A 107,433-nucleotide genomic window follows, 5' to 3' on the forward strand; every position below is an offset into this window, starting at 1 on the left:
CGAGCAGCACGGTGGCGGCGATGATGGCGGCGAGGGTCTTCATGGCTTCGATCTCCCGTTCGAACGCACAGGATGGCGTGACCGGGTTCTGTTGTCCCCTGTGAACGTCACGCGGTGGACCCGGCCAGACCAGAGGCCTAGACCCACAGCGTCACCGTAGCGTTCAAAGGCTCTCCCCATGTCCCGTATCCGCTCCGCCGCCCTTGAGGCCAAAGTCATGTCGGCCGAGGACGCCGCCGCCCTCATCCAGCCGGGCTCCACGGTCGGGATGAGCGGCTTCACCGGATCGGGCTATCCCAAGGCTGTGCCGACGGCGCTGGCGGCGCGGATGAAGGCGGCTCACGCGCGCGGCGAGGCCTTCCGCCTGAAGGTCTGGACCGGAGCCTCGACCGGCCCCGAGCTGGACGGCGCCCTGGCCAAGGCCGACGGCATCGAGTTCCGCCTGCCCTACAACTCGGACCCCATCGCCCGTGAGAAGATCAACAAGGGCGAGATGGAATATCTCGACATGCACCTCAGCCAGGTCGCGCCGGTGGCGTGGCAGGGCTTCCTCGGGCCGCTGGACGCCGCCGTGGTTGAGGTGTCGGGCATCACCGCCGACGGCGAGCTGATCCCCTCCTCCTCGGTCGGCAACAACAAGACCTGGCTGGACCGGGCCGGGCAGATCATCCTTGAGGTCAACAGCTGGCAGAACCCGGCGCTGGAGGGGATGCACGACATCTACTACGGCACCGCCCTGCCCCCGGCGCGCGTGCCGATCCCGCTGGTGCGTAGCGACCAGCGCATCGGCCAGCCGACCTTCCGCGTCGACCCGGACCGGATCGCCGCCATCGTCCGCACCGACACACCGGACCGCAACCTGCCCTTCGCCGCGCCGGACGCGTCCGCGTTGGCCATCGCCGGCCATCTGATCGAGTTCCTCGAGCATGAGGTGAAGCTGGGCCGTGTCCCGGCCAATCTGCTGCCGCTACAGTCCGGGGTCGGCAACATCGCCAACGCCGTCATGTCGGGCCTGAACGAGAGCCGGTTCGAGGGCCTGACCGCCTATACCGAAGTGCTGCAGGACGGCATGCTGGACATGCTGGAGAGCGGCAAGCTGACCGTCGCCTCGGCCACAGCCTTCTCGCTCAGCCCCGAGGCCGCGGCCCGCCTGAACCACGAGATGGAGGCCTTCCGCTCGAAGATCATCCTGCGCCCGCAGGAGATATCGAACCATCCCGAGCTGATCCGCCGCCTCGGCTGTATCGCCATGAACGGCATGATCGAGGCCGACATGTACGGCAATGTAAACTCGACCCACGTCATGGGCTCGCGCATCCAGAACGGCATCGGCGGCTCGGGCGACTTCGCCCGCAACGCCTTCATCTCGGTCTTCATGTCCCCGTCGACGGCCAAGGGCGGCAAGATCTCGGCCATCGTCCCCATGGCGAGCCACGTCGATCACATCACCCAGGATGTGCAGGTCATCGTCACCGAACAGGGCCTCGCCGACCTGCGCGGCCTGTCGCCCAAGCAGCGGGCCAAGGTGATCATCGCCAACTGCGCCCACCCCGACTATCGCGACGCCCTGGCCGACTATCACGCCCGGGCGCTGAAGGGCTCGTTCGGCCTGCAGACGCCGCATCTGTTGCCCGAGGCCCTGTCCTGGCACCAGCGGTTCATCGAGACCGGCTCGATGCGGGCGTAAGCGCCTGAGGCCCCTTCGCGGGCCCTTGATTTTCTATTTAACCGAGCGGTTGACAACGGATCGTGTCGGGTGCATTTAACTACTCAGTTATATACGAAGCGCCCCGATGGAAACCGATCCTCTCTCCGCCAGGTTCGCCGCCCTCGCCGACCCGACCCGTCGGGCCATCCTGGCGCGGCTGACCGAGGGCGAAGCCAGCGTGAACCAGCTTGCCGAGCCGTTCGACATGAGCCTCCCGGCTGTGTCGAAACATCTCAAGGTGCTGGAGAAGGCCGGCCTGATCAGTCGGGGAAAGGAGGCGCAGTGGCGCCCCGCCCGCCTCGAACCGATGGCCTTGAAGAGCGTCGCTGACTGGCTGGAACACTACCGCCGGTACTGGGACGCCAGCTTCGACCGCCTCGACGCCTACCTGAAGAAAATCCAGATGGGAGACCCAGACAATGGCTCAAGAAACTGACGACAATCCCTGCCACACCGACGGCGTGGCGCATGAGCACGCCCTGACCCTGCGCCGCGTGATCGACGCGACGCCCGAGCAGATCTGGAAGGCGTGGATGACGCCGGAAATCCTGCAGCAGTGGTTCGTGCCGCGCCCGTGGACCCTGTCGGACGTGCAGATCGATCCCCGCCCCGGCGGCGTGTTCAACTTCGTCATGCACGGCCCGGACGGCGAGACCATGCCCAACAGCGGCATCTTCCTGCACGTCGAGCCTGGCAAGCGCTGGATCACGACCGACGCCCTGACGCCGGACTGGAAGCCCGCAGGGCAACCGTTCATGGTGGCCACGGTTGAACTGACGCCCACGGCGGACGGCAAGACCGAATATGTCGCCACGGCCCGTCACTGGAATGCCGAGACCATGAAGCAGCACGAGGCCATGGGCTTCCACGAAGGCTGGGGGACGTGCGCCGACCAACTGGCCGAACTGCTGAAGACCCACTGATCCGGGAGCGGACCCGCCCATGAGCCTGACCGAAGCGTTCGCCGGCCGCCCGACCCTGAACATGCAGCGTGTCTTCGACGCGCCGCGCGCCCTGGTCTGGCGGGCGTGGACCAACCCCGAGGCGATGGTCATGTGGCTTGGACCGGTCGAATGGCCCGCGGTCAGCGTGAAGCAGGACCTGCGGGTCGGGGGTGAATGGCGGGCCTGCCTGCGCTCGCCGGACACCGGCCAGGACCTCTGGCAGGGCGGGGTCTATCGCGAGATCGTCCCGCCCGAGCGTCTGGTCTTCACCTTCAAGTGGGACGAGTCCCATGAGGACGGCCCGCCCGTGGACACCCTGGTGACCATGGTCCTGACCGAGACCGAGGACGGGCAAACCCGAATGGACTTCACCCATGAGGGGCTGAAGTCCGAACAGAGCCTGACCGGCCACAAACATGGCTGGAACAGCACCGCCGACCGGCTGGAGGCCTGGCTGGCGACCCACAAGGATTAAGGGAGGAGACGACCATGAAGATCGTGACGAGCCTGACCTTCAAGGGCAATTGCCGAGACGCTTTCGAGTTTTACGCCAGGGTTCTCAGCGGCAAGATCACCGCCGCCTTTGCCTACGGCGACGGCCCGCCCGACATGCCCGTCGGCCCCGAGTACAAGGACCAGCTGATGCACTGCTGGCTCGAGATCGGCGATCAGGCCCTCATGGGCTGTGACGGCATTCCCGAGTTCGCGCCCGGCTATCACCAGCCGATGAACGGCTTCGACGTCACCCTGCACACCCACGATCCGGCGGAGGCCCGCGGCTGGTACGACGCCCTGGTCGAGGGTGGGACCGCCACCATGCCCTTCGGCGAGACCTTCTGGTCGCCCGGCTACGGCGGTCTGGTCGACAAGTTCGGCGTGCCGTGGATGGTCAACACCATGCCTTCGACCGACTGGAAGCCGCCGCAGAGCTGAGGCCTTCGGGGCGGCCCCGCGCCGCCCTCCCCCACTTCCGGAGACGTCCCATGAAGGCCACCCCCATGGTCTGGACCGGTCGCGTGCTGACAGGCCTGTTCGCCCTGTTCATGCTCGGCGCCTCGGTTTTTCCCAAGCTGACCGGCATGCCGGTGGCCGAGGAGACACTGGCCCAACTGGGCTGGCCCCAGGGCTACGCCTTCGCCATCGGCCTGGTCGAGCTGGCCTGCCTGGTCCTCTACCTCGTCCCGCGCACCAGCGTGCTGGGCGCGGTGCTGTTCATGGCCCTGTTCGGCGGGGCGATGGCGACCCAGATCCGCGTCGGCAGCCCCCTGTTCAGCCACCAGCTGTTCAGCCTCTACCTGGGCCTGATCATGTGGGGCGGGCTGTGGCTGCGCGACCCCGCGCTCAGAGCGATTTTCCCGTTTCGCCACAAGGCGTGACCCCGTGCATTTCCTCTCTCTGAACTCCTAGGAGATCGACCATGCGCAAGATCAGAACCGCCAGCTTCGTTTCGCTCGACGGCGTCATGCAGGCCCCCGGCGGACCGGATGAGGATACGACCGGCGGCTTCGCCTTCGGCGGCTGGGTCTGGCCCCATTTCGATGAGGCCGCCGGCGGGCTGATGGGCGACGCCATGGGGGAAGAGTACGACCTGCTGCTGGGCCGCCGGACCTATGAGATATTCGCCGCCTACTGGCCGCACATGGACGACGAGATCGGCCGGACCTTCAACAGCATCGCGAAATACGTCGCCGCCGGGCCGGAAACGCCGCTGACCTGGGCCAACAGCCACCGGCTGGAGGGCGATGTCGCCAGGGCGGTCGCTGAGCTGAAGCAGGAAGGCGACCGCGACCTGCTGATCCAAGGCTCCAGCGCGCTGATCCATACCCTGCTGGGCGCCGACCTGATCGATGAGATGGTCACCCTGACCTTCCCGATCATCCTCGGACGCGGCAAGCGGCTGTTCGATGCGCAGTCAAACCCGCGCGCCTGGACGCTCGAAAAGTCGAAGACCTCCTCGACCGGGGTGGTGGTCAGCACCTATCGCCGCGGCGGCGAGGTCCCGACCGGCTCCTTCGCCGCTATCGAGCCCGGCCCCGCCGAACTGGCGCGCCGTGAACGGTGGGCGCGCGAAGACAAGGGCTGAGCCCTAGCGGGCCACGACAGTCGGGAACCGACGTCCCAGCGCCTCCGCCATCCCTTGCTGCGAGAGCAGGAAGACCGCCTCGCGCTGGTGATAGTTGTTCGACAGGACGATCACCGTCACATCGGCGTCCGGCTGGTAGGTGACCAGGTTGCGGAAGCCGGACCAGCTGCCGGTGTGGAAGATCTGGTTGTCGGTGAAGTCCGGCTGGACCTGTCGGCCCAGCGCCTTCTCATACAGGCCGTAACCCCAGAGACGGCGGGGTTTTCCCCGCTCGTCCGGGGTGCCGTCCGGGGCGTGGTCGGCGATCATCTGGCGATAGCTGTTGGGCGAAAGGACGTGGCCCCGATGCAGGGCGCGCTCCCAGATCAGCATGTCGTCCAGCGTGGAATACAGGGCCCCCGCCCCGTAGATGATGCTGACATTGGCGTCCGGTTGCGGCGTCGGTCCGCCCGCCAGATTGGCGTATCCCATGACCACGTCCGACTGCCCGTCGTCATAGCCGGTGTCGGTCATGCCCAAGGGCTTGAAGAAGGCCTCCTGGAGGAATTCATGCAGGTCCATGCCCGAGACCTTCTCGACCACGGCGCCCAGCAGATTGTAGCCGGCGTTGTCGTAACGGACCTTGGTTCCGGGCGGGAACTGAAGGCCATAACGCATGGAATCAGCGGTCAATTCGCCGGGTGTCGCGGGCGTCACGCGACGCACACCCCAGCCGGGACGGGCCATCAGGTCGGGAATGCCCGAGGTGTGGGACAGCAGGTGGTGCAGTCGGATCGGCGCCCAGGCCGCCGGGCACGGCTGGATGTATTTGCAGACCGGATCCCAGACCGACAGCTTGCCTTCGTCCTGCAGGCGCAGGATGGCGGCGGCGGTGAACTGCTTGCTGACCGAGGCCAGGCGGAAGCGCGAGTTCAGCTCCAGCGGCTTCATCAGGCTGCGATCGGCCCAGCCGTGGACCTGCCGGTAGAGGACCTCATCGCCCTTGGCGACCAGCACGCCGCCGGTGAATTGGCCTGAGCCGCCCCAGCGATCCAGCTGCGCCTTCAGGTCCGGCAGGGCCTCGACCACCTCGACCGTCGGGCGCGGCGGCAGGGGATCAGGCGTGACCCGCAGGGTCGGCTTGTGCAGGGTGGCCCAGCCGATCAGCCCGGCGGCGGCGACCACCAGAACAGCCAGGGTGGCGAAGATCAGCCGGGGATGGTTGCCGGCCCGCCGTGGAACATGAAACACGAAACGCGAGCTCTCAGACGTCGTAGTCCAGCCCGAACTGGGCATAGAGGGCGCGGCTGTCCTGCCATTTCGGATCGACCTTGACGGTCAGGAACAGGTGCACGGGCCGGTCCAGCAGCTCGGTGAGTTCCTCGCGCGCCTTCTGGCCGATCCATTTCAGGGTCTGGCCGCCCTTGCCCAGCACGATGGGGCGCTGGCTCTCGCGTTCGACATAGATGGTCTGTTCGATGCGGGCCGAGCCGTCGGCGCGGTCCTCGAACGAGGTCGTTTCCACCGCCGCCGAATAGGGCAGTTCCTCGTGGACGCGCAGATAGACTTTCTCGCGGGTGATCTCGGCCGCCAGCACGCGCATCGGCACGTCGGCGGACTGGTCTTCCGGATAGAGCCACGGACCGGCGGGCATGGCGTCGGCCAGGCGCTGGCCCAGATCGTCGACGCCGTCGCCGCTGAGCGCCGAGATCATGAAGACCTCGCTGTAGACGCCGGTCTCATAGAGCGACTGCGACAGGGCCAGCAGAGTGTCACGGCGCATGCCGTCGATTTTGTTCAGCGCCAGAATGACCTGCTTCCCGGCCTCCTTGAGGGCCGCGATGATCGTCTGGGTGTCCTCGGCCGAGCGGCGGTCGGCGGCCTGGCCGTCCTTCGTTTGTGCGGCGATGTGCGAGGCGGCGTCGATCAGGTGCACGACCACGTCGGCGTCATCCGCCCCACCCCAGGCCGAGGCGACCATGGCGCGGTCCAGACGGCGGCGCGGGCTGAAGATGCCGGGGGTGTCGACCAGCACGATCTGCGCGTCGCCATAGATGGCGATGCCGCGCACCGGGAAGCGCGTCGTCTGCACCTTCTGGGTGACGATCGAGACCTTGGTCCCGGTCAGCCGGTTGACCAGCGTGGACTTGCCCGCGTTGGGAGCACCGATGATGGCGGCGAAGCCTGCGCGCTGGTTCTGGATGTCGGTCAAATCACGCCTTCACGTTGCAGAAGGGCCGTCGCGGCCGCTTTCTCCGCGTCCTGACGTGATCGCCCCTGCGCGGTCAAGGGCGGATATCCGGCTACGCTTGCTTCGACAGTGAATGTCGGGGCGTGATCGGAGCCGGTTCGCTCCACAATCCGGTAGGTCGGCAGCGCCCGTCCCTGCCCCAGCGCCCATTCCTGAAGCGCCGATTTGGGGTTGGTCACGGCCTTCTTGGGATTGGCCGCGAACTCGGGCTCCCAGGCGGTGGCGAAGACCTTGCGGGCCGCATCCATGCCGCCGTCCAGCCAGACCGCGGCCAGCAGCGCCTCCATGGCGTCGCCCAGAACGCCTTCACGGCGACGTCCGCCCTGCTTGGCTTCGCCCGGCGACAGGCGCATGGCCGGACCGACGCCCAGCCGCTCGGCGACGCGGGCGCAGGCGGCCTTGTCGACGAGGGCGTGCAGACGGGCGGACATGTCGCCCTCGTCGGCTTCCGGGAAGTCACGCATCAGCCGGTCCGCGACCAGCAGACCCAGCACCCGGTCGCCCAGGAACTCCAGCCGCTGGTTGTCGAGGAAGGGCCGGCCCCGGGCGTCCCGCTCGGCGCCCTCGCCCACGCTGGCATGGGTCAGGGCCTGTTCGAGCAGGGCCGGGTTCGCGAAGTCATGGCCGAGGCCGTGCGTGAGGGCACGGACAGCCTCGGTCCGTCGATCCGTCATCAGTCGAGCACTTTGAACCAGCGGCTCAGGCGAACCTTGGAGAACCAACTGACCGGGTTCCACAGCGAGGCGCCCTCGTTCCACGAGAACAAGATGATCTCGGCCTTGCCGATCAGGTTCTCGGCCGGGACGAAGCCCACGCCGGCGGACTGGTCGAAACGGCTGTCCTGCGAGTTGTCGCGGTTGTCGCCGATCATGAAGTAGTGGCCGGCGGGCACCTGGAAGGCGATGGTGTTGTCGGCGATGTTGTCCGGACCCCAGTCCTGGATCATGAACGACCGGCCCTCGGGCAGGGTCTCGCGCGACTTGATGGTCAACTGGGCGCCATACAGGCTCTCGATCTCCTCGCGGCTGACCTCGACGTCACGCACGGCGGTTCCGTTGATGAACAGCACGTTGTTGATCATCTGGACGGTGTCGCCCGGCAGACCGATCAGACGCTTGATGTAGTCCGTCTTGTTGTCACGCGGCAGTTTGAACACGACGATATCGCCGCGTTCCGGCTGCTGGTTGATCACTGGCAGGCGGATGCGGCCGTCGAAGATCGGCGGGCTGCCGATGATCGAGTGCCTCGAGTAGCCGTACGACCATTTCGACACGACGATGTAGTCGCCCTGATAGAGGTTGGGCTCCATCGAGGCCGAAGGAATGGTGAAGGGCTGGAACAGCAGGATGCGCAGCACCATCGCGATCAGCAGGGCGAAGACGATGGTCTTGATGACTTCCCAGCCCTCATTGGCGGCGCCGCCGCCGTCGGACTTGGACTTCTTGCCCTTCTTGCCGCGGGCGTAGACCGGGGTCGTATCGACGTCCTCGAACGGGGCGTCGCCCTGATCGCTCCACACCGGGCGTTTCTCCGGCTGGGCGGCGGCGACAGCCGCGCCGGCGGCGGCCGCGACGGCCACGGCTTCTACCGGCGTCGAATGCGGCTCGGACGCGGCAGGCTCTTCGTGCGCGGGCTCGGCATGGGCATGGTCGTCATGGGCGACGACAGGTGCGGCGTGATCGTCGTGCGCTTCCGCCGGGGCGTGATGCTCGTCATGCGCCGGAGCAGCCGGTTCGTGGTGGTCATGCTCATCGTGGGCGGCAGCGGCCGGCGCCTCGTGGGCATGCTCAGCGGTCGCGGGCTCTTCATGAGCGGCGACCGGCGTGGCGTAGTCGTCGTGCCCATGGTCATCGTGCGCCACGGCGGGCGCGTGGTCGTCATGACCGTGCGCGGGCGCGGCATGGTCATCGTGGCCGTGACCCGCGCCATGCCCGGCGTCCGGGGCGTGACCGTGATCGTCGTGCGGCTTGTTCTCGTCGCTCATGACTCTAATCCCCCAGCCGCTGCGCGCGGTCTTCAGCGGCGAAATCGGTATAACGTGATTAAGCGACGGGCAAGGCTTCGATCACCACGAAAGCCAGGGCGTACGGATGCTCGTCGCTGAGGGTGAGATGTATACGGACTTCATGTCCGGGCGGCGTCATGCGCGCCAGTCGTTCCGCAGCCGGACCGGTCAGGGCCATGGTCGGCTGGCCGGAGCGCAGGTTCACCACCCCCATGTCCTTCCAGTACACATCCGACCGCATGCCGGTGCCCAGGGCCTTGGCGCAGGCCTCCTTGGCCGCGAACCGCTTGGCGTAGCTCCAGGCCGGGTCCGGCTTGCGGTCCGACCGCGTGCGCTCCAGCTCGGTGAAGCAGCGCATCTTGAAGCGCTCGCCGAAGCGATCCAGCGAGTTCTGGATGCGCCGGATGTCCGACAGGTCCGCGCCGACGCCCAGAATCATGCCGCGCCGTCCAGACCGCGCGCCTGGTCCATCAGGTCGCGCATCCGCGCGATAGCCGGCCCCAGACCGACGAAGATGGCCTCGCCGATCAGGAAGTGACCGATATTCAGTTCCATGATCTCGGGAATGGCCGCGACCGGCGTGACGGTGTCGTAGTCGATGCCGTGGCCTGCATGGACTTCCAGCCCGAGGGCGTGGGCCTGGACGGCGCCGGCCCGCAGGGCGGCGAGTTCAGCCTCCGCCTCCTCCGTGCGGCCCTCGCGGACGGCGTCGCAATAGGCCCCGGTGTGCAGTTCCACCACGGCGGCGCCCGCGCGATGCGAGGCCTCGATCTGCTTGGGATCCGCGCCGATGAACAGGGAGACGCGCGACCCCGCCTCGGTCAGCTGGCGCACGAAGGGCGTGATCCAGTTGTGGCCGCCGACGACGTCGAGGCCGCCCTCGGTCGTCCGTTCCTCGCGCTTCTCGGGCACCAGACAGACGGCGTGCGGACGGTGATGCAGGGCGATGGCCAGCATCTCCTGGGTGACGGCCATCTCGAGGTTCAGCGGCCGCTCCTGATCCCGCAGCACGGCGGACAGCTGGTCGATGTCGCGATCCGAGATGTGGCGGCGATCCTCGCGCAGGTGGGCGGTGATGCCGTCGGCGCCCGCGATGAGGGCGTCCTGGGCCGCGCGAACCGGATCAGGGTACAGGCCGCCGCGCGCGTTCCGCACGGTGGCGACGTGGTCGATGTTGACGCCCAGCCGGACCCGTTCGCTCATTCAATCAACCCTTCGACAGACGCCGGCTGCCCGGGTCCTCGACCGGGAGGGCGGCCAGTTCCGGCGGCAGGGCATCGGCCGGGTAAGCCGGCACGTCCAGCGTGGCCAGGGCGATCAGGGGCACGCCCACGTCGGCGCGGCCGCCCGAGCGGTCCACGATGCAGGCGGCGGCGACGACTTCGCCCCCGGCGGCGTTGATGGCGGCGATGCATTCGCGCGAGCTGAGGCCCGTGGTGACGATGTCCTCGATCATCACGACCTTCTGGCCCGACTCGACGTGGAAGCCGCGACGCAGCTTGAACTCGCCGTCGACGCGCTCGACGTACATCGAGGGGACCTTGAGCCAGCGAGCGGTCTCATAGCCGGGAATGATGCCGCCCACGGCGGGCGAGATTGCCACATCCACCGGGCCGACGGCGGCGACGATCTTCTCGGCCAGCGCCTTGCACAGGCGGGCGCAGCGTTCCGCGTCCATGAAGACGAGGTTCTTCTGCAGGAAGGTCGGGCTGTGCAGGCCGGACGAGAGGACGAAGTGGCCTTCGCGCAGGGCGCCGGCGGCACGGAATTCGTTGAGAACGTCTTCGGAGGTCATGGCCCTCCCCTACTCTCTAGCCGTCCCGCTTTGAAGGGCCGGTTGCTGCGGATCGGTGCTGTTTTCGCCGCCCGGGTTCAAACCACGCCTCAGCAGCTCGGCCCAGGCGCCTTCGGCGTCCTCGGCGAAGCTGATCAGTTCGAGGTCGGCGGGGGCGACCATGCCGTGCTCGACCAGGGCGTCGAAGCCGACGACGGCCTTCCAGTAGGCCTCATCCACCAGCACGATGGGGATCGCCCGCTCCTTGCCGGTCTGGCGCAGGGTCAGGATCTCGAACAGTTCGTCGAAGGTGCCGAAGCCGCCCGGGAAGACCACCAGCGCATTGGCCCGCATGGCGAAATGCATCTTGCGCATGGCGAAGTAGTGGAAGCGGAAGGTCAGTTCCGGCGTCGACCACGGGTTCGGCTCCTGCTCATGCGGCAGAGTGATGTTGAAGCCGATGGAGGGCGCGCCGATGTCGTGCGCGCCCCGGTTGGCCGCGCCCATGATGCCCGGCCCGCCGCCGGTGGCCACGACGTTGTCGCGCGGATGGCCGACATCACCGCGCATCGCGCCGCCCCGCTCCGAGGCGATTCGACCGAATTTGCGGGCCTCGGCGTACCAGCGGGCGTGGTTCGGACCGGCGTCCTCGCCGACGCGGGCGCTGCCGAACACCACGATGGTCGAGCGCACGCCCCAGGCCTTCAACGCCTGCTCGGCCTTCTCGTATTCCATCAGGAACCGGGCGCCGCGCATGGCTTCGCTCAGGACGAAGTCCTGATCGAGGGCGGCCAGACGATAGGACGGGGACGCCAACTGGGCGGCGTTGGACGGACGCTCTTCACTCACCCGCGGGCGCGCTCCACAGACTCTACGGACGGATTGGCGCGCAGGGCGGCCATGATCATGGCGGCGTGACGGGCGTCCTCGACCTCGACGTCGATCTCCACGTCGAAGAAGTCCTGCTGCCGGTGGCTCATGACGAGGTTCAGGATGTTGCCGCCCGCCTCGCCGATGATGGTGGCCACCTGGCCCAGAACGCCAGGCGCGTTCTTGATCGTGGCGCGCAGGCGGGCCGACGCAACGGCGCCCTGCTCGGCCTGCGGCGTCCATTGCAGGTCCTGCCAGACCGAATCGTCGTCGGCGAAGTCGGCCAGCCTCTGGCAATCGATGGTGTGGACCGTCAGGCCGACGTCCGGCTCCATGATGCCGACGATGCGATCGCCGGGCACCGGCGTGCAGCAGTGGCCGAAGTGAACACTGACGCCGGGCGTCAGGCCGCCGCCGCGCACGAACAGGCGGGCCTGATCATCGGCGATGCGCTTGCGGTCCGGTCCGGCTTTCAGGCGGCCCTTCAGCGCCGGGAACAGGGTCTCGCCGACCTTGGCCGCCGACAGGCGACCCCGGCCGATGGCCTCGAACAGATCGTCGTCGGTCTCGACAGCGAGGGTTTCCAGCGCGGGCTTGAGCGAGATTTCGTCCAAGGCCTTGCCGGCGCGGGCCAGGGTGTGTTCGAGCGTGGAGCGGCCCAGCTTCTGGAACTCGCCCCGCTCCGAGGTGCGGATATGGCGGCGGATGGCCGAGCGGGCGCGGCCTGTCACGGTCAGGGAGCGCCAGTCCGCCGGGATCTCGCGCTTGGCGCCGCGGATGATCTCGACCACATCGCCGTTCTGCAGCTGGGTGCGCATCGGCTTGAGCTCGCCGTTGACCTTCACGCCGACGGCGGAGTCGCCCACCCCGGTGTGGACCGCATAGGCGAAGTCCAGCGGCATGCCGCCACGCGGCAGGGTGATCAGGGCGCCCTTGGGCGTGAAGACGAAGACCTGATCGAGGTACATCTCCAGCTTGGCGTGCTCGACCCAGTCCTCGCCGCCCTCGCCGTGCTCGATCACCTGCACGAGGTGGCGCAGGTTCTGCAGCGGATCGCGGCCGCCGTCGCGCTCCATGGCCTCACGGTCGAAGCCGTAAGACTTGTTCTTGTAGGCCCAGTGCGCCGCCACCCCGTCCTCGGCCACGCGATCCATGGCGTCCGTGCGGATCTGCATTTCGATCCGCAGGCCCGAGGGGCCGACCACGGTCGTGTGCAGAGAGCGGTAGTTGTTCGACTTGGGCGTCGAGATGAAGTCCTTGAACCGCTCGGGCACCATCGGCCAGGCGCGATGGATGACGCCCAGAGCGCGGTAGCAGTCGTCCTCGGCCTCGACGATGACCCGGAAGCCGTAGATGTCCGACAGGGACGAGAAGCCGACCGACTTGCGCTGGAGCTTGCGCCAGATCGAATACGGGGTCTTCTGGCGACCGGCGACGCGGGCCTTGACCCCCGCCTCCTGCAGCACCCGCTCGACCTCGCTGGAGACCCCGCCGATGGCGCGGCCGTGTTCCAGCTTCAGCGCCTCCAGACGACGCTCGATGGCGGTCCGCGCGGTCGGGTTCAGATGCTCGAACGCCAGCTCCTCCAGCTCGGAGGCGATCGAGTGGATGCCGATAGAGCGGCCCAGCGGGGCGTAGACTTCCAGTGTCTCGCGGCTGATCCGCTCACGCTTCTCGGGCTTCACATACTGAAGCGTCCGCATGTTGTGCAGACGGTCGGCCAGCTTCACCAGCAGCACGCGCACATCGCGGCTGATGGCGAGGATGAATTTGCGCAGGTTCTCGGCCTGACGCGTGTGCTCGGCCTGAAGCTCCAGCCGCGAGAGCTTGGTCACGCCCTCGACGAGGACGGCGATCTCCTCGCCGAACATGCGGGCGATGTCGTCACGGGTGGCGGAGGTGTCCTCGACCACGTCATGCAGCAGGGCCGTGACGATGGTGGCGGTGTCGAGCCGGTAGTCGGTCAGGATGCCCGCGACCTGGATCGGGTGGGCGAAATACGGATCGCCCGAGGCCCGCAACTGCGAGCCGTGCATCTTCATCGCATAGACGTAGGCGCGGTTGAGAAGGTTCTCGTCCGCGGTCGGGTCATAGGCTTGGACCGCTTCGATCAGCTCGAACTGACGCAGCACCTTGCTGCGCGCGGGCTCCGGTGTCTTGACCGGAGCCGACGCGTCGGCGGGATCGTTCAGATTGGCAGCTTCAGGGGTCGGCGCGGGCTGCCGCGCCGGCAGGATGGTGATACCGTTGGCGGGTTCGGCCGTCAGTACCGCTCCTCCTGCCCGCCGTCGCGGTCGCTTTGCAGCGCGCGGATCAGCTCGGCTTCAGCCATGTTCATGTGCTGCGGCTCGGCCAGCAGGGCGACGGTTTCGGCCTCGTCCTCGGCTTCGGTGCGCTCATCAACGCGTTGCAGCGTGGTGATGATGTTCTCTTGCAGCTCGTCCGGGATGACGGTGTCATCGGCCAGTTCGCGCAGGGCGACGACCGGGTTCTTGTCGTTGTCGCGGTCGATCGTCAGGGCGGCGCCGTTGGCGATGTTGCGGGCGCGGTGACCGGCCAGCAGAACCAGACCAAAGCGGTTCGGCACCTTTTCGATGCAATCTTCGACAGTGACGCGGGCCATGAATTTCCTCGGACGCGGGATAGAACCGCGCAAAATATAGATGCGACCCGCTTTGTGCAACGCCACATAGGCGTATTTTGGGCGATCCTAGGGGGTAGGACGGGCATCGACGCCCACGCTCGCCTCGCGCGCCAGCAACTTGGCGGACTGTCCCGAGACGGGTTCGATCCAGTCCGGCAGGATTTCGGCCAGCGGCCCCACCACGAACAGGCGCTGGTGCGCTCGCGGATGCGGCAGGATCAGCCCGTCCAGATCACCGGTCAGCCGGCCATAGGCGATCAGGTCCAGATCCAGGGTGCGCGGGGCGTTGGCGACCGATCTCTGGCGTCCGAAGGCGTCCTCGATCCGCCCCAGCGCTGCCATCAGGGCGTGGGCGTCGTGCTCAGTCTTCACCAGCACCACGCCGTTCAGGAAGGGCGGATCGGTCGGATCAGGCCAGGCGGCGGACGACCACCACGACGAGCGGGCGACAATGTCGATCCCCTCGCAGCGGAACCGCGCCAGCGCCGCCTCCAGCGCCTCGCGGCAATCGACCCAGGCCCCCTTGTCATTGCAGCCCAGCGCGACGATGACGGCGGAGTCCCTATCAGGCTCTCCGTCTATTTCGACGGAAGGCTGGACGTCCATTTCTGAGGAGACCTTTTCCATGACGCCCAATCCGGCTGATCGCACCGCCCTGTTCATCGACGGAGCCAATCTCTACTCCGCCGCCAAGGCCCTGAACACCGATCTCGACTTCCGCAAGCTGGTCGAGATGTATCGCGCGAAGGGCGATCTGGTTCGCGCCCTCTATTACACGGCGGTCGTCGAGGGCGAGGAGTTCTCCCCCATCAAGCCGCTGGTCGACTGGCTCGACTACAATGGCTTCACCGTCATAACCAAGCCGGTCAAGCGCTTCACCGACGCCCAGGGGCACACCCGCACCAAGGGCAATATGGATATCGAGATCGCGGTCGACATGCTGGAGCTGGCGCCCCGGCTGGACCACATCGTCCTGTTCTCGGGCGACGGCGACTTCCGCCGTCTGGTGCAGGCGGTGCAGGCCAAGGGGGTGAAGGTCACCGTGGTCTCGACCGTGAAGAGCCAACCGCCCCAGATCGCCGATGAACTCCGCCGTCAGGCCGACGCCTTCGTCGATCTGAACGACCTGCTGGGCGAGATCGGTCGCCCCCGGCATTCGGGTGGAGCCCCGCTGCGGGACTGAGGCCCTGTGACCCCGGCGCCACGCGAATCGGGCGCCGCAAAACCGTGATCGTCAGCGGTGGAACGGCGTCCCGGCGGCTACGTTGATCGGACAGCTTTGGAGGCTGTCATGATCAGGGGCAACGGGGTCTTCTCCCCCCGCGAACGGAGAATTGCATTGATCGCCCTGTTGGCCGCCGCGGCGGTGGCGATGGGGAGCGTGGCGATCCAGCCGATGCTCAAGCCGTCGCTCGGTCCGGGCGGCGTGGACGCGTATACGCCGGCGGCGACGCCAGGCGTTCTCGACGCCACGCCGTTCGACGGTTGATCGCGGCGAAGATTGTGGCGGCGCGGCCATAACAAGGGGGAGCGCGCGCCGCCGGACAACCGTCCCCAGGAGGCTGGGATCGGTCGCCTTGAGGCCGAAGACTAGGGCACCTGTCGACCGTCTCCGATGCGGCCTCGCACCGCGCGACAACTTGTACCTAACCACGTTCTTTCATCAGGCGGGCCTTGTCGCGCTGCCAGTCCCGATCGGCGCTGGCCTGACGCTTGTCGTGCAGCTTCTTGCCCTTGGCCAGGGCGATCTCAAGCTTCGCCTTGCCCGCCTCGTTCAGATACAGCCGGACCGGAATGATGGTCTGGCCGTCGCGCTGGACCGCGCCGATGAACTTGTCGATCTGCTTGCGGTGTAGCAGCAGCTTCCGGTGCCGCCGAGGCTCGTGGTTGAAGCGGTTGGCCTGCTTGTACGGCGGGATGTCGGCGTTCACGAGCACGATCTCCCTGCCCTCCACCGCTGCATAGGATTCGGCGATGTTCGCCCGACCGTCGCGCAACGCCTTGATCTCGGTTCCGAGCAGGGCGATGCCCGCCTCGGTGTAGTCCTCGAGGAAGTAGTCGAACTTGGCCCGGCGGTTCTCGGCCAGCACTTTCATTTTCGGCTTTTCGGAAGCCATCAGCCCAATCCTGCGTCCGCCATCGCACGGTCGATTGCGGGTTTTACGGCGTCGGCGGTCGGGACGAGCGGGAGGCGGACCTCCTCGGTGCAGAACTGCAGACGCGACAGGGCGTATTTGGTGGGCGACGGCGAATTGTCCAGGAACAGGCCCTTGTGCAGCCCGATCAGGCGATCCTGCCACTGGCGCGCGGCGGCGTAGTCGCCGGCCTGCGCCGCATTGTGCAGGGCGACCATGCCTTCGGGCGCGACATTGGACGTGACCGAGATCACCCCCACCCCGCCATGGGCATGATAGCCCAGATAGGACGGGTCATCGCCCGAGATCAGGTCGAACTGGCCATCGATGTTGGCGCGCATCCAGCTGACGCGGGCCAGGTCGCCGGTGGCGTCCTTGATGCCGACGATGTTCGGATGGGCGGCCAGCCGCGCGACCGTCTCATTGGCCAGATCGACGCCGGTGCGGCCCGGGACGTTGTACAGCAGGATCGGCAGCTGGACGGCCTCGGCGATGGCCTCGAAGTGCGCGGCCAGCCCGGCCTGCGACGGCCGATTGTAGTAGGGCGTCACAACCAGGGCGCCGTCGGCGCCGACGGTCTTGGCGTGGCGGACCAGATCGATGGCCTTGTCCGTGGACGACGAACCGGCGCCGGCGATCACACGGACGCGACCGGCTGCGACCTGAACGCACAGTTCGACAACCCGTTGATGCTCCTCAGGATGCAGTGAGGCGCTCTCTCCGGTCGTGCCCATCGGCACAACGCCGTGAACCCCGGCGGCGATCTGGCGTTCGAGCAACCTCGTGAAGGCGGCTTCGTCCACCTTTCCGTCACGAAGTGGTGTGATCAGGGCGGTGATCACGCCCTTGAACAAGGGGGCGGTCATTGAAACGATGGTCCTGCGTGGAATTGGGCGACACTCGCCCGTAAGCGAAGCGCCGGAGGGTAGGTTGGCGGTTCAAGGACCGCAACCGCGACGAATGGGAATCGGAAACGTAATGATCGCAACCAGTCTCGCGGCCGCCCTGGCCCTGCTCGCCCCCGCGCCCGAGAGCCTTCTGCCGCAGGAAGTCCCCTACTACGCCTCCGCCCCCGCCGGACCGGTCAGCAATCAGCCGCGCACGCTGAATGATCAGGACACCGCCCTCTTCCGTCAGGGACTGGCCGCTGCCCGGGCGCGCGACGTCGCCGGCGCCCGGGCCGCCATGGCCCAGATCAGTGATCCCGCCGCCCGCAAGCTGGTGGAATGGGCCCTGCTGGACACCAGCGCCGACCGGATGTCGTGGGGCGAACTGTCCGACGCCCAAACCCGTTTCGCCGGCTGGCCGCGCAATGGCAGCCGCATGGAGGCCGTCGAGAAGGCGCTGGACCGCTCCTATGCGGGGCCGGATGCGGCCCTGGCCCTGTTCGGGCGGGATGCGCCGACGACCGTGCAGGGCGCCATCGCCCTGGCGGAGGCGCTGGACCAGCGCGGGCGTGGCGATGAGGCGCGCCGTCTGATCAAGGATTGGTGGCGCACCCGTAGCTTCGACGCGGACCAGCAGGCCCGCATCCTGACCCGGTGGGGCTCGACCCTGACGCAGGACGACCACGAGACCCGTTTGAACATGCTGTTGCTGGGGCCGCACGGCCCGGCGACCCGCGCCATGGTCTCCCTGGTCCCGCCCGAGCGGCAGGCCGTGGCCAATGCGGTGATCGCCCTGCGCACCGCCTACAGCCCCGACGCCATCGTCGCCGGCCTGACGCCGACCCAGGCCCAGGAACCGGCCGTGGCGCTGGAGCGGGTTCGAATCCTGCGATCCCAGAACCGGCAGTCCGAAGCCTTCGACGTGCTGCGCTATCTCCCGGCCGCCCCCACATCGACCGACGCCCAGAACACCCTGTGGTCCGAGCGTCGCAACTACTTCCTTGACGCCCTGCAGGCGCGGAACTGGCAGGGCGCCTATGACGCCTTCAACGGCCACGGCTTCCGATCGGGCGACCGCATGGTGGACGCCGAGTTCTTCGCCGGCTGGGTGGCGCTGACCAAGCTGAACGATCCAGCGCGGGCGGCGCGCCACTTCGAGACGCTGCGCGAATCGTCTTCGACCCCGATCACCCAGGGGCGCGCCCTCTACTGGCTGGGTCGCGCCGCTGAGGCGCAGGGCAATGTCCCGGCGGCGGTGGAGTTCTACCGGGCCGGTTCGCGCCATTTCCAGACCTTCTACGGCCAGTTGGCCGCCGAGAAGGCCGGGCTGACCTCGATCACCCTGCCCGCCGATCCCGAACCCTCGGACGCCGATCGCGCCGCCTTCGAGCGCAACGAGGTGGTCCGCGCCTGGCGCATCCTGGGCGAGACGGGCGAGGCCGCCCTGTTCCGCGTCTTCGCCTACCAGTTGGACGACGACGTCCCGACCCCCGAGCAACTGGCCCTGATGATGGATGTCTCGCGCGGCTACGGCGAGGGATTCACGGCCATGATGATCGGTCGCGCGGCCAGCCAGCGCGGCTATCTGCTGCCCGAGCGCCAGTACCCGATCCGCATGCCGCCGGCCGTGCCGGGCGCCGCGCCGCTGGAGTTCACCCTGGCCATCACGCGTCAGGAATCCAGCTTCGATCCCCGCGCCCGTTCGCACGCCAACGCCCGCGGCATGATGCAATTCCTGCCCGCCACCGGTCGCGGCGTCGCCCGCCAGCTGGGCCTGCCCTTCACCGAAGAGCGGCTCTACGATCCCGACTTCAACATGACGCTGGGCAGCTTCCACCTCGGCGACCTGATGAACAACTTCAACGGTTCGATGCTGCTGACGACCGTGGCTTACAACGCCGGTCCGGCCCGTCCGCCGCAGTGGGTGGCGCGTTGCGGCGATCCGCGCGCGGGCAGCGTGGACCCGGTCGACTTCATTGAGTGCGCGCCCTTCACCGAGACGCGCAACTACATGATGCGGGTCATGGAGAACATGTCGATGTACAAGGCCCGGCTGAACGGCGGGACCGCGCCGCTGAGCCTGTCGCAGGACATTCGTCGTGGCGTGCCGCGCGGGCCGCAGGCCTATACGGCGGTGGCCGGCGAGGAGCCCCTGCGGACGCCCGAAGGTGATCCCGGCGAATAGGCCGGGTTCAGCCCTTCGGCTTGAGCAGGCCCGCGAACAGGCCTTCCAGCAGGGTCGTCACCAGCTGGTCGCGGTCGACCCAGTCGAAATAGGGCTTGGCGATCATCAGCGAGATGACCCCGTGGCCGCCCGCCCAGAAGGCCTGGGCGGCGGTCCGTGCGTCGCCGCGCAGACGCCCGGCGGCTTCTAGCTCGCTGACGACCTGCTGGAAGGTGTCGAACAGCTCGGCGCCCATCTCGCGCGCCGCCGACTGGGGCCCTTCCCGCAGCTCCGCCGGGCGGGTCATGTAGACCAGCCGGTAGGCGTTGGGGTTGGAGAAGCCGAAATCGACGTAGGCCCGCATCATCTCGCGCATGCGCTCTTCGGGCGACCCGGCCTGTTCGATCGCGGCGCGGTTGGAGGCCAGCAGAGACTCGAAAGCCTGCTGGCAGATCTCCTGCAGGATCTCCCCCTTCTCGGAGAAGTGCATGTAGAGGGCGGTCGAGGACAGGCCGACCTCGTCGGCGATCTTGCGGATCGTCGCGCCCTCATAGCCGTGCTCGACAAAGATGCGCTCGGCGGCGGCCAGGATTTCCGCCCGGCGCTCATGGCCTTCGCCCTTGGGCTTGCGGGCGGATCGGGAAGTGACAGGGATGGCGGTCACGCGCGGCTCCGATGGTCTGGGTCCTGAATAGCGGCTTTCGTGGGCGCGCGCCAAGCGGTTGCGGTCAGGGACCTGGTTGCGTTAACCATTCCGTGTGCAATCTTCCTTGAACACTGAAAACGGGAATTCGGGGTGTGAAACCCCCACGGCGGGGCTTTCGCCGGCACTCAGCGCTGCCCGGCGCAGCCTATCCCTGACCCAATGGGCGCTGGTTCTTCTGTGTATGGCGGGCGGGGTCTGGATCCTCGGCCACGCCTCGGCGGAGACCTGGCGAGGGCTGACGGCGGCGACGGGACTGGGCTTCCTGTTCGTCGTGGCCTGGCGGTGTCTGCTGATCGTGGTCGGGCGCCGGAAGGCGACGGAGATCGCCTCCCCCGACCTCTGGCCCCGCTACACGATCCTGGCGGCCCTGCACGACGAGGCGGAGGTGGTCGGGCAACTTATCCAACGGCTTTCAGCCATCGACTATCCCGCCGACCGCCTGCAGGGGATGCTGGTGCTGGAGGCGCATGATCATGCGACGCGTGAGGCCGCGCTGGCGGTGGCGCGTCCAGTGTGGCTGGAGGTCTTTGACGCCCCGCCGGGCAAGCCAGGCACCAAGCCGCGCGCCCTGAACTGCGCCCTGCCCCACGCCACCGGAGACCTGCTGACCGTCTATGACGCCGAGGATGCGCCGGACCCGGGTCAGTTGAAGGAGGCCGCCAGTCGCTTTCTGGCCGATGCGGGTGGACAACTGGCCTGTCTGCAGGCGCCGCTCCGCATCCGTCCGGCGCGCGGTTCGCGCACCCCCTTCATCGACCGGCAGTTCGCCGCCGAATATGCCAGCCTTTTCGAGATCGCCCTGCCCGGCCTGACGCAGATGGGGCTGCCCTTCCCTCTGGGCGGCACCAGCAATCACTTCCGGGTGGATGTGCTGAGAGCCATCGGGGCCTGGGATTCGTGGAATGTGACAGAGGACGCGGACCTCGGCTTCCGGCTGTGGCGCAATGGCTGGCGGATGGGCGTGATCTCGCGGCCGACGTGGGAGACGCCGCCCGGCGACCTGCACGACTGGCTGCCCCAGCGAACCCGTTGGCTGAAGGGCTATATGCAGACCTGGGGCGTGCATACGCGCGACCTGCTCGGGCTGGGGCCGCGCGGCCTGTTCGCTCTGATCATGACGCTGGGCGTCGGCCTGGCCTCGGCGGCGCTGTACGGGCCGACCCTGTGCTGGGTTCTGGCCTCGGTGCTGGTGGCGGGGGCGGCGGGGCTGTGGCCCGAGACATCGAGCCTCGCGCTCAGCGTTCTGGTGCTGGGCGCCGCGGCGGCCTGGCTGTCCTGCATCCTCGGCGCGCGACGGGCGGGCGTGCCCTATGGCCCGTGGGACATGATCGCGGCGCCCGCCTACTGGAGCCTGCTCAGCCTCGCCTTCACCCAGGCCCTGTGGCGGCTGGTGGTCGAACCCTTCGCTTGGGACAAGACCCGGCACAGGCGCGAGGTCCCGGCGGGCGCGGATCACGGCGCGCTGGACGAAACGGGGCCGCACGGCCTATCAGCGGGCCATGTCCCCGCGCCTGAACCCGTCGCCTGAAACGCTCTTCACCCGAGGTTGGGAAGACTACGCCCTGCTGGACAGTGGCAATGGGCTGAAGCTCGAGCGCTACGGCCGCTTCACCGTGGTCCGGCCCGAGCCCCAGTGCTTCTGGGCGCCGCGCGATCCGCAGGCCTTCGAGCGCGCCGACGCGACCTTCGCCCCGCAGGCTCAGGACGAGGATGACGACGGCCGCTGGCGCTTCGCGGGCAAGCCGGTTGAGACCTTCCCGCTGGCCTGGCGCGATGTGCGCTTCACCGGCCGCTTCACCCCCTTCCGCCACCTCGCCTTCTTCCCGGAGCAGGCGGCGAACTGGGAGTGGCTGGATGCGCGCGTCCGCACCCTGAAGCGCCCGAAGGTGCTGAACCTGTTCGGCTATACGGGCGTGGCCTCGCTGGCCTGTTCGGCGGCGGGCGCAGAGGTGACCCACGTCGACGCCTCCAAGAAGTCCGTCGCCTACGCCCGCGAGAACGCCGAGCAGTCGGGGCTGGCCGACCGCCCGATCCGCTGGATCGTCGAGGACTGCCGCAAATATGTGGCGCGTGAGGTGCGTCGGGGCTCCAAGTATGACGGCATCATTCTCGATCCGCCGAAGTACGGGCGCGGGCCGACCGGCGAGGTCTGGCGCCTGTTCGAGGACCTGCCGGGACTGCTCAAGGACTGCGCGGCCCTGCTGTCCGACGACGCCTCCTTCCTGCTGCTGAACGCCTATGCGGCTCGCATCTCGGGCCTGTCGTTGGCCCATCTGATGGCGGAGGCTACGGCGGATCGTGGCGGCGTGATCGACTGGGGCGAATTGGCCCTCGCCGAGCATGGACAGGACGGCCGGGCCATCGGCCTGAGCTTCTTCGCCAGATGGAGCGGCCAATGAGTGACCGCCTGATCACCTCCCTGACCAATGACACGGTCAAGGCCGTGCGCGCCCTGAACATGCGCAAGGAGCGCGAGAACACCGGGCGCTTCCTGGCCGAGGGGCTGAAATTCATCGGTGAGGCGCTGGATCAGGGCCAGACGCCGAAGCTGCTGCTGGTCGGGATGGAGGCGCGCGAGCATCCGCTGCTGGACCGCGCCAAGGCCGAGACCCGCAAGGCCGGCGGCGAGGTAGTGGTGGTCACCCACCCGATCCTCGAGAAAATCAGTCGCCGGGACAATCCGCAGACCGTGCTGGGCGTCTTCGAACAGGTCTATACGCCCCTGTCCGCCATCAACCCGAAGAGCGCGCCCTGCTGGGTGGCGCTGGAGCAGGTGCGGGACCCGGGCAATCTGGGGACCATCATCCGCACCGCCGACGCGGCGGGCTGCGGCGGGGTGATCCTGATCGACGACTGCGTGGACCCCTACTCCACCGAGGCGGTGCGGGCGACCATGGGCTCGGTCTTCGCCGTGGCCATCGCAAAGGCGACGACGGCCGAGTTCATCGCCTGGCGGCAGTCGTGGCCGGGCAGCGTGATCGGGACCCGGCTGGACGCGACCCACGGCTATCGCGACGCCCCGGTCCAGCATCCGGCCCTGATCCTGATGGGCAATGAGCAGGCGGGGCTGACGGACACGCTGGCCGCGGCCTGCGACGTCAACGTCAAGATCCCCATGCGCGGGCGGGCCGACAGCCTGAACCTGGCCATCGCCACCGGCGTGATGGTCTATGCGGTGACCGACGCCGCCTGAAGGTGACGGGAGTTTCACTTGCCGGGACGGTCCGGGCGGTGAAGCTTCGCGGCCATGCGCATCCTCCTGCTCCTCGCCGCCCTCCTGCCCTTCGCGGGCGCCGCTCAGGCCCAGACGGCTGAGCTGCCGCCCGAGGCGTACCGGGCTGACGCCCTGTCCATCGAGGGGCTGATCAACAGCCAGTACGCCTATCCGGAGCGCTTCCCCGGCGGGGTCATGCCCATGAGCGACAGGCTGCGGGCCGAGGCGGCGGCGGTGCACGACCGGTCCAGCCTGCTGCGCTACGCCGGGCACGCGATCACGGCCCTGGCCGACCACCATGCGATCACCGGCAGCGCCTTCAGCGACGATTGGGGGCTGGTCCCCAGCTATTCGGACCTCTGGATTGAGCGGAACGGCGCGGTCTGGCGGATCACCGCCGTGCGGGAGGGCTCTCCGGCGGAGGCGGTGGGCGTCCGGGTCGGCGAGACGCTGGACGCGGTCGGCGGCGTGGCCACGGGCGAGGCGGTGCGGGCCTTCTGGGCTGAGCTGGGACTGGAGTCGGGCGGCGAGCGGGACGGCTATGCGGCGCGGGTGCTGGCGGCGGGGCGGCGGGACCGGGCGCGGGACCTGACCGTTTCCGGACGGCGGCTGAGCCTGCCGAACCTCTATATGGCCTCGACGGACTGTCCGCCGCTGACGGTGAGCGAAGCCGGGGACCGGCTGACGGTTCGGTTTAACGACTCGCTGGGCGACAGCGCGACCATCGCGGCCTTCGATGCGGCCATGGCGCGGGTGCGGCCGGGGCAGACGGTCGTGCTGGACCTGACCGACACCGCCAGCGGGGGCAACACCTCCGTGGCCCGGGCGGTTATGGGCTGGTTCGTCAGCGAGGCCCGGCCCTATCAGGTCCACAACCTGCCAGCCGAGGAACGCGAGACCGGCGTGCCGCGGCAGTGGGTCGAGCAGGTCCTGCCCCGGCCGGGCAAGTGGTTCGGGGGACCAATCGTGGTGCGGGTCGGACGCTGGACCGGCAGCATGGGCGAAGGGCTGGCGGTCGGGATGGATGCGCTGGGCGCGCGGGTCGAGGGCTACCGGATGGCGGGCCTTCTGGGGGCCGTCTACGACCTGCGGCTGGAGCACTCCGGGCTGGTGATCAAGATCCCGGTGGAGCGGCTGTACGCCGTGGACGGGACGCCGAGGGAGGCGTTCGTTCCCAGCCGCTAGAAGCCGCGCCCATCCACTCTTTGTGCTTTCCAATCAAAGGGTTCGAGGTCGGTCAGGGTGCGGATGTTGACCGCGACCATGGGCTGGCCGCTGGGCGTCTTGCCCTCGGCGAAGGCCTGGACGCCGCAGGTGTCGCAGAAGCGGTGCTGGATGTTGTGGGTGTTGAAGGTGTGGGTGCTGAGCGCGCCCTCGCCCGCCGTCAGCCGGAAGGCGTCCGGAGCGAAGAAGTTCAGCACCAGCCCCTTGCGGCAGCAGTGCGAGCAGTTTCACTCGACGAGGCCCTGAAGGTCGGTATCGACCTCATAGGCGACGGCGCCGCAGTGGCAGGAGCCTTGATGGGGCTGGACCTCGGTCATCGCGCTCACTCCGTCGGCAGGGTGTAGTCGAGGACGTAGCGGTGCTCGCCGTCCGCGATGGTGAGGTGGAAGACGCCGGTCAGGCCCTCAAGTTCGCCCGTGCCGGATCCGGGCACGACCGTGATCAGGAGGTCCTGCGCGCCGCCATCCATGAGGCCCCGGTGAACCAGCATGAAGGTCCCGGTCCGGCCATCGATGGCGCCGCGCACCCGCTCCATGGCGACGTAGGCGCCGGACTGGCCGGGAGCCATGGTGGCCAGCATCTCGCCCTCCCCGGTTCCGGCGATCCCGCCGTGGAAAGTCTTGGCCAGGGTCATGCGGCCGGGCACGTCAGGCGCGGCGCCCTCGGCGGGGGCGACCGGGGTGATGGAGACGGTGAACGTCCCGCTGGCCTGATGGGACACAGCAGCCTCCTGTGGCGTGAGAGCGAGGGTGATGGCGGCGAGGACGGGCGCGAGCATCACGCGTCCTCGAGATAGCTGACGCCCGGAGCGGACTTCAGGGCGCCGCGCAGGAGGCCGTCGAGGCGATAGCGGCCGGGCAACTTCATCTCGACCTCGCGACGGCCGTCGAGGGAGGCGACGAGGAAGACCTCCCCGCCCTTGCCGCCCCCGGCGGCGGCGCGCTCCAACCGGGTGCGCAGGGCCTCGGCGTCGGTGGCCCGGGCCGAGACGTGGATGCGCAGACCCATCTGGCCGTCGTCGATGAGCGTATCGAGACGGCTGGCGTCATCGCCGAAGAAGCGCACCTCGCCGTCCGAGCTCTTGGCCCGCACCTTGACCATGACCGAGGCGCCCGTCTCCAGCACGTCACGGCATTTGCGCAGCTGTTCGGGCGGGAACAGGCATTCGAACTCGCCGGTCGGGTCCGAGAAGGTGACGAAGGCGAATTTCTCGCCGGTCTTGGCGCTGGCCCGCTCCTGACGGCGGCGGACCACGCCGGCCATCATGAAGGCCTCGTGGCCGCTTTCGGCCAGGGCGGTGGCCTCGGCGACGAAGGTGACGCGCTTGCGCTTCAGCGCCGGGGCCATGTCCTCCAGCGGGTGGCCGGACAGGTAGAAGCCGACGGCGGCCAGTTCCTGGTCCAGCTTCTCCGGCCCGACCCAGGGCTCGGTCGGAGACAGGCGCGGACGGCCCGCGGCGACCTGATCGCCGCCGAACAGCGAGACCTGGGACGAGGCGCGCTCGGCGGCCACGCTCTGGCTGTAGGCGATCAGTTTGTCGGCCTGTTCGAACAGCTGGCGGCGGTTGGTGTGGAAGCTGTCGAAGGCGCCGGCGCGGGCCAGATTCTCCAGCGCGCGCTTGTTGACGAATTTCGGATCGACCCGTTCGAGGAAGTCGAAGATGTCGCTGAACGGCCCGCCCGCCTCGCGCACCTCGACGAGGTGCTTCATGGCCTCAAGGCCTACGTTGCGGATGGCGCCCAGGGCGTAGAGGACGGCGCCCTCGGGCCCATCCTTGCCCTCGCGCCATTCGACGTCGAAGTCGGCCGAGGAGCGGTTGACATCCGGGGCCTTCACCGGGACCTCGAAGCGGCGGCAATCCTGATAAAAAACAGCCAGTTTGTCGGTGTTGCTGAGATCGAGGCTCATCGAGGCGGCGAAGAATTCGACCGGATGGTTGGCCTTGAGCCAGCCCGTCTGGAAGGAGATCAGGGCGTAGGCGGCGGCGTGCGACTTGTTGAAGCCGTAGCCGGCGAACTTGGCCACCAGATCGAAGATGCCGCCCGACTGGGATTCCGAAACCCCCTTCTCGGCCGCGCCCTTGACGAAGCGGAGGCGCTGGAAATCCATCTCCTCCTTCTTCTTCTTGCCCATGGCTCGGCGCAGCAGGTCGGCCTCGCCGAGCGAGTAGCCGGCCAGGATCTGGGCGATCTTCATCACCTGTTCCTGGTAGATGATGACGCCGTAGGTCTCGGTCAGTGTCTCCTTCAGCGTGTCGTGGAGATAGTCGACCTCGGCGCGGCCGAACTTCCGGTCGATGTAGGTGTCGATCATCTCCATCGGCCCGGGCCGGTAGAGGGAGATCAGGGCGGTGATCTCTTCAATCGACCCGCAGCGCATCTTGCGCAGGGTGTCGCGCATGCCCTGGGATTCCAGCTGGAACACCCCGACCGTCTGGCCCGAGGCCATCAGCTCATAGGTCTTGGCGTCATCCAGCGGCAGCTGGTTCCAGGTCGGGGCCAGGCCGCGCCGGGACAGGTAGCCGTGCGCGCGGTCCAGGGTGGTCAGGGTCTTCAGGCCGAGGAAGTCGAACTTCACCAGACCCGCTGGCTCGACCCATTTCATGTTGAACTGGGTGGCCGGGATGTCCGAGCGCGGGTCCTGATAGAGGGGCACCAGCTCGGTCAGGGGGCGGTCGCCGATGACGATGCCGGCGGCGTGGGTGGAGGCGTTGCGGTACAGTCCCTCCAGCTCCAGCGCCGTCTCCAGCAGATTGCGCACCGCCGGTTCGGCGTCGCGGGCCTCCTTCAGGCGCGGCTCCAGCTCGATGGCCTGGGCCAGGGTGACCGGATTGGCCGGGTTGTTCGGCACCATCTTGCAGAGACGGTCGACCTGGCCGAGCGGCATCTGCAGCACGCGGCCGACGTCGCGCAGCACGGCGCGGGCCTGCAGGGTGCCGAAGGTGATGATCTGGGCGACCCGGTCCTTGCCGTAGTGCTGCTGGACATAGGTGATGACCTCTTCACGCCGCTCCTGACAGAAGTCGATGTCGAAGTCGGGCATGGAGACGCGTTCCGGGTTCAGGAAGCGCTCGAACAGCAGGCCGAACCGCAGGGGGTCCAGATCGGTGATGGTCAGGGCCCAGGCGACCAGCGAACCGGCGCCGGAACCCCGCCCCGGCCCGACCGGGATGTCATGGTTCTTGGCCCATTTGATGAAGTCCGACACGATCAGGAAGTAGCCGGGGAAGCCCATCTGGGTGATGATCCCGACCTCCCATTCGAGGCGGTCCCAATACTCCTGCTCGGGCACGGCAGGGGTGACTTCGGTCAGGCGGACCCTCAACCCCTCGCGCGCCTGATGGGCCAGTTCGTCAGGTTCCGAGCGACCGGCGCCGGTGTCGAACCGAGGCAGGATCGGCGCGTGGGTCTTGACCAGGAAGGCGCAGCGGCGGGCGATGTCGATGGTGGTGTCGCAGGCCTCGGGCAGGTCGGCGAACAGCTCGCGCATGGCGGCGGGGGTCTTGAACCAGTGCTCGCCGGTGACGCGGCGGCGATCTTCCTGACCGGTGAAGGCGCCGTCGGCGATGCACAGCAGGGCGTCGTGGGACTTCGCCTGCGAGGCCTTGGCATAATAGACGTCATTGGTGGCGACCAGCGGGACGTCGTTCTCATAGGCCCAGGCGACGAGATCGCGCTCGGCCTGGGCCTCCATCGGCAGGCCGTGCCGCTGGAGCTCGACGTACATCCGGTCGCCGAAGGTGGCGAACATCTCGTTCAGCGCCGCGTCGCCGTCGCGGATCTTGCCCTGCACATAGAGGGGATTGATCGGGCCGTCGGGGCCGCCGGTCAGCAGCAGCAGGCCTTCGGAATGCTCGACGACGGTGTTCCATGGCACGCCCGGCTCGTCGGTCGGGGCGATGTCGAGGTAGGCCGAGGACGACAGCTTGCAGAGGTTGAGCCAGCCGGTCTCGTTCTGGACGATCAGGACGACGGTCGGGACCTTGGTCCAGCGGTCGGTCCCCTGCCCGCCGATGCCGGTGACCGGCAGGGCGCAGGCGACGATGGGCTGAACGCCCGCATCCTTGGCGGCCTGGCTGAACTCCAGCGCGCCGAACAGGTTGGCGCGGTCGGCCACGGCGACGGCGGGCATGCCGTTGTCCGCCGCCATCTTGGGGATCTTGCCCGCCTTGATCGCGCCTTCCAGCAGCGAATAGGCCGAGCGGACCCGCAGGTGGATGAAGCCCTGACTGTTCAACGCCTCGCTCACCGCGCCGTCACTCCGTTCGTCCGCCATCCGGTCATGGTGAACCGAGTCTCACATCCGGCCCGCCGGAAACACCGCAAACCGACGCGGGGCCTCATGCGGCGGGGGATGGTTTGTGGACCGACGCTGGGCGGACCCGCCGTGCCGTCCGAATGCGCACTCAATTATTTTTTGAGTGCACTTTAGTGGCCTTTTCGATCAGGCCCCCGGCAGAAGCAGGGCCGCCTGCCACACCATCAGAACGAAACCGGCGCACGCCGCCAGCGACAGAGATTCCCGAACCCAACGCGCCATGAGACTGCTCCCGGAGTGATGTTCCGGGTCTGTTCTATGTTCTCATTATGTTCGCGTCAAGGGGCGTGGTCAGTTCCGATTGTTTCCGAAGGCGCCGCGCGTGAGCAGGATGGTCTTCCAGAAACCCTCGCGATCCAGAATGATCTGATCGGGTGTGGCAACCGGACGGTGCTCGAGAAGGGCGAACCGGAAGGCCTTGCGGACATAGTCGAGGTCCGGGTTCGTTACGAGCTGGCGAAGCTCTGCGTTGTTGCCGTGCCCGGTTGCGGCGTACTCACACCATCGCGACCAGATGCCGCCCTGCCCGTACGCCGAGCCGACGTAGCGCTTTCCCGTCAGAATGTCGGAGATCAGGTAGATGCCCTTGATGCTGGTGAGCGCCGCCATCCAATCAGCCCGTCCCGTACGCGCCAGATTCTCAAGCTCGGCGAAGGACAGGTCGATGCCGTCGAAGCCCGGGAAGGCGCGACCGTTGTAGGGTTCCGCCAGCAACTCGGACACCTGCAAGAGCGGGTAGTGGTTTTCAAAATTCAGCCGGACAGATCGGTCACGGTAAGGGTGTCTGATTTTCAACCGGCCGATGAAGGCGGCTCCCTCGGCGGAGCGCGAAACCACATACTGGTCAGGCTTGCGGTCAAGAACATCGAAGATGCCCGTGAACAGCCAGATGTCCGGCTCATGATAGAAGCGGGCGAGCGAGAAGACGCGAGGGCGATTGAACTCGTCCCGGGCTGGTCTGTATTCCTGCCATGTCTGGTAGTCCGCTGGGCTGTTCACCCAGACGTCCAGCGGCTCATGCTGTCGGTTCCACCGCGAGAAGTGGATCTTGAAGTCGGATGGTGTAGCCAGCCGCCAGATATCGGACAGAAGGATGGGAGGCTCGCCCCCCATCAGTAGGCGTGCGCTTCCGCGGGCCGCTCTTCCAGATGGCCGTCCTTGATGGCGAAGACGCGGTCCATGTGGCCGGCCAGTTCCATGTTGTGGGTGGCGATCAGGGCGGCGACGCCGGTCTGTTTGACGACGTCGTGCAGGGCTTCGAACACCGTCTGGCTGGTGCCCGGGTCGAGGTTGCCGGTGGGCTCGTCGGCCAGAAGGAGGCGCGGACGGTTGGCCAGGGCGCGGGCCACGGCGACGCGCTGACGCTCGCCGCCCGACATCTGCGACGGCTGGTGGGTCAGGCGGTCGGCGAGGCCCAGGGCGCTGAGCAGTTCCTCGGCGCGGGCGCGGGCGGCGGTCAGCTTGTGACCGGCGATGCGCAGCGGCAGGGCCACGTTATCGCGGGCGTCGAACTCGGGCAGCAGGTGGTGGAACTGGTAGACAAAGCCGATGCGGTCCAGCCGGATCCGGGTGCGGTCGTGGTCGCTGAGGGCGGCGACGGCCTCCCCGTCGATGCGGACCTCGCCCTCGGTCGGATGCTCCAGCAGGCCGGCGGCATGCAGTAGAGACGACTTGCCGGAGCCGGAGGGGCCGATCAGGCCGACGATCTCGCCGGGCATGATGTCGAGGTTGACACCGCGCAGGACGGTCAGGCCGCCGGTCGCGGTGTCATAGGTGCGGGTCAGGTTCCGCACCGAGAGGACGGGAGCCGTGCTGGACTTACTCATAGCGGAGGGCCTCGACCGGATCGAGCTTGGCGGCCTGCCAGGACGGGATCAGTCCAGCCACGCAGCTCATGAAGAAGGACCAGACGGTGACCCAGAAGACGTCGACCGGATCGACCAGGGCCGGCACGGCGTCCAGCATGTAGACGTCGGCGTTGAACAGCTCGGTCTGGAAGACCCACTCCAGGAAGTGCTGGATGGAGCCGATATTGAGGCAGAACAGCAAGCCCAGGACCAGGCCGGTCACGGTGCCCGCGACGCCGATCATGGCGCCGGCCATGAAGAAGATGCGCAGCATGGACGACTGGCTGGCGCCGACGGTGCGCAGGATGGCGATGTCCTTGGTCTTGTTCTTCACCAGCATGACGATGCCGGAGATGATGTTCAGCGCCGCGATGGCGACGACGAGGCCGAGAATGATGCTCATGGCCACGCGCTCGACCTTGAGCGCGCCCCAGAAGGCGGCCAGGCGGTCGCGCCAGTCGCTGACCAGGGCGCTGGGGCCGGCGGCGCGCTGGACCGGCATGCGCAGGGCCTCGACGCGATCAGGCTGTTCGACCTTGAGCTCGATGACGTCCCAGCGGCCTTCCTTGCCGTAGAAGAGCTGGGCCTGCTCGATGGGCATGAAGATGAAGGCCTGGTCGAAATCGGCGGTGCCCGAGCTGAACACGCCGCCGACGCGGTAGGTCTTCTCCAGCCCGCCCAGGCTGCCGAAGGCGCTGGAGGCGCCGGTCGGGGAATAGAGGGTGATGGGGTCGCCGACGCGCAGGCCCAGCCCCTCGGCCAGCGCCTTGCCGATCAGGACGTTGTCGCCGCCCCATTCCCCGGCGCCGAACCGCTGGCGGGCCGCGTCGTCGAGGCTGGCGTTGACGTATTCCATCGAGGCCAGGTCGGCGCGCGAGATGCCGCGCACGATGGCGCCCGTGGTCGCGCCGCCCGCGCGGACGATGCTCTGGTCATTGGTCATGGGGGTGACCCAGGTCACGCCCGGCACGGCCTTGATCCGGGCCACGGCGGCGTCGCGCTCGGGCGACTGCAGCAGGTCGCCGGAGACGTACATGTGGCCGTTGAAGGACAGCATCCGGTCCAGCAGCGTCGCGCGGAAGCCGGCCATGATGCTCATCACCGTGATCAGCGCCAGCACGGCCAGGGCGATGGCCACATAGGAGATGATGGCGATCAGGGCGATGCCGCCTTCCTTGCGCTTGGCGCGGAGGTAGCGGACCGCCAGCCCGATCTCCCAGGCGGAGAAGGGACCGGCGGGCTTCGTCGGCTTCACGGCCGGCGCGGCGTCAGTCATCCGATGAGCCTCGAGATCGCTTCGTCCAGCGGCAGGGTGAATTTCTCGCCGGTGGCGCGGCGCTTCAGCTCGACCACGCCGTCCGCCAGACCCTTGGGCCCGATGGTGAGCTGCCACGGAATGCCGATCAGGTCGGCGGTGGCGAACTTGCCGCCCGGACGCTCGTCGGTGTCGTCATAGAGCACGTCCTTGCCAGCGGCCTCGAGACGGTGAACCGCCTCTTCGCAGGCGGTCGAGACGGCTTCGTCGCTGGCGCGCAGGTTGATGACGACCACGTCGAACGGGGCCACAGCGTCCGGCCAGATGATGCCGCCGGCGTCATGGCTGGCCTCGATGATGGCGCCCAGCAGGCGCGACACGCCGACGCCGTAGGAGCCCATGTGGACCTCGGTGTCCTGACCGTCCGGACCGGCGACCCTAGCCTTCATTGGGGCCGAGTATTTGGTGCCGAAATAGAAGATGTGGCCGACCTCGATGCCGCGGGCCGACAGGCGGTCGCCCTCGGCGGTCTGGGCTTCGAACTTCGCCGCGTCGTGCATTTCCTCGGTGGCGGCGTACAGGGCGGTGCGCTCGTCGAAGACGGCCTGCACGGCCTCGGGGCTGAAGTCGTGACCCGGAGCGGGCATCTCGACCAGCTTGCGGTCGCAGAAGACCTCGCTCTCGCCGGTCTCGGCCAGAACGATGAACTCGTGGCTGAGGTCGCCGCCGATGGGGCCGGTGTCGGCGCGCATCGGAACCGCCTTTAGCCCGATGCGGGCGAAGGTGTTCAGATAGGCGGTGAACATGCGGTTGTAGGCGACGCGGGCCGAGGCCTCGTCCAGATCGAAGGAATAGGCGTCCTTCATCAGGAACTCGCGGCCGCGCATTACGCCGAAGCGCGGGCGGCGCTCGTCGCGGAACTTCCACTGGATGTGGAAGAGGTTCAGCGGCAGGGCTTTGTAGGACTTCACGAAGCCGCGGAAGATGTCGGTGATCATCTCCTCGTTGGTGGGGCCGTACAGCAGTTCGCGCTCGTGGCGGTCGGTGATGCGCAGCATCTCCGGGCCGTAGGCGTCGTAGCGGCCCGACTCGCGCCACAGGTCCGCCAGTTGGAGGGTCGGCATCAGCAGCTCGACCGCCCCTGCCCGCACCTGCTCTTCACGGACGATCTGCTCGATCTTGCGCAGCACCCGCAGGCCCAGCGGCAGCCAGGCGTAGATGCCCGCCGCTTCCTGCTTGATCAGGCCGGCGCGCAGCATCAGCTGGTGGGAGACGATCTGGGCGTCCGAAGGCGCCTCTTTCAGCGTGGGCAGGAAGTAGCGCGACAGGCGCATGGTGGGGAATCCGCGAGTTAAGCTTGAACAGGAGCTTTAGCCGGGAGGACGGGGCGAAAGCTAGGCGGTGGATGAGGGATTGGGGACTAGGGATTAGGGATTAGGGGCGCGAAGACGCGCCAACGCCTGATCACCGTCTCAGAAAATCCTAATCCCTAGTCCCTGTTCCCTAGTCCCTAAGGATGTGGCAGCCCGATGCCGTAGCGCGCCGCCAGATAGGGGGCGATGGCGTGGTCCTGCAGGAAGCGGCGGCCGGTGGCGGCGCTGGTCGGGGCGTCGGGCCAGTCCAAGGTTCCGTCCAGCACCAGCAGCGGGCAGCTCTGATGGTCCTCGCCGACCTCGGCGATGACAGGGGGGCGCGGGCGCGGGTGATCGAGGTAGGTGATCAGGAGTTGCTCGCGCAGCGCCGGATAGAAGGACAGTATGCCCTCCACGAAGGCGCCCGCCGGGCAGAACCAGGGGCCGCCGGCGTCATCATGCCAGTCGGGGTTCAGGAGGTAGAGTCGGTCGGTCATGCGCCTGCGGCCTAGACCGGCGGGGCCAGCGGCGGCAGGGGCATCCAGCCGAAGAAGACCATGATCATGATGACCAGCCAGACGAGGGCCGAGACCCAGGTGGTGGTGATGAATTTCTTCTTCAGGTGCGGGTTCTCCGGCGCGCCCCACTGGGCGCCGTCGGTCGGCCTGGCCTGGCCCTGCTGATTCATGCCGATCGGCAGGACAGCGAACAGCACCGTCCACCAGACGACGATGTAGATGGCGAACATGGTCAGCGGACCGATGGGCATCAGGACGAACTCCGCGCCGGAATGGGCCCCTTGGCTTTAGCGGGTGTCGCGGGCCGGGAGAAGGCGCGGCGGATGTCGCAGCGACAGGCTGACGAAATACCCGTTCGCGAAATCGCGAACCAAATCCCGAAACGGCGACAGCGTCGCGGCATGTGACCTCCGGGCCAGCCACCTTGCGCGAGGTTCGCTGAACGGGACGCACATTCTGTCTGAACGGCGGACCGACCGATGACTGTTCAACGCCCGAGTTGCGAATGCCCGGCCATTTCCACCCATGCGGCCCGCTTCCGCCGCCTGCCCAGAAAAGACATATTGGAATCGCGTATAACGGTCCATCCGAGGCTCGACCGGGAACCGTCGTCCATGACCACAGACAGCGTCGTCCAGTCCTTGGGCGGGTCCTCGACCGGCCTGTTCGGCATCGGGCGGGCGACCCTGAGGCGGCTGGCGGTGCGTGCCGCCCTGGCCCTGGCCTTCGGGGTGGCGCTGGCGCTGCTGGAGCCCTTCGGCCTGGGCGAGGATCAGGTGCTGTTCCGGCTGGGCTTCTGGACCGCGATGATGGCGGTCTGGTTCCTGTTGTTCAGCGCGATCGATCTGGCCGCCAGCCGGATCCGGCAGGTGGATGCGCTTCATCCGCTGGGGCGTTTCCTTCTGATCGCGGGGCTGGCCGCCGTGCCCATGATGGTGATCAGCCAGTCGGCGACGCCCGAGGGCTTCGTCCTGGATCCGCTGGAGATCGTCGAGGGGCTGGGTCAGGTCACCCTGATCGCCGGCGCCTTCGAGGGGCTGACGGCGATGATCTTCGCCCGCTGGTTCGACCCCACCCCGCACGGGACCACCCTGTTCGCGCCCGTGTCGAACGCCGCCCCGGAGCCGTCGAAGGAGGCGCTGCCGCCGCTGGTGCAGCGACTGCCGTTTGGGGTGCGCGGGCCGGTGATCTGCCTGCAGATGGAGGACCACTACGTCCGGATCCACACCACGCGCGGCTCGGGTCTGGTGCTGATGCGCCTGTCGGACGCCATCGCCGAGCTGCAGGCCACGCCGGGCCTGCGGGTTCACCGGTCATGGTGGATCGCCACCGAGGCCGTGCGGGCCATCGACCGGTCGCCCCGCGCGGTGAAGGTGCATCTGGCCAACGGCGTGATCGCGCCGGTGTCGCGCCCCTATATGCAGGCCCTGTTCGCCGCGGCAGACGTCTGATCGCGTCCGATCCCTGAGGGCGGCGCCGCCTTCATCCCCCTTCCCTCCCTACACCCCTCGCCGATCGGGCCCCCCGCGCCCGCTCGCGACCGCCTGCGCGCGGGAACCCAAGGACTTCCTCGATGTACGCCCACCTTCCCGACCTGCGCGCGGTCCAGCGCCGCCGGAAATATGTCGTCGCCGCCGGTCTGGCCCTGCTGATGGGGCTGGTCGCCACGACCGGCGCCGCCCTGCCCGCAGAGGCCGCCCTGCGCGAGATGATCGAAGGCGTCGGCCTGCTGATGATCGGGGTGGCCATCATCGGCCGGGCCTGGTGCTCCCTCTATATCGGCGGCCGCAAGACCCATGAGTTGGTGCAGGACGGCCCCTATGCCCTGTGCCGCAACCCACTCTACATCTTCAGCTTCATCGGCGCCTTCGGCGTGGGCGCCCAGACAGGCAGTCTGACGCTGGCCGTGGTGTTCACGGCGGCGGCGGTGGGCATCTTCCTGCCGGTGATCGGGCGCGAAGAGCAGTTCCTGGCCCAGGCCTTTCCGGACAGCTATCCCGACTATGTCCGGCGCACGCCCCGACTGATCCCGGACTTTCGTCTGTGGCGGCCCAGCGAGGCGCTGATGGTGCACCCCGGCTTCTTCCTGCGCACCTTGGCCGACGGCCTGCCCTTCCTCGTCGCCTGGCCGCTGTTCGAACTGATCGCCCATTGGCAGGACAGCGGGCTGGGGCCGCTGCTGCGCCTGCCCTGAAACAGAAAGGGCGTCGCAGCCGAAGCCGCGACGCCCTCCCGTTCAGGTCCTGCGACCGGTCCTACTGTTGGAGCGGGAACGGGTCGGTCGGGTTGGGCCGGGTCGGCATGGGCATGCGCGGCAGCGGCTCGTCCGAGTTGGCGGCGTTCAGCAGGAAGGTCGCCAGAATGACCGCGGCCTGACGCAGATCCTCGGCGCGCATGTGGTCATAGGTGTCGATCGAGGTGTGGTGCAGGCGCGCGCCGTAGTCGAGCGGGTCCTGGATGAACTGGAAGCCCGGGACGCCGACGGTCTGCATATAGACGTGGTCGGTCGCGCCCGAGGTGCGCATCGACACCGTGGTGGCGCCCATGGCGTTGAACGGACGCAGCCACTCCTGGAAGATCGGAGCGGCGGCGACATTGCCCTCGGCGTTGATGCCGCGGATCTTGCCCGAGCCGTTGTCCAGGTTGAAGTAGGCGACCAGCGAGCCGTGGCCCTCGCGCGGCTGGATCGGCCAGCGCTGGCGCCAGGTGCGGTTGTTCGGCAGGGCGTCCAGGGTCGCGTCGCCGACCGGGGCGCGAGTGGCCAGATACTTGTCGACATAGGCGAGCGAGCCCCACAGCCCCTGCTCTTCCCCGCTCCACAGGGCGAAGCGGATGGTGCGCTTGGGACGGACGTTCATGGCGCGCAGGATGCGGGCGGCCTCCATGACCACGGCGCTGCCCGCGGCGTTGTCGACGGCGCCGTCAGCGGCGGCCCAGCTGTCCAGGTGGGCGCCGGCCATGACGTATTCGCCCGAGCGGCTGGTGCCCGGGATGTCGGCCAGGATGTTGTAGGCGTTGGTGTCCTGCTCGTGGAACTGGACCTCGCTCATCAGCTCCAGCGAGGGCTTGGCGTCCTCGGTCTGGGCTAGACGGGCCAGACGGCGGTAGTCCTCGGCGGCCAGCTCCATGCCCGGGGTCTTGCGCTGATCGTCCATGCGGTAGCCGGTGCCGTTGCCGTGCAGCAGGCCGCCGTCACGCTGGGACATGCGGACCCAGGCCAGGGCGCCCTCTTCCTGCAGGAAGGCGTCCATCTGGCGGGCGAAGTCGGGCGCGCGCAGGCTCTCGACCGACGAGGCCGGGACGTTGGGGATGTTGTAGACATTGCCGGCGTTCTCGAGGTCTTCCTCGGTCAGGCGGCGGAAGGCCGGATCGGTCGGCTCGGAGCCGGCGGTCGGGCGCGAGACCAGAACGATCTTGCCCGCCAGCTTGCCCCGATATTTGGCGAAGTCGGCGGCGCTGGTCATCGGGGCGACGATCACCTCGCCCGAGACGACGCCGTTGGTCGACGGGGTCCAGGCGATGGGGATGGCGCGCAGGTCGAGCGGACGCGGGGCGGTCATGCGGGCGCTGGAGCGGACGACCGACCAGCCGCGGCCGAAGTCGAACGGATCGGCGCGGACATTGGTCAGACCCCAGTCGCGGAAGCGCTGCTGGGTCCAGGCCTCGGCCTGACGCATCTGGGGCGAGTTGGTCATGCGGCCGCCGATCCGATCGGTCAGGTAGCCGGCGGTGCTCATCACCTCGCTGTGGTTGAAGCCCTGATCGATGATGCCGTTGATGGCGACCAGATCAGGCGACTGGGCCAGAGCGGGCGTGGCGAACGGAACGGCCGTCAGCGCGATGGCGGTGGCGGACAACAAGGCGGCAAGACGCATGGAAACTCCCCTGAATCACTAACGGCGGCGATAGGACCCCAAGCCTGACCGTTGTGCAAAGGAAGAACGTACGAACCGTGTCAGTCCGTCGCCGCGTTGGGATCAATCGCCTCCTCGACCAGCCGTCGCCAGACGGGGTCGGTGTCGTCGACCAGGTCGCAGTCCTCCATCAGGGCCACCGCCGCCCCGCCGTCGGGCAGGATCAGGCCCAGCACGTCCATCTCGTCGCCCTCGGGGCCGATGTGGCTCTCGGCCTGCACGGCCACGGCGGCCTGCTCGCCGTCGGCCTCCCACCAGATCACCGGCTGGGGCAGGTCCATGTCGATCAGGCGCGGATCGGCGGTGTCGCTGAGCGCGAAGACAGCCTTCCTGGCCTGGACGTCGTCGAGCGTGGCGATGCGCCCGGTGAAGGCGGTCAGCCGCGACCAGTCCTCGGCGTCATAGCCGCCGCCGTCGTCGGAAAATTCGAGGTCGTCCGTCATGGTGTGCTCATCCCCGCGAAGCGGGATTCGGTTTGGTCCGGACAGTTTGAAGCAGGTTCATCACGACAAACACGATGAAATCACAACGGACAACACGGGACCTGTGCTCCGAGACCATCGTGTTCGTTGTGTCTCGCTGTGGTCGTTGTGATGAACTTCGACGCCCTTAAGGGCTGATCGCGCTTCGCGCCCACGAAAAAGGCCGGCGCCCTTGCGAGCGCCGGCCTTTATTTCAGTCCCGAGGGACGAACGGCTTAGTTGCCGCCCATCATCGAGGCGACTTCCGAAGCGAAGTCCGGGCCTTCGACCTTCTCGACGCCTTCGCCCAGGGCGAGGCGGACGAAGCCTGCCAGGTGCAGGCCGGGGGCGCCCAGTTCCTTGCCGGTTTCGGCGACCAACTGCTCGATGGTCACGTCCGGGTTCATGACGAACGGCTGCTTGGTCAGCACGACGTCCTTCTGGAACTTGTTGATCTGACCTTCCACGATCTTCTCGATCATGTTTTCCGGGCGGCCTTCTTCCTTGGCCTTTTCGATCAGAACGGCGCGTTCCTTCTCGATGGCGGCCGGGTCGAGGTCGTCGGTGTTCAGCGACAGCGGGGCGGTCGCGGCGACGTGCATGGCGATCTTGCGGCCCAGTTCACGCAGGGCGGCCTTGTCGCCGCCGCCGTGCAGGGCGACCAGAACGCCGATGCGGCCGACGCTCGGCGACACCGCGTTGTGGACGTAGGAGGCGACAACGCCTTCTTCGACCGACAGGCGGGCGGCGCGACGCAGCTGCATGTTCTCGCCGATGGTGGCGATCAGGTTGGTGACCTCGTCCTGGACGGTCTTGCCGTTTTCCAGTTCAGCGCCGTGCAGGCCTTCGACCGTGGCGTGCTCGAGGCCCAGCTGGGCGAACGACTTGGCGGCGTTCTGGAACAGCTCGTTGCGGGCGACGAAGTCGGTTTCAGCGTTGAACTCGATGGCGGCTCCGATTTCACCGGCTCCGACTTCCTTCGAGGCGACGGCGACCAGGCCTTCAGCGGCGACGCGGTCAGCCTTCTTGGCGGCCTTGGACAGACCCTTGGCGCGCAGCCAGTCGATCGCGGCGTTGATGTCGCCGTCGGTCTCTTGCAGGGCCTTCTTGCAGTCCATCATGCCCACGCCCGACTTGGCGCGCAGTTCCATGACGAGGGCGGCGGTGATCTCAGCCATTGTGTAGCTCCTAGGTATTCGAATGCGGTAACGGCCCGGCTGATAGCCGGGCCGTATGTCAGTTAGACGTACGGCCTTCAGGTCGAAGGCCGTGAGACGGTCCTCAGACCGCGGCCTTGTCTTCTTCGGTCGCAGCCGGTTCAGCGGCGGCTTCCAGCTCGGCGGCGACGGCTTCCGTGCCGGCCGGAGCGGCTTCAGCGGCGACCGGGGCCGAGGCCTCGCGCAGCATGGGCTCGTCCGGGTTGATCGCGGCGCCCAGGTCGACGCCAGCAGCGCCGGCGCCGGCGGCCAGGCCGTCGAGGACGGCGTCGGCGATCAGGTCGCAGTAAGTCTGGATGGCGCGGGCGGCGTCGTCGTTGCCCGGGACCGGGTAGGTGATGCCGTCCGGATCCGAGTTGGTGTCCAGGATCGCGATGATCGGGATGTTCAGCTTGCGGGCTTCCTGGATCGCGATCGCTTCCTTGTTGGTGTCGATCACGAACATGATGTCGGGGATGCCGCCCATGTCCTTGATGCCGCCCAGCGAGGCGTCCAGCTTGTCACGCTCGCGCTGCAGGCTCAGCAGCTCGCGCTTGACGCGGCCTTCACCGCCGGACTCCAGCAGGGCGTCCAGTTCGCGCAGACGGGCGATCGAACCCGAAACGGTCTTCCAGTTGGTCAGCGTGCCGCCGAGCCAACGGTTGTTCATGTAGTACTGGGCGCAGCGCTTGGCGGCTTCGGCCACCGGGTCCGAAGCCTGGCGCTTGGTGCCGACGAACAGGACGCGACCGCCCTTGGCGGCGACTTCGCGCACGGCGACCAGGGCCTGGTGCAGCAGCGGCATCGTCTGCGACAGGTCGATGATGTGGATGTTCGAGCGGGCGCCGAAGATGTAGCGGTCCATCTTCGGGTTCCAGCGGTGCGTCTGGTGACCGAAGTGAGCGCCGGCTTCGAGCAGCGAACGCATGGAGAATTCAGGCAGAGCCATGATCGGTAGTGTCCTTTTTCCGATAGACGTTGCGTGAGCGTTTTAAAGATCCGGCTGGACCCTCGGAATGGCGCCATCGGGGATGTCTCCCCCGGCGATGCCACGCCCACGTGCGAAGTGCGCGGGCCAAATAGGCGGAACGGCCTGAAATAGCAAGCCTGACGGCGTCTTCCGCTCGCCGCACTCGCATATCGCTGGTATGGTGAATGCGGAGGTGGGGCTCATGACATACCGAAGCTGGCTGGGCGTGGGGGCGACGATCGCCTTCGCCGCCATCGCGGGCGTGACGACGTCGCAGCAGCAACCGCTGTCGCCGACGGCGGCGACGCAGGTGAACCTGCCGCGCTCGCGCGTGGACAATGCGGCGCTGGCGCAGGCGCGACAGGACCCGCTGGCGGCGCGGATCCAGGGTGTCCTGCGACAGGACCCACAGACGGTCTCGGTGCTGCAGCAGGCGCAGAGCTCGCCCGTGCCGGTGCTGGCGCCGGCGGACCCGGCCCTGATCGAAACCGCCCGGCTCTTTAACGGCGATCGCCACTATATGCTGGTGGTCGAGCGCGGCGAGCAGGTGATCGAGATCTACGGCTCGACCAAGGCGTTCGAGTCGCCCAACGGGCCGCCCACTGTACCTGCCCCTGACGCGGCGGCGCAGCGGCGGCTGAATGCGCGCCTGCCCGACGGAACGGCCGCGCGGATCGCCCGGGCGCGCCAGACCGGCGGGCCGACCAATGTGCGGGCCGAGCGGACCGAATACGGGACCGATGTGACCTTCAACCGGTTCGGCGCGGCCTATCTGGTCAGCTTCATCTGTGAGGCCCAGACGGCGCCGGGCTGCACGGACGCCGAGGCGGTGGCCTTCGCGTCCAGCCTGGTCCTGATCGGCGGTGGCGAATGAGCGCCGGGTTGGGGCGGCTGGGGGCGCTGCTGGCCTTGTCGCTGCTGACCGCCTGTTCGCCGGGCGGCTGCGGCCAGACCACGCCGGAGGTCCCGCCCAAGAAGGGCGAGGCGCCCGCGCCGAACCCGCCGACGCCGGAACCCACGCCGGAACCCGAACCGCCGGCGCCCGAGCCGGTCTCATGGCCCCATGATCCGGGCGGCGCCCTGCCCTCCGGCTCGGGGACCGGGGCGACGGATGCGACCCTGTGGGCGGCGGGAATGCGCTTCCCGATGGAGGCGGCGCCCGCCTATGCGAATTCGCAGGTCTACGGCTACGGCGGCTTCGCGGCGCCCGGTCCTGGCGGCCAGTGCGACGCCCGCAACTACGCCTATCCATGGCGCGACAATTTCTGCGAGACCCGCTCGTGGAACAACGGCATGTGCCCGGCGGGCAAGGGGCATCAGGGGCAGGACATCCGCCCGGCCACCTGCGAGAAGAAGGTGCACTGGGTGGTGGCCGCCGAGACGGGGCGGATCACCTCGATCGGCAGCTATACGGTCACCCTGCTCGGCGACTCGGGCCGCATCTACCGCTATCTGCACATGGATATGGCGGGGGTGAACGCCCTGTTCCCGACCAGCGCCTCGCGCAACGTCACGCGCGGCCAGCACATCGGCAAGGTGTCGGCGGACTTCGGCGGCAGCGCCACCACCATCCACCTGCATTTCGAGATCAAGGCGCCCGTGTCGACCGGCGGCGGGGCGGCGACGGTGATGTTCGTCCCGACCTACTCCAGTCTGGTGGACAGCTATGGACGGCTGCTGAACGGGGCGGGCTAGGTCCCGCGCCGCTAGGTCCCGCGCGGCTTGGCCCGGTTGGTGGCTTCGGCCACGGAGGGATCCTCGGGCCAGGGGTGGCGCGGATAGCGGCCGCGCATGTCGGCGCGGACGTCCTTCCATGACCCGGCCCAGAAGCCCGGCAGGTCCTTGGTCATCTGGATCGGGCGACGGGCGGGCGACAGCAGGGCCAAGGTCAGGGGCGTGCCCCGGCCGACGGTGGGATGGGTCTTCACCCCGAATAGTTCCTGCACCCGGATATCGACGCGCGGCCCGCCCTCGGCGGCGTAGTCGATGGCGGCGGAGCCCAGCGGGGTCTCCAGTCGCTCGGGAGCCAACTCGTTCAGCGTGCGCTGGCGGTCCCACGGGATGAGGGCGCGCAGGCCGTCGGCTAGGGCGCCGTCGGGGATGACTTCCAGCGACTGCACATTCTCCAGCAGCGGCCAGAGCCAGGTCTCGCGTTCGGCCAGAAGGCCGTCGTCCGACATGTCGGGCCAGCCTTCCTCCAGCCCGGACAGGAAGGCCAGGCGAGCGCGCAGAGCCGAGGCGCGCTCGCCCCAGCGGAGGGCCCTGAGCCCGTCCGCCTCGACCTCGGTCTTCAGGGTGGCGGTGATCGCCTTGCGGTCGGGCGCGCCCATCAGCTTCTCGTCGACGACCACGGCGCCGATCCGGCGGATGCGCTTCAACACCATCCGACCCGACGGTTCGCGGGACAGCCGTTCCTCAAGCTCCAGCCGGTGCTCCAGCGCCGACAGTTCGACGGGCGCGGCCAGACGAATGCGGTCGCGGGCGTCACCGCCGCCCAGCTCGGCGACGGCCAGCCACTGTTCGCGCGCCATGATGTCGGTCGGCTCAAGGAAGGCGCCGCGACCCGAGGCCAGCAGGAACTCGCCGGGCTTGCCGCGCGCCTTGGCCAGCCGCTCGGGGAAGGCCTCGGCCAGCAGGGCGCCCGCATCGGGATGCCCCCCCTTCCCGCCCCCGGCCGCCTTGGCCCAGCGGTCAGCCAGCTTCATGGCGTCGCGGGCGCGGGGCGAGCGGTCGACCTCGCGGTCGAAGCCGCGCAGGCGTTCGGCCAGGTCGACGCTGTTTCCGCCGAGCCCGGGCTCGCTGAGGATGGCGGCGATGCTGGCGCCGAGTTGGGCGTCGCCCTCGTCGCTGGCCACGGCGACCATATGGGCCAGGCGGGGCGACAGGGGGATCTTCGTCAGGCGGCGGCCGTGGTCGGTCAGGGCGCCGTCGGCGTCCAGAGCGTCCAGGCGCGCCAGCACCTTGCGCGCTTCGGCGAAGGCGCCGGCCGGCGGCGGGTCCAGCAGGGCCAGCCCCTCGGGCGACCGCGCGCCCCAACGGGCCAGATCCAGCGCGAAGGCGGTCAGGTCGGCCTCGAGGATTTCCGGGCGCTGGTGGGCGACGAGACCCCGGGTCTGTTCCTCGTCCCACAGGCGGTAGCAGACGCCGGGTTCGACCCGCCCCGCCCGGCCCCGGCGCTGTTCGGCGGACGACCGGCTGACCCTGATCGTCGCCAGCCGGGTCAGGCCGCTGGATGGCTCGAACCGGGGCACGCGCGACAGGCCGCCGTCGATGACGACGCGCACGCCCTCGATGGTCAGGCTGGTCTCGGCGACCGGGGTGGCCAGTACGATCTTGCGACGGCCCGGCGCGGCCGGTTCGATGGCCCGATCCTGCTCGCCCTTGTCGAGACCGCCGTACAACTGAACCAGATCGACATTGGCGGGCAGTCGGTCGCCCAAGGTGCGGGCGGTGCGATGGATCTCCCCCTGCCCCGGCAGGAAGACGAGGATGGAGCCGGTCTCGTCCATCAGCGCCTGTCGCACCGCACGGGCGACGGCGTCCTCGAACCGTTCGGCGGCATTGCGGCCCAGGTAGCGGGTCTCGACCGGATACATCCGGCCCTCGGCCTCGATGACCGGCGCGCCCTCTAGCAGCTTCGACACGCCCGCGATATCGAGCGTCGCCGACATGACCAGAATACGAAGGTCATCGCGGATCAGCCCCTGCGCCTCGCGCGCCAGAGCCAGGCCGAGGTCAGCGTCGAGGCTGCGTTCGTGGAACTCGTCGAACAGGACCGCGCCGACGCCGTCCAGCGCCGGGTCGTCCAGAATCATGCGGGTGAACACGCCCTCGGTGATGACCTCGATGCGGGTCTTCGGACCGATGCGGGATTGCAACCGTGTGCGGTAGCCGACCGTTCCGCCCGACTGTTCGCCCAGGGTGGAGGCCATGCGGTCCGCGGCGGCCCGTGCGGCGAGGCGTCGCGGCTCCAGCACCAGCACCCGCTGGTCGCCCAGCCATGGCTGATCCAGCAGGGCCAGAGGCACGACCGTGGTCTTGCCCGCCCCCGGAGGCGCGGCCAGCATGGCGACATTGCCTTGCGCGAGGGCGCTTTTCAGCGGTTCGAGAACGGCGTGGATCGGCAGCGTCGTCATGCGGCTCAAGTAGCGCAATGCGCGGTAGCCGCGCCAAGAAAGCTGCGGTCTAGCGGCAACGGGCCGGTTCACGAAAGCGTCGTCTCAGGTTCACGTATCGGAAACCGCGTTGCCACCGGTCCTTCGCGCCGCTAGCGTCCGCCCCAAAGCAGCGAGAGGGCTGCTCAAGAACAGGCAGCGAGAGGGCTGCCTCTACATAATGTCGGAGGGGTAATTCATGTGGCGCGTTAAGTCGCTAGACGCGATTCTGGCCACGGCCGAGAAGAAGTCGCTTCATCGGTCGCTGGGTCCGGTCCAACTCACGCTTCTGGGCATCGGGGCCATCATCGGCACCGGTATCTTCATTCTGACCGCCGCCGCCTCGCAGAAGGCCGGCCCTGGTATGATGCTCAGCTTCGTCATCGCCGGCGCCGTCTGCGCCGTGGCGGCGCTGTGCTACTCGGAACTGGCCGCCATGGCCCCGGTTTCGGGCTCGGCCTACACCTATACCTATGCCGTGATGGGCGAACTGCTGGCCTGGTGCGTCGGCTGGGCCCTGATCCTCGAATACGCGGTGGCCGCATCCGCCGTGTCCGTCGGCTGGTCGGGCTATGTGCTGGGGTTGATTGAGCAGGGATTGCATTTCGACTTCCCTGACCTCCTCTCCGCCGGACCGACCTGGTCGATGAACGGCTGGGTCCCGACGCCGGACTTCTCGGCGGGCATCGTCAACGTCCCGGCGATCATCGTCGCCCTGGCCGTGACCGGCCTGCTGGTGCTCGGCACGACCGAGTCGGCCCGCGTGAACGCCATTCTCGTGGCCGTGAAGGTCATCGCCCTGACGGTCTTCATCGCCCTGACCCTGCCGGTCATCGACAGCGCCAACCTGTCGCCCTTCGCCCCGAACGGAGCCTTCGGCGCCTATTCGGGCATGGGCATCGTCGGCGCCGCCGCCTCGATCTTCTTCGCCTATGTCGGCTTCGACGCGGTCTCGACCGCCGCTGAAGAGACCAAGAACCCGCAGAAGAACGTGCCGATCGGCCTGATCGGTTCGCTGGCCTTCTGTACGGTCTTCTACCTGCTGGTCGCCTTGGGCGCCGCGGGCGCCATCGGCGCCCAGCCGGTCCTCGGCGCTGACGGTTCGGCCGTCCAGCCGGGCTCGGCCGCCTTCACCGCCGCCTGCGCCCTGGCTGAAAACAGCGAACGTCTGGTCTGCTCGAACGAAGCCCTGGCCCACGTGCTGCGCGTTATCGGCCATGAGCAGGTCGGCAATGCCCTGGGAGTCGCCGCCATGCTGGCCCTGCCCTCGGTCATCCTGATGATGATCTATGGTCAGACCCGCATCTTCTTCGTGATGGCGCGTGACGGTCTGCTGCCGGAAGGCCTGACCAAGATGCACAAGCGTTTCAAGACGCCGTACGTCGTGACCATCTTCACCGGTCTGGCCGTCGCCATCGGCGCCGCCCTGTTCCCGGTCGGTCAACTGGCGGACATCTCGAACTCGGGCACCCTGTTCGCCTTCTTCATGGTGTCGATCGCCGTCGTCATCCTGCGTCGGACCGATCCGAACCGCGCGCGTCCGTTCAAGATGCCGCTGGTTTATGTGATCGCGCCGCTGTCGGCTCTGGGCTGCGCCTTCCTGTTCTGGAACCTGCCGCACGACGCCAAGATGGTCCTGCCGATCTGGGGCGCCATCGGCCTGGTGATCTACTTCGCCTATGGCATCCGCAAGAGCCACCTGGGCCGTGGTCACGTCGAGGTCCACGAAAACGACGGCGACATCCCGCCGCCGCCGGCGACGACCTGATCCTCGCCCAAGAACGAAACGTTCAAGGCCCGGGAGCAATCCCGGGCCTTTTTCTTGCGCGGTGAAACGCCGATTTCTGTGAATAATTTCGAACGGTGTTCGTTCGGTCTTGTGAACAAGCTTGACTGTGAGGCCGAACGCGCCGCCCCTTAGGACATCTCGGGGGAGATGGACATGCAGGCTGAGTGGCAGGAATCCGCGGCCGGGGGCGGTCTGTTGGCCGTCTTCATGCTGACGATGGGCGCGGCGCCGTTCGCCGTCACCGTGGTGAAGGGCATGATGTGGGGCTGTGTCCTCGGCGGGCTGATGATCGCTCTGCTGGTCTTCATTGATCGCAACGGATCGGGCCTGCGGGGGCAGGTCCTGAGGCCCGGGCGGATCGCCGTGATCGGCTCGGTCCTGTCCGGCGTGGCGGTTCGGATGTTGATGGCCTGAACCACCCTCTTGCCCCTCGGCCCGCCGCCCCCTAGACCGGCGGCGAACCTATGCGGATGTGGCGGAACTGGTAGACGCACTGGATTTAGGTTCCAGCGCCGCGAGGCGTGGAGGTTCGAGTCCTCTCATCCGCACCATTCTTTTCGCCCTATCGCTCGTGACGGGGTCACTCGCTGCATGAGGTCGGGGTTTGCCCCGCGAAGCCTCGGTGCTGAAGGGCGGTTCCCGTCAGAAGGCGCAGAGCGTTCCGCAGTCCGTGCGGCCCATGGCGGCCCGGATCTGCCGGAAGCGGGCGCGGACGCTTTCGTTCCGGGCTTGGGGCATGACCGAATCCACGACCGCGATGATCTGACGCCGATCCTCGATCGGCATCATGGCGGCGTAGGCGTCGGCGCGGACGGCGGCCTCGGCCAGCACCAGATCGCGGTTCGCCGCGCGGGTCGTGGTCTCGACCGCGAAGGTCCCAGCCTTAGCCGCTGTTTTCGTTCAGCGATATGACGGAGAACAAAAGTTCTTGCTTTGTTCTCATTCTGGCGTACCGTCTTCTCCATGGTCGAGACGGCGAAAGGACGAGGGGCGAGGTCGAACGCGACCGGACGCTTTGAGCCGGAAACCGTTGAGGCCTTCGATGACGGCTGGACCGATCAGGACGCGGAGGCGGCGCCGCTGCGCACCACCCTGACGCCCGAGGCGGCCCGGACGATCATCGCCAAGAACACCAGTCCGGACATCGGCTTCGACCGGTCCATTAACCCCTACAAGGGCTGCGAACATGGCTGCATCTACTGCTACGCCCGTCCGTCCCATGCCTGGATGGGCCTATCCCCGGGCCTGGATTTCGAGAGCCGGCTCTTCTTCAAGCCGGGCGCAGCAGGTCTGCTGGAGCAGGAATTCTGCAGGCCGGGATACGTCTGCAAGCGCATCCACATAGGCGGCAACACCGACCCCTATCAACCGGTCGAGCGCGAGCTGAAGTCCACCCGGTCGATCCTGGAGGTGATGCAGAGGTTCCAGCACCCGTTCAGCATCATCACCAAATCGGTGCTGATCGCGCGCGACGCCGACATCCTGGGGCCGATGGGGCGCGAGGGGCTGGCCTCGGCCTTTGTCTCGATCACGACCCTGGACCGCAAGCTGGCGCGGGCTATGGAGCCGCGCGCCTCGACCCCGGCGAAACGGCTGGAAGCCATTTCCCGCCTGGTGGACGCGGGCTGTCCGGTCGGGGTGGGGTTCGCCCCGGTCATCCCTGGGCTGAACGACCATGAGTTGGAGGCCATTCTGGAGGCAGCGGCCAAGGCGGGCGCGACCAGCGCCATGTATGTGACCCTGCGGCTGCCGCTGGAGATCAAGGACCTGTTCCGGGAATGGCTGGCCGACGCCAGGCCGGATCGCGCCGCGCGGGTGATGTCGCTGGTCCGCCAGACGCGCGGCGGCAAGGACTATGACGCCGACTGGTCCCAGCGGATGAAGGGAACCGGCCCTGTCGCCGAACTGATTGGGACCCGCTTCAAGGCGGCGATCAAACGCTACGGACTGGATGCGCCGCGACCGCTTCTCGACGAGACGAGATTCCGCGTCCCCGCCTCCGCCCGCAAGCAGATGGACCTGTTCGACGCGGCTTGAGACCCGCTGGACAAATGCCGATTCCGGGCGCGAACTGCCCAGGTTCGGTTCGGTGAGGCGATGATGGTCCTGCGCAAGACACGGGTGATGGGGCTGATCGTCATCGCCGCCCTCAGCCTCGCTGCCTGCTTGAAGGTCAATGTGCCCGAGCGGGCCTTCTTCTGGCCGGATGCGCGGCTGGCCCGGGAGAATGTCAGGCTGCCCTCCAATCCGCCGCCTGCGGGGTCCGAGACCCTGGTGCTGCGCTATGCGGAAGGCCCGATCGGGGCGACGCGGGTGCGGTCGGCGGATGCGGCGCGGCCCCTGATCCTGTTCTGCGGCGGCAACATGTTCCGGCGCGAGGCGGCGGGCGGATCGCGGGCCGAAATCCTGGCCCCGTTCGGCGACGCCCTGATGTTCGACTATCCCGGCTATGGCGACACCGCCGGTCTGGACACCTTCGCCAATTTCCGCGCCGTCGGCGAGGTGGTGGCCGATGAGGCGCGCCGTCAGGCCGCCGCCGAGGGTCGTCGCCTGATCGTCTGGGGCCATTCGCTGGGTGGCATCGTCTGCTCGGAAATGGGGGCGCGCACCCGCGCCGATTTGCTGGTGCTGGAAACGACCACGCCGGGAGCCCGCGCGACGGTGAACCAGCAGGTGGGCCTGATGCGCCCCTTCGTGCGGGTCACCCTGGCTCCGGCGCTGGAGACGGTCGACATCCCCGCCGCCCTGAAAGGCTATCCGGGCAAGGTGGTGGTGCTGGAAGCCGGCAAGGACGACACCCTGCCCCCGGCCCTCAGCCGCGCCCTCGCCCGCCGGCTGGAGGCGCAGGGCAATCGGGTGGAGCGGATCGTCTTCCGCACCGCCGGACACAATGACGTCGGACGTCAGGCGGACTTCGTCGCCCGCCTGACGACGGCGCTGGCTCACTAGGCCTCGCCGAACACGAAGCCTTCCACCTGCCCGCGATGGGTGGACGACACCGGCGCACGGGTCCCGTTCTTCAGCACCACCTCCATCCGACGGCCTGAGCGCGCGAGAGAGGCGACGGCGTCGGCCGCGACCCACCACGAGCGATGCACCTGAAGGCCGGGATAGTCGGTCAGTTCGGCCATCGCATCGCGCATCCGCATCAGGATCAGGGCCTCGCCGTTGCGGGTGGTGACCCGCAGATAGTGGTCCTCCATGCGGATGCAGATCAGGTCGCCGACGACCCCGGCGGGCAGGCGCGACAGGAAGCGAACACCGGGCGCCGCGCTGGGGGCGGCCGCCGGGTTTCGATGAGCCGTGACCAGTCGCAGCAGGCTGATCCCGCCGATGATCAGGGCCGTGACCAGATAGACGGAGACATAGGTCGCCAGCAGGTCTATCGGGCCGCCGGTGAAGGGCGGCTCCAGAACGGCGGCCCGTCCGAACAGGGGCGCGATGACGGCGGCCAAGACCCAGTCCAGACCTTCGACCAGGCCCCAGAGCGGCAGGGCCGCCACGGCGCAGGCGATCGCCAGCAGGACCACGGCGGACATCAGCCACGCACCCGTCGCCTTGCGGACCAGCCGGACGACGAACGGAAACAGCAGGCCGAGCGCGGCCAGCAGCAGGGCCCAGTAGGTCAGGCGCAGGGCGAAGGGCAGCCCGCCGCTTTCGAAGGGCTCCAGCAGGGTCAGGATCACGGCGGGCCCCGCCAGCAGGGCCAGGATCCGCAGTCGCGTCCGCCCGTCCTGCGCCGCCCAGAAGGCCACGATGTCCAAATGCCGTCCTCGCAACACGCCCTCCCCGCGGGCTTCGCCGATCCGGGTTACCGCTGCTCGGGGGGACGGACAAGGCGAAGGGCCGACGCGTTCACGAAGCGCGAACGTGTCGGGGATCGGTTCACGACAGCATGGGGCGTTCTTGCGAAACGGCGGTTGTCCGCCGCCCGGTCCCGCCGCCAGACGGCTGCCGGGAGCCGAGACGCCCGGCGTGTTGTCGGACCGGCTCCTGGAGACACGTCCTTCATGCCGTCCTTTCATCGTCTTGCCGCCGCCGTCGCCGTGGCGGCGTTCAGCCCGCCCCCCGCCTTTGCCCATGCCGGCGCTTTGGCCGGTGACGAGGATCCACTGGTGATCGGCGCCGGCGCCCTGGCCTACCGGTCTCCATTCGAGGGCGAAGGCGTCTCCGTCTTTTCCATCCCGATCATCGTGGCCCGGCGGGGCGCCTTCTATGTCGATGGGCTTGAGGCCGGCGCGACTTGGGCCCCGCCGTCCACCGGGGCCTATTCGGTTACAGTCGACGGCTTCATCGCGGCGCGCGCCCTGCCGGGGGAGAACCGCGAACAGGTGACCGCCGACGCCGGTGTCCGCGTCTCACTGGAGGGGCCCGTCGGAACCGTGTCCGTCGACTATCGCCGGGACATCAGCGGCGAGTTCGAGGGCGGCGAGGCCACCGCCCGATATGAGATCGCCCTTCCGGTCGGCGCCGTCAGGGTGACGCCAGGCGCGCAGGTCGTCTGGCAGGACCGCGCCACGGCCAACCACATGTACGGCGTCAGCCCGAAACAGCGTCGCGAGATGATCGAGGACGGCGTGGCGACGCCGCTGCCGGTGTTCGAGATCCGCGAGGGCGGCGTGAGCCTCGGCGCCGACCTCAAGGTGCTCTGGCCGGTAACCGACCGTCTGGTCGCAATCGCCTATGTGAGCGGCGCTTATCTGGGCGACTCGGTGCGCGAGAACCCCGGCCTGCGCGACGACTTCGAGGTCCAGACGCTGGCCGGCTTCGGCTACCGGTTCTGAGGGGGCGGTGATGCGAAGCGCGCTGATCTGGGCGGGCCGCCTCGTTGGAGGCGGCCTGCTGCTGGCGACCGTGGCGATGTCGGCGGTCTACTTCACCGGTCCCGAGGCCTATGACGGCTTCTTCGGCGAGCGGGATCCGGACCGGAGCCGCCTGGGGGCCACCCTTCTGCATGCGGGTGCGGCCTCGGCGGCCTTGTTGATCGGGGCGCTTCAGCTGGTTCTGGTCGGCCGGATCAGGCCGTGGCTGCACCGGCTTCTGGGGCAGGCCTATGTCGTCGGCGTCCTGCTGTCCGTGACGGGAGCGGCCCTGATCCTGCCGTTCGCCCTGGGGGGCGCGGTCGGGATCGCCGGCTTCCTGCTGCTGGCCGTCTTCTGGCTGGTCAGCACCACCCTGGGCCTGCTGGCGGCGATGAGCCGTGATCGGGAGGAGCACCGGGCGTGGATGATGCGCAGCTACGCCCTGACCCTGGCCGGGGTCAGCCTGCGGCTGCAATTGGTGCTCCTGACCGGCGTGGGCGGGCTATCCTTCGACGCGGTCTATGGGGTCACGGCGTGGAGTTCGTGGATCCCGAACCTGATCGTGTGCGAGATTCTGATCGCCGCCCTGCGACGCCCCGGGGCGGAGGTGATCAGCGGCGCAGAACCGCCACCAGTTCCACATGCGCCGACCACAGAAATTGGTCGACCGGGGTGACGCTCTCCATCCGGAAGCCGGCGTTCAGCAGAACGCGGGCGTCGCGGGCGAAGGTGACCGGGTTGCACGAGACATAGACGACCGTCGTCGCCTTGGTCTGGGCGATCTGCTGGGTCTGCTCCAGCGCGCCGGCGCGGGGCGGGTCCAGTACGATGGCGTCGCAACCGCGCAGGTCGTAGGGCGCCATCGGGCGGCGAAACAGATCGCGGGCCTGGGCCTCGATGGTCTTGATCTTCTTAGCGGTCCTGAAGCCCGCCTTCAGGGCGGCGATGCCGGGCGCGGAGCCGTCGGCGGCGATCACCGGCGCGACCGTGGCCAGGGGGAAGGTGAAGGTGCCGGCGCCGCAGAACAGGTCGGCGATCTTCTTGGCGCCCTTCACCGCCGCGACGGTGCGTTCGACCATGGCCTGTTCAGCGGGCGGTGCGGCTTGCAGGAAACCGCCGGGCGGCACCGGCACGGTGGCCGGGCCGAACTGGACGTGCGGCTGGCGCGCCATCACCAGGGTCTCGCCCGCGAGGCTGAGCCGGGCCAGATCGGCGGCGGCCGAGGCCTGGATGGCCTTCATCTGGGAGTCGCGCGACAGGCCGCCGCCCGAGCGCCGCTCGACCCCGGTGACGTCGACATCCAGCCCGTCCAGCGTCAGGGTGACATGCAGGGTCGGGGCCGACTTGGGATGCTCAAGGAAGGGCTCGGCCACCTTGGCCAGGCCCGGAAGCGCGGCGACCAGCCGGGGATCGGCCACCGGGCAGCTATTGACCTCGACCAGCCGCCAGCTTTTGCGCGCCTTGAAGCCGAGAATGGCGCCGCCGCCCGGACCACGACGGGCGTGCAGGGCCAGGCGACGACGGGACCCGGCAGGCACGGGCACGGTCGGCTCGACATCGACTTCGACGCCCTCGCGGGCCAAGGCCAGCCGGACCTGCTCGCGCTTCCAGTCCAGATAGGGCGCCGCGGCCCAGTGCTGCAGCGAGCAGCCGCCGCAATCGCCGTATTGCGGCGAGACCGGCGCGATGCGGTCGGAGCTGGGGGTCACGATCTCGACCTCTTCCAGCCGCCCTTCACGGACGACGCCGCGCACGGTCTCTCCAGGCAGGGTCAAGGGCGCGAACACGAGGCCGGTCGCTGTTTCCGCGATCCCGTCCCCCTGCCCGCCTACGCGCTTAATGGTCAGCGTCTCAGTCATCGGGCCGCTTCTAAAGGCAAAGGCTCGCGGGCGAAACATGAACGGAGATGAACGGCGCGATCAAAGGCCGTTCAGCTTCGTCAGCGCAAAAGGGATGCAACAGACAGGGGACCGGATCGTTCGGCTGTCGGGTTCGCATCATCAAGGAAGACGCCGATGTTCGCTTCTCTCACCAGCAAGGCCGCTTGCGCCGCCGCGGCCGTGGCCGCCGCAGGCCTGCTCATGGTACCCGCCACCGCCTCCGCCCAGGCCTACAGCTATCAGGGCGGCGGGTATGACTACTATGGTCAGAACTACGGCGACCGGTCGTACAACGACCGCTACAACAGCTATGAATACTGCCGCAGCGACCGCAACCAGCGCCGTGGCGCCGGCGCGACCATCGGTGCCGGTCTGGGCGCGGTGGCCGGTTCGCAACTGGCGGCCCGTGGCCGTCGCACCGAAGGCAGCATCCTGGGCGGCGTGCTCGGCGCCGTCGTCGGCGGCGCGGTCGGCAATGACTCGGCCCGTGACTGCGAACGCTATGACCGCAACGCCTATTCGTACGGCGACGACGGCTATGGCCGTTACGACAGCCGCTACGACGATCGTCGCTATGAAGACCGTCGCTACGACGACCGGTATGATGATCGCTACCGCTACGACGACCGGTCTGACTATCGCAGCGACCGCTATGGCTGCCGCACGGTCGAGACCCGGACCCGGGATTGGAACGGCCGTTACGTGACTCGCTACGAAGAAGTCTGCAACGGCTACTGACGAGATCGCGTCGCCGGTTATTTTCAGCCCCCCTGTCGATCGGCGATGTGACGGGAGCCGTCGGTGGAGAAATCCACCGGCGGTTTTTCATGTTGGGGGGAGCGCGGACCGTCGGCTCTGCGAGACCTCCCGACCCGACGGGCTCCGGGCGCTTCGCGCCGGCTTGCGCTCAAGCAGCGAGCGACCGCGTCGCGAGCGTTAGCGCCCTCAAGCGGGACTTCAGTCCCGCTTCGCCCAAAGCAGATACTCGATGTTGCCGTCGCCGCCGGTGATGGGGCTTTCGGCGGTGGCCTGGACGGTCCAGCCGCGGGAGGCGATCCAGTCGGCGACCCGCGTCAGGGCGGCCTGACGGGCCTCGGCGTCCTTGACCACGCCGCCGCGTCCGATGTCAGCGCGGCTGTCCATTTCGAACTGCGGCTTCACCAGCGTGACCAGATCGGCGCCGGGCGCGGCGAGCGCGAGGGCGACCGGCAAGACCTTTGACAGGCCGATGAAGCTGGCGTCGCAGACGATCAGGTCCGGCGCATCCGTGATCAGGTCGGGTGTCAGGTCGCGGGCGTCGGTCTTCTCCAGATTGCTCACGCGTGGATCGGCGGCGATGCGGGGGTGCAGTTGCGCCTGCCCAACGTCGACCGACCAGACATGAGCGGCGCCCCGCTCCAGACAGACCTCTGTGAAGCCGCCGGTGGAGGCGCCGACATCCAGCACCCCCCGGTCCTGAACCGCGACGGGCCACAGGGTCAGGGCGTGATCCAGCTTCAGGGCGGCGCGACCAACGAAACGGTGCGCCTCCACGAAGGTGACCTCCGCATCCTCGGACACGGTCTGCGAAGCGGCCCTGGCGGGCTGGCCGTCGACGGTGACGCCGCCCGCCGCGATCGCAGCCTTCGCCCGGGCCCGGCTTTCGGCCAGGCCTCGGGCGACCAGCAACTGGTCCAGCCGTGTCTTCACCGGATCAGAGCGCTTCCAGACGCTGCAGGGCGGCTTCGAGACGGGCCTTGCCGGCTTCGGCCTCGGCCAGCTTCTCGTGCTGCTCCTCGACCACTTCCGGGGCGGCGCGCGAGACGAAGTTGGGGTTGCCCAGCTTCTTGTTCACGTGGCCGATGTCGCTCTCGAAGGCGGCGATCTCCTTGACCAGACGCGCGCGCTCGGCGGTCAGATCGATGATCCCGGCCAGCGATAGCGCCGCCGTGTCGCCGTTGACGACCAGCGAGACCGCGCCGGTCGGCAGGGCGTCGGCGACCGCGACCTCGGACACCCGGGCCAGGGTCTGGATCAGCGGACGATGCAGCTCAATCAGACGAGCATTCTCGGCCGAGGGCAAAACGAAGGTCAGCGGCGGCTTGGCCGACGGCGGGACGTTCATTTCGGCGCGCAGCTGACGCGCCTCGGTGACCAGATCGACCAGCCAGCCGATCTCGGCGTCGGCGGCGGCGTCGATGAAGCTGTCCGGCAGTTCCGGCCAGGCGGCGCCCAGAAGCATCGGCTCGTCGCGCGGCGCGCCGTCCTGACCCAGTTGGTCCCACAGCTCTTCAGTGATGAAGGGCATGACCGGGTGCATCAGCTTCAGGGTCTGATCCAGGGTCCAGGCGGTCATGGCGCGGGTCTCGGCCTTGGCGGCCTCATCCGTGCCCTGGAAGACCGGCTTGGCCAGTTCCAGATACCAGTCGCAGAAGACGTTCCAGACGAACTTGTACAGCGCCGAGGCGGCGTCGTCGAAACGCCCGCCCTCGATGCCGTCCGCCACCTGACGCTCGGCCTTGGTCAGCTCGCCGCGGATCCAGCGGTTGATCGACTGCTGGACGGTCGCCGGATCGAAGCCCTCGACGCGTTTGGCCTCGTTCATCTGGGTGAAGCGAGCCGCGTTCCACAGCTTGGTGCCGAAGTTGCGATAGCCTTCAATGCGTTGCTTCGACAACTTGATGCGGCGCGTACCCGACAGGATCGCCATGGTGAAGCGCAGCGGGTCGGCGCCCAGCTCGTCGATGATGTCGAGCGGGTCGATGACGTTGCCTTTGGACTTCGACATCTTCTGGCCCTTCTCGTCGAGGACCAGGCCGTTGATGACGACGCGCCTGAACGGAACTTCATCCATGAAGTGAAGTCCCATCATCATCATCCGGGCGACCCAGAAGAAAATGATGTCGGCGGCGGTGACCAGATCACCCGTGGGATAGAAGCGCGACAGGTCCTCGGTCTTATCCGGCCAGCCCATGGTCGAGAACGGCCACAGGGCCGAGCTGAACCAGGTGTCGAGGACGTCCTCGTCCTGCGTCAGGGCCTTGCCGCCCGACTGGGCGATGGCCTCGGCCTCGGTCTCCGCGACGTAGATGTTGCCATCGGCGTCGTACCAGGCCGGAATGCGGTGGCCCCACCAGAGCTGGCGGCTGATGCACCAGGGTTCGATGTTGCGCAGCCATTCGAAATAGACCTTCGAATAGCTGGCCGGCTCGAAGGTGGTGTCGCCCTCCTCCACCGCCTTGATGGCCGGCTGAGCCAGGGTGTGGGCGTCAACGTACCACTGGTCTGTCAGCCAGGGCTCGATGACCACGCCCGAGCGGTCGCCGTGCGGGACGGCGTGCTTGGTCTTCTCGATCTCTTTCAGCCAGCCTTCTTCCTCGGCGCGGGCGACGATGGCCTTGCGCGCGGCGAAGCGGTCCATGCCCTCGTATTCAGCGGGCACGTCCGGTGTGTCGGCGGCGGTGATGCGCGCCAGCGAGTCCATGACGTTCAGCGTCGCCAGACCGGCCCGCTTGCCGACCTGGAAGTCGTTGAAGTCGTGAGCCGGGGTGATCTTGACCGCGCCCGAGCCCTTGGTCGGATCGGCGTAGTCATCGGCGACGATGGGAATACGGCGGCCGACGATGGGCAGGGTCACGAACTTGCCGACCAGACCGGCGTAGCGTTCGTCGGTCGGGTGAACGGCGACGCCGGTGTCGCCCAGCATGGTCTCCGGGCGGGTAGTGGCGACGACGATGTAATCTCGGGTCTCGAACTCGGTCGGCTTGCCTTCGTCATCGAAGGCGACGGGGTGTTCGTAGGTGACGCCGTCGGCCAGCGGATAGGCGAAATGCCAGTAGGCGCCGTCGACCTCCTTCTGCTCGACCTCGAGGTCCGAGATGGCGGTCTGGAAATGCGGATCCCAGTTCACCAGACGCTTGTCGCGATAGATCAGGCCGTCCTTGTGCAGCTGGACGAAGACCTTGCGGACGGCGGCGTTCAGGCCCTCGTCGAGGGTGAAGCGCTCGCGCGACCAATCGCAGCTGGCGCCCAGGCGGCGCAGCTGGCGGACGATGGTCCCGCCGGATTGTCCCTTCCACTCCCAGACCTTGTCCACGAAGGCGTCTCGGCCCATGTCGCGCCGCCCCGGCTCGCCCGCGGCGGCCAGTTGACGCTCGACGACCATCTGGGTGGCGATACCCGCGTGGTCGGTGCCCGGCAGCCAGAGGACGGCCTTGCCCTTCATCCGGTGATAGCGGGTCAGGATGTCCTGCAGGGTGTTGTTCAGCGCGTGGCCGATGTGCAGCGAGCCCGTCACGTTCGGCGGCGGGATGACGATCGAATAGGCGTCTGCCGCGTCGTCCGTGGCGGCGGCGGCGCGCGGGGCGAACAGGCCGCTGTCCTCCCATTGGGCGTACAGGCGGGGTTCAGCGGATTTCGGATCGAAAGTCTTGTCGAGCATAGGTTCGGGCAATCAGAAAAAGAGAAAGGGCGGCCCCGCCGGAGCCGCCCTGGAATGATCTAGTGAAGATCGGTGCGCAGGTGAAGGCTAGCCGGCCGAGCGGGCGATGCGTTCCACTTCCTTGCGTACCTCGGCTTCGACGATGCCCGGCAGGTTGGCGTCGAGCCAGGCCTTGAGCATCGGGCGCAGCATCTCGGCGACCATAGCCTCGACGCTGTTGCCGCTGATGAAGTTCATGTCCGGCGACGACGGCGCGGGCGTGGCGGCCGGCTTCTGGAAGCTGGCGGCCAGACCGGCGAAGGCCGAGGCGGCGCTGGCGGCGGCGCTTTCACCGACGAGCGAGTCGTAGTTGGTCGTCGGCACGGAGGGATGCTCCGGCGTGTGAATCTCGGTCGGGGCGGCGAAGACCGACTCGCTGACCGGCTCGGCGGCCGGGAACGGCTCGGGCGCGGCGGGCGACAGGTCCAGATCGCCGATGGTCTCGGCGGGCGCCTCATAGGTGTCGGTCAGCTCAAGGACGTCGTCCTCGACCGGCTCGGGCTCGAAAGTCGGCGCCGGCGCGGGAGCCTCGGCGACGACGGGGGCGGGCTCGGGTTCCGGAGCAGGCGCAGGTTCCGGCGCCGGGGCGGGCGCGGCGGCGGTTTCAGCCGGTGCGTCGTCCTCGGAGATGATCCGGCGGATCGACGCCAGGATTTCCTCCATCGTCGGTTCCTGGGCGGTCTGGTCGGTCATGGCGAAATCCCGGGCGCCCACTCATGCGGGCGGACTGATCGAATGGCTGGCTTGCGGGGCGGTTCCCCTCCCCGCAAGGCGTTCGTCGCATCTACGCCCGCCGGAATCAACGGGCGTTTTTCCCCGGTCGGGCGAGCGCGGCCGGTATCAGCCGCGCGGCGCGGTCCGGACGACCTCGGACTTCAGCTGGGCGTCGATGGGAGCGTCTTCGGCGTCGGCGGCGGGAACGACCGCCGGAGCGGCCAGACGGTCGATGGTTTCCACCACGCCGTCCCACGGCAGGGCGCCGCGGTTGCGGACGCGGTCATAGTTGGCGGCCGGGTCGTAGACGGTGATGGTCGGATCCAGGTCCTGACCTTCCAGACGGCCCATGGCGGCCAGCAGATTGGCCTGGGCGACGTATTCGTTGCGGCGGGCGCTGGCCAGGGTGACCTCGGCGTTGCGCAGCTCCAGCTCCTGGTTCAGCACGTCCAGGGTCGTGCGTAGGCCGACCTGGGCTTCCTGGCGGACGCCCTCGGCGGCGACGGTGGCGGCGCGTACAGCCTCCTGGCCGGCGGTCAGCGTGGCCCGGGCCGAGATCGACTGGGCGTAGGCTGAGCTGACCGACTGCAGGGTGTTGCGGCCTTCGCCTTCGACGGCGATCTGGGCGGCGTTGGCGCGCTCCAGAGCCTGGGCGACGCGCGACGAATTCAGGCCGCCGGTGAACAGCGGCACCGACAGGGTCGCGCCGGCGGTCAGGCGGGTGTTGTCGGGGATGTCGCCGAAACGGTCGAAGTCGGCATTCGAGCCGCCGTAGCTGGCGGTGGCGCGCAGCGACGGCAGATATTCGGCCTTGGCGGCGGCGACATTGGCTTCAGCGGCGCGCAGCGAATAGGTGGCCGAGCGGATGCCGGGGTTATCGATAAGGGCGATATCCAGAGCCGAGTCGAAGTCGGTCGGAACGCCCGGCAGGACCGGCATGGGGGCCAGATCCCCCGGCGACTGGCCGACGACGGCGGCATAGCCGGCGCGCGAGACGGACAGCTGGGCGCGGGCGTTGGCCAGATCGGCTTCCGACTGGGCCAGGCGGGCTTCCGACTGGGCGACGTCGGTGCGGGTGATCTCGCCGACCTCGAAGCGGGCGCTGGCTTCCTCGAGCTGACGCTGCAGGACGCTGAGGTTGGCTTCGCGGATGGCGAGGATCTCGGTGTCGCGGATGACGTCGGCGTAGGACTGGATCACCAGGGCCAGAACGCTCTGCTCGGTGTCGCGCAGGTTCTCGCGGCCGGCCATGATGTTGGCTTCGGCGGCGCTGATGCCGTGGCCGATGCGTCCGCCGCTCCACAGGGTCTGGCTCAGACCGATGCTGGCGCTGGCGCTGTCGCTGTTGTCCACGCCGCCCGTGGCGAACGGACCGGTGCCGACGCGCGGCGAGTCGGTGCGGGTGTAGGTGCCGCTGAGGGTCACATCCAGGGTCGGACGCAGGCCGGCGCGCGCCTGGACAATCGATTCGTCCAGCGCCCGCTGGTTGGCGCGCTGGGCCAGCAGCGACGGGTTGGTGCGATAGGCCAGGGCGATCGCTTCCTGCAGCGTCTCGGCCCAGGCGGGCGCGCCCATACCGGTGATCACAGCAATGACGGCGACCGAGGTGAGCGCGCGCGAACGTTTCAGCATGGTGGTTCCTGCCTGGCGCGGGGGATGCGCGCCCATCATATCCCAAGGCCTGATGCGGGACGGTTTAGTCCCGCGCCAGTTAAGTTTTTTTCACGCGCGAGCCCCTGCCCTCCGTCGGAGAGCGGGATCTCAGAGGGCGAAGGTGGGCTCCGGCCGCAGTTCTGCAAGCACCGGCGGCGCCGCGTCGAACAATTCGCGGCGCGATATGCCTTGTTCGCCACGGATGTAGAGCACCGCCTTGCCCGCGGGGCCGGTGCGTTCGACCACGGCCAGGCGGCCGCCGACGGACAGGGCCTTCAGCCAGGCTTCCGGGCGACCGGGCACGGCGGCCTCGGACACGATCACGTCAAAAGCTTCGCCCGCAGGCTCGGACAGGGGCGCGACCGCAGCGGCGACGCCTTCGTCAGCCAGGGCGGTCCCGACCACCTCGAACACGGCGGGGTCCGATTCCTGGGCCGTGACGTTCAGGCCCATGCGCGCCAGCACCGCGGCGGCGTAGGGGCCGGCGATCGACAGGGCGCGCTCGCCCTCCTTGGCCCCGACGGCCATCAGCAGCTTGGACAGATCCCGGGCCAGCATCAGGCGGCGCTCACCGGCGACTTCCGGCTCGATTTCAGCGTAGGCGGAGAAGGCGCGGTCCGCCGCCACGAAGCGTTCGCGCGGCACGGCCAGAAGCGCGGCCTGCAGCGCGCGGTCGGTGACATCGTTCACCCGGACCTGACTGTCGACCATGACCTTACGAGCGGCGGCGAAATCCATTTTGGAAGAATCCTGCTGAAATCTGGCGCGCTTATAGGTCTGTGCGTTGCGGCGGACAATCCGATCTGATAGCGAACCCGCCTCGCGATGGACGGCCTGGTTTCTCCAGGGCTCTCGGCCTGATGGCGGAGTGGTTACGCAGCGGACTGCAAATCCGTGTACGCCGGTTCGATTCCGGCTCAGGCCTCCATCGCGAGAATTTCTCATATTCGTATCGATCCGTGGTTCGCCACCACAGATGATCGCGGCGTCTTTCGCCGGGATTTCCTTATGCGCTGAAGGGCTTCAGGCCCGGGTTCAGGCGACGGGCGCGGTGATCCAGCCGATCGAGGCGGCCGCGCCGACAGCGGCGGCGACCACGGCGACGGCGATGCCGACCCGTGCGTTGCGATGGACGAAAACCAGAATTCCGCCGAACATGACGATCCCTCCCCGGACACCGCCAGAGCGACACAGGTCCGGCGATCCATCAAGGTGTACAAAGCGTTAATCGCGATTTGGTGATCGTTTTACGCCCGTCGCGCGAAATGATGCAGGGCGATAGCCCCCGCGACGGCGACATTCAGCGAATCGAAGCCCCCGCTCATGCGAATCCCGACCGGTTCACAGCGGGCGATGACCCCCGAATCGAGCCCCGGCCCCTCCGGACCCAACACGATTGCGACTCGCCCGCCGGTCGGGGCCTGATCCAGCGACAGGTTCGCGGACGGCGTCATGGCCAAGACGCGGAAGCCGGCGGCCTTGAGCGACACGATGGCGGGAATCGGCTGCAGCCCCGTCGCCATGGGGGTCCGCAGGGCCGCGCCCACGGAAACCCGAATGGCCTTGCGGTAGAAGGGATCGCAGCAGCGCTGGTCCAGCAGGACGGCGTCGGCGCCAAAGGCCGCCGCGTTGCGAAAGATGCCGCCCATATTGTCGTGATTGCCGATGCCACAGGCCAGAATCACCGTGGCGTCCGCGCCCATCTCTCCGATCAGGGCGTCCAGTGAGCGGGACGCCGGCTTTTCGCCCAGCGCCAGTATGCCCCGATGCAGAGGGAAGCCCGCGATAGCGTCCAGCACCGCCCGCCCGGCGATATAGACCGGCACGTCTTCGTCCAGATCGCTCAGGGCGTCCGCCAGGCCTTCGTGCCGGTTTTCCGCCAGCAGGACCGCCCGGGGGCGGCACAGGGCGTGTCTGGAGGTCAGGACGCGCAACACCACCTCGCCCTCCGCCACGAACAGTCCCTGACGGCCTGTAAGGTCCCTTTCGCGGATGTCGCGGAAGCCCGCAATTCGCGGGTCGTCGGGGCGCTCGATGAAGATCATTTCCAACTTGCGACTTTTCCTGTTGCGCACATGAGATTCCCGTTGCTATAGCGCCCGCCTTCCCGAGAGGAAGTGTTCCGCGGTAGCTCAGTGGTAGAGCAGCCGACTGTTAATCGGCTGGTCGTAGGTTCGAATCCTACCCGCGGAGCCACTCTCTCGTTTTCCTTCACGGCTTGAGCCGTTGAAGGGGCCCAAACCCCGCAGTTCTCAGCGTTTTCGCCTCAGCGTAAGGCAAGTGGCGGCGCGTGGCGTCCATGACCCGAAAGCCGCACAGCGGCGTCGCCTCGGGTCCTCCCCCAATGACCATGACCATCCTGCTGGACCGTCCGCAGATCCTGCGTCCGGAGCCCGCGCCGAATGTCGTCGAGATGCGCCCGCGCGTGCGGACCGCCATCGTGCTTCCGTCCAACTCGCGTTTCTCCCTGGCCGCCCCGAACTCGATGGAGACGGTCGTGCGCACCCTCGCGGGGCCGCTGAAGGGTCAGGACGTGCGGGTGTTCTGCTGCTCGGGCGCGGACGATCACGCGATGCCGGGGGTCGAAACCCTGCCGAAGAATCGGAAAGACCGCCTGCGGGTGCTTCTGGAGAAGCTGCGGGCCTTCCAGCCGGAGGTGGTCGAACATCACCAGCAGGTGCAGCAGGCGGTCCGGATTTCGGCCGCCCTGCCGCAAGCGGCCCACGTGCTGTACCGCCACAATGCGCTGAAGGCGCCGCGCCACTGGCTGGACGCCCTGCGCTACAACGCCCGCTACGGACGGATGGACGGCCTGATCTTCGTCAGCGCCGCCGAGCGCGCCCGTTTCGCCCGTGACTATCCCGCCCTGGCTGACAAGGCCTGGGGCGTGCCAAATCCGATCGCCGCCGCGCCCTGGCTGGCCTCGCCCGAGCATCGGGAGCCTGTCATCGCCTTCGCCGCCCGCGCCATGGCCGAAAAGGGGCTGGTCGAGGTCTGCCGCGCCCTGCCCCCGGTCCTGGACCGGCATCTCGAGTGGCGCGCCGTCCTGATGCTGAATGACTGGGAAGAGCATGGGGCGTGGGCCGAGCCGCATGTGGCCCCACTGGCGCGCTACGGCGACCGGGTGACGGTGCTGCGGTCAGCGCCCCTGCCGGAGGTGCGCGAGCGGATGAAGACCGCCGCCATCGCCCTGACGCCGTCGCTCTGGGATGAGCCGTTCGGCCTGACCGCGGTGGAGGCTCACGCGGCCGGGGCGGCGCTGATTTCCTCAGGCAGGGGCGGTCTGCGCGAAGCCAGCGGCCCCCATGCCCTCTATCTGGACGCGGTGACGCCCCAGACGCTGGCGGCGGCGATCAATCGCCTGATTGAAGATCCGGCGGAGCGGATCGCCATGGCGCGAGCGGCTCAGAGCTATGTCGTTCGGGCCCACAGCCCGGAAAGTCGCGCCGGCGACCTGCTGAGGGTTCGCCACGCCATTCGCGCCCGCCACCGGCGGTCCCGGGCGGCGGAAGAAAAAAGCCCGACGCGGGCGCCGGGCTGAAAAAGTTCGGTGATGGTGGGTGTCCTCGAAGAAGAGAAGACATGCCTTCGTGCGACTGAATTGATTAACGACCCGTGAATCAATTCCCGAAATGGGACACAGGCAGCCAGGTCCATTGCCGGGCCCCGCGCGAGCCGGTCCAGCCGACGCGCCAGCCCTCGCCCGCCCGCTCGACCAGCAAACCGGGCGTCGCCGCGCCCGGGCCCGGCCAGACGAAGCTCTGATCATCGACCCGGACCGTGCCTCCGGCGGGAATGCCTCCCAGAAGCACGCTCCAGCGGCCGCCCTGCCCCGCCGCGACCCGTAGGTCGTCCGCCCCCGCGGCGACGGCGATGGGGCGGGCAGGCGTCCGGCTGTGGCCCGAAGCCAGCATGGACTGGGTGTCGCTGTCGACGGCGCCGAGGACCGGCGCGGGGTCCAGCCGCCGGGTCGGGCCGCCGGACCGCAGGACGGCGATGGGACCGCGTCCGCCGTCGATGATCAGCAGGCGATCCGGCGAAACGGCGGCGTCCTGGCCCATCTGGGTCTCCGGACGCAACAGCAGGGCGCCGGAGGGGGCGGCCATGCGAATCTCGAATCGCCCGTCCGGATCGGCCGCCGCCGCATAGGCCGCGCCCTCGTCATTGCGCAGGACCACGCGGGCGCCCGGCTCAGCCTCGCCGGAAAAGATCAGGGTCGCCTGGGCGCGGCGCACGCCGAGGATCTGCGGCGGCTGGGTCCAGCCTGTGGCGTTTCCGGCGGCGTCGCGGGCGGGACGCTCGGGCTCCGGCATGCAGCCGCCGAGGCCCGCCGACACGGCGGCGACCACGGCGATACAGATGGCCCGTTTCATCCCGTCTCTCCGACCGCTAGGAATACGCCCCCCGATAGCGCGGCGGGGCCGCCGCTGTCTTCCGTTTCACGTCCGAGGCTTCATGAGCATCTCCATCCAGCCGTTCGACGGCAAGTCCGTCTGCCTGTTCTGCGGCTCTTCCGACCGGTCTCTTCCGGCCTACACCGTCGCGGCGCAGGAGTTCGGCGCGCAGACGGCGGCGGCGGGCTGGCGGCTGGTCTATGGCGGCGGCGGCGTGGGCTTGATGGGCGCCTCGGCCCGGGCGGCGCACGAGGCCGGCGGTCGGGTGCTGGGCGTCATGCCCGGCTTCCTGCGCAGCCGCGAGCGCCTGTTCGACGAGGTCGAGACCCTGGTTGTGACCTCGATGCACGAGCGCAAGACAATCATGTACGACCAGTCGGACGCCTTCGTGGTGGCGCCGGGCGGCGTCGGCACGCTGGAAGAGGTGATCGAGGTCCTGTCGTGGAAACGGCTCGACCTTCACCATAAGCCGGTGATCTTCTTAAACATCAATGGCTTCTGGGACACCCTTCTGGCAGCGATTGAGACCGGCATCGAGCAGAAGATGACGCCGGACAGCTTCCGTGAGGCCTACAGCGTCGTGAACACGGTCGAGGAAGCCATCGCGCTGATGCAGTCGGCGGACGATCTGCCTCACTTGCAACATGATCTGCGTTAAGTGAACATCGATCAGGTCGCGCTGACCGCGTTTCGTTTGGCAACGCGCTCTTGACAGTTTCTAATAACAACGCACACTGAGATGGTGGGTGCGAGAGCGCGCCCGACCTCATCGGAGACTCCCCATGCGCGCCTTCCTCGTCGCCGCGGCCCTGCTTGTCGCCGCCCCCGCCTTCGCCCAATCCGCCGGCACCAGCGCTGTCCTGACCGACGCCACCAAGGCTCCGGCCAGCCGCACCATCATCGACGGCGCCACCTGGCGCTGTGACGGCGCCAACTGCACCGCCTCGGGCGGCGCCAGCCAGACCGCCACCCGCGCCTGCCGCCGCGTCGTCGCCCGCTTCGGCACGGTCTCGGCCTTCACGTACAAGGGCACGGCCCTGACGGCTGAAGAACTGACGGCCTGCAACGCCGCCTGATCGGCCACGCATAGCTGAAAATGGAAAGGCCGCCCTGCGAGGGGCGGCCTTTTTGCTGTCCGGTGATCGAAGACGGCTCAGGCCGTCTCGCCCTTCAGGCGTTGCACGATGCGCTCGCGGCCGATCATCGGGGCGATGGCGGCCATGTCGGGACCGTGCGGCTGGCCGGTCAGCATCAGGCGCAGGGGCATGAACAGGCCCTTGCCCTTGGCGCCGGTCGCTTCCTTCACCGCATTGGTCCAGGTCGGCCACAGGGTCTCGTCGACCGTCTCCGGCAGGACCTCCAGGGCGGCCGCGGCGAAGGCGGCATCCTCGATCACCGGGGTGACCGGGCCGCGCACGATGGCGGCCATGCCGACCACGTCGGCGAACTTCTGCAGGTTTGGGCGCACCGCCTGCCAGAAGGCCTCGCCCAGATCGGCGTTGAGCGCGGCCAGACGGGGCTGTGCCACGGCGTAGTCCATGGCGTGCAGGGCCTGGGCGTTCAGACGGTCCAGATCGGCGGTGTCATAGCGCGCGGGCGAACGGCCCATCTTGGAGAAGGCGAAGCTCTCGCCCAGCGCCTGAATGGAGGCGCCGACTTCCAGCGCATCGGAGGTGCCGATCTTGCCGAGGTGGCTGGTGATGGCGATGGGCTCATAGCCGAGGTCGCGCATCTCCGAGATCGAGAGCGAGCCCAGACGCTTGGACAGGGCCGCGCCGTCGGCGCCGACCAGCAGGGGCATGTGGGCGAAGCCCGGCACCGTCGCACCCAGCGCCTCGAAGATCTCGATCTGGGCCCCGGTATTGGTGACGTGATCCTCGCCCCGAATGATGTGGGTGATGGCCATGTCGATGTCGTCGACGACCGACGGCAGGGTGTAGAGGAACAGGCCGTCCTCGCGGATCAGCACCGGGTCGGACATGGAGGCGGTGTCCACCTCGGCATGACCGCGGGCCAGGTCTTCCCAGGCGACGCGCTTGCCTTCCAGCTTGAAGCGCCAGTGCGGGCGGCGACCCTCGGCCTCATAGGCCGCCTTTTCGGCGTCGGTCAGTTGCAGGGCGGCGCGGTCGTAGATCGGCGGCAGGCCGCGCGACAGCTGCACCTTGCGGCGGCGGTCCAGCTCCTCGGAGGTTTCGTAGCAGGCGTAGAGACGGCCCGAAGCCTTCAGGCGAGCCGAGGCCTCCTCATAGCGGTCGAACCGCTTGGACTGGTTGTGGCGCTCGTCCCAGAGCAGGCCCAGCCATGCCAGGTCGTCCTCGATGCCCTGCTCGAACTCAGGCGTGGAGCGAGCCAGGTCGGTATCGTCGATGCGCAGCACGAAACTGCCGCCCTGCCCTTTGGCGAACATCCAGTTCACCAGGGCGGTGCGGACGTTGCCGACGTGCAGCTTACCCGTCGGCGACGGGGCGAAACGAACCTTGACGGTCATGGGCAGGGAAACCTTGAAATGCGAGGCGCGTAGGTCGCGCTGCAACCCGGCGAAGTCAAGGCGCGGCTTGGGCGAGAGGTCCGATCATGATAGATTGCTCGCCGTCATGAACGCACCCGTGCAAATCCGGAAGCCCGAAGTCGCCGAACGACTGCGCGAAATGGCGCGCCTCGAGGGCAAGTCCATCACTGAACTGGTCGAGGAGATGGTGCGTGAGCGGGATGAAAGGCTGACGGCCACACGCGAGGCGGACATCGAACGGCGGCGGAGAGCTGTCGAAGAGGCCGTGGAGCGCTTCAACGCCCTACCGATCCTCGGCCCGCTGCTCACCGATGACGACTTCTACGATGAAGACGGATTGCCGAAATGATTGTGGTCGATGCTTCGGCCATTGTGGCGATCCTGCTCAGGGAGCCTGAAGCGCACGCCTTTCGCGAGCTCATGCTGGCCGCCGATGAGGTAAGACTGTCGCCTGTCGGCTACTGGGAAGCCGCAACCCGCTTGCGCGGACTGCGGGGGGCGGCTGGCCTTGTCGAACTGGACGAGGTGATCAACGGACTCGCGATCCGCATTGCACCCGCGACGACCGCGACTGCGCGCCTTGCCTGCGAGGCGGAGACAATCTGGGGCAAGCGAACGGCCGCAAGGCTGAACATGGGCGATTGCTTCGCCTACGCCCTGGCAAAGGAACTCGGCGCGCCCCTGCTGTACAAGGGCGAGGACTTCAGCCGGACGGACATTCAGGCGGCCTTCACCGCCTGAACGATCAATCGTCGCGGTGGACCCGTTCGCGGCGCTCGTGACGTTCCTGGGCCTCGACCGACAGGGTCGCCGTCGGGCGGGCTTCGAGACGGCCGAGGCTGATGGGCTCGCCGGTTTCCTCGCAGTAGCCGTACGACCCGTCCTCGATCCGGCGCAGGGCCTCGTCGATCTTGGAGATCAGCTTGCGCTGACGGTCCCGGGTGCGCAGCTCCAGCGCGCGGTCGGATTCGGACGACGCCCGGTCGACGAGATCGGGATGGTTTTCCGTCTCGGCCTTGAGGTTGGTCACCGTACCCTTGGACTCACGAAGGATGTCGTCCTTCCAGTCCATGAGCTTGCCCTTGAAATAGGCCAGCTGCCGTTCATTCATGAACGGCTCGTCGTCGGACGGCCGATACGCGGCCGCTTCGATAACAGACGCCAATGCGTTCATCGCACTCACGCTCTAAACAGCGCCCCCCTGTGGCGCACCGCTGCGTATAGGGATGCGAAAGAGTCGCGGCAACAACGCTCTCAAGAGCGTGACCCGCGAAAGTTAAACGCCGCGCGCGACCGTGACATTTCTTCATCACCCGACACGTGTCGCGGGAGGTTTTCGGAACGATTTCGCCGTTTTATGCTGCGCTGCGGCGAATATCCGCCTTGGCCAGTTCAACCGCCGCGCGCAAGTCGATCTGGTCAAGCAGGCTGTTGAGGGCCGGATCGGCGTCCTCGGGGCGTTCTTCGCGCAGGGTGCGGGTCAGGCGCTCCAGCGCCCTCTCGCCCGTTTCGCCCTGCAATAGGGCCAGTTTCAGCTCATCCAGGCGATCCAGAAGCCCGCTGCCCCGGCGGACGGCGCGTCGACGACGCTCGGTGGCGTCCTCCACCCCCTGCAGGGCCATGAGGGCGTTCATCCCCGCCACGCCTGAAACCGAAGCGGCCGCCGCGGGGGCGCTGGCCTGAGCGGCGGACTGGCCGCCGGACACGGAAAAGCCCCCCGCGGCCTTGGCCGGGCGTGAACTCTGCGAGGCCGAGGGGCCGGTGGCGCCGGTGACCTTCATACGGTGCGACTCCAGAACATGCCCGACCATCGGGCGGCGCCTGTCACCGTTTGGTTAACGGCCCGGCAGAAACTGCCGCTAGGTCCGGATGGCGACCCCGTCCCTCTATTGATTTTGCTGACGTTTCTGTCTGGCACGGCGCTGGCATTAGGAGGCGCACAACTGATCGCGGACCTCCGACCGATGCAGAAACTGCTCGCCTCCCTCCTGACCGTCGCCGCACTGGCCGGATTCGCCGCCCCGGCGATGGCCCAGTCGCGGATCAAGGACATCGCCGCCATTGAAGGCGTGCGGTCGAACCAGCTGGTCGGCTACGGACTGGTGGTCGGCTTGGCCGGGACCGGCGACTCCCTGCGCAACTGCCCCTTCACCCGGCAGTCGCTGGAAGGCATGAGCGAGCGGCTGGGCAACAACATCCGCGGTTCCACGGCCAACACCAAGAACATGGCCGCGGTCATGGTCACCGCCGACCTGCCCGCCTTCGCCACGCCGGGGGCCCGGATCGACGTCAATGTGTCGTCCATGTGCGACGCCAAGAGCCTGCTGGGCGGATCGCTGATCGTGACCGGCCTGATGGGCGCCGACGGTCAGGTCTATGCGGTGGCGCAAGGCTCGGTGCAGACCGGTTCGGTTTCCGCTTCGGGCGCCTCGGGCTCGTCGGTGACGCGCGGCGTCCCGACCGCTGGCCGCATCGCCTCGGGCGCCACGGTCGAGCGTGAGACCGGCTTCGAACTGGCCAATATGAATGAGGTGCGGCTGACGCTGCGCAATCCGGACTTCACCACGGCCCAGCGCGTCGCCGCCGCCATCAACCAGTCCTATCCGAACACCGCCCTGGCCGAGAACGGCACCGTCGTCGCCCTGCGCGCGCCGACCAGCATGGGCATGGCGGGCTTCATCAGCCGGGTCGAGAACCTGCCGGTCGAGGTCGATGCCCCGGCCAAGGTGATCATCGACGAGGTCAACGGGGTCATCGTCATGGGCGAGGCCGTCCGCGTGTCCCAGGTCGCCATCGCCCAGGGCAATCTGACTGTCTCGGTTCAGGAGAACCTGCAGGTCAGCCAGCCCGAACCGTTCAGCCGTGGCGGCCAGACGGTCGTGACGCCCCAGTCCGATGTGACCGTGGAAGAGGAGCGCGGCGTGCAGATGCGCATGCTGGGCGGCGGGACCTCGCTCTCCAGCCTGGTCAACGGCCTGAACGCCCTCGGCGTGAGCCCGCGCGACATGATCAGCATTCTGCAGGCCATCCGGGCCGCGGGCGCCCTGCAAGCCGACATCGAGGTGATGTGAGCATGACCGACCTGTCCATCACTTCCGCTGTTTCTGGCGCCCTCCCCTCCGCCACCGCGTCGCGCGAAACGGCCCGGATGCGCGAGACCGCGGAACAGTTCGAGGCTTCCTTCCTGTCGCAGATGCTCAAGCCGATGTTCGAGGGACTGAAGACCGACGGCATCGGGGGCGGCGGCGAGGCCGAGGGCCAGTGGCGCAGCTTCATGATCGACGCCATGGCCAAGCAAACCGTGCAGGCGGGCGGCATCGGTCTGGCCGATCAGGTCGTCGCCCAGATGATCAAGATGCAGGAAGAGGGACAAGCATGACCGAAGCCGCCGTTCTGAACGCCACCGCTCGCGTCAAGCAGATGACCGACCTGACCGAGCGCCTGACGGCCTGCCTGGTCGAGGAGTCGAAGGCCTTTGAGGCGCGCCGTCCGCAGGACGCCGCCGCGACCGTGACCACGACGCAGGAACTGGCCAACGCCTATCGGCGCGAGTCCGCCCAGATCAAGGCCAATCCCGCCGCGCTCGCCGCCGCGCCGGTCGCCAATCGCAAGGCCCTGATCAAGGCGACGGAACTGTTCGAGTCGGTGCTGTCGCGCCATGCCCGCGCCGTCGAGGCCGCCCGCACCATCTCCGAGGGGCTGGTCCAGACCATCGCCGCCGAGGTGGCCAGTCAGCGCGGCTCCCCGTCCGCCTATGGCGCTTCGGGCAGGGCCAATGCCGGCGATGGTCGTGCGGTTGCGCTTAACCGAACAGCGTAATTTTCCTTATCCGTCGCAAAGGCGTTTTTAACCCTGGTCGGGATAGCCGTCTGGAATGACGATGAAATCCCGCCTTCTGGGCATGGCGTTCGCCTCCTCCGACGTGCTGTTCGAGCTGGATCGGGACAAGGTCACCTTCGCCCTCGGCGCGGGTCCCGTCGCGGGTATCGATCCCGCCGCCGCCTGGGCCGGTCAGAAGCTGGACTTGGTGCTGACCAAGCCCTGTCTGGATCGCGTGATGGCGGCCATGGTCGCCCTGACGCCGGGCGTTCGGTCCGCCCCCATTGAGGTCGAGGTTCTGGCGGGCGAAGGCCGGGTTCGCCGGGCCTCCCTTCGCGCCTTCCTGCTGCCAGACCTCGCCCCCTTCGTCTCCTGCGCCATGGTCTGGCAGGGCGTGGCTTATCAGGCGGTCGCGCCCAAGGTGGAGCCGCTGCTGGACGCGCGCGGACTGATGAAACGGCTGGGTTCCCTGCTGGCCGTCGGTGGCACGGGGCCGGAACTGTCCGTCGATTTCGTCGAGGTGCCCGGTCTGGGGACGCAGGACGAGCCACACCGCAGGGCCGGTGAGCGGATCGAGGCGCGGCTGCAGTCGGCTTCCGTCGGAGGAAACAGCGCCGCAAAACTGGCGCCCGACCGTTTCGCCCTGATGCGCGACGCTTCGGACATCTCCGATCTGGCCGCCGAGATCCGGGCCATGGGCGAGGCCGAAGGGCTGAACCTGTCGCCCATCACCACCCATGCCGAGGTCGGGCAACCCGATCCAGCCATCGCGATCCGCACCCTGCGTCTGGCGCTGGAGGATTGCCTGAAGGACGGCGCGGCCGCGGGCGAGCGCTTCAGCGCCCGTCTGGCGCGCACGGTTCAGGACGCCGACCGTTTCAAGGCCATTGTGCGAGCGCGTGACTTCAATCTGGTTTGGCAGCCCATCGTCGCCATGGACACCGGCGCGGTGCACCATTTCGAGGCCCTGAGCCGGTTCGGCGGCGCGGCCCAGGCCCCGACCAACTCCATCGCCATGGCCGAGGAATTGGGACTGATCGAGGACTTCGATCTGGCCGTCGCCGAGAAGGCGCTGGTCCAGTTGCTTCGCCCCGGCTTCGGCCTGACCAAGGCGGCGATCAATGTCTCGGGCGTCTCTCTGTCCGATGATCGCTATGTGACCAACCTGCTGCGCATGACCACCCCTTCGCCGGAGGTGCGCAAGCGGCTGATGGTCGAGATCACAGAGACGACCGGAGTGACGGATCTGGACGCCGCCAATCGTCGACTGGCCGCCCTGCGCGAGGCCGGGATAAAGGTCTGTCTGGACGACTACGGCGTCGGCGCCGCCTCGATGAACTATCTGCGCAAGCTGTCGGTCGATGTGGTCAAGCTGGACGGCAGCTTCGTGCGCGACATCGAGAGCGATCCAAAGGTCCGCCCCCTGGCCGCCCACCTGATGGAATCGTGCCGCGAGATGAAGATCGCGACGGTCGCCGAGATGATCGAGACCGAAGGCCAGGCCGCCGCCATGAAGGCGCTGGGCGTCGAGTTCGGTCAGGGCTGGCTCTATGGCCGTCCGACCGAGACCCCGGTCATGGCCGCCCCCGTCGCCGTCGTCCGCCGAAAAGGCGAGGTCGTCGGCTGGAGCTAGAGGGCCAGTCGTCGCTCCACGCCGATGGCGTCGAGAAAGTCCGGATCGTGGCTGACTACGACCAGAGCCCCGTCGTAGCCGCGCAGGGCCGCCTCCACCGCCGTGACCGAGTCGAGGTCCAGATGGTTGGTGGGCTCGTCCAGGATCAACAGTTGCGCCGGGCTGCTTCCGCCGATCACGCAGGCCAGGGCCGCGCGCAGTCGTTCGCCGCCTGACAGGGCGCCCGCCGTCCGCTGCGCCGCGGTGTTGCGGAACAGGAACCGGGCCAGAGCCGCCTGGGCGTCGTTCGCCGTCGCCTCCGGATTGATGCGCCGATAGGCCTCGACCAGCGTCTCGTCTGGACTGAGCAGGGCCGCCTCCTGATCCAGCAGGGCGGCGCGGACGGGGCGTTCGACCTGGCCTGCCGTGGGCGAGAGTTCCCCAGCGATCAGCTTCAGCAGGGTCGATTTGCCCGCGCCGTTCGGCCCGGTGATCGCCAGCCGCTCCGGCCCCGTAACACGCAGGGAGAGCGGACCGACGATCCGCTGTCCGTCCGGTACGTCCCAGACAGCGTCTTCCAGCGCCAGCACGGTCCGGCCCGCCGCCAGCCCGGTCGGCGGCATGGGAATGTCCAGCGCCCTCACCCGCTCCACCTTTTCCCGGGCGGCGGCGAGATCGGCCTGGGCCGCCTCGGTGCGGCGTTCGGCCAGCCGGTTCTCCCGCGCGCCGGAGTTCTCGGCCCGCTCGGCCATGGCGCCCAGAAGGATCTTGGGCTCCGACTTCTTCATGGCGAAGGCCCTTCCCGCCCGGTCCCGGCGGGCCTTCTTCTCGACGGCCTTCTGGCCCTCGCGGGCGATCCGCGCCGCCTCGCGGCCGGCGACGTCCAGATCCCGCTCGGCCGAGGCCCGTTCGGCGACCTTGCGCTCGGCGTAGAGGTCATAGCCCCCGCCATGGGTCGCGGCGCCGAGGCTGGACAGTTCGACGATCCGGTCCATGCGGCGAAGCAGGCGCCGATCGTGGCTGACCGTCACCACCCCGCCCGGCCAACGGCCCAGCACCTCGGCGATACGCTCGCGCCCCTCCTGATCCAGATGGTTGGTCGGCTCGTCCAGCAGCAGAAGGTCGGGCGGCGACAGCAGCAGGGCGGCCAGCCGCAGCCGGGTCTGCTCACCCCCGCTCAGGGTGTGGGTGTGGCGCGCCAGATCGAGGCCATCTAGCCCGATCTCGGTCAGGACCTCGCTGATGCGCGCCTCAAGCGTCCAGTCGGCGGTGTCGAAATCCTCCGGCGTCGCTTCTCCGCCGAGAACCCGGTCGACGACGGACAGGGCGTCGGCGATCCCAAGCGTGTCCGCCACGGTTTCTTCGGGCGCGGGATCACTCCGCTGCTCCAGCCAGGCGACCGAACCCGCACGACTGACCACGCCCTCGGAGGGCGCGGACAGACCGGCGATCAGGCGTAGCAAGGTAGTCTTGCCGGTTCCGTTGCGACCGACGAGACCCGTGCGCTCACGCCCGAAGGCGAGGTTCAGATCAGAGAAGAGGGTGTGGCCGTCAGGCGTTCGGGCCGCGACGCGATCGAGCGTCACGAGTGCGGATGCGGACGGGTTTCGGCTTGGGAGCGAGGACATAGGCGAGCACGAGCAGCAGAGGAGCGGAAAGGGCGAAACCGATTTCCAGCGTGCTGATCATGATCGTCGGGCCTCCAGTGAACTCACTCGAAGAACAAAGGATGGGTGCGGATCGTCGGTCGCGCAAGCCTTTTCGGCTCTGGTCGCGCTGACGAGGCCGTGAAAGGCTGCTCAAGTCGGGCTGACGTGACGCGCAGAGGCTGGTCCGGAGGGATTGCCAAGCCTAGATCAGCCAAATGACCCACGCCGACACCGCCGAGGCCTTCGCCGCCCGCCGTCAGGCCGCGACGGAGCGGATCCGCGCCGCCACCGGCATCGATGAGGCGATGATTGAGGAGTTGGTCGAGACCTTCTACGGCCGTGTCCGCGATGACGTCCTGCTCGGTCCTGTCTTCGCGGAGCGCGTGACCGACTGGGGACCGCATCTGGCGCAGATGAAGCTGTTCTGGTCGTCGGTGGCGCTGTCCACCGGCGTCTATGAGGGGCGGCCGATGCCGAAACACCTGCCCCTGCCCATCGACGCCGCCCATTTCGACCGCTGGCTGGCCCTGTTCGAGGATACGGCGAATGCGGTCTGTCCGTCGGTCGCCGCCGGCCACTTCATGGAGCGCGCGCGCCGCATCGCCGAGAGCCTGGAACTGGGCATCGCCAATGCCAACAACGTCCTGCTGGGGCCGGGCGAGCGTTTCCGCCGCCCGTGGGCGCCCTCGGAATAGACCTCACTCTGCCCGCGTATAGCGGTCGCCGTCCCAAACCACCCCGTCCAGCGTCCCGCCGTTGCGGGTGAAGGCCATCTCCTCCAGCGCGCCATAGGCGTCGGACTGGGCTGCGAACAGATCGGCGGAGGCAGGCTCGAGCGTTCGAACCATCATGCCCAGTCGCGACCGCAGCCGATCCCCGTCGCGCTCGATGACCAGTTCGCCTAGATCGCCCCGGTAGCGCCCGACGTAGGCGTCCAGCTGTTCCGGCGTCGGCCGCCAGTTCCAGCCGTTCCACTTCGCAGCCTGACGGGCTCGCTCGACATTCCGCTCGCGGACGCCGCCCTGCTCGACGAGTAGATCAGCGTAGGCCTGGCCGAAGGCGGCGGGCTCAGGCGGCGTGTAGGCGGGGTCGAGCTCGAGGCTCAGGAAGATGCGGATCAACTGGGCGCTAAGGTCGCCGGTCATACTGTCGCTGTTGGTCATCACCGCGACGCCCAGGCCGCGCCCGGGCGCCAGCGCCATCCCGGTCCGCGCGCCGGTGTAGCCGCCGCCGTGCACGAGGACGGTCTCGCCGTTCAGCAGGCAAACGTTCCAGCCCAGCGCATAGGTCTGGCAGTCGAAACCGCCGTTGCGGATGTCGGTCCGGGCATAGCCCTGATGCGCCACGGCCCAGACCTCGGGCGGCAGGGCGGCGTGTCCGGCGCCCAGATTGGCCAGCAGCCAGGCGCCCATGTCGCGGCTGGAGGTCACCATGCCCCCGGCGGCGTGCATCAGCGGATCGGTCTTGGCCGCGCTGGTGTCCCACAGGCCGTCGCCGACCCAGTGATGGGGCGCCGCCACGTCCGGACCGCTCATCCGGGTGTCGGTGTGGTTCAGGCCCAACGGCTCGAACACCGTCTCCCGCAGCCACTGTCGCCAGTGCTTGCCCGTCTTCGCCTGCAGGGCCGCGCCGTACAGCAGATAGCCGGTGTTCTGGTAGTCGAAGCCCGGCGCGCGCGGCTCGGCCAGGGCCAGCAGACCCGGAATGTCCGCCGGCGACGGCTCGTCGATATAGGCGGTGCGGGTAGACAGAACGTCGGCGGTGAACGGTCCCTGATGGGTCAGCAACTGGCGGAAGGTCACCTGCGTCGGATCCACGCCCCGCATCCGCAGGTCCGGCCAGACATCGGCCATGGACTGGTCGATGTCGAAGACCCCGTGCCGGTCCAGCGTCTCGGCCATCAGGCCCACATAGGCCTTGGTCATCGACGCGATGTAGAAGGGCGTGTCCGCCGTCACGGGTGCGCCGGTCCGGACGTCGGCGATCCCGTCCACATAGATGACCGGCGCCTGCCCCTCCCGCACCATGACGACCGAGAAGCCGGGCGAGGCTGATCTCGGCGCACGGGTGGCCTCGGCGAGCGCTGTCACCGTCTGTGTCGTGCGGTTGAAGTGGGCGGGATCGGACGGGGACTGAACCGGCAGGACGGCGAGCGCCAGGGCGAGGGAAAGCATGGGTGAGAGGCTCCTTGATCCCTGCCCTATCGCCCGGTCGCCGTGCTCAGGCTTGAACGAATGTCACGCCGCCAGCAGGGCGCGGATGCGAGAGACCGGCAGACCCATCTGCGCCCGCACCGTCCGGGCCATGTGGCTCTGGTCGGCGAAGCCCGCCGCGGCGGCCACCGAAGCAAGACGCTCGGAGCCCGCCAGCGCCATCGACACGCCGCGCATGGCCAGGCTGCGGGTGCGATACAGGCTGGGCGGCAGGCCGTAGGCGTCGGTGAAGGCGCGGCTCAGATGCCCCCGGTGCACCCCGATCTCCCGCGCGGCACGGTCGATCCGGGTCTCCGAAGGGGCGTCGTCCAGCGCGGTCTTCAGCTCGGCCAGCCATTGCGGCGGGGTGGCGCGGGGCTGATCCCTGTCCGTAGCATCGGCCAGAGCCGTCAGGTCGCGGGCGAAGTCGCCGATCATCACTGCATCGTCCGAGGTCAGGATACGGCGGATCAGGGTCTCGCCCACCCGGTCCAGCGGTCGCCAGTCGCACGGCGGGCGGACGACCCTCAGGTCCGGCGACATCTCCACGGATAGCATCAGCGCGCCCTCGGGGCCGAAGGTCGCCGCGTGACGCTGGCCGCCCGGCTTTATGCCGCTGGATCGGCGATGCGAGAAGGTCTCGCCCGACGTCGTCGCCTCGCGCAGGGCGCCGCCCAGCAGGAAGGAGACCTGCGCCCGCTCATGTTCGTGCGGGGTCTGATCGACGTTCGGCCGGTAGTGGACCAGCGACACGACACAGTCCGCCGACTGGTGAAGTCGGCCCTTGAGGACGGGCGTAGGTTCGGGCCGGATCATGAGTGCAGGCTTAGGCAGAGGGCGCGCCGCGACCAAGTGAACTCGACGACAGGTCCGGCGCGGTTCGCCGGACCCTGCTGCCACCTGCTGTCAGCAGTCTGGCGAAACCCGTCCCGGGTTCCTATAATGTTCTTGCTGATTTCTCCGAACCATCCCCCATATAGCGCTGTCGCGCCGGACCCTCCCCGGCCCCTCCGCGTTCTCCGGATTCCATGACCGAAAAGCACAACTTCATCCGCGTCCGCGGCGCCCGTGAACACAACCTCAAGGGCGTCGATCTCGACATTCCGCGTGAGAAGCTGGTGGTGATGACGGGCCTGTCGGGCTCGGGCAAATCCTCGCTCGCCTTCGACACCATCTATGCCGAGGGCCAGCGCCGCTACGTCGAGAGCCTGAGCGCCTACGCCCGCCAGTTCCTGGAACTGATGGGCAAGCCCGATGTCGACCTGATCGAGGGCCTGAGCCCGGCCATCTCGATCGAGCAGAAGACGACGTCGAAGAACCCGCGCTCGACCGTCGGCACGGTCACGGAAATCCACGACTACATGCGCCTGCTATGGGCGCGGGTCGGCATTCCCTATTCGCCCGCGACCGGCCTGCCGATCGAGAGCCAGACCATCTCGATGATGGTCGACAAGCTGACGGCGCTGGCCGACGGCGAGCGCATCCTGCTGCTGGCCCCGGTCGTTCGCGGCCGCAAGGGCGAGTACAAGAAGGAGATGGCCGAGTGGCAGCGCGCGGGCTTCCAGCGCGTGAAGATCGACGGCGAGTTCTACGCCATCGAGGACGCCCCGGCGCTGGACAAGAAGTTCAAGCACGACATCGACATCGTCGTGGACCGGATCGTCACCAAGGCGGGGCTGGAAGGTCGCTACGCCGACAGCCTGCAGACGGCGCTGGGTCTGGCGGACGGCATCGCCGTGGCCGAATGGGCCAATACGATGGAGGGCGAGACCGGCCCGCGCCGGATTACCTTCTCCGAGAAATTCGCCTGCCCGGTCTCCGGCTTCACCATCAGCGAGATCGAGCCGCGGCTGTTCTCGTTCAACAATCCCTTCGGCGCCTGTCCGGTCTGTGATGGCTTGGGCGTCAAGCTGGCTTTCGACGCGGATCTGGTGGTGCCGGACCGTGACAAGACCCTGCACGCCGGCGCGGTCGCCCCGTGGTCGCGCGGGCCGTCGCCCCTCTACACCCAGACCCTGCAGTCGCTGTCGACCCACTACGGCTTCTCGATGGACAAGCCGTGGCGCGAGCTGCCGGGCAAGGCCCAGACCGTCATCCTGCACGGCTCGGGGGGCGAGAAGATAAAGTTCGTCTATGACGACAACGCCCGGAAGTACGAGACGCTGAAGGCCTTCGAAGGCGTCCTGCCGAACCTCGAGCGCCGCTGGCGCGAGACGGACTCGGCTTGGGTGCGTGAGGAACTGGGCCGGTTCCAGTCCGAGACGCCGTGCGAGGCCTGCGGCGGCAAGCGTCTGAAGCCTGAGGCCCTGGCGGTGAAGATCGCCGGAGAGGACATTGCCGAGGTGTCCTGGCTGTCGATCAAGCACGCCCACGAGTGGTTCCTGGGCCTCGAGGGCAAGCTGACCGACAAGCAGATGGAGATCGCCCGGCGGATCCTGAAGGAGATCAACGACCGCCTCGGCTTCCTGAACAACGTCGGCCTAGACTATCTGAACCTGTCGCGTAGCTCGGGCACCCTGTCCGGCGGCGAGAGCCAACGCATTCGTCTGGCGTCGCAGATCGGCTCCGGCCTGACCGGCGTGCTGTATGTGCTCGATGAGCCGTCCATCGGCCTGCACCAGCGCGACAACACCCGCCTGCTGGAAAGCCTGATGGGCCTGCGCGACCTCGGCAACTCCGTGCTCGTGGTCGAGCACGACGAGGAAGCCATCCTGACCGCCGACTATGTCATCGACATGGGACCGGCCGCCGGCGTCCATGGCGGACAGGTCTGCGCCCAGGGCACCCCCGCCGAGGTCATGGCCAACCCCAATTCCCTGACCGGCAAATACCTGACCGGCGAGCGCGAGATCGAACTGCCGCCCGAGGGCCGTCGCCCGGTCAACCGCAAGAAGATGCTGAAGATCAGCGGGGCGACCGGCAACAATCTGAAGAACGTCACCGGCGAGATCCCCGGCGGCCTGTTCACCTGCGTCACCGGCGTGTCCGGCGGCGGCAAGTCCACCTTCACCATCGAGACCCTGTACAAGGCCGCCGCGCGCCGCCTGCACAATGCGTCTGACGCGCCAGCGCCCCACGACCGCATCGAGGGGCTGGAGATGTTCGACAAGGTCATCGACATTGACCAGTCGCCCATCGGCCGCACCCCGCGCTCGAACCCGGCCACCTACACCGGCGCCTTCGGCCCGATCCGCGACTGGTACGCCGGCCTGCCGGAGTCCAAGGCGCGCGGCTACGGCCCGGGCCGGTTCTCGTTCAATGTGAAGGGCGGGCGCTGCGAGGCCTGTCAGGGCGACGGCCTGATCAAGATCGAGATGCACTTCCTGCCCGACGTCTACGTCACCTGCGACGTCTGCCACGGCAAGCGCTACAATCGCGAGACGCTGGAGATCGTGTTCAAGGGCAAGTCCATCTCGGACGTCCTTGATATGACTGTGGAAGAGGCCGCGCGCTTTTTCACCGCCGTGCCGTCGATCCGCGACAAGATGCAGACGCTGGAGCGGGTCGGGCTCGGCTACGTCAAGGTCGGCCAGTCCGCGACAACCCTGTCCGGGGGCGAGGCCCAGCGGGTCAAGCTGTCCAAGGAGCTGTCGAAGCGGGCGACGGGCAAGACCCTCTACATCCTCGACGAGCCGACCACGGGCCTGCATTTCGAAGATACTCGCAAGCTGCTGGAGGTGCTCCAGGAGTTGGTCGAGAACGGCAACACCATCGTCGTGATCGAGCACAACCTGGATGTCATCAAGGTCGCCGACTACCTGCTGGACTTCGGTCCCGAGGGCGGCGACGGCGGCGGTGAGATCGTGGCGGTCGGCACCCCGGAAGAGGTGGCCGACAACCCACGCAGCTGGACCGGTAAATACCTCAAGGAAGTGCTGGACCGGCACGAGGTCCGCCGAACGGCGCGGGTTGAGGCCTTGAAGAAGCGAGGCTGAGGCCGTTCAGGCCGCTACGTTGGCGACCTCCACCCCGTGACCGCGGGTGCGACCACGCAGGATCAGCGTGACCGTGCCCGCCAGCAGCACCGCCGTGGTGACGATGCTGGCTTCCGGCCCGAACGCGCCGCCGGTTATCCACCACGGGGCCCCTGCCTTGCCCGTCAAGTCAGCGATCAGCGGGACGGTGTCGGTCACCTGTCCGGACACCTCAAGCCCGAAGCCCAGCCCCAGGAGCCAGTTCCAGGCCGCGTGCCAGCCGCACACGCCCCACAACGACCCTTCGCGCACGGCGTACAGGCTGATGAACAGGCCGAACAGGAGGACGTCGGCCAGGCCGACGTACAGTTCGTTCGAGGGCGTGATGTTTCCGGCATGGCCCCTACGGACCCCGCCCGCGTGGGGCCTCAGCCGCGCTTGATGTCCCGCCAAGCGGCGGCGAAGGGCGCGTACATCACGCCGACGAACAGGGCGTAGACGATGGCCTGAGACAGGGCGAGCAGCAGCAGCCCCGGATTGGCCAGTGACATCTGCTCGATGACAGCGGAGGAGGTCCCGCCCAGCCCCATCGGCGACAGGCCGGACATCAGGCTCAGCGGCGCGACCAGAACCGAGGACAGGAACCATATCACCATCGCCATGGCGAAGGCGATGATGGCCATGCCCAGCAGCGGCCAGAAGTGGCCCTTGGTCGCGCGGAAGGAGGCGAAGATATCGACCTTCTTCTCTGACACGGTGATCGGAACCGCCAACGACCATTTGACCATCAGCCAGACGAACAGAGCAACACTGGCCAGAACGCTGAGAAGTACGCCCAGCCACATCAACGGCGTGACCGCCATGGAGAGGGTGATGAAGATCGAAACAATGATCGCTGCCACGCCGAGGGCGATAGCCGTCAGCAGGCCGATTCCAAGGGTCACGAGGAAGACCCGCACCTCATCCATGCCCAGGCGCAGGAAGCCGAAGCGGCTCTGCTCCGGGAACAGCACGCCGCGCGCCACTCCGGCGCTCAGGACTGAGCTGACCACGATCGACAGCGGCATGACCCAGAAGCTGTAGCGGGTCATCTGCGCATTGGCTTCGAGCACCAGTTGGAAATCCTGCACGCTCTGGGGGCCGCGATTTCCGAACGCCTCGATGGTCCGCAGGCCCTCGGCGATTTCGGCCCGGTTCATCACCATGGCGACCATCTGGGCCACGGTGATGAGGAGATAGACCAGCGTCCACGCGACCAGCACCTTGGGGGCGCGACGGACGAGACGGAAGCCCTCAAAGGCGGCGTCGGTGGCGGCGAGCGGCATGGTCTTCTCCGTGAGTCGCTTGGTTCTAGAGGAGAGCCGCCCCGGGTGTCAGCGGAAATCGGGATGTCGGAGGCTGACGTGGCGTCGCGTGATGGCTAGAAGGCCCCGCATGAGCACGACCACCTCCCCCTCTCCCGTCCACGTCATCGGCGGCGGCCTCGCCGGTTCGGAAGCCGCCTGGCAGATCGCCAGCGCGGGCGTTCCCGTCATCCTGCACGAGATGCGCGGCGTTCCCGGCGTGAAGACCGACGCCCACCACACGGACGGCCTGGCCGAGCTGGTCTGCTCCAACTCCTTCCGCTCGGATGACTGGGAGTACAACGCCGTCGGCCTGCTGCACGCCGAGATGCGGGCGCTCGATTCCATCATCATGAGCTGCGGCGACGCCCATATGGTGCCCGCCGGCGGCGCCTTGGCCGTGGACCGCGACGGGTTCTCGCAAGCCGTCACCGTCCGACTGGAAGCTCACCCGCTGGTCACCATCGTGCGCGAGGAGATCGCCGGCCTGCCGCCGGAAGAGTGGGACAATGTCATCGTGGCCACCGGCCCCCTGACCTCGCCTGCCCTGGCCGACGCCATCCTGAAGGCCACCGGCGAGGAGAGCCTCAGCTTCTTCGACGCCATCGCCCCCATCGTCCACGCGGACAGCATCGACTTCGACATCGCCTGGCGTCAGTCGCGCTATGACAAGGAAGGCCCGGGCGGAGACGCCGCCGCCTACGTCAACTGCCCCATGGACGAGGAACAGTATGACGCCTTCATCGACGCCCTACTGGGCGGCCCCAAGGCCGAGTTCAAGGACTGGGAAAACGTCCCCTATTTCGACGGCTGCCTGCCCATCGAGGTGATGGCCGAGCGCGGTCGCGAGACCCTGCGTCACGGCCCGATGAAGCCCGTCGGCCTGACCAATCCCCGCAACCCGACGGTCAAGCCGCACGCCATCGTCCAGCTGCGTCAGGACAACGCGCTGGGCACCCTGTTCAACATGGTCGGCTTCCAGACCAAGCTGAAGCACGGGGCGCAGGCCGAGACCTTCCGCATGATCCCGGGCCTGCAGAACGCCCAGTTCGCGCGCCTGGGCGGCCTGCACCGCAATACCTACCTGAACAGCCCGCAGCTTCTGGACAAGCAACTGCGTCTGAAGGCCATGCCGCGCCTTCGGTTCGCCGGTCAGGTCACGGGCGTTGAGGGCTATGTCGAAAGCGCGGCCATGGGCCTGCTGACCGGTCGCCTCGCCGCCGCGCAGGCGCTGGGCAAGGATTTGGCTCCGCCCCCGCCCGAAACGGCCATGGGCGCGCTGGTCGAGCACATCACCGGCGGGCACCTTGAGGGATCGAAGTTCCAGCCGATGAACATCAACTACGGCCTGCTGCCGCCCCTTGAGGCGCCGAAGATCGATGAAGAGGGCAAGCGCATCCATCCCAAGGAGCGCGGCCGCGCCAAGAAGCGGCTGATGAGCGTTCGCGGCCTCGAGGCCCTGAAGGCCTGGCGGGACGCGGCCTGATGGCGGCGGAGACCGAACTGGGCCGTCTGATCGACCGCCGCATCACCCTGGTCTACCGCCTCGACCTGATCTCAAAGGGCGCCCAGATCACCTATGACGACGGCACGCCCGTGGATATGGCGTCGGAGAAAGCCCGGCTGGAGGACGAGGTGGCCCGGCTGGACCGCAAGATCTTCAGCCTGCAGCCGCCCGCCGGTCAGGCCTGACGGTTCGCCGCGATCCAGCGGCGCACCAGATCCTCCAACGCCAGCGCCTTCGCTTCAACCGCTGCAAGGTCGGCGAAGGTCGCGACGCCCCGATCCGCTGATGGCCATTTCGCGACCTTCTCCGGGTCCCCGAAGACGAAGCCCGAAGCCGCTTTCACAGCCGCCCCGCGATGCAGGACGAGGCGCACGCCGCCCTTGCGCCCAAGGCCGAGCGTGACCCGGTCCTGATCTCCGTCCGCGAAGCTGGGGGCGTTCCATTTGATCGTTTCGATCAGGTCTGGAGCCACCGTCCGGACGATCTCGCGCAGGCGATCGACGGCCATACGCGCGTCAGTCGGCACGGCGTCCAGCCAAGCCTCAACCGCGCCGGTCGTCACTCGACAACCGTGCTCAGAGCCTGAAGCGTCTCCTGTGCGGCGGCATCGACCTCACGCCAGGGGCGGGACTGGCCGCAGCTGTAGTTGACCCGCCACGTGCCCTCCGCGTCGGCCGGCTGAAGGAACAACAGATAGTCCTGCCCGACGTCAGCCTCCCCATCGTCGCGGTCCATATAGAAACCGCCACTGTTCCGCTCGGTGACCACGTAGACTCGCCGGGGCGGCTCGCCCTTGAAGGCGGAGACAGTCTCGAGTTGGTAGACCGTCCACGGGTCGCCCTCGCTCATCGGCCCGCCGTTCAACGCCAGGATCAGGCGCGCCCGCACCACCAGTGGAGCATCCGCGAACTCCTGTTGGAGGGTCGTCCGGCTGTACAGTTCGCCGTGATAGCTGCACACCGCCTGCGCTTGGGGAACCAAAGTCAGAGACAGGGTTGCGGCGATCAGCCATGGCGCGATGCGGGTCATGACCCTTAGTATCACGCCCGTGGCCCGGCGAAATGGGCCGAAGAGATCGGCATGCCTCCCCCAGCCTTCGACTTCGCCCGGCGGGCCATCCGCCAGAAGATCACCGATGTCTTCAATGACGCCGACAAGGGGGAGCGGCCGGTGCTGCGCCGGGCCGACGCCCTGTTCCCGTCCAACGGCGTGGCGGCGCGGGTGAACGGCGACGTCGTCACCATGATGATCGGCGGCGTGTCCGGATTGCTGCTGCAGATGCTCCATCCGGCGGTGCTCGCCGGGGTCTGGGACCATTCCGACTTCCGCGCCGACATGCATGGCCGCCTGCGCCGAACGGCCAAATTCATCGCCACGACGACCTACGATCACGCCAAGAACGGTCGGGCGATGATCGACAAGGTCAATCGCATCCACGCCAAGCTGGCGGGCGTCCTGCCGGACGGCACGCCCTATCGCGTCTCCGACCCGGCGCTGCTGGCCTGGGTGCATGTGACCGAGACGATCAGCTTCCTCGACGCCTGGATCCGCTACGCCGAGCCGGGGATGTCGATGGCGGATCAGGACGCCTATTTCGACGAGATGGCCCGCATCGGGGCGGCCCTGCACGCCGATCCCCTGCCCCGCACCCGCGCGGAGGCCGAGGTCCTGATCCAGAGCTATCGTCCGCAGCTCAAGTCCGATGACCGCACCCGTGAGGTGGCGAGGATGGTGATGCGCCAGCGCGTAGGTTCGCCCGCCGTGGATGCCGCCGCCGGGGTGATCATGCAGGCCGGTCTCGACCTGTTGCCGGACTGGGCGCAGGCCATGCACGAGCGCCCCTTCGGCCCGCCCCGCGTCCTGACCCGCGCCAGCGCCCTGTCCACCGCCCGCCTGCTCCGCTGGGCCTTCCGGGGCTCGCCGAACACCCGTGTCCATCCGCCCGAAGTGACGAGCTACTGATGGCCTTGCACATTCGCATCGACGACCTGTCCAGCCAGCCGACGCAGGACCTTCTGGCCCTGCACCTGCGCGGGATGCAGGCCTATTCGCCGCCGGAATCCGTGCATGCGCTGGACCTGTCCGCGCTGAGGACGCCGGACATCACCGTCTGGACCGTCTGGGACGGCGACGCCATCGCAGGGATCGGTGCCATGCGTCAGCTCTCCCCCGAGCAGGGCGAGCTGAAGTCGATGCGGACCCATCCCGATCACCTGCGCAAGGGCGTGGCGGCGGCCCTGCTGGAGCACATCATCGACGAGGCGAAGGCCCGAGGCCTGTCGCGGCTGAGCCTCGAGACCGGCTCGGGCCCGGCCTTCGATCCGGCCCTGACCCTGTATCGCCGTCGCGGCTTCACCGATGGTCCCGCGTTCGGCGGCTATCAGGCCACCGACTTCAATCAGTTCCTGCATCTGACGCTCTAGATGTCACATCCGCGCGCGCCGTCTCGTCCTTGCCTGTGACGGACGGATCGGTCGCCACAGGGGCGCCGGCGGCTCCGTTGCGGAGCCTTCCCATGCGCACCACCCGTCCCATGCTCGCCCTGCTGCCCGACACCCAGAAGGGCGTGCAGGCCCTCTATGGCGCCGCCCACCAGTCGGGTGCGCCCGCCACGGTGCTTCATCTGGTCCATCTGCGGGCCAGCCAGATCAACGGTTGTTCGGCCTGCGTCGCCTCCGGCGCCAAGGAGGCTCGCAAGGCCGGTGAGACCGATGAGCGGCTCGACACCGTCGCGGCCTGGCGCGAGACGACCTACTTCACCGACGCTGAGCGCGCGGCCCTGGCCCTGGCCGAGGCGGCGACGCGGCTGGCCGACAATCCGGCGGTCGTGCCCGATGCGGTCTGGGATGAGGCCAGGGCGCACTTCGACGAGACGGCGCTGGCCGGGATCGTGCTGTGGATCGCCACCACCAACTTCTTCAATCGGCTGAACGCGACGGTCCAGCATCCCGCGGGCAAGCCCTGGTTCTAAATCCGGCCTGTCACCGCCGCGGCCACCAGCGTCAGGCGCTTGACGAACTCCGGCGCATCGGGCGATCGCAGCGCCGCGGGCGCCGCCGCCGGGAAGGCCGCGACGGGCAGCGCCTTGAGGGCGCGATTGGCGGCGAGACGCAGCGCCTTCGCCTCGTCCGCCCGTCCGGTCTGAATCAGGGCGCGCACGCGGCCCGCATCGGCCAGGGCCGCGTCATAGCCCTCCCCCGCCAGAATGCGGGCGGCCAATTGCATGGGACCGACGTAGAAGGCGTCCAGATCATGCGGCTCGCCATGCACCCGGCCGATGTGGGCCTCGATCAGGGCGTCGAAGGGCGCGCGCGGCAGTCTGTGTCGGGCCACGAGATCGGTCAGGGCCTCCAGCACCGGATGGCCCTTGCGGGCCACGCCCGTGAAGACGCCCTCCATCTGTTCGGCCCACCAGGTGAACCGCATCTCGGCCAGCAGAGGCTGGGTCACCCGCGACGGGATGGCCATCAGTTCGGCCTCGAAGGCGTGAAGCGCGATCAGATCGGCGCGCAGGCGCGCGTCCGCAACGAACCGGCTGGCCAGCCAGCGGTCGATATCGGCGTCGCGAACCTGGGCGTCGAGATCAGTCATCCGTCCTTCGTATGCGAAACGGGGCGGATCAGCAGACCCGCCCCGTCCAAGTCATTGCAATCGTAGAGCTAGGTCAGGGGCGCGAGGCCATGCCCAGCTTGACCGGCTTGACGTCGTCGGGCGAACCGCCGCCGCGCTTCACACCCCAGAGCAGGATGATCGGGGCGCCGACGTAGATCGACGAATAGGTGCCGATGATGATGCCGAACATCAGGGCGATAGAGAAGCCGAACAGGGCCTCCCCGCCGAAGACGGCCAGGGCCGCCAGCACCATGACCGCGGTCACGCCGGTGATGATCGTCCGCGACAGGGTCTCGTTCAGCGACAGGTCGATCACATCGCGCAGGGCCATGGTCTTGTACTTGCGCAGGTTCTCGCGAAGGCGGTCGAACACCACGACGGTGTCGTTCATCGAATAGCCGATGACGGTCAGGATGGCCGCGACCATGGTCAGGCTGAACTCGAGCTTGAACAGCACGATCAGGCCGAAGGTCAGGACCACGTCGTGCAGCAGACCGGCGACGGCGCCGAAGCCGAACTGCGGCTCGAAGCGGAACCAGATGTAGAGGAACATCAGGGCGATGGCGGAGCCGAGGGCCAGCAGGCCGGACTGGAACAGTTCGCCCGAGACCTTGGAGCCGACGACGCTGACGCCCGAATAGGTGACTTCACCCGTAGCTTGGGTGATGGCCGCCTCGACCTGGTTCACGACGGCGGTCTGGTCGCGACCTTCCGGGACCTGGAAGCGAACAATGGCCGTCGAGCCGTCGTCGATGTTGTTGTCGCGCCGGGCGATGCCCTGCACGCCGACATCACCGAGGTCCAGGCCACTGACCGCGCCGCGCACGTCTTCCAGATTGATCACCTGGCCGGCGGGCTTGGCCACCTCCAGCGAGGCGCCGCCCCGGAAGTCGATGCCCATGTTCAGGCCGGGGACGAAACAGGCGACGATCGACGCCACACACAGGATCACCGAGATGAAGGCCGCCGGTCGCGCGTATTTCACGAACTGGAAGTTGGTCTTCTGCGGCAGCAGTTTGATGAGAGGCCATCCACGCATCGCCATCACTCCGCGATCGGCAGTTTTTTGGGCTTGGCCGTTTTCAGCCAGAACGCCAGCAGCACCTGGGCCACCAGCACGGACGACAGCACCGAGGTGAACACCCCGATCGCCAGCGTCCAGGCGAAGCCACGAACCGGGCCCGCGCCGAAGACGAACATGATCGCCGCGGCCACCAGGGTGGTGACGTTGGCGTCGACGATGGTGCCCATGGCCTTGTTGAAGCCGGCGTCCATCGAGGCGATGACGCTGCGGCCCGCCCGGGCCTCGTCGCGCATCCGCTCGTAGATCAGCACGTTGGCGTCAACGGCCACAGCGAACGTCAGGATCAGGCCAGCGATGCCCGGCAGGGTCAGGGCCGCGCCCACCACGCTCATACAGGCCACGATCAGCAGGCCGTTGAGGATGAGGCCCAGAACCGAGATGCCGCCAAAAAGCAGGCCGTAAGCCAGGATCATGAAGACGACGATGATCAGGAAGCCGATAGCCGTGGAGAGGGCGCCCGCGGCGACCGCGTCCTCACCGAGTTCAGCCGACACGGTCCGGCGTTCCTCGACCTTCAGCGGGGCAGGCAGAGCGCCGCCGTTCAGCAGGTTGACCATCTCCGATGCTTCCTGGATCGAGAAGCTGCCTTCGATGATGCCCGAGCCGCCGGTGATGGCGCTGTTGATGCGCGGGGCCGAGATGACCTTGCCGTCCAGAATGATGGCGAACGGACGACCGATATTGGCGGCGGTCGCCTCGCCGAAGCGGCGGGCGCCGGCGCCGTCGAAGCGGAAGCCGATGGCGGTGCGCTGGTTCTGGTCGGTCGTGACCTCGGCCTTGGTCAGGTTCTCTCCCGACACCAGGATGCGGCGCTTGACCAGATAGGGATTGCCCGCCTCGTCCATCAGCAGTTCAGCGTCCGGCGGCACCGAGCCGGCCAGCGCTTCCTGGATCGAGTTCTCGACGTCGACCATCTGGAAGGTCAGCTGGGCGGTCTGGCCGATCAGGCGTTCCAGTTCCGCCGGGTCGCTCTGGCCAGGAGCCTGGACAACGATGCGGTCCGCGCCCTGACGGGTGATGGCGATTTCCTTGGTGCCGCTGCCGTCCAGACGACGACGCACGACCTCGATCGACTGGGTCACCGCATCCGAGGCCATGGCGTTCATAGTCTGCTCGGTGAAGGCGTAGCGGATGCGATCATTGCCCTGACGCTGGACCGTGCGGTCCGCGACGCCGTTCGGGCCGGGGCTGATCAGGCCGCGCATCGCCTGCTGGGCCAGTTCGGCCTGCCCAGGGTCAGCGATGGTGACGATCACGCCGTCGGCCTGACGGGCGATGCTGTTCACGCCGACACTGGCCTCGGCCAGCACGGTTCGGGCGTCTTCGGCCAGGTTGGTCAGGCGCTTCTCGCGCATGGCCGGCACGTCGACTTCCAGCAGCAGGTAGGACCCGCCCTGCAGGTCGAGGCCGAGGTTCAGGGTGCTGGACGGCACCCAGCCCGGCAGGGCCTCCCGCTGGGCGGGGCTCAGCAGGTTCGGGACCGTGAAGACCACGCCGAACAGAACAGACAGGGCGAGAAGGGTGACCTTCCAGCGCGACAGATGGATCATGCGGGCGACCCCGAACCTTTCAGGAGACCGATCAGGCCTTGGCGTCGTTGGCGGCGACCGCCGTGCGGTTGCGGACGTCGGCGATCATGGTCTTGATCACGCGGACGTTCACGCCCTGGGCGATCTCGACCATAGCTTCCTCGTTCTCGACGCGGGTGACCTTGCCGATCATGCCGTTGGACAGGGTGACGGTGTCGCCGCGCTTCACCGCCTCGATCATCGCCTTGTGCCGCTTCATCTGCTGCTGCTGCGGGCGGATCATCAGGAAATAGAACAGCACGATCATCGGAATGATGAAGACGAACGTGCCGGCGGGGCCGGCCAGGAATTCCTGCACTTTGATCTCCGAAAAGCGCCGGGCGCGCCCGTGGCGCCGCCCCCTAAAATGAGGCGCGGAACCTAGGGCGCGTCGTCACACTTTGCAACGCGGCGCTAAAGCGCGCCGGACCGCCTGCGTTATCGCGGCAACACGGTGAGCGGATCGACCGCCGACGGAGTGTCGCCACGCACGCGCCAGGTCTCGAAGTGGATAGAGGGGCGGCCGTCGCCGGCGGTCGTGCCAACGGTGCCGATCTGCTGGCCGGCGGCGACATCATCGCCGTCGCGCACCACGGCTGAACCCAGATGGCCGTAGACCGTGCGCCAGCCGTCGCGGTGGACGATCAGGACCGTCAGCCCCTGCCCTACCAGATCGTCGCCGACATAGCCGACGCGACCGGCGGCCGAGGCACGGACTTCCGCGCCCGCCGGAGCGCCGATGTTCACTCCATTGTTGCGCTCACCCATCCCAACCGGGCCGAAACGACGCAGGATGTCGCCGCGGACGGGCCAGTCCAGGCTGGCGGCGTTCGTGGGCGCGGCGACCGGCGGGGCGGTGGCGGCGGGCTCACGCGACAGCGGCACGTTCGAAGGCGGAGGCGGCGGAGGCGGCGGAGGCGCGGTCTCTTCCGGCACAGTGACGCCGAAGGGCGACGGGCCGGTCGCATAGGGATCACCGCCGATGTCGACCGCGCCCTGCGGCAGCAGAATGCGCTGGCCGGGCGAGATGGCGGCGCGCGGGCCCAGGCCGTTCAGGTCGATCAGGGACTGCACGGGCGTCTGGAAGCGGCGGCCGATGCCCGAGATGGTGTCGCCCGGCTGGATCTCGTAGGCCGCGCCGCCGACGGGCGCGGCGGTCGATCCGCCGTTGCGGGCGGGCGGCGGCGGGCTGGTGAAGCCTTCCGAGGCAGGACCGGCGGCGGGACGCGCGCTCGGCTCGTTGTAGGGGGCGTTGGCGGGGACCTCGGTGTAGGGCCGGGTCGGCACGTCATTGTACGGGCGCGGACCGGTCGAAACGGGTGAGTCGAGCGCGCCGCCCTCGATGGTCTCGACGGGCGCGCCGCGCGGCGGCGGAGCTTCATTGGCCGGATCGGTGGCGCCGCGAACGCCCTCCCCGGTCGGGATCGGACGGGTCGGATAGACGGGACCCGCGGGCGGCGGGCCGGCAGGCCGGTTCGGCTGATCGGCATAGATCGAATAGCGCGGCTCGGCGGGATAGCTGGAACAGGCCGCCAGCAGGCTCATCGCCCCCAGCACCGTCAGGATGCGCGTCATGCCGCCCATTCGAGTCATTCGCCCACTCCGCTTCTGCGCCCAGTTTGTCAGTTCGACCTGACCCGGAAAACCGCGCCAAAGTTGGGCGGGAAGGTTAATCAAACCCTACCCCTCCTTCGCCGTGCCCTCGACGAGGGGGACAAAGCGGACCTCGGTCAGGCTCTCGCGGCGGAAGCTGCCGTCGGGCTGACCGACGTAGCGGTGCAGCATCTGCACCGAGCTGCGGCCCACGGGGCAGACCAGAATGCCGCCGGGCTTGAGCTGCTTCAGCAGCTCGGTCGGCTCGCCGGGAGCGGCGGCGGTGACCATGATACGGTCGAAGGGCGCCTGTTCGGGCCAGCCCAGACCCCCGTCGCCGTGGCGGGTGATGATGTTGTCGATGTCGAGCTGGCGCAGGCGGTTTTCCGCCTCGGTCAGCAGGCTGCGGTAGCGCTCGACGGAATAGACGTAGCGGGCCAGTCGGCTGAGCACCGCGGCCTGATAGCCGCTGCCGGTGCCGATCTCGAGCACCCGGTGGCGCTGCTGCACGTCCAGCGCCTGGGTCATCAGGCCGACGATATAGGGCTGGCTGATCGTCTGGGCGCAGTCGATCGGCAGGGCCTGATCCTCCCACGCCTGATCGAGGAATTTCTCGTGGACGAACACCGCGCGGTCGATGGACTCCATCGCCTGCAGGACGCGTGGCTCGGTGACCCCCTGCTGGCGCAGCCCGAGGATCAGACGTCCGGCGCGGTCGTCGTTCAGCTTCATTCCGCCGCCACCACCGATTTGGGCGGAGCCCCGCCCAGCACCTTCTTCAGGTCGTTGACGCTGGCCATGTGGGTCAGGTCGATGTGCAGGGGCGAGACCGAGATGCGGCCCTCGTCCATGGCCTTCAGGTCCGTGCCGTCGGCGTGGTCCTGTTTCGCGCCGCGGAAGCTCATCCAGTAGTAGTCGCGGCCGCGCAGGTCGGTGCGGCGAACCGCATGCATCTCGCCGATGTCGCGGAAGCCCTGCCGGGTGACCTCGATTTCGGTGACCTCTTCGGGCGGCCGAGCCGGGAAGTTCAGGTTCATCACCACGCCCGACTGCCACGGCTGGGCCAGCAGGCGGCTGATGATGGCCGGGGCGTAGGTCTCGGCGGTCGCCCAGTGGGCGGTGACCTCGTCGTGGAAGCGTTCGAGGCTCTGCGAGAGGGCGATCGAGCGGATGCCGAAAGCCATGCCCTGCAGGGCGCCGGCGACCGTGCCGGAATAGCTGACGTCCTCGCCGACGTTGTGGCCGCGATTCACGCCGGACAGGACCAGATCGGGCCGCTCGGGCATCAGGTCATTGACCGCCAGCACCACGCAGTCGGTGGGCGTGCCCGTGACGGCGAACCGCTTGGGGCCCAGCTTGTTGACCCGCAGGGGCTCGGTCAGGGTGATGCCCCGCCCCTTGGCCGACTGCTCTACAGCGGGCGCGCACACCCAGATGTCATCGGACAAGGTCCGGGCGATCCGTTCCAGACATTCAAGCCCCTCGGCCTCGATGCCATCGTCGTTGGTCAGCAGGATTCTCATGATCCGGTTCTGACTAGTGCGAACCTCGCCGCCGCGCATCTGAAAAATGGGCGGCGGCGGTGCGACCGGAGGCCTACTGCAGGACCTCGATGCGGTCGCCCAGGATGATGATGTCGCGGCTGCACAGGTTGGCGACGCGCGAACCCTGCCAGTTCCAGGTCTCGCCGCCGTCGCGGTCGGCCCAGGCGACGGCGCGGCCGGTGATGCGCACCTTGCGGCCCGAGACGTCGCGGGCGGTTTCCTGGGCGGGGCGCGGCAGGGCGGCGCTGACGCAGTCGCTGGGGAAGCCGCGCGCCGGATCGTGGCGGGTCTCATAGAGGCGGATCTCGTCGCCATCGACGCGCGCCCAGCCCTCGAAGGCCGGACCGGAGGCGTTGAACCACGACGGCGGCGGGGAGACGTTGTCGCCTGTGGTGGCGCAGGCGCCGAGGGTCAGCAGCAGGGCGGCGGGGGCAAGGGCGATCAGGCGCATCGGCGTATTCCTCAAGGCAGGTCTCCGGGCGAAGACTTCGGCTTATGGACCGGAACGACGTAACATCCTGATGACGCCGTCGTTCCGCCTCCTCTGACAGGACGCCGCCGACCGGCGAACACCCTCCCCGCGACGCCGGAACGATCAGCCGCCGACCGAGGTCAGGCCGCCCATATAGGGAACCAGGACGTCCGGCACATGGATGGAGCCGTCTTCCTGCTGGTAGTTCTCCATGATGGCCACCAGGGTGCGGCCGACCGCGAGGCCCGAGCCGTTCAGGGTATGGACGAACTCGGTCTTCTTCTCGCCGTCGCGCTTGAAACGGGCGTCCATGCGGCGGGCCTGGAAGTCGCCGCAGTTCGAGCAGGAGCTGATCTCGCGATAGGTGTTCTGCGACGGCAGCCAGACCTCGAGGTCGTAGGTCTTCCGGGCCGAGAAGCCCATGTCGCCCTTGCACAGCAGCATCTTGCGATACGGCAGCTCCAGCGCCTGCAGGATGGCCTCGGCGCAGCCGACCATCCGCTCATGCTCGGCGTCGGAGTCCTCCGGGCGGGTGATAGAGACCAGCTCGACCTTGTGGAACTGGTGCTGGCGGATGAGGCCGCGCGTGTCCCGCCCGGCCGAGCCCGCCTCGGCGCGGAAGCAGGGCGTCAGGGCGGTCATGCGGATGGGCTCGACCAGCTCGTTCTCGGGCAGGATCTGCTCGCGGACGAGGTTGGTCAGGGAGACTTCGGCGGTGGGGATGAGGAAGCGGTCGGACAGTTCAGCATCCTTGACGACCGAACCATCCGGCATCTGCCAGTCCAGATCGACACCCGGGATCTTGAACAGGTCTTCCTCAAACTTGGGCAGTTGGCCCGTTCCGTACATCGCCGGGCGGCGAACCAAGTACGGCGGGTTCACCTCCAGATAGCCGTTCTTGTCGGTCTGGGTGTCCAGCATGAACTGGCCCACGGCCCGTTCCAGACGCGCCAGCTGGCCCTTGATGACGGCGAAGCGCGACCCGCTCATCTTCGCGGCGGCCTCGAAGTCGAGCAGGCCGAGGGCCTCGCCCAGGTCGGCGTGGTCCTTGGCCGGGCCGCCTTCGCGGGGCGTGCCCCAGCGGCTGATCTCGACATTGCCCGCCTCATCCTCGCCGTCCGGCACATCGTCGGCGGCCAGGTTCTTCTGGGCGGCCAGCAGGTCGCGCAGCTCCTTGCCGACGCCGGCCTCGACCTCTTCGGCGGCGGCGATGTCGGCCTTGAGGGCTTCGACCTCGGCCTTGAGGCGGTCGGCCTCGGCCATGTCCTTCCTGGCGATGGCGCCGCCGATCAGCTTGGAGGCGGCGTTGCGCTTGGTCAGGCCGTCCTGCGCCCTGGTCTGGGCCGCGCGCAGTTCGCCGTCGAGGCGCAGCAGGTCGGCCACCAGCCCGTCGGCCTCCTCGACCCCGCGCGACGACCAGCCGCTGACGAAGGCGGCGGGATTGTCACGGATGGCGCGGATGTCGTGCATGGCTCTGAACTCTTGGAAGGGAGAGGGTTGCTCTAGCGGGCGTGGGGGATTCCGCCAAGGCTGGCGGTGCGAAGCGGGCGTTTCCTCTCCGTGGCGGTAGTGATGCGGGGTGGCTCCGAGCCGTGCGAGGAGACGGAGGGGCTTCTACCGCGCGCGCGGACAGAACCCCTCTGTCACGCCGCGAAGTCGCGGCGCGCCACCTCCCCATTGGCGTCGCCAGCGGGGAGGAGAAGCGAGTTTCCGGATTTAGAGGCCGCCTCATCGTCGTCGCCTTCGCTTGCGGAGGCGCTGACGGGGCGGGTTGGGGCCGGGCGCGGGCTCCGGCGGCTCCGGCGCGAAAACCGGGTGTGAAGAGTGTAACGGGTGTAACGGCGCGGCCGTGTGTTCCGTCGCTGTTTCCCGCGCGGGATCAAGGCGTTGGTTCACTTCATCGGGGGTGACAGGCAGCCGGGCGCGCATCTGGCGGTCGCGCAGGGCGAGGTTGAGGATGCGCCCCCAGCGCAGGGCAAGCTCCACCTTTCCCCGCTGGACGGCGTCGGTCACGCGGGCGGCGGCGAGGCGATAAACCTCCTCCATGTCGGGAAGAGGCGTGTCATCGAGGGCGAGATCGCGGGTCATCCGGACAGGATGACGTGCCGATACGTCGATATTGGTCGTATGGGCTCCGCGGCTGGCGGCGGCTGACTGGCCGTGACTGGGACGGTGATTGGTGCGGCTGGACGGTGTGTTCCCCGGCCTAGCCCCTGCCCGAAACGCATCCAGTCACCAATCACCAATCACCGGTCGGGCTCCGGCCCCGCCGACATTGGCTCCCCCGTCAGATCAGCCCCGACAGGGGCGAGCTGGCGCTGGCATACATGCGGCGGGGCATGCGGCCCGCGAGGTAGCCCTGACGACCGGCGATGACGGCGTGCTTCATGGCGCTGGCCATCAGGATCGGATCATCGGCGCCGGCGATGGCGGTGTTCATCAGGACGGCGTCGCAGCCCAGCTCCATGGCCAGGGTGGCGTCCGAGGGTGTTCCGACACCCGCATCGACCAGAACGGGCACCTTGGCCTGTTCGATGATCAGACGGACGTTGACCTTGTTCTGAATGCCCAGACCCGAGCCGATGGGGGCGGCGGCGGGCATGATGGCCGCGGCCCCCGCGTCTTCGAGCCGCTTGGCCATGACCACGTCGTCGGTGCAGTAGACCATGACCTGGAAGCCGTCCTTCACCAGCAGGTCCAGCGCCCGCAGGGTCTCGACCATGTCGGGGTAGAGGTGCGCCGTGTCCGACAGGACCTCCAGCTTGACCAGATCCCACCCGCCCGCCTCGCGCGCCAGCCGCAGGGTGCGCACCGCGTCCTCGCCGGTGAAACAGCCCGCCGTATTGGGCAGGAAGGTGAAGCGGTCGGGCTTCACATAGTCGACCAGCAGGGGCTGGGTGGTGTCGGTCAGGTTGACCCGGCGCACGGCGACGGTGACGATCTCGGCCCCGGCCGCCTCGGCCGCGTCGGCGTTCTCCTGATAGGTCTTGTACTTGCCGGTGCCGACGATCAGGCGGCTGTTGAAGGTGCGACCGGCGACGGTCCAGCTGTCATTGACGGAGAGGGAAACGGGGGCATGTGCGTTCATGCCCCCGCTCCTACGCCCTCAACGGCCTCGTTTGAACCCTCAGGCGCCCTGTGGCAGCGCGTAGGCGATCACTTCGTCTGACACGGGGGTCTCCATGAAGTGGTGGCCGCCGGGCGCGATGACCAGGAATTGACGGCCGCCCGCCTCGTAGACCATGGGCGAGGCCTGGCCGCCGCCTGGCAGGTGGTCGGTCCACAGCGTCTTGCCGGTCTTCAGGTCGATGGCCCGGATCAGATCATCCGTCGCGGCGGCGATGAAGATGACCCCGCCCGCCGTGACGACCGCCCCGCCGTTGTTGGGGGTGCCGATCTCGATGGGCAGCATGGACGGGATGCCGAACGGCCCATTCTTGATCGCCTGGCCCAGCGGACGGTCCCAGATCGTGCGGCCCGAGCGCAGGTCGATGGCGCGGATGCCGCCGTACGGGGGCTCCTTGCACAGCAGGCCGGTGAAGGGCAGCCGCCAGCCGGCGTTGACGCTGATGGCGTAAGGGGCGCCCGCCTGCGGGTCCCCTGCGCCTTCAGCCCCGCCCTTGCGGGCGTTCGGCTCGCCGCGCGGCGCCCAGCCCCGACGGTCGGCCTCCGCGCGCGGCACCAGCCGGTTGTAGTTGGGCATGTCATTGTAGTTGGCGACGATGACGCCGCGCGCCGGATCGATGGCGATGCCGCCCCAGTCCGAGCCGCCGTTATAGCCCGGATACTGGATGTAGCGGCGGTCAGCCGTCGGCGGGGTGTAGAAGCCCTCATAGGCGGCGCTGCGGAACTGGATGCGGCAGACCATCTGGTCGATCGGCGACATGCCCCACATCTGGCGCTCGGTCAGGTCATGCTCGCGGCGCAGGGTGTGATAACCGCTGGTGCGCTGGGTCGGGGTGCGCATCTGAGGCTCCACTCCGCCGCCCGGAACGGCGATGTTGTTGACCGGGGTCAGAGGCTGGCCCGTCGCGCGGTTCAGGACATAGATGTCGCCCTGTTTGGACGGCAGGACGACCGCCGGGACCGCGCCCGCCGCCGTGGGGAAGTCCACCAGGGTCGCCTGCGAGCCCAGGTCATAGTCCCAGACGTCGTGATGCACGGTCTGGAAATTCCAGCGCGGCTTGCCGGTCGTCACGTCCAGCGCGACCAGGGAGGTGGCGTAGTCGAGCTGGGGCCCGGTGCGGTCGGCGCTGACATAGTCGGCGGCGGTCGAGCCGAGCGGCAGGTAGACGAGACCCAGACGCTCGTCCCCCGAGGCCGTGGTCCACATGTTGGGCGTGCCCAGGGTGTAAATCTGCCCTTCCGGCGGGGTGGTGTTGATGTCGGGGCGCATCATGTCCCAGGCCCAGCGCAACTGGCCGGTGACGGCGTCGAAGCCCTTGATCACGCCGGACGGGGCCTGACGGTACTGGCCGTCGAGGATCTGGTGGCCGGTGACCACCACGCCGCGCACGATGGTGGGGGCCGAGGTGATGGAGACCATGCCGGGGATCAGGCGGCCCATGTTGGCCGAGGTGTCGACCTGGCCGTTCTGGCCGAAGCCGGCGCAGCGCTGCCCGGTGCGGGCGTCCACGGCGATCAGGCGGGCGTCCAGCGTGCCCCAGATGATGCGGGTCGCGCAGGGATCGGTCGCCGCCGCATTGGGCACAACGTAGTAGCTGACGCCCCGGCAGGCCGCCGTATAGGGGATGTTGTCGTCGCTGACCCGAGGGTCATGCTTCCAGATGTTGCGACCCGTCGCGGCGTCCACGGCCAGCACCATGTTCTTGCCGGTGCAGATGTAGAGGGTGTCGCCGATCTTCAGCGGGGTGTTCTCGGAGGCGTATTTGTTCTGCGCGCCGGGACGGTCGCCGGGCAGGTCGCCGGTGTGCAGACTCCAGACCCGCTCCAGCTTGCCGACATTCCCCGGCGTGATCTGGGTCAGGGGCGAATAGCGCTGGGCGTGGTAGCTGCCGCCGTATGCGGGCCAGTCCGCGCCGACCGGGATGGCGTCCGGATCGCTGGAGACCACGGCCTGTGCCGCGGGAATGTCGCCATTGACCCGGATGTGGGCCGCATTGGCCGAGGCGACGCCGCCGATCATCAGCAGGGCCAGCAGGCCGACCGCGCCGCCCGCGGCCCAGACCTTGCCCCGTCCCGGCTTGAGCACCGGCAGGGCCGCCAGGACGAAGGCCAGCAGCACGGCGGGAGCGATGACGCGGGGGACCAGGCCCCAGCCGTCGATCCCGACCTCCCACAGGGCCCACAGGACCGTCAGCAGGAAGACCCCGACATAGATCCACGCGCCCATGAGGCTACGTCGGATCAGGAGCACGCCGCTGGCCAGCAGGCCGAGCCCCGCCAGCAGATAGTACCAAGACCCGCCCAGCCCGATCAGCCAGCCGCCGCCGATGATCAGGGTCACGCCTATGAGCGACAAAATGACGCCGAGGGTGATGACCAGACCTCCGGCGAGGCCTCCCGGTTTGCGCTCCACGGACATGAAAACACTCCAGCGTGACGGGGGATTCGGGAGCGCAACACTCCGCCGTGTCGCAGGTTCCGGCGAGAATCTTGTCCCACGGCGGATCGGCGATCACGATCCGTTGCGCTGTCAGGTCCCGGCGCCTTTCGTCAGTTTCCGAAAACGGGGCCGACGTGGCTGACTAGGCTCGTGAGTCGTTGCGTAAAGGAGTGCCGGAATGCGTATCAGGTCCATGATCACGAGGAGCGCCGTCGCCCTGCTGCTGGCCTCGACGGCCCTGACGGTGATCAGTTGCACCACGGCGACCGCCCCGCATATGCCCGCTCCCGCCGCCGTGCCCGCCCCGCCGCCTCCCCCACCTCCTCCCGCGCCGTCGCGCCCGGCCGTGGTCGGGGTCGAGGCCACCGATCTCGATGAGGTGGTGGTCAGCGGCAGCCGCATCCGTCGCGAGGGCGACGCCGAGGCCGCGGGCGCCGCCGCTCCGGATGTGCGCACCGCCGCGTCGACGCCGGTGGCGCCGACGGATCGCGGGACCCGCCCGGCCCAGCCCCGCGCGCCTCAGGCCGGTCTGCTGACCGCCGGAGACTATGACGACCTGCTGAACCCGAGCTGGTACGCCGACTATGTCAGCCGCTACCTGCAGGAACAGGGTCAGGGCGGGGGCGACCAGACCCTGCCGTGGGTCGATACCCGCGAGGCCATCACCATCGCGGTGCGCGACCGCGACGGCCGCCCCGCGCCCTTCGTGGAGGTCTGGGTCTCGCGCCCGCAGGCCGAACCCCTGCGCCTGCGCACCCTGGCGGACGGGACGGTCGTGGTCTTCCCCGGCCTGGACCGGCTGGGTCGCACGGCCGACATCAGCGTGGCGGGCGCGACCCGGCGGCTGACCGTGGGCCCTGACCGGCGGCTGGAGATCCGCACCCACGACCGCGCGGCTGCGGTGCGCGCCTTCGACCTGCTGATGGTGATCGACGCCACCGGCAGCATGGGCGACGAGATGGAGTATCTGAAGCGCGAGATCGCCTCGATCATGGCCTCGCTGGCCGAGCGCCATCCGGGCGTGGACACCCGCATCGGCCTGGTGGTCTATCGCGACAACGGCGACCAGTATGTGGTGCGCGACTTCCCCTTCACCGGCAATGTCGATGAGCTGGTCCGGCGGCTGGAGGCCCAGCGGGCGGACGGCGGCGGCGACTATCCCGAGGCCGTGGATCAGGCGCTGGAGCGGGCCATGGACTATCCGTGGCGCGAGGACGCCGTGCGCTCGCTGGTTCTGGTGGCCGACGCCCCGCCGCATGACGACCGCATCGCCGCCACCTGGGAACAGGTTCAGGACGCCCGCGCCCGCCGCATCCAGATCACGCCCGTGGCGGCCAGCGGGGTCGGCCATCGCGCCGAGTTCGTGATGCGCGCCGCCGCCGCCGCGACCCAGAGCCGCTATCTGTTCCTGACCGACGACAGCGGCGTGGGCAATCGCCACGCGACGCCCGAGGTCAAATGCTATGTGGTCAGCCGCCTGGACAGCCTGCTGCGCCGGGTGCTGGACAGCCAGATCTCGGGCCGCCGCATCGAGCCGACCGAGAATGAGGTCATCCGCACCGTGGGGCCTTACGACCGCGGCGTCTGCGGGCCGAAATAGGCCGGGTCAGCCCCCGCCGACGAACTGAACGACCTCGATGCGGTCGCCCTCGGCGACGGGGGTGACGGCGTGCTGTGACTTGGGGACGATCTCCAGATTGCGCTCGACCGCCACCTTGCGGATGTCCAATCCCAGCTCCTCCACAAGGGCCAGGATGGTGTCGGCCCGGACGTCGCGGGGCTCGCCGTTGAGCTGGATTTGCATGACCTTGCGTCAATCTTCTTGTGGCGCGGCTTGCCTGTGGCCACGCCTCAGCTAAAAGGCCCGATCCGATTCCGTCGGAACGTCACCTCTGCGAGCGAATGCCCGACAGCCCCGTCCTCTACGTCCTGAACGGCCCGAACCTCAACCTGCTTGGGGTGCGCGAGCCTGAAATCTACGGACGCGAGACGCTGGCGGACATCCAGGCCCTGTGCGAGCGCACGGCTTCGGGCTCGACCGTGGTGTTCCGCCAGACCAATCACGAAGGCGAACTGATCGACTGGGTCCAGGAGGCCCGGGAGAAGGCTGACGCGCTTGTGATCAATCCCGCCGGCTACGGCCACACCTCCGTGGCCTTGCTGGACGCCCTGAAAACGCTGACGGTTCCGATCGTCGAGTGTCACCTGTCGAATCCGGCGGCGCGCGAGCGCTTCCGGCATCGCACCTATGTGTCGGCGATCGCCGCCGGCGTGGTTTCGGGCTTCGGCCCGATGAGTTACGAACTTGCGGTCAAGGCCGCCCTCGGACTGGCGCAGGAACGCAGCCCGTCCGCGGACCGTTCGGTTTAAAGGACAACAAGAGGCTCCCATGGCCGATCCGAAGCTGAAGAACGAAGCCGAAATCGACGCGACCCTGGTCCGCCAGCTCGCCGATATCCTGAATGACACCGATCTGACCGAGATCGAGGTCGAGACGGGCGAACTGCGCATTCGCGTCGCCCGCGAGATCACCGCCGCGCCGGTCGTGCAATACGCCCCCGCCCCCGCCCAGGCCGCCGCAGCCCCGGTCGCAGCGCCCGCCGCCGCCCCGGCCGCCATGGCCTCGGACCCGGCCGCCATCGTCGCCCGCGCGGGTGAAGAGGTGAAGTCGCCGATGGTCGGCACCGCCTATCTGCAGGCCTCGCCGGAAGCGCCCAAATTCGTCCAGCCGGGCGACAAGGTGAAGAAGGGCCAGACCCTGCTGATCGTCGAAGCCATGAAGACCATGAACCCGATCCAGGCGCCGCGCGACGGCGTGGTGGCCGAGGTCCTCGTCGGCGACGCCCAGCCGGTCGAGTTCGGCGAGCCCCTCGTCCTGCTCGAGGCGTAAAGCCATGTTCAGCAAGGTCCTGATCGCGAACCGCGGCGAGATCGCCCTGCGGATCCACCGCGCGTGCAAGGAGATGGGCATCTCCACCGTCGCCGTGCACTCCGAAGCCGACAGCGGCGCCATGTGGGTGCGGCTGGCCGACGAGAGCGTCTGCATCGGCCCGGCCCCGGCGGCCAAGTCGTATCTGAACATCCCGTCGATCATCGCCGCCGCCGAGATCACCGGCGCCCAGGCGATCCACCCGGGCTACGGCTTCCTGTCGGAAAACGCACGCTTCGCCGAGATCGTCGAAGCCCACGGCATGACCTTCATCGGGCCAAAGCCGGAGCATATCCGGGTCATGGGCGACAAGATCAGCGCCAAACAGACCGTGCTGGCCGCGGGCATCCCCTGCGTCCCCGGTTCGGACGGCGAGGTCGAGACCATCGAAGACGCCATTGAGGCGTCCAAGACCATCGGCTTCCCGCTGATCGTGAAGGCCGCCGCCGGCGGTGGCGGACGCGGCATGAAGGTCGCCCTGACCGCTGACGACCTGGTCGAGGCGGTGCAGACCGCCCAGACCGAGGCCAAGGCCGCCTTCGGCAACGGCGCCGTCTACATGGAGCGCTACCTCCAGAAGCCGCGCCACATCGAGATCCAGGTCATCGCCGACAGCCACGGCAACGTCGTGCACCTGGGCGAACGCGACTGCTCGCTGCAGCGCCGTCACCAGAAGGTGCTGGAAGAGGCCCCCTCACCCGCCCTGTCGGCCGAGGGTCGCAAGAAGATCGGCGAGACGGTCAACAAGGCCATCGCCGCCATCGGCTATCTGGGCGTCGGCACCATCGAGTTCCTGTGGGAGGACGGCGAGTTCTTCTTCATCGAGATGAACACCCGCCTGCAGGTCGAACACCCGGTCACCGAGATGATCACGGGCGTCGATCTGGTCCGCGAACAGGTTCGCATCGCCGCCGGTCTGCCGCTGTCCTTCACCCAGGACGACGTGACCTTCGAGGGCCACGCCATCGAGTGCCGGATCAACGCCGAGAACTCCGAGACCTTCACCCCGTCGCCGGGCACGGTCACGGACTTCCACGCGCCGGGCGGTCTGGGCGTGCGTCTGGATAGCGCGATCTACGCCGGCTATTCGATCCCGCCCTATTACGACAGCCTGATCGGCAAGCTGATTGTCCACGGCCGCGACCGCGAGGAGTGCATCGCGCGCCTCAAGCGTTCGCTGGGCGAGATGGTCGTCGGCGGCGTCGACACGACGATCCCGCTGTTCCAGAAGCTGCTGCAGGAGCCGGACATCCTGTCGGGCGACTACGACATCCACTGGCTGGAAAACTGGCAGAAGCGCCAGAAGGGCGAAGCGTAAGTCCGCGTGGAGGAGCCGGGCTTCAGCGCCAGCACCTCCTCCGGCGGGTTCGGCCCGGACGAACTGCTGAATTGCTACGCGACGGGCGTCTTCCCCATGGGCGAGGCGCGCGATGATCCGCGCGTATTTCTGGTCGAACCGGACCAGCGGGGCGTCATCCCGCTGGACGGCTTCCACATCCCCACACGCCTGAGAAAGACCGTGCGCGGCGAGCCGTTCGAGGTGCGCGTCAGCACGGCCTTCGACGCTGTGCTGGACGCCTGCGCCGCCTCCATGCCCGGGCGCGAGGACACCTGGATCAACGGCCCGATCCGCAGCCTGTATCTGGAGCTTCAGGCCCGCGGCCACGCCCATTCGATCGAATGCTGGCGCGACGAACGGCTGGTCGGCGGCCTGTATGGGGTAACGCTGGGCGGGGCCTTCTTCGGCGAGAGCATGTTCACGCGCGAGCGCGACGCGTCAAAGGTCGCCCTGGTGCATCTGGTGGCGCGGCTGAAGCGCGGCGGCTGGCGGTTGCTGGACGCCCAGTTCCTGACCGAGCACCTGAGCCAGTTCGGCGCGGTGGAGACGCCGCAGGCGGCGTATCTGAAACGGCTGAAGCTGGCCCTGCCCGTGCGACCCAATACGCGGTCGATGTTCGAGCCGATGAGCGGGACCGAGGCGGTCTTTTACGCCCTGCAACCCACCACCCAGGCGTCGTAGATCGGATGTTGCAGGCCGCTGACGGCCGGCGAGGACGCGAACATCCAGCCCCGGAAGATCTGACGCGGCGTGGCGGTCTGGATGACGCCGCGCGGCTGGATGCTGACTTCCAGATAGGCGATCGAGTCGCCAACCTGCTCGTCCGAGGCCGAAACCTCGCAGGCCCGGGCGGTGAAGATCAGGGTCTTCTGGAAGCGAACCGGGCGACCGCCCACCTCGACCTCGAAGCGCATGCGTTCAGCGGTGATCTTGTCGACGGCCTCGACGATGGCGACGCGGCGGCGCTGACGGCGGCCGGGCGTGGTCGAGGGCTCGGGCGCGACCTCGACGGTCTGGGGCGCCTTTTCCTCGTCCGCCTTCTCGGCTTCGGCGGCGGCGGCTTCCGTGGTCGTGGGCGCCGGAACGACCGGCGGCGTGATGGCGACCGGGGCGGTCGGGGCCGGAGCGGCCTCCGGCGCGGGCTCGGCCGGCGCCGTCTGTTGCGGCGTCTGCCGGTTCAGCGCGGCGGTCGGGTCCTGGATGGGACGGGCGTCCTGCGGCAGGTCGTTGAGCGCGGACGCCACGACGCCGCCGGCGGCGAGAATCGCCGCGGCGGTCACGCCGGCAAGGATCAGCCCCTGACGCTTCATTCCGGACGCCAGGCCTCGTAGTCGCCGGTCGCCGTCGGGCGCTGGCCTTCGGCGGCGAGCGAGCCCTGCGGACGCCACGCCATCGGCGTGCCGGTCAGGTTGGGCAGGTGATCCTTTTCCCACGCACGGCGCGGCAGCGGGGCCTCGGTCGGCGGCTCGTCATAGGTGTAGTGCAGCCAGCCATGCCAATCCGGCGGCACCTTCGAGGCGTCGGCGTAGCCGTTGTAGATCACCCAGCGGCGCTTGCGGCCGTCGTAGCTGACGTTGTCCTTCGACTGGTAATAGGTGTTGCCGAACTCATCCGAGCCGATCTTCTCGCCGCGCTTGGCGATGGTGAAGAAGGTGCCGATGGTGGCGCCGCTGGTCCAACCGAAGATTCTGCCTAGCACGTCGGGAATTCCACTCGTCTCGCATCGTCCGGAACACCCCGGCGACAGCGGCGCGATCATAGAAACCGCGAGGCCTTCCGTCCAGCGCAACGCAGCAAAGGTGAAACTCAACATCTTGGGGGTAACCCCGATGAGGCACGCCAGATTTATTGCAGGTGCCCGCTTTCAACCGCTAGCATCACCGAAAGCCGTGTCGAGACCTTCATGCGTCCCCAGCCCCGCTTCGCCGTCCTTGCCTCCGCCGTCCGCCGTTCGGTGCGCCAGATCGAGCGCGCCGGCCGCCTGATCGACGTCCTGACGCCGGATGACTGGTCCGACGCCCGCGCCGAGGCCTGGGTGGACTGGGCCGCGCACGAGGGCCTGCCGCTGGACGGCGAGGACCTGATCACCGAGGCGTCCAACGCCTTCGCCGCCCGCCTGTCGCCCGACGAGACCTTCGCCGCCGAACTGGCCGCCACCCTGAAGCTGGGACTGGCCACGCCGGCCGAGCCCCAAGCGGTGGCGGCGGTGGAGACGCTGGTGCTGTCCGATCCGGCGGCGTCGCGCCTGTTGACCGCCGAGACCGCCCGGCGCCGAGCCCTGCGTCTGGCCGCCGGAGCCGTCGACGCCGTGGCCGGAGCCCTGGCCGCCGTGAGCGAGGCCGTCGCCCGCTGTGAAGGCCCGCGTGGCGACTGCACCGATCCGACCCACAACCCGGCCCTGGCCCGCGCCGCCCTGACCGCTCGCCGCGCCGGGGCGTCGGACGCCGACATCCTGAGGGCCATCGCGGGCGAATCGTTCGACGCCGCCCCCCTGCCCGTCCGTCCGCTGGCCCCGTGGGTCGCGGTGGCGGATCGCGCCCTGATCGCCTCGGGCGCGCCGGAAGCCGTGCTGGCCGCCGAGGGCGCGCTGGACGGTGACCTTATCCTGACCTTCGATCCCGAGACGGCGGACCTGACCGCCGAGGCCGCGCGCGGCGCGGGGGTGCTGATCTCCCTGACCACCCTGCGCAACCTCAGCGGCGAGGCGCTGGACGGGGCCCTGGCCGATCTGGCCGCCCTATGGGTCGCGGCCCTGTCGAACGGCGGCACGGTTCCGGTTTCGGTCGGTCTGGCCGAACTGGGCGATCTGGTCCTGGTCGAGCGGGCGAGCGGGCCGCTGGCCCGCGCCGCCGAACTGGCCGGGATCGTCGCGGGCGCCGGGGCCGCCTGCCTGTATGTGGAGGACCGCGAGGCCCTGCTGCGGCTGGGCGCCTCGCCCCTGACGGCGCTGGACAGCTTCGAGACCGGCGACGGTGAGATCGCACGCCGCCTGCGTCCTGCTCTGACCCACGCCATCGCCGAAACCGGCGGCGATGTGGAGGACGCCGAGCGTCGCCTGCTGGGCCGCCGGACGCTGGCGGGCGCGCCGGGCGTGGATCATGCCGCCCTGCGGGCGCAGGGCTTCACCGATGTGGAGCTCGAGGGGATAGAGCTGGCTCTGGCCCAAGTCGAGCGTCTGGAAGACGCCTTCCGGGCTCCGGTGCTGGACGCGGGCTTCCTGCGCGACGTGCTGGGCATCGAGGACGCGGCCGAGGACGATCTGCTGGCCCGGCTGGGCTTCAGCGAGGCCGACATCGCCGCGGCGAGCGGCTGGGCCTTCGGTCAGGGCGATCTGAACGGTTGGGAGGGCGCGCCCGAGGGGCTGGCGGCGATCCTGGCTGACCCGGCCAACTTCGAGATCGCCCTTCGCGCCGTACTGGAGCCGCACAGCGCCGCGCCGAATCTCGCCGCCGTCGAGCTGGAGTGGGACGCCACGCCGGCCCAGGCCGTGCGCCTGCTGGCCGACGCCGCCCGCGATGGACGCCGCGCGGTGCGCCTGCAACGTCTCGCCCCTCCGACCGGGCCGCTGCTGGACCTGCCCGAGGCCGCCGCCCAGGAGCGCGAGCGTCGGCGCGAGCCCGAGGTCCGCAACGTCGAGCGGGTCATCGAGAAGGTCGTCGAGCGCGACCGCACCCGCCGCAAGCTGCCGGATCGCCGCAAGGGCTATATCCAGAAGGCCGCCGTCGGGGGCCACAAGGTCTACATCCACACCGGCGAGTACGAGGACGGCGAGCTCGGCGAAATCTTCATCGACATGCACAAGGAAGGCGCAGCTTTCCGCAGTCTTATGAATAACTTCGCCATCGCGATTTCTATCGGACTTCAATACGGCGTGCCGCTGGACGAGTTCGTGGACGCCTTCGTCTTCACCCGGTTCGAGCCCGCCGGACGGGTCACCGGCAATGACTCGATCAAGTCGGCGACCTCGATCCTCGACTACATCTTCCGCGAGCTGGGCGTGTCCTATCTGGACCGGCAGGAGTTGGCCAATGCGGATGTGGGACCCGGTGACGGACTGGGGTCCGGCGATGGCGAGGCCGTCGAGGCCGTGCCCGCCGCCCGCTTCATCTCCAAGGGCTTCGCCCGGGGCGCGACGCCGGACAATCTGGTCGTCCTGCCCTTCGGCCAGAAGAAGGACGGCGCCGCCACGCCGCCCCCAGTGGCCAATGAGGCGACCGCCTGCCCGGCCTGCGGCGACTTCGCCCTGCAGCAGCGCGGGTCGGGCTGGGTCTGCGACACCTGCGGTTCCGCGCCGTCCATGCAGGGCTAGGGCCATGCAGGGTTAATCAACGAATTGCTGTCAGGCTTGCGGGGCTCATCCGAGCGCCCGGAGCCTGACATGAAGCCGTTGCTGACCGCCGCCGCCCTGATCCTGCTGGTCGCCTCACCCGTCGCGGCCCAGAACGCCGGTCAGATCGCCAGCGTCCGGCGCGGCGCCAGCTGCCCCGGTTGCAACCTGTTCCAGGCGGCCCTGTCGGGCCTGGAGCGCAGCGGGCTGAACCTGTCCGGCGCCCGGCTGCGTCAGGCCGATCTGAGCCTGTCGGTGATGAACCGCACCCGTTTCAGCAACGCCGACCTGCGCGATGTCGAGGCCTATGGCGGCGTCTTCTCGGGCTCGAACTTCACCGGCGCGAACCTGACCAACGCCAGCTTCGTCGGCGCCTATCTGGAAGGCGCAAACTTCTCGGGCGCGACCCTGACGGGGGCCAATTTCTCGGGCGCCACGCTGGCGCGGGCGACGGGGCTGAGCCAGTCGCGACTGAACCAGGCCTGCGGTGATGAGGCGACCCGGCTGCCCGGCGGACTGTCCATTCCCCGCTGCTGATCCGCCACCGACGTTACGGCGATTTAAGTAGGGTTCTTCGGGGTTTGGCGTCAT

Annotated in this window: 113 protein-coding genes, 3 tRNA genes and 1 pseudogene (1 of these 117 cut by a window edge); 51 read left to right on the top strand and 66 right to left on the bottom strand. The window is 68.3% G+C overall.

Features of this window, described 5'->3' with window-relative positions; genetic code table 11:
- Window positions 1-43, bottom strand: the 5' portion of a protein-coding gene (locus tag ACTIEF_RS04940) for a nuclear transport factor 2 family protein (RefSeq protein WP_439471082.1). It extends 458 nt beyond the left edge of the window; only the first 43 of its 501 coding nucleotides appear in the window; it begins with the start codon at window positions 41-43; its stop codon lies beyond the left edge, outside the window.
- Window positions 44-178: 135 nt separating this feature from the next.
- Here ACTIEF_RS04940 and ACTIEF_RS04945 point away from each other — a divergent pair, with 135 nt between their 5' ends.
- The 7 genes from ACTIEF_RS04945 to ACTIEF_RS04975 all read left to right on the top strand — a co-directional run bounded on the left by ACTIEF_RS04945 (window position 179) and on the right by ACTIEF_RS04975 (window position 4,735).
- The gene (locus ACTIEF_RS04945) at window positions 179-1,687 is read left to right on the top strand and encodes an acetyl-CoA hydrolase/transferase family protein (protein WP_439471083.1); all 1,509 of its coding nucleotides are present in this window, start codon (window positions 179-181) and stop codon (window positions 1,685-1,687) included.
- Between the two features lie 106 nt (window positions 1,688-1,793).
- Window positions 1,794-2,144, top strand: a complete 351-nt coding sequence (locus ACTIEF_RS04950) for an ArsR/SmtB family transcription factor (RefSeq protein ID WP_439471084.1) — start codon at window positions 1,794-1,796, stop codon at window positions 2,142-2,144.
- Window positions 2,128-2,631, top strand: a complete 504-nt coding sequence (locus tag ACTIEF_RS04955) for an SRPBCC family protein (RefSeq protein ID WP_439471085.1) — start codon at window positions 2,128-2,130, stop codon at window positions 2,629-2,631. Before ACTIEF_RS04950 ends, ACTIEF_RS04955 begins: the two co-directional genes overlap by 17 nt.
- A 19-nt stretch (window positions 2,632-2,650) precedes the next feature.
- Window positions 2,651-3,127, top strand: a complete 477-nt coding sequence (locus ACTIEF_RS04960; RefSeq protein ID WP_439471086.1) for an SRPBCC family protein — start codon at window positions 2,651-2,653, stop codon at window positions 3,125-3,127.
- A 14-nt stretch (window positions 3,128-3,141) separates the two neighbouring features.
- Window positions 3,142-3,585, top strand: coding sequence for a VOC family protein (locus ACTIEF_RS04965; RefSeq protein ID WP_439471087.1), 444 nt, complete (start codon window positions 3,142-3,144; stop codon window positions 3,583-3,585).
- Window positions 3,586-3,635: 50 nt separating this feature from the next.
- Window positions 3,636-4,028, top strand: coding sequence for a DoxX family protein (locus ACTIEF_RS04970; protein ID WP_439471088.1), 393 nt, complete (start codon window positions 3,636-3,638; stop codon window positions 4,026-4,028).
- A 41-nt stretch (window positions 4,029-4,069) separates the two neighbouring features.
- Complete coding sequence (locus ACTIEF_RS04975; protein ID WP_439471089.1) at window positions 4,070-4,735, top strand: dihydrofolate reductase family protein; 666 nt, start codon at window positions 4,070-4,072, stop codon at window positions 4,733-4,735.
- 3 nt (window positions 4,736-4,738) lie between these two features.
- Here the strand turns inward: ACTIEF_RS04975 and ACTIEF_RS04980 are convergent, their stop codons facing one another.
- The 11 genes from ACTIEF_RS04980 to folK all read right to left on the bottom strand — a co-directional run bounded on the left by ACTIEF_RS04980 (window position 4,739) and on the right by folK (window position 14,885).
- Complete coding sequence (locus tag ACTIEF_RS04980; protein WP_439471090.1) at window positions 4,739-5,965, bottom strand: serine hydrolase domain-containing protein; 1,227 nt, start codon at window positions 5,963-5,965, stop codon at window positions 4,739-4,741.
- A 13-nt stretch (window positions 5,966-5,978) separates the two neighbouring features.
- On the bottom strand, window positions 5,979-6,926 hold the full coding sequence (gene era, locus ACTIEF_RS04985; protein WP_439471091.1) for a GTPase Era: 948 nt from the start codon (window positions 6,924-6,926) through the stop codon (window positions 5,979-5,981).
- Window positions 6,923-7,639 (bottom strand): ribonuclease III, encoded by a 717-nt coding sequence (rnc, locus tag ACTIEF_RS04990; RefSeq protein WP_439471092.1) that lies wholly within the window; start codon window positions 7,637-7,639, stop codon window positions 6,923-6,925. Before rnc ends, era begins: the two co-directional genes overlap by 4 nt.
- A complete protein-coding gene (gene lepB / locus ACTIEF_RS04995) occupies window positions 7,639-8,544 on the bottom strand; it encodes a signal peptidase I (protein WP_439471496.1) in 906 nt (301 codons plus the stop codon). The genes rnc and lepB overlap by 1 nt, the downstream gene beginning before the upstream one ends.
- Before the next feature lie 463 nt (window positions 8,545-9,007).
- Complete coding sequence (acpS, locus tag ACTIEF_RS05000) at window positions 9,008-9,409, bottom strand: holo-ACP synthase (protein ID WP_439471093.1); 402 nt, start codon at window positions 9,407-9,409, stop codon at window positions 9,008-9,010.
- On the bottom strand, window positions 9,406-10,173 hold the full coding sequence (locus ACTIEF_RS05005) for a pyridoxine 5'-phosphate synthase (protein ID WP_439471094.1): 768 nt from the start codon (window positions 10,171-10,173) through the stop codon (window positions 9,406-9,408). Before ACTIEF_RS05005 ends, acpS begins: the two co-directional genes overlap by 4 nt.
- 4 nt (window positions 10,174-10,177) lie before the next feature.
- The gene (pyrE, locus tag ACTIEF_RS05010) at window positions 10,178-10,765 is read right to left on the bottom strand and encodes an orotate phosphoribosyltransferase (RefSeq protein ID WP_439471095.1); all 588 of its coding nucleotides are present in this window, start codon (window positions 10,763-10,765) and stop codon (window positions 10,178-10,180) included.
- A gap of 9 nt (window positions 10,766-10,774) precedes the next feature.
- A complete protein-coding gene (locus ACTIEF_RS05015) occupies window positions 10,775-11,593 on the bottom strand; it encodes a TIGR00730 family Rossman fold protein (RefSeq protein ID WP_439471096.1) in 819 nt (272 codons plus the stop codon).
- Window positions 11,590-13,656 (bottom strand): RelA/SpoT family protein, encoded by a 2,067-nt coding sequence (locus ACTIEF_RS05020; RefSeq protein WP_439471497.1) that lies wholly within the window; start codon window positions 13,654-13,656, stop codon window positions 11,590-11,592. The genes ACTIEF_RS05015 and ACTIEF_RS05020 overlap by 4 nt, the downstream gene beginning before the upstream one ends.
- 221 nt (window positions 13,657-13,877) lie before the next feature.
- Window positions 13,878-14,237 carry a DNA-directed RNA polymerase subunit omega gene (gene rpoZ, locus ACTIEF_RS05025; protein ID WP_141626634.1) on the bottom strand — a complete coding sequence of 120 codons (360 nt, stop codon included), beginning with the start codon at window positions 14,235-14,237 and terminating at the stop codon, window positions 13,878-13,880.
- Between the two features lie 87 nt (window positions 14,238-14,324).
- Window positions 14,325-14,885, bottom strand: a complete 561-nt coding sequence (gene folK, locus ACTIEF_RS05030; RefSeq protein WP_439471097.1) for a 2-amino-4-hydroxy-6-hydroxymethyldihydropteridine diphosphokinase — start codon at window positions 14,883-14,885, stop codon at window positions 14,325-14,327.
- Between folK and ACTIEF_RS05035 the strand changes: the two genes are divergently transcribed.
- Both ACTIEF_RS05035 and ACTIEF_RS05040 read left to right on the top strand, forming a co-directional pair.
- The gene (locus ACTIEF_RS05035; protein WP_439471098.1) at window positions 14,884-15,441 is read left to right on the top strand and encodes a LabA-like NYN domain-containing protein; all 558 of its coding nucleotides are present in this window, start codon (window positions 14,884-14,886) and stop codon (window positions 15,439-15,441) included. The two genes, folK and ACTIEF_RS05035, sit on opposite strands and share 2 nt — an antisense overlap.
- A 108-nt stretch (window positions 15,442-15,549) precedes the next feature.
- Window positions 15,550-15,747: a hypothetical protein gene (locus ACTIEF_RS05040; protein WP_439471099.1), complete on the top strand. Its 198-nt coding sequence runs from the start codon at window positions 15,550-15,552 to the stop codon at window positions 15,745-15,747.
- A gap of 157 nt (window positions 15,748-15,904) precedes the next feature.
- On the opposite strand, the gene smpB is transcribed toward ACTIEF_RS05040, so the two are convergent.
- Window positions 15,905-16,375, bottom strand: coding sequence for an SsrA-binding protein SmpB (smpB, locus tag ACTIEF_RS05045; protein ID WP_439471100.1), 471 nt, complete (start codon window positions 16,373-16,375; stop codon window positions 15,905-15,907).
- Window positions 16,375-17,259, bottom strand: coding sequence for a 4-hydroxy-tetrahydrodipicolinate synthase (gene dapA, locus ACTIEF_RS05050; RefSeq protein ID WP_439471101.1), 885 nt, complete (start codon window positions 17,257-17,259; stop codon window positions 16,375-16,377). Before dapA ends, smpB begins: the two co-directional genes overlap by 1 nt.
- Window positions 17,260-17,371: 112 nt before the next feature.
- Here dapA and ACTIEF_RS05055 point away from each other — a divergent pair, with 112 nt between their 5' ends.
- Window positions 17,372-19,465, top strand: coding sequence for a transglycosylase SLT domain-containing protein (locus tag ACTIEF_RS05055; RefSeq protein WP_439471102.1), 2,094 nt, complete (start codon window positions 17,372-17,374; stop codon window positions 19,463-19,465).
- Window positions 19,466-19,472: 7 nt separating this feature from the next.
- Here the strand turns inward: ACTIEF_RS05055 and ACTIEF_RS05060 are convergent, their stop codons facing one another.
- Entirely contained in the window at window positions 19,473-20,108 is a 636-nt protein-coding gene (locus ACTIEF_RS05060) for a TetR/AcrR family transcriptional regulator (protein ID WP_439471103.1), read from the bottom strand.
- Window positions 20,109-20,331: 223 nt separating this feature from the next.
- Between ACTIEF_RS05060 and ACTIEF_RS05065 the strand changes: the two genes are divergently transcribed.
- Genes ACTIEF_RS05065 through ACTIEF_RS05080 form a run of 4 tightly spaced genes read left to right on the top strand, consistent with a single transcriptional unit; the run spans window position 20,332 to window position 24,549 of the window.
- On the top strand, window positions 20,332-21,678 hold the full coding sequence (locus ACTIEF_RS05065; protein WP_439471104.1) for a glycosyltransferase family 2 protein: 1,347 nt from the start codon (window positions 20,332-20,334) through the stop codon (window positions 21,676-21,678).
- On the top strand, window positions 21,650-22,549 hold the full coding sequence (locus tag ACTIEF_RS05070) for a class I SAM-dependent methyltransferase (RefSeq protein ID WP_439471105.1): 900 nt from the start codon (window positions 21,650-21,652) through the stop codon (window positions 22,547-22,549). Before ACTIEF_RS05065 ends, ACTIEF_RS05070 begins: the two co-directional genes overlap by 29 nt.
- Window positions 22,546-23,343 (top strand): TrmH family RNA methyltransferase, encoded by a 798-nt coding sequence (locus tag ACTIEF_RS05075; RefSeq protein ID WP_439471106.1) that lies wholly within the window; start codon window positions 22,546-22,548, stop codon window positions 23,341-23,343. The genes ACTIEF_RS05070 and ACTIEF_RS05075 overlap by 4 nt, the downstream gene beginning before the upstream one ends.
- A gap of 54 nt (window positions 23,344-23,397) precedes the next feature.
- Window positions 23,398-24,549 (top strand): S41 family peptidase, encoded by a 1,152-nt coding sequence (locus ACTIEF_RS05080; protein WP_439471107.1) that lies wholly within the window; start codon window positions 23,398-23,400, stop codon window positions 24,547-24,549.
- On the opposite strand, the pseudogene ACTIEF_RS05085 reads toward ACTIEF_RS05080, so the two are convergent.
- The 9 genes and pseudogenes from ACTIEF_RS05085 to ACTIEF_RS05125 all read right to left on the bottom strand — a co-directional run.
- A pseudogene (locus ACTIEF_RS05085) lies at window positions 24,546-24,800 on the bottom strand (GFA family protein); the annotation flags it as partial. The gene ACTIEF_RS05080 and the pseudogene ACTIEF_RS05085 overlap by 4 nt on opposite strands.
- 110 nt (window positions 24,801-24,910) lie before the next feature.
- Window positions 24,911-25,366: a DUF3224 domain-containing protein gene (locus tag ACTIEF_RS05090; RefSeq protein WP_439471108.1), complete on the bottom strand. Its 456-nt coding sequence runs from the start codon at window positions 25,364-25,366 to the stop codon at window positions 24,911-24,913.
- Window positions 25,366-28,836, bottom strand: a complete 3,471-nt coding sequence (gene dnaE, locus ACTIEF_RS05095; RefSeq protein ID WP_439471498.1) for a DNA polymerase III subunit alpha — start codon at window positions 28,834-28,836, stop codon at window positions 25,366-25,368. Before dnaE ends, ACTIEF_RS05090 begins: the two co-directional genes overlap by 1 nt.
- Window positions 28,837-29,196: 360 nt before the next feature.
- Window positions 29,197-30,018, bottom strand: coding sequence for a GIY-YIG nuclease family protein (locus ACTIEF_RS05100; protein WP_439471109.1), 822 nt, complete (start codon window positions 30,016-30,018; stop codon window positions 29,197-29,199).
- Entirely contained in the window at window positions 30,018-30,731 is a 714-nt protein-coding gene (locus tag ACTIEF_RS05105; RefSeq protein ID WP_439471110.1) for an ABC transporter ATP-binding protein, read from the bottom strand. Before ACTIEF_RS05105 ends, ACTIEF_RS05100 begins: the two co-directional genes overlap by 1 nt.
- A complete protein-coding gene (locus ACTIEF_RS05110) occupies window positions 30,724-32,028 on the bottom strand; it encodes a lipoprotein-releasing ABC transporter permease subunit (protein WP_439471111.1) in 1,305 nt (434 codons plus the stop codon). The genes ACTIEF_RS05105 and ACTIEF_RS05110 overlap by 8 nt, the downstream gene beginning before the upstream one ends.
- Window positions 32,025-33,341, bottom strand: coding sequence for a proline--tRNA ligase (gene proS, locus ACTIEF_RS05115; RefSeq protein WP_439471112.1), 1,317 nt, complete (start codon window positions 33,339-33,341; stop codon window positions 32,025-32,027). Before proS ends, ACTIEF_RS05110 begins: the two co-directional genes overlap by 4 nt.
- Window positions 33,342-33,517: 176 nt before the next feature.
- Complete coding sequence (locus tag ACTIEF_RS05120; protein WP_439471113.1) at window positions 33,518-33,856, bottom strand: DUF3088 family protein; 339 nt, start codon at window positions 33,854-33,856, stop codon at window positions 33,518-33,520.
- An 11-nt stretch (window positions 33,857-33,867) separates the two neighbouring features.
- Window positions 33,868-34,128, bottom strand: coding sequence for a DUF1467 family protein (locus tag ACTIEF_RS05125; protein ID WP_439471114.1), 261 nt, complete (start codon window positions 34,126-34,128; stop codon window positions 33,868-33,870).
- Between the two features lie 363 nt (window positions 34,129-34,491).
- Between ACTIEF_RS05125 and ACTIEF_RS05130 the strand changes: the two genes are divergently transcribed.
- Both ACTIEF_RS05130 and ACTIEF_RS05135 read left to right on the top strand, forming a co-directional pair.
- Window positions 34,492-35,328, top strand: a complete 837-nt coding sequence (locus ACTIEF_RS05130) for a LytTR family DNA-binding domain-containing protein (protein ID WP_439471115.1) — start codon at window positions 34,492-34,494, stop codon at window positions 35,326-35,328.
- Window positions 35,329-35,450: 122 nt separating this feature from the next.
- Entirely contained in the window at window positions 35,451-36,071 is a 621-nt protein-coding gene (locus tag ACTIEF_RS05135) for a methyltransferase family protein (RefSeq protein WP_439471116.1), read from the top strand.
- Between the two features lie 61 nt (window positions 36,072-36,132).
- Here the strand turns inward: ACTIEF_RS05135 and ACTIEF_RS05140 are convergent, their stop codons facing one another.
- The 4 genes from ACTIEF_RS05140 to rpsB all read right to left on the bottom strand — a co-directional run bounded on the left by ACTIEF_RS05140 (window position 36,133) and on the right by rpsB (window position 40,397).
- Complete coding sequence (locus tag ACTIEF_RS05140) at window positions 36,133-37,752, bottom strand: M20/M25/M40 family metallo-hydrolase (protein WP_439471117.1); 1,620 nt, start codon at window positions 37,750-37,752, stop codon at window positions 36,133-36,135.
- 80 nt (window positions 37,753-37,832) lie between these two features.
- Window positions 37,833-38,234 (bottom strand): hypothetical protein, encoded by a 402-nt coding sequence (locus tag ACTIEF_RS05145; protein ID WP_439471118.1) that lies wholly within the window; start codon window positions 38,232-38,234, stop codon window positions 37,833-37,835.
- A 254-nt stretch (window positions 38,235-38,488) separates the two neighbouring features.
- Window positions 38,489-39,430, bottom strand: a complete 942-nt coding sequence (gene tsf, locus ACTIEF_RS05150) for a translation elongation factor Ts (protein ID WP_439471119.1) — start codon at window positions 39,428-39,430, stop codon at window positions 38,489-38,491.
- 103 nt (window positions 39,431-39,533) lie between these two features.
- A complete protein-coding gene (gene rpsB / locus ACTIEF_RS05155; RefSeq protein WP_439471120.1) occupies window positions 39,534-40,397 on the bottom strand; it encodes a 30S ribosomal protein S2 in 864 nt (287 codons plus the stop codon).
- Window positions 40,398-40,620: 223 nt separating this feature from the next.
- Between rpsB and ACTIEF_RS05160 the strand changes: the two genes are divergently transcribed.
- Both ACTIEF_RS05160 and ACTIEF_RS05165 read left to right on the top strand, forming a co-directional pair.
- Window positions 40,621-41,292, top strand: a complete 672-nt coding sequence (locus ACTIEF_RS05160) for a hypothetical protein (protein WP_439471121.1) — start codon at window positions 40,621-40,623, stop codon at window positions 41,290-41,292.
- Complete coding sequence (locus ACTIEF_RS05165) at window positions 41,289-42,113, top strand: M23 family metallopeptidase (RefSeq protein ID WP_439471122.1); 825 nt, start codon at window positions 41,289-41,291, stop codon at window positions 42,111-42,113. The genes ACTIEF_RS05160 and ACTIEF_RS05165 overlap by 4 nt, the downstream gene beginning before the upstream one ends.
- Window positions 42,114-42,124: 11 nt before the next feature.
- Here ACTIEF_RS05165 and hrpB read toward each other — a convergent pair whose 3' ends face one another.
- Window positions 42,125-44,554 (bottom strand): ATP-dependent helicase HrpB, encoded by a 2,430-nt coding sequence (gene hrpB / locus ACTIEF_RS05170; protein WP_439471123.1) that lies wholly within the window; start codon window positions 44,552-44,554, stop codon window positions 42,125-42,127.
- Window positions 44,555-44,771: 217 nt separating this feature from the next.
- On the opposite strand from hrpB, the gene ACTIEF_RS05175 reads away from it, so the two are divergent.
- From ACTIEF_RS05175 to ACTIEF_RS05185, 3 genes are all read left to right on the top strand, one after another.
- Window positions 44,772-46,340 (top strand): amino acid permease, encoded by a 1,569-nt coding sequence (locus ACTIEF_RS05175; RefSeq protein ID WP_439471124.1) that lies wholly within the window; start codon window positions 44,772-44,774, stop codon window positions 46,338-46,340.
- Window positions 46,341-46,514: 174 nt separating this feature from the next.
- Window positions 46,515-46,775, top strand: a complete 261-nt coding sequence (locus ACTIEF_RS05180) for a hypothetical protein (protein WP_439471125.1) — start codon at window positions 46,515-46,517, stop codon at window positions 46,773-46,775.
- A 52-nt stretch (window positions 46,776-46,827) separates the two neighbouring features.
- Window positions 46,828-46,912: transfer RNA gene (locus ACTIEF_RS05185), tRNA-Leu, on the top strand.
- Between the two features lie 91 nt (window positions 46,913-47,003).
- Here ACTIEF_RS05185 and ACTIEF_RS05190 read toward each other — a convergent pair.
- Window positions 47,004-47,192: a hypothetical protein gene (locus ACTIEF_RS05190; protein ID WP_439471126.1), complete on the bottom strand. Its 189-nt coding sequence runs from the start codon at window positions 47,190-47,192 to the stop codon at window positions 47,004-47,006.
- 132 nt (window positions 47,193-47,324) lie between these two features.
- Between ACTIEF_RS05190 and ACTIEF_RS05195 the strand changes: the two genes are divergently transcribed.
- Entirely contained in the window at window positions 47,325-48,398 is a 1,074-nt protein-coding gene (locus ACTIEF_RS05195; RefSeq protein WP_439471499.1) for a PA0069 family radical SAM protein, read from the top strand.
- A gap of 63 nt (window positions 48,399-48,461) precedes the next feature.
- Window positions 48,462-49,310 carry an alpha/beta hydrolase family protein gene (locus tag ACTIEF_RS05200; protein WP_439471127.1) on the top strand — a complete coding sequence of 283 codons (849 nt, stop codon included), beginning with the start codon at window positions 48,462-48,464 and terminating at the stop codon, window positions 49,308-49,310.
- Here the strand turns inward: ACTIEF_RS05200 and ACTIEF_RS05205 are convergent.
- Entirely contained in the window at window positions 49,307-50,116 is an 810-nt protein-coding gene (locus ACTIEF_RS05205) for a LytTR family transcriptional regulator DNA-binding domain-containing protein (RefSeq protein ID WP_439471500.1), read from the bottom strand. The genes ACTIEF_RS05200 and ACTIEF_RS05205 overlap by 4 nt on opposite strands.
- A 255-nt stretch (window positions 50,117-50,371) precedes the next feature.
- On the opposite strand from ACTIEF_RS05205, the gene ACTIEF_RS05210 reads away from it, so the two are divergent.
- A complete protein-coding gene (locus tag ACTIEF_RS05210) occupies window positions 50,372-51,145 on the top strand; it encodes a MipA/OmpV family protein (protein WP_439471128.1) in 774 nt (257 codons plus the stop codon).
- 10 nt (window positions 51,146-51,155) lie between these two features.
- Entirely contained in the window at window positions 51,156-51,839 is a 684-nt protein-coding gene (locus ACTIEF_RS05215) for a DUF2306 domain-containing protein (protein ID WP_439471129.1), read from the top strand.
- On the opposite strand, the gene ACTIEF_RS05220 is transcribed toward ACTIEF_RS05215, so the two are convergent.
- Window positions 51,775-53,022 (bottom strand): class I SAM-dependent RNA methyltransferase, encoded by a 1,248-nt coding sequence (locus tag ACTIEF_RS05220; protein ID WP_439471130.1) that lies wholly within the window; start codon window positions 53,020-53,022, stop codon window positions 51,775-51,777. The genes ACTIEF_RS05215 and ACTIEF_RS05220 overlap by 65 nt on opposite strands.
- Before the next feature lie 156 nt (window positions 53,023-53,178).
- Between ACTIEF_RS05220 and ACTIEF_RS05225 the strand changes: the two genes are divergently transcribed.
- Complete coding sequence (locus ACTIEF_RS05225; protein WP_439471131.1) at window positions 53,179-53,781, top strand: glycine zipper 2TM domain-containing protein; 603 nt, start codon at window positions 53,179-53,181, stop codon at window positions 53,779-53,781.
- Between the two features lie 219 nt (window positions 53,782-54,000).
- On the opposite strand, the gene ACTIEF_RS05230 is transcribed toward ACTIEF_RS05225, so the two are convergent.
- The 5 genes from ACTIEF_RS05230 to ACTIEF_RS05250 form a co-directional block, all read right to left on the bottom strand.
- Window positions 54,001-54,732: a TlyA family RNA methyltransferase gene (locus ACTIEF_RS05230; protein WP_439471132.1), complete on the bottom strand. Its 732-nt coding sequence runs from the start codon at window positions 54,730-54,732 to the stop codon at window positions 54,001-54,003.
- A 4-nt stretch (window positions 54,733-54,736) separates the two neighbouring features.
- Window positions 54,737-57,463 carry a valine--tRNA ligase gene (locus tag ACTIEF_RS05235; protein ID WP_439471133.1) on the bottom strand — a complete coding sequence of 909 codons (2,727 nt, stop codon included), beginning with the start codon at window positions 57,461-57,463 and terminating at the stop codon, window positions 54,737-54,739.
- 87 nt (window positions 57,464-57,550) lie between these two features.
- Window positions 57,551-58,195: a DUF2497 domain-containing protein gene (locus tag ACTIEF_RS05240; protein WP_439471134.1), complete on the bottom strand. Its 645-nt coding sequence runs from the start codon at window positions 58,193-58,195 to the stop codon at window positions 57,551-57,553.
- 147 nt (window positions 58,196-58,342) lie between these two features.
- Window positions 58,343-59,848 carry a TolC family outer membrane protein gene (locus ACTIEF_RS05245; RefSeq protein ID WP_439471135.1) on the bottom strand — a complete coding sequence of 502 codons (1,506 nt, stop codon included), beginning with the start codon at window positions 59,846-59,848 and terminating at the stop codon, window positions 58,343-58,345.
- Between the two features lie 129 nt (window positions 59,849-59,977).
- On the bottom strand, window positions 59,978-60,607 hold the full coding sequence (locus ACTIEF_RS05250; RefSeq protein ID WP_439471136.1) for a protein-L-isoaspartate O-methyltransferase family protein: 630 nt from the start codon (window positions 60,605-60,607) through the stop codon (window positions 59,978-59,980).
- A gap of 116 nt (window positions 60,608-60,723) precedes the next feature.
- Between ACTIEF_RS05250 and ACTIEF_RS05255 the strand changes: the two genes are divergently transcribed.
- Window positions 60,724-60,797: transfer RNA gene (locus ACTIEF_RS05255), tRNA-Cys, on the top strand.
- A 107-nt stretch (window positions 60,798-60,904) separates the two neighbouring features.
- Here ACTIEF_RS05255 and ACTIEF_RS05260 read toward each other — a convergent pair.
- Together ACTIEF_RS05260 and ACTIEF_RS05265 are read right to left on the bottom strand one after the other, a co-directional pair.
- Entirely contained in the window at window positions 60,905-61,027 is a 123-nt protein-coding gene (locus ACTIEF_RS05260) for a hypothetical protein (protein WP_439471137.1), read from the bottom strand.
- Between the two features lie 89 nt (window positions 61,028-61,116).
- Entirely contained in the window at window positions 61,117-61,914 is a 798-nt protein-coding gene (locus tag ACTIEF_RS05265; RefSeq protein WP_439471501.1) for a TrmH family RNA methyltransferase, read from the bottom strand.
- A 76-nt stretch (window positions 61,915-61,990) separates the two neighbouring features.
- Between ACTIEF_RS05265 and ACTIEF_RS05270 the strand changes: the two genes are divergently transcribed.
- Together ACTIEF_RS05270 and ACTIEF_RS05275 are read left to right on the top strand one after the other, a co-directional pair.
- Window positions 61,991-62,065, top strand: a tRNA-Asn gene (locus ACTIEF_RS05270).
- 148 nt (window positions 62,066-62,213) lie between these two features.
- Complete coding sequence (locus ACTIEF_RS05275; protein WP_439471138.1) at window positions 62,214-63,410, top strand: glycosyltransferase family 4 protein; 1,197 nt, start codon at window positions 62,214-62,216, stop codon at window positions 63,408-63,410.
- 79 nt (window positions 63,411-63,489) lie between these two features.
- Here the strand turns inward: ACTIEF_RS05275 and ACTIEF_RS05280 are convergent, their stop codons facing one another.
- On the bottom strand, window positions 63,490-64,242 hold the full coding sequence (locus ACTIEF_RS05280; RefSeq protein ID WP_439471139.1) for a hypothetical protein: 753 nt from the start codon (window positions 64,240-64,242) through the stop codon (window positions 63,490-63,492).
- Window positions 64,243-64,324: 82 nt separating this feature from the next.
- Between ACTIEF_RS05280 and ACTIEF_RS05285 the strand changes: the two genes are divergently transcribed.
- Together ACTIEF_RS05285 and ACTIEF_RS05290 are read left to right on the top strand one after the other, a co-directional pair.
- Entirely contained in the window at window positions 64,325-64,921 is a 597-nt protein-coding gene (locus ACTIEF_RS05285) for a TIGR00730 family Rossman fold protein (protein WP_439471140.1), read from the top strand.
- A gap of 124 nt (window positions 64,922-65,045) precedes the next feature.
- A complete protein-coding gene (locus ACTIEF_RS05290) occupies window positions 65,046-65,339 on the top strand; it encodes a CC_3452 family protein (protein ID WP_439471141.1) in 294 nt (97 codons plus the stop codon).
- Window positions 65,340-65,416: 77 nt separating this feature from the next.
- Here ACTIEF_RS05290 and gltX read toward each other — a convergent pair whose 3' ends face one another.
- The gene (gene gltX, locus ACTIEF_RS05295) at window positions 65,417-66,751 is read right to left on the bottom strand and encodes a glutamate--tRNA ligase (RefSeq protein WP_439471142.1); all 1,335 of its coding nucleotides are present in this window, start codon (window positions 66,749-66,751) and stop codon (window positions 65,417-65,419) included.
- 94 nt (window positions 66,752-66,845) lie between these two features.
- Here gltX and ACTIEF_RS05300 point away from each other — a divergent pair, with 94 nt between their 5' ends.
- Window positions 66,846-67,121, top strand: a complete 276-nt coding sequence (locus tag ACTIEF_RS05300) for a type II toxin-antitoxin system VapB family antitoxin (RefSeq protein WP_439471143.1) — start codon at window positions 66,846-66,848, stop codon at window positions 67,119-67,121.
- Complete coding sequence (locus ACTIEF_RS05305; protein WP_439471144.1) at window positions 67,118-67,513, top strand: type II toxin-antitoxin system VapC family toxin; 396 nt, start codon at window positions 67,118-67,120, stop codon at window positions 67,511-67,513. The genes ACTIEF_RS05300 and ACTIEF_RS05305 overlap by 4 nt, the downstream gene beginning before the upstream one ends.
- A 4-nt stretch (window positions 67,514-67,517) precedes the next feature.
- Here ACTIEF_RS05305 and dksA read toward each other — a convergent pair whose 3' ends face one another.
- Together dksA and ACTIEF_RS05315 are read right to left on the bottom strand one after the other, a co-directional pair.
- Complete coding sequence (dksA, locus tag ACTIEF_RS05310; RefSeq protein WP_439471145.1) at window positions 67,518-67,946, bottom strand: RNA polymerase-binding protein DksA; 429 nt, start codon at window positions 67,944-67,946, stop codon at window positions 67,518-67,520.
- A gap of 181 nt (window positions 67,947-68,127) precedes the next feature.
- Window positions 68,128-68,583 (bottom strand): flagellar assembly protein FliX, encoded by a 456-nt coding sequence (locus ACTIEF_RS05315; protein WP_439471146.1) that lies wholly within the window; start codon window positions 68,581-68,583, stop codon window positions 68,128-68,130.
- A gap of 153 nt (window positions 68,584-68,736) precedes the next feature.
- Here ACTIEF_RS05315 and ACTIEF_RS05320 point away from each other — a divergent pair, with 153 nt between their 5' ends.
- The 4 genes from ACTIEF_RS05320 to ACTIEF_RS05335 all read left to right on the top strand — a co-directional run bounded on the left by ACTIEF_RS05320 (window position 68,737) and on the right by ACTIEF_RS05335 (window position 72,224).
- On the top strand, window positions 68,737-69,843 hold the full coding sequence (locus ACTIEF_RS05320; RefSeq protein WP_439471147.1) for a flagellar basal body P-ring protein FlgI: 1,107 nt from the start codon (window positions 68,737-68,739) through the stop codon (window positions 69,841-69,843).
- A 77-nt stretch (window positions 69,844-69,920) separates the two neighbouring features.
- Window positions 69,921-70,151: a rod-binding protein gene (locus ACTIEF_RS05325; RefSeq protein WP_439471148.1), complete on the top strand. Its 231-nt coding sequence runs from the start codon at window positions 69,921-69,923 to the stop codon at window positions 70,149-70,151.
- A complete protein-coding gene (locus tag ACTIEF_RS05330; protein WP_439471149.1) occupies window positions 70,148-70,591 on the top strand; it encodes a flagellar basal-body protein FlbY in 444 nt (147 codons plus the stop codon). Before ACTIEF_RS05325 ends, ACTIEF_RS05330 begins: the two co-directional genes overlap by 4 nt.
- Before the next feature lie 61 nt (window positions 70,592-70,652).
- On the top strand, window positions 70,653-72,224 hold the full coding sequence (locus ACTIEF_RS05335) for an EAL domain-containing protein (RefSeq protein WP_439471150.1): 1,572 nt from the start codon (window positions 70,653-70,655) through the stop codon (window positions 72,222-72,224).
- On the opposite strand, the gene ACTIEF_RS05340 is transcribed toward ACTIEF_RS05335, so the two are convergent.
- On the bottom strand, window positions 72,221-73,789 hold the full coding sequence (locus ACTIEF_RS05340; protein WP_439471151.1) for an ABC-F family ATP-binding cassette domain-containing protein: 1,569 nt from the start codon (window positions 73,787-73,789) through the stop codon (window positions 72,221-72,223). The two genes, ACTIEF_RS05335 and ACTIEF_RS05340, sit on opposite strands and share 4 nt — an antisense overlap.
- Window positions 73,755-73,892: a hypothetical protein gene (locus tag ACTIEF_RS05345; protein ID WP_291838914.1), complete on the bottom strand. Its 138-nt coding sequence runs from the start codon at window positions 73,890-73,892 to the stop codon at window positions 73,755-73,757. Before ACTIEF_RS05345 ends, ACTIEF_RS05340 begins: the two co-directional genes overlap by 35 nt.
- A gap of 175 nt (window positions 73,893-74,067) precedes the next feature.
- Between ACTIEF_RS05345 and ACTIEF_RS05350 the strand changes: the two genes are divergently transcribed.
- Window positions 74,068-74,547 carry a group III truncated hemoglobin gene (locus tag ACTIEF_RS05350; protein ID WP_439471152.1) on the top strand — a complete coding sequence of 160 codons (480 nt, stop codon included), beginning with the start codon at window positions 74,068-74,070 and terminating at the stop codon, window positions 74,545-74,547.
- Between the two features lie 3 nt (window positions 74,548-74,550).
- Here the strand turns inward: ACTIEF_RS05350 and ACTIEF_RS05355 are convergent, their stop codons facing one another.
- Window positions 74,551-76,026, bottom strand: a complete 1,476-nt coding sequence (locus ACTIEF_RS05355; protein ID WP_439471153.1) for a serine hydrolase — start codon at window positions 76,024-76,026, stop codon at window positions 74,551-74,553.
- A gap of 63 nt (window positions 76,027-76,089) precedes the next feature.
- A complete protein-coding gene (locus ACTIEF_RS05360) occupies window positions 76,090-76,860 on the bottom strand; it encodes a helix-turn-helix domain-containing protein (protein WP_439471154.1) in 771 nt (256 codons plus the stop codon).
- A gap of 212 nt (window positions 76,861-77,072) precedes the next feature.
- Here ACTIEF_RS05360 and uvrA point away from each other — a divergent pair, with 212 nt between their 5' ends.
- Window positions 77,073-79,979 carry an excinuclease ABC subunit UvrA gene (uvrA, locus tag ACTIEF_RS05365; RefSeq protein ID WP_439471155.1) on the top strand — a complete coding sequence of 969 codons (2,907 nt, stop codon included), beginning with the start codon at window positions 77,073-77,075 and terminating at the stop codon, window positions 79,977-79,979.
- 6 nt (window positions 79,980-79,985) lie between these two features.
- On the opposite strand, the gene ACTIEF_RS05370 is transcribed toward uvrA, so the two are convergent.
- Both ACTIEF_RS05370 and ACTIEF_RS05375 read right to left on the bottom strand, forming a co-directional pair.
- Window positions 79,986-80,411 carry a CPBP family glutamic-type intramembrane protease gene (locus ACTIEF_RS05370; protein ID WP_439471156.1) on the bottom strand — a complete coding sequence of 142 codons (426 nt, stop codon included), beginning with the start codon at window positions 80,409-80,411 and terminating at the stop codon, window positions 79,986-79,988.
- Window positions 80,387-81,283 (bottom strand): hypothetical protein, encoded by an 897-nt coding sequence (locus ACTIEF_RS05375; protein ID WP_439471157.1) that lies wholly within the window; start codon window positions 81,281-81,283, stop codon window positions 80,387-80,389. Before ACTIEF_RS05375 ends, ACTIEF_RS05370 begins: the two co-directional genes overlap by 25 nt.
- Window positions 81,284-81,392: 109 nt before the next feature.
- On the opposite strand from ACTIEF_RS05375, the gene trmFO reads away from it, so the two are divergent.
- The gene (gene trmFO, locus ACTIEF_RS05380) at window positions 81,393-82,787 is read left to right on the top strand and encodes a methylenetetrahydrofolate--tRNA-(uracil(54)-C(5))-methyltransferase (FADH(2)-oxidizing) TrmFO (RefSeq protein WP_439471158.1); all 1,395 of its coding nucleotides are present in this window, start codon (window positions 81,393-81,395) and stop codon (window positions 82,785-82,787) included.
- Entirely contained in the window at window positions 82,787-82,993 is a 207-nt protein-coding gene (locus ACTIEF_RS05385; RefSeq protein ID WP_439471159.1) for a hypothetical protein, read from the top strand. The genes trmFO and ACTIEF_RS05385 overlap by 1 nt, the downstream gene beginning before the upstream one ends.
- Here the strand turns inward: ACTIEF_RS05385 and ACTIEF_RS05390 are convergent.
- Window positions 82,984-83,370 (bottom strand): DUF1801 domain-containing protein, encoded by a 387-nt coding sequence (locus tag ACTIEF_RS05390; RefSeq protein WP_439471160.1) that lies wholly within the window; start codon window positions 83,368-83,370, stop codon window positions 82,984-82,986. The genes ACTIEF_RS05385 and ACTIEF_RS05390 overlap by 10 nt on opposite strands.
- Window positions 83,367-83,837, bottom strand: coding sequence for a hypothetical protein (locus tag ACTIEF_RS05395; RefSeq protein WP_439471161.1), 471 nt, complete (start codon window positions 83,835-83,837; stop codon window positions 83,367-83,369). Before ACTIEF_RS05395 ends, ACTIEF_RS05390 begins: the two co-directional genes overlap by 4 nt.
- 51 nt (window positions 83,838-83,888) lie before the next feature.
- Between ACTIEF_RS05395 and ACTIEF_RS05400 the strand changes: the two genes are divergently transcribed.
- The 3 genes from ACTIEF_RS05400 to ACTIEF_RS05410 all read left to right on the top strand — a co-directional run bounded on the left by ACTIEF_RS05400 (window position 83,889) and on the right by ACTIEF_RS05410 (window position 85,779).
- Window positions 83,889-84,770, top strand: a complete 882-nt coding sequence (locus ACTIEF_RS05400) for an oxygenase MpaB family protein (protein WP_439471162.1) — start codon at window positions 83,889-83,891, stop codon at window positions 84,768-84,770.
- Window positions 84,770-85,231, top strand: a complete 462-nt coding sequence (locus ACTIEF_RS05405) for a GNAT family N-acetyltransferase (RefSeq protein WP_439471163.1) — start codon at window positions 84,770-84,772, stop codon at window positions 85,229-85,231. The genes ACTIEF_RS05400 and ACTIEF_RS05405 overlap by 1 nt, the downstream gene beginning before the upstream one ends.
- A 92-nt stretch (window positions 85,232-85,323) precedes the next feature.
- Window positions 85,324-85,779: a carboxymuconolactone decarboxylase family protein gene (locus tag ACTIEF_RS05410; RefSeq protein WP_439471164.1), complete on the top strand. Its 456-nt coding sequence runs from the start codon at window positions 85,324-85,326 to the stop codon at window positions 85,777-85,779.
- Here ACTIEF_RS05410 and ACTIEF_RS05415 read toward each other — a convergent pair.
- From ACTIEF_RS05415 to ACTIEF_RS05470, 12 genes are all read right to left on the bottom strand, one after another.
- Window positions 85,776-86,399, bottom strand: a complete 624-nt coding sequence (locus tag ACTIEF_RS05415) for a squalene/phytoene synthase family protein (protein ID WP_439471165.1) — start codon at window positions 86,397-86,399, stop codon at window positions 85,776-85,778. The two genes, ACTIEF_RS05410 and ACTIEF_RS05415, sit on opposite strands and share 4 nt — an antisense overlap.
- A gap of 73 nt (window positions 86,400-86,472) precedes the next feature.
- Window positions 86,473-87,465: a protein translocase subunit SecF gene (gene secF / locus ACTIEF_RS05420; protein WP_439471166.1), complete on the bottom strand. Its 993-nt coding sequence runs from the start codon at window positions 87,463-87,465 to the stop codon at window positions 86,473-86,475.
- Window positions 87,465-89,054 (bottom strand): protein translocase subunit SecD, encoded by a 1,590-nt coding sequence (secD, locus tag ACTIEF_RS05425; protein WP_439471167.1) that lies wholly within the window; start codon window positions 89,052-89,054, stop codon window positions 87,465-87,467. Before secD ends, secF begins: the two co-directional genes overlap by 1 nt.
- Window positions 89,055-89,085: 31 nt before the next feature.
- Window positions 89,086-89,391: a preprotein translocase subunit YajC gene (yajC, locus tag ACTIEF_RS05430; RefSeq protein WP_439471168.1), complete on the bottom strand. Its 306-nt coding sequence runs from the start codon at window positions 89,389-89,391 to the stop codon at window positions 89,086-89,088.
- A 119-nt stretch (window positions 89,392-89,510) separates the two neighbouring features.
- Entirely contained in the window at window positions 89,511-90,647 is a 1,137-nt protein-coding gene (locus ACTIEF_RS05435) for a peptidoglycan DD-metalloendopeptidase family protein (RefSeq protein WP_439471169.1), read from the bottom strand.
- A 105-nt stretch (window positions 90,648-90,752) separates the two neighbouring features.
- Entirely contained in the window at window positions 90,753-91,397 is a 645-nt protein-coding gene (locus ACTIEF_RS05440; RefSeq protein WP_439471170.1) for a protein-L-isoaspartate(D-aspartate) O-methyltransferase, read from the bottom strand.
- A complete protein-coding gene (surE, locus tag ACTIEF_RS05445) occupies window positions 91,394-92,188 on the bottom strand; it encodes a 5'/3'-nucleotidase SurE (RefSeq protein WP_439471171.1) in 795 nt (264 codons plus the stop codon). Before surE ends, ACTIEF_RS05440 begins: the two co-directional genes overlap by 4 nt.
- Window positions 92,189-92,261: 73 nt before the next feature.
- Window positions 92,262-92,660: a hypothetical protein gene (locus tag ACTIEF_RS05450; protein ID WP_439471172.1), complete on the bottom strand. Its 399-nt coding sequence runs from the start codon at window positions 92,658-92,660 to the stop codon at window positions 92,262-92,264.
- Between the two features lie 144 nt (window positions 92,661-92,804).
- Window positions 92,805-94,151 (bottom strand): serine--tRNA ligase, encoded by a 1,347-nt coding sequence (serS, locus tag ACTIEF_RS05455; protein ID WP_439471173.1) that lies wholly within the window; start codon window positions 94,149-94,151, stop codon window positions 92,805-92,807.
- Window positions 94,152-94,409: 258 nt separating this feature from the next.
- Window positions 94,410-94,769 (bottom strand): hypothetical protein, encoded by a 360-nt coding sequence (locus tag ACTIEF_RS05460; RefSeq protein ID WP_439471174.1) that lies wholly within the window; start codon window positions 94,767-94,769, stop codon window positions 94,410-94,412.
- A gap of 199 nt (window positions 94,770-94,968) precedes the next feature.
- On the bottom strand, window positions 94,969-95,769 hold the full coding sequence (locus ACTIEF_RS05465; RefSeq protein ID WP_439471175.1) for a thiazole synthase: 801 nt from the start codon (window positions 95,767-95,769) through the stop codon (window positions 94,969-94,971).
- Between the two features lie 39 nt (window positions 95,770-95,808).
- Window positions 95,809-98,226 carry a membrane-bound PQQ-dependent dehydrogenase, glucose/quinate/shikimate family gene (locus tag ACTIEF_RS05470; RefSeq protein WP_439471176.1) on the bottom strand — a complete coding sequence of 806 codons (2,418 nt, stop codon included), beginning with the start codon at window positions 98,224-98,226 and terminating at the stop codon, window positions 95,809-95,811.
- Window positions 98,227-98,425: 199 nt separating this feature from the next.
- Between ACTIEF_RS05470 and ACTIEF_RS05475 the strand changes: the two genes are divergently transcribed.
- Window positions 98,426-99,847 carry a vWA domain-containing protein gene (locus ACTIEF_RS05475; RefSeq protein WP_439471177.1) on the top strand — a complete coding sequence of 474 codons (1,422 nt, stop codon included), beginning with the start codon at window positions 98,426-98,428 and terminating at the stop codon, window positions 99,845-99,847.
- Window positions 99,848-99,853: 6 nt separating this feature from the next.
- On the opposite strand, the gene thiS is transcribed toward ACTIEF_RS05475, so the two are convergent.
- Complete coding sequence (gene thiS, locus ACTIEF_RS05480; protein ID WP_439471178.1) at window positions 99,854-100,051, bottom strand: sulfur carrier protein ThiS; 198 nt, start codon at window positions 100,049-100,051, stop codon at window positions 99,854-99,856.
- 98 nt (window positions 100,052-100,149) lie between these two features.
- Here thiS and ACTIEF_RS05485 point away from each other — a divergent pair, with 98 nt between their 5' ends.
- Genes ACTIEF_RS05485 through aat form a run of 4 tightly spaced genes read left to right on the top strand, consistent with a single transcriptional unit; the run spans window position 100,150 to window position 103,196 of the window.
- Window positions 100,150-100,617: a type II 3-dehydroquinate dehydratase gene (locus ACTIEF_RS05485; RefSeq protein WP_439471179.1), complete on the top strand. Its 468-nt coding sequence runs from the start codon at window positions 100,150-100,152 to the stop codon at window positions 100,615-100,617.
- Window positions 100,618-100,636: 19 nt separating this feature from the next.
- Entirely contained in the window at window positions 100,637-101,137 is a 501-nt protein-coding gene (accB, locus tag ACTIEF_RS05490; RefSeq protein WP_439471180.1) for an acetyl-CoA carboxylase biotin carboxyl carrier protein, read from the top strand.
- A 4-nt stretch (window positions 101,138-101,141) separates the two neighbouring features.
- On the top strand, window positions 101,142-102,494 hold the full coding sequence (accC, locus tag ACTIEF_RS05495) for an acetyl-CoA carboxylase biotin carboxylase subunit (protein WP_439471181.1): 1,353 nt from the start codon (window positions 101,142-101,144) through the stop codon (window positions 102,492-102,494).
- Between the two features lie 6 nt (window positions 102,495-102,500).
- Window positions 102,501-103,196: a leucyl/phenylalanyl-tRNA--protein transferase gene (gene aat / locus ACTIEF_RS05500; protein WP_439471182.1), complete on the top strand. Its 696-nt coding sequence runs from the start codon at window positions 102,501-102,503 to the stop codon at window positions 103,194-103,196.
- Here the strand turns inward: aat and ACTIEF_RS05505 are convergent.
- Together ACTIEF_RS05505 and ACTIEF_RS05510 are read right to left on the bottom strand one after the other, a co-directional pair.
- Window positions 103,163-103,825 (bottom strand): DUF2155 domain-containing protein, encoded by a 663-nt coding sequence (locus ACTIEF_RS05505; RefSeq protein WP_439471183.1) that lies wholly within the window; start codon window positions 103,823-103,825, stop codon window positions 103,163-103,165. The genes aat and ACTIEF_RS05505 overlap by 34 nt on opposite strands.
- Window positions 103,822-104,214: an NADH:ubiquinone oxidoreductase subunit NDUFA12 gene (locus ACTIEF_RS05510; protein ID WP_439471184.1), complete on the bottom strand. Its 393-nt coding sequence runs from the start codon at window positions 104,212-104,214 to the stop codon at window positions 103,822-103,824. Before ACTIEF_RS05510 ends, ACTIEF_RS05505 begins: the two co-directional genes overlap by 4 nt.
- 204 nt (window positions 104,215-104,418) lie before the next feature.
- Between ACTIEF_RS05510 and ACTIEF_RS05515 the strand changes: the two genes are divergently transcribed.
- Both ACTIEF_RS05515 and ACTIEF_RS05520 read left to right on the top strand, forming a co-directional pair.
- Window positions 104,419-106,824 (top strand): TSCPD domain-containing protein, encoded by a 2,406-nt coding sequence (locus ACTIEF_RS05515; RefSeq protein ID WP_439471185.1) that lies wholly within the window; start codon window positions 104,419-104,421, stop codon window positions 106,822-106,824.
- Window positions 106,825-106,893: 69 nt separating this feature from the next.
- Window positions 106,894-107,379: a pentapeptide repeat-containing protein gene (locus tag ACTIEF_RS05520; RefSeq protein WP_439471186.1), complete on the top strand. Its 486-nt coding sequence runs from the start codon at window positions 106,894-106,896 to the stop codon at window positions 107,377-107,379.
- Window positions 107,380-107,433 lie beyond the last annotated feature (54 nt).

This window comes from Brevundimonas sp., assembly GCF_051858995.1.
Classification (GTDB): Bacteria; Pseudomonadota; Alphaproteobacteria; order Caulobacterales; family Caulobacteraceae; genus Brevundimonas.

Excerpts from the sequence above, each read along its gene's own strand:
- ACTIEF_RS04945 (WP_439471083.1), top strand. The coding sequence starts at position 179 with ATGTCCCGTATCCGCTCCGCCGCCCTTGAGGCCAAAGTCATGTCGGCC.
- ACTIEF_RS04950 (WP_439471084.1), top strand. The coding sequence starts at position 1,794 with ATGGAAACCGATCCTCTCTCCGCCAGGTTCGCCGCCCTCGCCGACCCG.
- ACTIEF_RS04955 (WP_439471085.1), top strand. The coding sequence starts at position 2,128 with ATGGCTCAAGAAACTGACGACAATCCCTGCCACACCGACGGCGTGGCG.
- ACTIEF_RS04960 (WP_439471086.1), top strand. The coding sequence starts at position 2,651 with ATGAGCCTGACCGAAGCGTTCGCCGGCCGCCCGACCCTGAACATGCAG.
- ACTIEF_RS04965 (WP_439471087.1), top strand. The coding sequence starts at position 3,142 with ATGAAGATCGTGACGAGCCTGACCTTCAAGGGCAATTGCCGAGACGCT.
- ACTIEF_RS04970 (WP_439471088.1), top strand. The coding sequence starts at position 3,636 with ATGAAGGCCACCCCCATGGTCTGGACCGGTCGCGTGCTGACAGGCCTG.
- ACTIEF_RS04975 (WP_439471089.1), top strand. The coding sequence starts at position 4,070 with ATGCGCAAGATCAGAACCGCCAGCTTCGTTTCGCTCGACGGCGTCATG.
- rnc (WP_439471092.1), bottom strand. The coding sequence starts at position 7,639 with ATGACGGATCGACGGACCGAGGCTGTCCGTGCCCTCACGCACGGCCTC.
- acpS (WP_439471093.1), bottom strand. The coding sequence starts at position 9,409 with ATGATTCTGGGCGTCGGCGCGGACCTGTCGGACATCCGGCGCATCCAG.
- ACTIEF_RS05005 (WP_439471094.1), bottom strand. The coding sequence starts at position 10,173 with ATGAGCGAACGGGTCCGGCTGGGCGTCAACATCGACCACGTCGCCACC.
- pyrE (WP_439471095.1), bottom strand. The coding sequence starts at position 10,765 with ATGACCTCCGAAGACGTTCTCAACGAATTCCGTGCCGCCGGCGCCCTG.
- ACTIEF_RS05020 (WP_439471497.1), bottom strand. The coding sequence starts at position 13,656 with ATGAAGATGCACGGCTCGCAGTTGCGGGCCTCGGGCGATCCGTATTTC.
- rpoZ (WP_141626634.1), bottom strand. The coding sequence starts at position 14,237 with ATGGCCCGCGTCACTGTCGAAGATTGCATCGAAAAGGTGCCGAACCGC.
- ACTIEF_RS05035 (WP_439471098.1), top strand. The coding sequence starts at position 14,884 with ATGACGCCCAATCCGGCTGATCGCACCGCCCTGTTCATCGACGGAGCC.
- folK (WP_439471097.1), bottom strand. The coding sequence starts at position 14,885 with ATGGAAAAGGTCTCCTCAGAAATGGACGTCCAGCCTTCCGTCGAAATA.
- ACTIEF_RS05040 (WP_439471099.1), top strand. The coding sequence starts at position 15,550 with ATGATCAGGGGCAACGGGGTCTTCTCCCCCCGCGAACGGAGAATTGCA.
- smpB (WP_439471100.1), bottom strand. The coding sequence starts at position 16,375 with ATGGCTTCCGAAAAGCCGAAAATGAAAGTGCTGGCCGAGAACCGCCGG.
- dapA (WP_439471101.1), bottom strand. The coding sequence starts at position 17,259 with ATGACCGCCCCCTTGTTCAAGGGCGTGATCACCGCCCTGATCACACCA.
- ACTIEF_RS05055 (WP_439471102.1), top strand. The coding sequence starts at position 17,372 with ATGATCGCAACCAGTCTCGCGGCCGCCCTGGCCCTGCTCGCCCCCGCG.
- ACTIEF_RS05065 (WP_439471104.1), top strand. The coding sequence starts at position 20,332 with ATGGCGGGCGGGGTCTGGATCCTCGGCCACGCCTCGGCGGAGACCTGG.
- ACTIEF_RS05070 (WP_439471105.1), top strand. The coding sequence starts at position 21,650 with ATGTCCCCGCGCCTGAACCCGTCGCCTGAAACGCTCTTCACCCGAGGT.
- ACTIEF_RS05075 (WP_439471106.1), top strand. The coding sequence starts at position 22,546 with ATGAGTGACCGCCTGATCACCTCCCTGACCAATGACACGGTCAAGGCC.
- ACTIEF_RS05080 (WP_439471107.1), top strand. The coding sequence starts at position 23,398 with ATGCGCATCCTCCTGCTCCTCGCCGCCCTCCTGCCCTTCGCGGGCGCC.
- ACTIEF_RS05090 (WP_439471108.1), bottom strand. The coding sequence starts at position 25,366 with ATGCTCGCGCCCGTCCTCGCCGCCATCACCCTCGCTCTCACGCCACAG.
- ACTIEF_RS05100 (WP_439471109.1), bottom strand. The coding sequence starts at position 30,018 with ATGGGGGGCGAGCCTCCCATCCTTCTGTCCGATATCTGGCGGCTGGCT.
- ACTIEF_RS05105 (WP_439471110.1), bottom strand. The coding sequence starts at position 30,731 with ATGAGTAAGTCCAGCACGGCTCCCGTCCTCTCGGTGCGGAACCTGACC.
- ACTIEF_RS05110 (WP_439471111.1), bottom strand. The coding sequence starts at position 32,028 with ATGACTGACGCCGCGCCGGCCGTGAAGCCGACGAAGCCCGCCGGTCCC.
- proS (WP_439471112.1), bottom strand. The coding sequence starts at position 33,341 with ATGCGCCTGTCGCGCTACTTCCTGCCCACGCTGAAAGAGGCGCCTTCG.
- ACTIEF_RS05120 (WP_439471113.1), bottom strand. The coding sequence starts at position 33,856 with ATGACCGACCGACTCTACCTCCTGAACCCCGACTGGCATGATGACGCC.
- ACTIEF_RS05125 (WP_439471114.1), bottom strand. The coding sequence starts at position 34,128 with ATGCCCATCGGTCCGCTGACCATGTTCGCCATCTACATCGTCGTCTGG.
- ACTIEF_RS05130 (WP_439471115.1), top strand. The coding sequence starts at position 34,492 with ATGACCACAGACAGCGTCGTCCAGTCCTTGGGCGGGTCCTCGACCGGC.
- ACTIEF_RS05135 (WP_439471116.1), top strand. The coding sequence starts at position 35,451 with ATGTACGCCCACCTTCCCGACCTGCGCGCGGTCCAGCGCCGCCGGAAA.
- ACTIEF_RS05140 (WP_439471117.1), bottom strand. The coding sequence starts at position 37,752 with ATGCGTCTTGCCGCCTTGTTGTCCGCCACCGCCATCGCGCTGACGGCC.
- ACTIEF_RS05145 (WP_439471118.1), bottom strand. The coding sequence starts at position 38,234 with ATGACGGACGACCTCGAATTTTCCGACGACGGCGGCGGCTATGACGCC.
- tsf (WP_439471119.1), bottom strand. The coding sequence starts at position 39,430 with ATGGCTGAGATCACCGCCGCCCTCGTCATGGAACTGCGCGCCAAGTCG.
- rpsB (WP_439471120.1), bottom strand. The coding sequence starts at position 40,397 with ATGGCTCTGCCTGAATTCTCCATGCGTTCGCTGCTCGAAGCCGGCGCT.
- ACTIEF_RS05160 (WP_439471121.1), top strand. The coding sequence starts at position 40,621 with ATGACATACCGAAGCTGGCTGGGCGTGGGGGCGACGATCGCCTTCGCC.
- ACTIEF_RS05165 (WP_439471122.1), top strand. The coding sequence starts at position 41,289 with ATGAGCGCCGGGTTGGGGCGGCTGGGGGCGCTGCTGGCCTTGTCGCTG.
- hrpB (WP_439471123.1), bottom strand. The coding sequence starts at position 44,554 with ATGACGACGCTGCCGATCCACGCCGTTCTCGAACCGCTGAAAAGCGCC.
- ACTIEF_RS05175 (WP_439471124.1), top strand. The coding sequence starts at position 44,772 with ATGTGGCGCGTTAAGTCGCTAGACGCGATTCTGGCCACGGCCGAGAAG.
- ACTIEF_RS05180 (WP_439471125.1), top strand. The coding sequence starts at position 46,515 with ATGCAGGCTGAGTGGCAGGAATCCGCGGCCGGGGGCGGTCTGTTGGCC.
- ACTIEF_RS05195 (WP_439471499.1), top strand. The coding sequence starts at position 47,325 with ATGGTCGAGACGGCGAAAGGACGAGGGGCGAGGTCGAACGCGACCGGA.
- ACTIEF_RS05200 (WP_439471127.1), top strand. The coding sequence starts at position 48,462 with ATGGTCCTGCGCAAGACACGGGTGATGGGGCTGATCGTCATCGCCGCC.
- ACTIEF_RS05210 (WP_439471128.1), top strand. The coding sequence starts at position 50,372 with ATGCCGTCCTTTCATCGTCTTGCCGCCGCCGTCGCCGTGGCGGCGTTC.
- ACTIEF_RS05215 (WP_439471129.1), top strand. The coding sequence starts at position 51,156 with ATGCGAAGCGCGCTGATCTGGGCGGGCCGCCTCGTTGGAGGCGGCCTG.
- ACTIEF_RS05220 (WP_439471130.1), bottom strand. The coding sequence starts at position 53,022 with ATGACTGAGACGCTGACCATTAAGCGCGTAGGCGGGCAGGGGGACGGG.
- ACTIEF_RS05225 (WP_439471131.1), top strand. The coding sequence starts at position 53,179 with ATGTTCGCTTCTCTCACCAGCAAGGCCGCTTGCGCCGCCGCGGCCGTG.
- ACTIEF_RS05235 (WP_439471133.1), bottom strand. The coding sequence starts at position 57,463 with ATGCTCGACAAGACTTTCGATCCGAAATCCGCTGAACCCCGCCTGTAC.
- ACTIEF_RS05240 (WP_439471134.1), bottom strand. The coding sequence starts at position 58,195 with ATGACCGACCAGACCGCCCAGGAACCGACGATGGAGGAAATCCTGGCG.
- ACTIEF_RS05245 (WP_439471135.1), bottom strand. The coding sequence starts at position 59,848 with ATGCTGAAACGTTCGCGCGCGCTCACCTCGGTCGCCGTCATTGCTGTG.
- ACTIEF_RS05250 (WP_439471136.1), bottom strand. The coding sequence starts at position 60,607 with ATGGATTTCGCCGCCGCTCGTAAGGTCATGGTCGACAGTCAGGTCCGG.
- ACTIEF_RS05260 (WP_439471137.1), bottom strand. The coding sequence starts at position 61,027 with ATGTTCGGCGGAATTCTGGTTTTCGTCCATCGCAACGCACGGGTCGGC.
- ACTIEF_RS05265 (WP_439471501.1), bottom strand. The coding sequence starts at position 61,914 with ATGATCTTCATCGAGCGCCCCGACGACCCGCGAATTGCGGGCTTCCGC.
- ACTIEF_RS05275 (WP_439471138.1), top strand. The coding sequence starts at position 62,214 with ATGACCATGACCATCCTGCTGGACCGTCCGCAGATCCTGCGTCCGGAG.
- ACTIEF_RS05280 (WP_439471139.1), bottom strand. The coding sequence starts at position 64,242 with ATGAAACGGGCCATCTGTATCGCCGTGGTCGCCGCCGTGTCGGCGGGC.
- ACTIEF_RS05285 (WP_439471140.1), top strand. The coding sequence starts at position 64,325 with ATGAGCATCTCCATCCAGCCGTTCGACGGCAAGTCCGTCTGCCTGTTC.
- ACTIEF_RS05290 (WP_439471141.1), top strand. The coding sequence starts at position 65,046 with ATGCGCGCCTTCCTCGTCGCCGCGGCCCTGCTTGTCGCCGCCCCCGCC.
- gltX (WP_439471142.1), bottom strand. The coding sequence starts at position 66,751 with ATGACCGTCAAGGTTCGTTTCGCCCCGTCGCCGACGGGTAAGCTGCAC.
- ACTIEF_RS05305 (WP_439471144.1), top strand. The coding sequence starts at position 67,118 with ATGATTGTGGTCGATGCTTCGGCCATTGTGGCGATCCTGCTCAGGGAG.
- dksA (WP_439471145.1), bottom strand. The coding sequence starts at position 67,946 with ATGAACGCATTGGCGTCTGTTATCGAAGCGGCCGCGTATCGGCCGTCC.
- ACTIEF_RS05315 (WP_439471146.1), bottom strand. The coding sequence starts at position 68,583 with ATGGTCGGGCATGTTCTGGAGTCGCACCGTATGAAGGTCACCGGCGCC.
- ACTIEF_RS05320 (WP_439471147.1), top strand. The coding sequence starts at position 68,737 with ATGCAGAAACTGCTCGCCTCCCTCCTGACCGTCGCCGCACTGGCCGGA.
- ACTIEF_RS05325 (WP_439471148.1), top strand. The coding sequence starts at position 69,921 with ATGCGCGAGACCGCGGAACAGTTCGAGGCTTCCTTCCTGTCGCAGATG.
- ACTIEF_RS05330 (WP_439471149.1), top strand. The coding sequence starts at position 70,148 with ATGACCGAAGCCGCCGTTCTGAACGCCACCGCTCGCGTCAAGCAGATG.
- ACTIEF_RS05335 (WP_439471150.1), top strand. The coding sequence starts at position 70,653 with ATGAAATCCCGCCTTCTGGGCATGGCGTTCGCCTCCTCCGACGTGCTG.
- ACTIEF_RS05345 (WP_291838914.1), bottom strand. The coding sequence starts at position 73,892 with ATGATCAGCACGCTGGAAATCGGTTTCGCCCTTTCCGCTCCTCTGCTG.
- ACTIEF_RS05350 (WP_439471152.1), top strand. The coding sequence starts at position 74,068 with ATGACCCACGCCGACACCGCCGAGGCCTTCGCCGCCCGCCGTCAGGCC.
- ACTIEF_RS05355 (WP_439471153.1), bottom strand. The coding sequence starts at position 76,026 with ATGCTTTCCCTCGCCCTGGCGCTCGCCGTCCTGCCGGTTCAGTCCCCG.
- ACTIEF_RS05360 (WP_439471154.1), bottom strand. The coding sequence starts at position 76,860 with ATGATCCGGCCCGAACCTACGCCCGTCCTCAAGGGCCGACTTCACCAG.
- uvrA (WP_439471155.1), top strand. The coding sequence starts at position 77,073 with ATGACCGAAAAGCACAACTTCATCCGCGTCCGCGGCGCCCGTGAACAC.
- ACTIEF_RS05375 (WP_439471157.1), bottom strand. The coding sequence starts at position 81,283 with ATGCCGCTCGCCGCCACCGACGCCGCCTTTGAGGGCTTCCGTCTCGTC.
- trmFO (WP_439471158.1), top strand. The coding sequence starts at position 81,393 with ATGAGCACGACCACCTCCCCCTCTCCCGTCCACGTCATCGGCGGCGGC.
- ACTIEF_RS05385 (WP_439471159.1), top strand. The coding sequence starts at position 82,787 with ATGGCGGCGGAGACCGAACTGGGCCGTCTGATCGACCGCCGCATCACC.
- ACTIEF_RS05395 (WP_439471161.1), bottom strand. The coding sequence starts at position 83,837 with ATGACCCGCATCGCGCCATGGCTGATCGCCGCAACCCTGTCTCTGACT.
- ACTIEF_RS05400 (WP_439471162.1), top strand. The coding sequence starts at position 83,889 with ATGCCTCCCCCAGCCTTCGACTTCGCCCGGCGGGCCATCCGCCAGAAG.
- ACTIEF_RS05405 (WP_439471163.1), top strand. The coding sequence starts at position 84,770 with ATGGCCTTGCACATTCGCATCGACGACCTGTCCAGCCAGCCGACGCAG.
- ACTIEF_RS05410 (WP_439471164.1), top strand. The coding sequence starts at position 85,324 with ATGCGCACCACCCGTCCCATGCTCGCCCTGCTGCCCGACACCCAGAAG.
- ACTIEF_RS05415 (WP_439471165.1), bottom strand. The coding sequence starts at position 86,399 with ATGACTGATCTCGACGCCCAGGTTCGCGACGCCGATATCGACCGCTGG.
- secF (WP_439471166.1), bottom strand. The coding sequence starts at position 87,465 with ATGGCGATGCGTGGATGGCCTCTCATCAAACTGCTGCCGCAGAAGACC.
- secD (WP_439471167.1), bottom strand. The coding sequence starts at position 89,054 with ATGATCCATCTGTCGCGCTGGAAGGTCACCCTTCTCGCCCTGTCTGTT.
- ACTIEF_RS05435 (WP_439471169.1), bottom strand. The coding sequence starts at position 90,647 with ATGACGCGCATCCTGACGGTGCTGGGGGCGATGAGCCTGCTGGCGGCC.
- ACTIEF_RS05440 (WP_439471170.1), bottom strand. The coding sequence starts at position 91,397 with ATGAAGCTGAACGACGACCGCGCCGGACGTCTGATCCTCGGGCTGCGC.
- surE (WP_439471171.1), bottom strand. The coding sequence starts at position 92,188 with ATGAGAATCCTGCTGACCAACGACGATGGCATCGAGGCCGAGGGGCTT.
- ACTIEF_RS05450 (WP_439471172.1), bottom strand. The coding sequence starts at position 92,660 with ATGCGCCTGATCGCCCTTGCCCCCGCCGCCCTGCTGCTGACCCTCGGC.
- serS (WP_439471173.1), bottom strand. The coding sequence starts at position 94,151 with ATGCACGACATCCGCGCCATCCGTGACAATCCCGCCGCCTTCGTCAGC.
- ACTIEF_RS05460 (WP_439471174.1), bottom strand. The coding sequence starts at position 94,769 with ATGACCCGCGATCTCGCCCTCGATGACACGCCTCTTCCCGACATGGAG.
- ACTIEF_RS05465 (WP_439471175.1), bottom strand. The coding sequence starts at position 95,769 with ATGAACGCACATGCCCCCGTTTCCCTCTCCGTCAATGACAGCTGGACC.
- ACTIEF_RS05470 (WP_439471176.1), bottom strand. The coding sequence starts at position 98,226 with ATGTCCGTGGAGCGCAAACCGGGAGGCCTCGCCGGAGGTCTGGTCATC.
- ACTIEF_RS05475 (WP_439471177.1), top strand. The coding sequence starts at position 98,426 with ATGCGTATCAGGTCCATGATCACGAGGAGCGCCGTCGCCCTGCTGCTG.
- thiS (WP_439471178.1), bottom strand. The coding sequence starts at position 100,051 with ATGCAAATCCAGCTCAACGGCGAGCCCCGCGACGTCCGGGCCGACACC.
- ACTIEF_RS05485 (WP_439471179.1), top strand. The coding sequence starts at position 100,150 with ATGCCCGACAGCCCCGTCCTCTACGTCCTGAACGGCCCGAACCTCAAC.
- accB (WP_439471180.1), top strand. The coding sequence starts at position 100,637 with ATGGCCGATCCGAAGCTGAAGAACGAAGCCGAAATCGACGCGACCCTG.
- accC (WP_439471181.1), top strand. The coding sequence starts at position 101,142 with ATGTTCAGCAAGGTCCTGATCGCGAACCGCGGCGAGATCGCCCTGCGG.
- ACTIEF_RS05505 (WP_439471183.1), bottom strand. The coding sequence starts at position 103,825 with ATGAAGCGTCAGGGGCTGATCCTTGCCGGCGTGACCGCCGCGGCGATT.
- ACTIEF_RS05515 (WP_439471185.1), top strand. The coding sequence starts at position 104,419 with ATGCGTCCCCAGCCCCGCTTCGCCGTCCTTGCCTCCGCCGTCCGCCGT.
- ACTIEF_RS05520 (WP_439471186.1), top strand. The coding sequence starts at position 106,894 with ATGAAGCCGTTGCTGACCGCCGCCGCCCTGATCCTGCTGGTCGCCTCA.